This is a genomic window from Frigoribacterium sp. PhB118, assembly GCF_003751725.1.
GTDB lineage: Bacteria > Actinomycetota > Actinomycetes > Actinomycetales > Microbacteriaceae > Frigoribacterium.
On record NZ_RKID01000001.1, the window covers coordinates 1091698 to 1207040 of the forward strand.

Genomic DNA, 115343 nt, shown 5'->3' on the forward strand with positions numbered 1-115343 from the left:
CGTACTCGAGGTCGCCGCCCACGGGCAACCCCGAGGCCAGTCGCGTCACCCGGAGACCGAAGGGCGCGAGCATCCGGGAGAGGTACGTCGCGGTCGCCTCGCCCTCGAGGTTGGGATCGGTGGCGATGATGACCTCTTGCACGGTGTCGTCGGCGAGACGCTGCACCAACTGGCGGATGCGCAGATCGTCGGGACCGATGCCGTCGATGGGACTGATCGCCCCGCCGAGCACGTGGTACAGACCGCGGAACTCGCGGGTCCGCTCGATGGCCTGGACGTCCTTGGCCTCTTCGACGACGCAGATCGTGGCGGGCGAGCGACGCGGGTCACGGCAGATGTTGCACGTCTCTTGTTCGCTCACGTTGCCGCAGATCTCGCAGAAACGCACCTTGGTCTTGACGTCGACGAGCAGCTCGGCGAGGCGTGACGTGTCGAAGGACTCGTTCTGCACGATGTGGAACGCGATGCGCTGCGCCGACTTGGGCCCGATGCCGGGGAGGCGACCGAATTCATCGATCAACTCTTGGACGATGCCTTCGTACACGCGCTACTCGCTTCTCTGAGGCGTGACCCGGGGGGCGATCGTCTCTTCTTCGATGAACTGGGCCCCGAGGATCTCGCGCACGACGGCCTCGCCGTAGCGCGACCCGGTGGGGATGCCCCGACGCGGGTCACCGGTCGCCGCGCGACGCTCGGCCACCGACGGACCGGCACCGGCGGAGGCGGTCGGTGTGCTGGTGGCCGCTGTGGAGGGCGACGGAGCGGCGGCGGCGGGGCGAGCCGGGGGCACGTCGACCTCGGGCGGAGGAGGCGCGGCGTCGACCGTCGGGACGCCGCCGGGCGGTTCTTCGGTGATGTGCTCGGGTTCGTCGGGCTCGGGGGGCGGGGTCTGCGGGATGGGGGCGACGTCCCACCCGGTGACGGGGGTCGAGCCGCCGGACCGCCCGGCGGACGCGGACGCCGGAGCGCCGGATCGCCCGGCGGACGCGGGCGCCGGGGCGCCGGACCGCGCGGCGGCCTCGGGCGCCGAAGCCGGCGCGGGAGCCAGGGACGGGCTCGGCGCCGGCGACGCGGAGGCCTCGGGCGCCGACGACGTCGCGGCGGGGGCCGTGGCCCGGCCCGTCTCGGACGGCGCCGACCCCGCAGACGCGGGCCCGGACGGCTGGCGTCCGGCCTCGGGCGCCGGTGTGGTCGACCGACCGATCTCTCGCGGCGCACCCGACGTGGCGGGAGGGGCGGCGGCGTCGACGGGTGCACCCGTGGGGGTCGGGCCCGCGGGCCCGTCGCCCTCGACGCGGGCGATGTACTTCACCTTGACGCCGAGGACGTCGACGATCGCGCGTCGCAGGTACTCGCTGACGCCCTCGGCCGCGCCCTGCGGCCGCTTGAAGCTCTCGACGTCGTTGGCGCTGGGGAAGGCCAGCGTCAGCACGTCGTCGACGAAGTCGACGACGGTGGCCGTGACGACGACCATCCACGCCGTGCGCCGCGCCTTCTGGACGACCTCGACGATCTCGGGCCAGCTGTCACGCAACTGCTGGAGCGTGACGGGAGCCGCGCCGCCCCCGGACGCCTGGCCGGCATCGGGGGTCTGTGCCCACGCGGCCGAGTGCGGTGCGGACGGAGGCGCGGGTTCGGTCGGCGTGGCGGAGTCTGCCGGGTCGGCCCGGGTGGCAGAGGTCGACGGAGCGGCCGTCGCCCAGGACGCCGTCGCACTCTCGACGGCCGACGGGCCACCCGCCGCCTCGGTCGACGGCGTGGCTTCGACGGGCGAGGCGGACGGGGCCGGCGCGGTCGGAGCCGACGCGGCGACGGGAGGCGTCGATCGGCCCGCCGCGGGCCGGACCTCGGCCGGCCGGGCAGCCCCCTGCGACGACGGCGCAGCGGACGGACCGGGCGCGGCGGACGGACCGGAGCCCGAGCCCTCGACCCCGACGCGTCGTTCGAGGCGCTCGACCCGGGCGAGGGCGCCCCGGCCGGTCTGGTCGCTCTCGGGGACGAGGACGCGCGCGATCATCAGTTCGAGGTGCAGCCGAGGCGAGGTGGCCCCGGTCATGTCGGTGAGAGCGCGGTTGACGACATCGGCCGAGCGCGACAGCTCGGCGGCGCCGAAGGCGTGCGACTGGTGCACGAGACGGTCGAGCTCGTCGGCCGTGACGCCCCGCAACACGGCCGAGGCACCCTCGACGGTCGCCCCGACGACGATGAGGTCGCGCAGGCGTTCGAGCAGGTCTTCGACGAACCGCCGAGGGTCTTGCCCGGTCTGGACGACGCGGTCGACCGCAGCGAACGCGGCAGCGCCGTCACGGGCGCCCAGCGCCTCGACGACGTCGTCGAGCAGCGATGCATGGGTGTACCCGAGCAGCGCGACGGCGCGCTCGTACTGGATGGCGCCGTCCTCGCTGCCGGCCATCAGCTGGTCGAGGAGCGAGAGGGTGTCGCGCACCGACCCGCCGCCGGCGCGGACCACGAGCGGCAGCACGCCCGGGGCCGCCTCGACCGACTCGCTCTCGCAGAGTTCGTGGACGTACTCGAGCATCTGGGCCGGGGGCACGAGGCGGAACGGATAGTGGTGGGTGCGGGACCGGATGGTGCCGATCACCTTGTCGGGCTCGGTGGTCGCGAAGATGAACTTGACGTGCTCGGGCGGTTCTTCGACGACCTTCAGCAGGGCGTTGAAGCCCTGCGGGGTGACCATGTGGGCCTCGTCGAGGATGAAGATCTTGAAGCGGTCGCGAGCCGGGGCGAACACGGCCCGGTCACGGATGTCGCGGGCGTCGTCGACGCCGTTGTGGCTGGCCGCGTCGATCTCGATGACGTCGAGCGAGCCGCCGCCGTCGCGTGAGAGCTCGACGCACGACGCACAGACGCCGCACGGGGTGTCGGTCGGACCCTGGGCGCAGTTGAGGCAGCGGGCCAGGATGCGCGCGGACGTCGTCTTGCCGCAACCGCGCGGCCCGCTGAAGAGGTAGGCGTGGTTCACGCGGTTGGTGCGGAGTGCCGTGCGGAGCGGATCGGTCACCTGCGTCTGCCCGATGAGCTCGGCGAAGTTCTCTGGCCGGTAACGGCGATACAGGGCGGTGACCACAGAGCAAGAGTAGTCGGGGCGACCGACAACGGTCGACGGCGGGAGTCGCCGTCGGGGCCCCCTGGCGGTGCCCCGGGCGCACGAGAGGGCCCGTCGTGTCGACGGGCCCTCGGGTGCGGCTCCCGGCCGGGGTGGACTACTCGGCGGACCCCCTCGCGCGACGGCGGACCCTGGTCGCCGACACGAGGCCGAGGCCGATCAGCAAGGCGAAGGCCGCGAGCGAGAACCAGCCGAGGGCGTCCGACCCCGTGTACGCCAGGCCCGAGACGGAGCCGGTCGGGACCGCTCCCCCGCCGTTGCCGGTGCCGTTACCGGTGCCGGTGCCGGTGCCGCCACCCGATCCGGGCAGACCCGGGAAGCCGGGGGTGCCAGGGGTACCGGGGGTACCAGGGGTCCCCGGGGTCCCGGGCGTGCCCGGGTCGCCCGGCGTGCCCGGGGTCCCGCTGGCCGCCGCGACGGTGAACCCGGTGGTGACCGGGGCCGACGTGGCGCCCGCGATCGTCTCGGTCGCGGCGACCACGTGGGGTCCGACGGCGACGCCCGCGAGGACGACCGTCCAGCTCCCCGTCCCGGGGTCGGCCTGGACGACCTGCGCGGTGCCGTCGTCGAGCTGCACCGTCACCGTGGCACCGGGTTCCGCCGTCCCGACGACCGTCACGGGCGTCGTGCCGCCGGTTCCGGCCTGCAGGACCGAGCCGGCCACCGGGCTGGTGATCACCACGGGGTCGACCGAGGCGATCAGGAGGTCCTGGCTCACCGTGGTCGTGCCCGCGTCCGCGGTCTGCGTCGCCGTGACGACGTAGGCGCCGACCGGGACGTCCGTGAAGTCGACCTCCCAGGTGCCGTCGGCGCCGACCGTCGCCGACTGCGTCGGCCCGCCGCCGAGGTCCACCGTGACGAGCGCACCGGGTGTGCCGGTGCCCGTCACCGTGACGTCCTCGAGGCCGTTCCCGTCGACGTCGGCGATCAACGCGCCGGGTGCCGGCGAGGTGATGACGACGGCGTCGGTGCTCGCGGCCGGCGAGACCGTGAACACGACGGTCTCGGGGGCCGACACCGCGCCTCCCACGGTCTGGGTCACGGACAGGGTGTGCTGCCCCTGCTCGACGCCCACGAGGGTGGTCGACCAGGCGCCGTCGGCGTCCACGTCGACCACGACCGGGAGGCCGCCGTCGATGCTGACGGCCACCGAGGCGTTCGGCTGGGCCGAACCGCCGACCAGGACGTCCGCCGTCCCCGCCGTGCCCGCCGGCAGGATCGAGCCCTGTTCGGGCGAGGTGACCACGAGCGGCGCGACCTCGGCCGCGGGGGCGAGGGTGACGTCGACCGACGCGCTGCCGGTGACGACGCCACCGACCGTCTGTTCGACGATCACGGTGCGGGTGCCGACCGGGACCGCCGGCAGGGTCACCGACCAGGTGCCCCCGTCGGTGACGGTGGCCGTCTGCGTGATGCCGCCGACGGAGACGGTGACGGTCGCTCCGGGCTCGCCCGTTCCGGTGACCGGCAGGTCGACGAAGCCGTCACCGTCGGTGTCGACGACGAGCTGTCCGTCGGCCGGCGAGGTGATGGTGGGCGCGGCGGCGGGGTCGGCCGGGACGGGCACGACGACCACCGAGACCTCGACGGGAGCGCTCGTGGCGCCTCCGATGGTCTGCACGGCCGAGACCGTGTGCGTCCCGGTGCCGAGCACGACCGGCACCTGCCACGAGCCCGAGGCGTCGACCGTCGTGGTGACGGGGTCTCCCCCGTCGACCGTGACGGCGACGGGTGCGCCCGGCTGCCCCTGGCCACGGACGACGACCGGCGCGGTGCCGGCGTCGCCCGCCTGGTACTGCTGCCCGTCGGTCGGTGCCGTGATCGTGAGCGTCGCGGCGGCCTCGACCACGACCGTGGTCGTGACCGGAGCCGACTCGACCCCGCCGACGGTCTGCGTCGCGGACACCCCGTGCTCGCCCACGCCGACCCCCGCGAAGGTGGTCGACCAGTCGCCGTCGTCGTCCACGTCGACCGTGACGGCCGTGCCGTCGTCGAGCGTCACCGCGACGGTCGCGCCGGCCTGGGCCGAACCGGACACCGGCAGGTCCACCGTCGAGGCGGCGGACGGCACGAGGAGGCGCGTGCCCGTCGCCGGGTCGGTGATCCGGATCGGGTCTGCCGCGACCACCGCGAACGGCTGGGTCACGGGGACCGTCGTGACGGTGCCGTACTGCTGCACCACCGAGATCGGTCCGGCACCCACCGGCACCGCGTCGAAGGTCGTGGTCCACGCCCCCGTCGTCGGGTCGGCCGTGACGGCCTGGGTCAGGTCGCCACCGAGCGAGACCGTGACGGTCGCGCCGGGCTGGGCGGTGCCCGACACCGTGACCGGCGTCGTCCGGCCGTCGAGGACGACGACCGTGGCACCCGGGGCGGGCTCGGTGATGGTGACCGGGGTGCCGACCACCACGTCGAGCTGCTGGGTGGCGGGAGTCGTCGAACCGGCCGGCACCGTCTGCGTCACGACGACCGGGTACGAGCCGACGGGCACGTCGCCCACCGTGACGGTCCAGGTGCCCTCGGGGGTCACCGTCGTCGTCTCGGAGAGGTCATCGCCCACCGCGACCACGACCGTGGCGCCGGGCTGACCCGTGCCGGTGACCGTGACGTCGGTGGTGTCGTCGGCGTCACGGACGACGATCGACGACCCGGCGGGCGGCGAGGTGATCGTCACCGGGGCGGCCACGACGACCGACACGTCCCGCGTGATCGGGGTCGACACGGCGCCGTCGACGGTCTGGGTGACCGAGGCGGTGCGGTCGCCGACCGGGACGCCGTCGACCGTGACGCTCCAGGCGCCGGTCGTCGGGTCGGCCACGACGGTCCCGACCAGGCCGTCACCGAGGTCGACCGTGACGGTCGCTCCGGGCTGGGCCGTGCCGGACGCGACCACCGGGGCGGTGTCGCCCGCGGCGAGCACGACGACCGTCGTGCCGTCGGTGGGCCGGTCGACGACGAGACCCGCTGCCGCCGCGACCGTGAACGGTTGCGTCGCCGCGGCCGAGGTCGCGCCTCGGATCGTCTGCGTGGCGGTCAGGGTGTAGTCGCCGACGGGGACTCCGTCGACGGTCGTCTGCCAGTCACCCTCGGGCCCGACGGTGGCGCCGGCCGTGAGGCCCGTGCCGAGCGAGACGGCGATGGTGGCGCCGGGCTCACCGGTGCCCGAGACGACGACCGACGTGGTGCCGGCCGGGTCGAGCAGGGAGACCGTCGCACCGGGGGCGGGGGTGACGATCGCGGGCGCGGCGGGGGCCACGACGATCGACACGTCCCGCGTGACCGGGGTCGAGGTCGAGCCGTCGACGGTCTGCGTGACCGCGATGGTGCGGTCGCCGACCGGGACGCCCGGCACGGTGACGCTCCACGCGCCGGTCGTGCCGTCGGCCGTGACCGTGCCGGTCAGGTCGTCGCCGAGGTCGACGGCGATCGAGGCGCCCGGCTCGGCCGTGCCCGACACGACCAGGTCGGTCGTCGCGTCCGGCGTCGCCACCGCCACGACGGTCCCGACGGCCGGGGCCTCGATGACGACCGCGGCGGCGGAGACCACCGAGAGGGGTTGGGTGACGGCGGGCGACACCGAGGTGCCGAGCGCCTGGGTGGCGGTGAGCGTGCGCTCGCCGACCGTGACGCCGGCCACGACGACGCTCCAGGCGCCGGTGGTCGGGTCGGCGATCGTCGAGGCCACGAGGTCGACGCCGAGGTCGACGCGGACGGTCGCCCCGGGTGCGGCCGTGCCGCTGACCGTGACGGCCGTCGAGGCGGTCGCGTCGGCGACGGTCACGACGTCACCGGGCTCGGGCTGCAGGACCCTCAACCCGGGACCGACCACGATCCGGAACCCGGCCGCGACGGGGGTCGAGGTCGTGCCGGCCACGGTCTGCGACGCCGTCACCTGGTAGACGGCGGTCGGCAGGTCGGCGAAGAGGACGGACCAGTCGCCGGACGTCGGGTCGGCGGTCGTGGTGACGGCCGCTCCCCCGTTCAGTCGGACCGAGACCGGGGCGCCCGGGGACGCCGTGCCCGAGACGGGGACGTCCACGGTGCCGGCCGGGTCGAGCACCGTGAACACGGTGTCGTCCGGGTCGACGATGACGACCGGGGCGGCCGCGCGGATCTCGAACGAGCTCTCCTGCGCCGGCGAGGTGGTGCCGCCGATGCTCTGCGTCACCGACAGGTCGGCCGCGCCCACGGGCACGCCCGGGACGTCCACGGACCACCGGCCCGTGGCCGCGTCGGCCGTCGTCGTGGCGGCGAGGTCGGCGCCCGTCGCGGGATCGAGGACCACGTCGACCGTGGCTCCCGCCGCGGCGGTGCCGGAGACGGTCACCGTGGTCACGACCTCGGGCCCGGCCACGTCGACGACGGAACCGTCGGCGGGGGTCAGGACGACGAGGGGGTCGCCGGCGAGGATGCGGACCACCCGGGTCTCGGGAGCCGAGACCGAGGTGCCCACCGTCTGGGTGGCGGTGACGGTCCGCGTGCCCACGGGCACCCCGGCGAAGGACACCGTCCAGGCACCCGTCGTGGTGCCGGAAGTGACCGTGTCGGTGAAGCCGTCGCCGAGGTCGACGCGGACGACCGCGCCCGGCTCGGCCTGGCCCGACACGACGAGCGTCGTGGTCGAGGACGGGTCGGCGAGGACGATCGGGACGCCGTCGGCCGGGGCGACGATGGTCAGCGGGGCGGCCGGGTCGATCGTCACGACGCGCGTGTCGGCCTGCTGGACGGTGTCCCGCACCGCCTGTGAGGCCCCGAGGACGCGCTCTCCGACGCCGACGCCGACGAGCGTGACCGCCCAGGCCCCGGTGACGGGGTCGGCGAGGGTGCTGCCGACCTCGGCGCCGTCGAGGGTCACGGTGATCCGTGCGCCCGGCTGGGCGGTGCCGGCGACCGGGACGTCCTGCGTGGCCGCGGGCGAGGCGACGACGTAGCGGATGTCGGCGGCGGGCGTCGTGATGACCACGTCGGCCCCGGAGACGATCTCGAAGGCCCGGGTGACGGGCTCGGTGGTCGTCGTGCCATCGACCGTCTGGGTCGCGGAGGCGACCTGGTCACCCACGGGGACGCCCGGAACCGTGACGGACCAGAGCCCGTCGGGCCCGGCGGTCGTCGGGACGACCACGCCGGCCAGGGTGACCTCGACGGACGCACCGGGGTAGGCCGTCCCGGTCACGACGACGGCGGTGGTGCTGTCGGCGCCGGCGACCGTGACGACGTCGCCGTCACCGGGTGCGGTGATGGAGAGGTCGGCCTCGGCCGAGACCACCGAGAAGTCCGTCGGCTCGGCCTCGAGGAGGTCGGGGCCCTGCTGCTGGCTCGCGCCCACGACGTGGTCGCCGACGGCGACCCCGGTCAGGACGAGGGACCAGGCGCCCTGCGCGTCGGTGGCGACCGGGGCCTGGTCGACGCCGTCCACCGTGACGGTGACGGGCAGACCGGCCACGCCGGTGCCCGCGATGGTGACCGGAGCGGTCCCCTGGTCGTCGGCGACCACCAGCTGGGTGCCGGGGACGGGCGCCGTGATGACGACGTCGCCGCCGACGCTGACCAGGACGTCCCGCGTAACGGCGTCCGAGGTGGAGCCGTTGATGCTCTGGGTCACCGAGACCGTGTGCGGACCGACCGGGACGCCGACGACCGCGACGGACCACTGGCCCGAGACCGGGACGACCACCTGGCCGACGAGGCCGTCGCCGAGGTCGACCTCGACGGTCGCCCCGACCTGGCCCGTGCCCGAGACGACGACGGGCGTCGTGTCCTGCGGTCCCGGGACGAAGTACTCGGCGCCGTCGAGCGGTGCCGTGACGGCCAGGGGCGTGCCCTGCGCGATCGTCAGCGGCTGGGTGACCGGCGCGGACGTGGTCCCGCCGAGGGTCTGCGTCGCACCGAGCGTGCGGACACCGGCGGGGACGTCGGGGATGACGGCGGTCCAGGCGCCCGTGGTGGGGTCGACCGTGGCCGGCACCTCGAAGCCGGCGCCGAGGCCGACCGTGACGGTCGCCCCCGGGTCGGCCGTGCCGGTGACGGTCACGTCGGCCGTGGTGCCGCCGACGATCGGGATCGTGGCCCCGGGGGCCGGCGTCGAGATGGCGACCGGGGTCCCGGCGACGATCGACACGACGCGCGTCTGCGCGGGCGACACGGTGCCGCCGACGGTCTGCGTCGCCGAGATCGTGCGCTGACCGACGGGCACGCCGTCGACGTCCACCGACCAGGCGCCGGTCGAGGCGTCCGCCGTGACCCGACCGGTGAGGCCGTCACCGAGGTCGACGCGGACGTCGGCGCCGACCTGGGCGGTGCCCGAGACGGTCAGCGTGGACGAGGAGGCGCTGTCGGCGACGCGCACCGTGGTGCCCTCGGCCGGGGCGAGGATGTCGAGCGGCGCACCGGCGGCGACCGTCAACGGCTGCGTGACCGGCACCGAGACGACGCCCGCGACCGTCTGCGTGACGCTGATCGTCCGGGGCCCGACGGGCACGGACGACACGGTGGCCGACCAGGCGCCCGTGGCGTCGGCCGTGGTCGTGGCCACGTAGCCGTCGCCCAGGTCCACGCGGACGGGGGCGTTCGGCTCGGCGGCTCCCGTCACCGTGACCGGGGTGGTCGAGGTGGCGTCGGCGACCGTGAGGGTCGCACCGGGCGCCGGCGTCGAGATCGTCACGCCGGTCGCGGCCACGAGGGTGAAGTCGGTGGTCTGCGGGGCGGACACCGCGCCTCCCACCGTCTGCGTCGCGGTGGCCGTGTAGGTGGCGACCGGCAGGGCCGGGAAGGTCACGGACCAGGTGCCGTTGGGGGCGACCGTCGTGGTGAGGTCGCGGCCGCCGCCGAGGGTGACGGCGACCGGGGCCCCGGCCTGTCCGGCACCCGAGACGGTGACGTCACGGGTGGAGTCGGCTCCGGGCAGACGGTACTGCGTGCCGGAGGTCGGGCTCGTGATGGTCAGGCCCGTGCCGGCGACGACGCTGAAGGCGCGCGTCACGGCGGCGGAGACGTCTCCACCGAGGGCTTGGGTCACCGACGCGGTGTAGCCGCCGACGGGCACGCCCGGGACGGTCGTCGACCAGGTGCCGTCCGCGGCGACGAGGGCCGTGGCCGTGCGGCCGCCGCCCAGGTCGACGGCGACGGTGGCCGTGGGGGTCGCGGTGCCCGAGACGATCACGGGGGTCGTGGAGTCGGCGTCGAGGACCGTGAAGACGCGTCCGGCGGTGGGCGTGGTGACGACGAGCGGCTGCTGCGCGACGACGGTGAAGTCCCGCGTGACGGGGCCGGTGGTCGCGGTGCCGAGGGCCTGGGTCACGGAGGCGCTGTAGGCCCCTGCGGGCACGTTCGCGACGGTCACGCTCCAGCTGCCGTCCGCGGCGACCGTGCCGGTGCCCGTGAGACCGGCACCGAGGTCGACCGTGACGGTGGCGCCGGGCTCGCCGGCACCGGTCAGCACGACGTTGCGCGTGGCGCCCGGGGAGGCCGGGACGACGAACACCTGCCCGGCGGTGGGCGTGGCGATGCTGAGGGGGGCGAGGGCCGCGGCGCGGACGGTGGAGGTCGCGAGGTCGACCCGGGACGCGTTCACCAGCGGGAGGACCGAGAGGCTGACCGCGTGGACGGAGCTCGAGCCGGCGTCGGTGCCTCGGCCGTCACGGAAGCCCGCGCCGTCCTGGGCGTTGATGGTGACGCGGACGAGCTGGTTGAGCAGCGTCGTGAGAGGCGCGAGGGTCGTGACGACCGCGGCGGTCGTGGTGCGCAGGCTGGTCGTCGTGGCGGCGAGCGCCGTGCCGTCCACCAGGGGCGAGTAGAGGCCGCCCACGCTGCCGAGCAGCGTGCCGACGACGGGGAGGAGGGCCCCCCGGAGGACCGTGGCGCCGAGAGCACCGACGAGACCCGACCCGGTGACGGTCGTGGCGGCCGGCTGGACGGTACCGTCGAGCAGCGCGCCGAGGGTGGTCACGGTGCGGGTGCTCAACGTCTCGTTCACGCCGACGACGGCCAACTGGATGCGCAGTGCGACGGCGAGGTCGACGGTCACCTGGCTCGCGCGGATCGCGTCGTCCACGGCGGCCACGAGGTTGGTGGGCAGCTGGTTCTGCAGGATGTCGGTGATGCCGGCGGTGATCGCGGTGATGGTCGCGGGACGCAAGAGGTCGGTGTTCGCGGGCAGACCGTTCAGGGCGTCGAGGTCGATGACCACCTGGCCCGTGCTGGGGATGATGGTCACGGGCCCGCTGGTCAGGGGACGGGCGAGTTCCGCCGAGATCGTCGAGTCGAGGTCGACGGTCGCCTGCACGTTCACCGTTGGCTGGCCGAGCGTGACGGCGCCACCGAGGGGCAGGCCGTTCACGGCCGTGGTGAGCGGGCCGGTGATCGAGTTCGCGAGGCCGCTGACGGCGGTGCTGCCGGCGACCCCGTTGACCGCCGTCCCCAGGCCGCCGACCGTGGAGCGGAGGGACGAGGTCACGCCCTGGACGGCGGGGCTGGTCAGGGTGAACTCCGCACCGGCGACCTGGTAGGCCGTCGTGGGCGTGGTGGCGGTGGCGCCCCGCTGCTGGGTGATCTGCGACGAGAGCGCGCCGAGCTGCAGGGTCACGTCGCTGAGGACGCCCTGCGTGGCGGGCACCTGGGCGAGCAGCGGCTGGAGGCGGAGGGTGGTCTGCTGGGCCGGGCTGCCGTCGCCGACGGCGATCGAGCCGTCCTGGGCGATGAGACCGGCCGAGGCGGTGGCGCCGGTCGCGGTGGCGTTCGCGTACTGACCGTCGACGCCGAGGGTGAGCAGCCCGTTGCCCCCGAGGAGGCGGATGCCGTTGCCCAGACCGACCGTGAGCGCGTTGACGGCGGTGAGGTTCAGCGGGTTGCGCGACGTCGGCGGGTTCTGCGTGGTGCCGAAGGCCGAGTAGGCCCCGCCGAGTGCGGCGACCTGGTCGAGCGCGACGATGCCCGTTCCGCCGACGAGCGACGCCTCGGCCTCGCTGCGGTCGGTCGTGGCCGCCTGCGCGGGGACGACGACGACGAGCGCGCCGACGACCGCCGCGACGACGGCGGCCGCCGTCGCCTTCAGTGCGCGGGACGCGTGGGAGCGCCGGAGACGCTCGATCGTCTGGCTTCGCATGGGTGTGCCTCTTCCTGACGGGACGAGCCCGCCGCCTGATCCGAAGAACTCCCGCTGGTGAGGCGGGAGGTGCTGCTGTTCTGTTGTGTCGTCGCCGCGTCGCCGCCCGGGGACGACGGCGAGGCGAACGGGACTACCGCGCGGTGCGCGGGCTCGTTCGCCTGGGGCGGGTGCTGCTGACGTGCCGTGGTGAGGGGCTCATCGGTCCTGATCCTGATCGTGTGGTGCGGGTGCGACGGCGCCGTCGCGCGTGGTCGCACCGTGGTGAGGGGTGCGGCCGGAGCGGTGGTTGATCGCTCCCGACGAGCTGGTTCGGTCTCGTCGTGATGCCGAGCTTAGGGGGCATCGCGCGGATCGCGCACCCCACGAAGGGGGGCCACGGGGCCTTCGGCCCCCAAAAGAGAAATGACCCCTCACGCACCCGTCAGAGCCCGGTTACCCTTGCTGCATTTCTGCCCTGGGGGAATTGGCCTGGATGACGCCACGTGAGGAGCCTCGACGAGTTTAGCGGCAACTGAGTGGTCGCCGCGACCCGGGGTGTTGCCTGGGGGCATGAGAATCGTCATCGCCGGAGGACACGGCAAGATCGCCCAGCTCCTCGAACGCCGACTCGCCGACGCCGGGCACGACCCCGTCGGCATCGTCCGCAACCCCGACCACACCGCCGACCTCGAGGCCGCGGGGGCCCGTGCCCTCGTCCTCGACCTCGAACGGACCGACGTCGACACGCTCGCCGGCCACCTCGACGGGGCCGACGCCGTCGTGTTCGCCGCGGGCGGCGGCGGCAGCAGCGGCGCCGAGCGCAAGCTGACCATCGACCGCGACGGGGCCGTCCTCCTGGCCGACGCCGCCGAGAAGGCGGGCGTCACGCGCTACGTCATGGTCTCGGCCATCGGCACGGACGACTTCGACCCGGCGCGGGCCGAGCTGCCCGCCGCGAACGACGACGACGTGTACCAGGTGTACATGCGTGCGAAGAGCGAGGCCGACGCCGACCTCCGCCGTCGCGAGGGTCTGGACTGGACGATCGTCCGTCCCGGTGGCCTGACCGACGACGCCGGCACCGGCCAGGTCACGGTCGGCACGACCGTCGAGCGCGGCAGCATCCCCCGCGCGGACGTGGCCGAGATCATCGCCACCGCGCTGATCGAGGGCACCGCTGTCAAGACGCAGTTCGAGGCCGTCTCGGGCGACGTCACCGTCTCGGACGCGCTGGCGACCATCAAGTACTGACCCGCGCCTCCTGGTCGTCCCCCGACCACGGAGTGACGGACGAGAGCCCCGGAGGCGCGACCAGCGCACCGGGGCTCTCCCCCGTCTGAGGGTCGGTCGGGTCGTGTACCCGCAGACGCCTCAGCTGAGGGCGGCGGCCTGTCGCGCGATCTCGAGTTCTTCGTTCGTGGGGACGACGAGGACGGACACCCTCGACCCCTCGGGCGAGATGTACCGCGCCTCGCGGGACGCGAGTTCGTTGCGGTCGTCGTCGACGTGGATGCCGAAGAACTCCAGGCCCATGAGCGTCCGACGACGCAGCAGGGCGTTGTTCTCGCCGACCCCTGCCGTGAAGACGACGGCGTCGAGTCCCCCGAGCTGGGCGACGTAGGCACCGATGTAGTGCCGCAGGCGGTGCCGGTAGACGGCCAGCGCCGCCTCGGACACGGCATCGCCCCGGGACGCGCTGTCCTGCACGTCGCGCATGTCGCCGCTGCCGGTGAGGCCGAGCAGCCCGCTGCCCTTGTTGAGCAACGTCTCGAGCTCGGCGAAGTCGAGTCCCGCCTCACGGTGGAGGTGGAACACGGCCGCGGGATCGATGTCACCCGAGCGCGTGCCCATGACGAGCCCCTCGAGGGGCGTCATGCCCATGCTCGTGTCGATGGACCGTCCGCCGTCGATCGCGGCGGCCGACGCGCCGTTGCCGAGGTGCAGCACGATGGTCTTCAGCTCGGCCAGGGGGCGACCGAGGAACTCGGCGGTCTTCTCGCTCACGTACTTGTGCGACGTGCCGTGGAAGCCGAAGCGACGAACGTGGTGCTTCTTCGCCAGCTCGGCGTCGATCGCGTAGGTGTAGGCGGCGGGGGCGAGCGTCTGGTGGAACGCCGTGTCGAAGACGGCGACGTGCGGGACGTCGGGGAAGGCCTCAGCGGCCGCGCGGATGCCCTGCAGGTTGGCCGGGTTGTGCAGCGGGGCGAGGGCCGACAGGCGGTCGATCGCCTTCTCGACGCCGGGCGTGACGACCGTCGCGCGGTCGAACTCTTCTCCGCCGTGGACGACGCGGTGGCCCACCGCGACCGGCGGGTACTCGGCGAAGGACGGGCCGTGCGCCTCGAAGGCGGTCAGCATCGCGGCGAAGCCGGCGGCGTGGTCGGCGATCGGCTGGGTGTCGTTGCGGGTCTCGTCGCCCGTGACCTCGTTGCGGTGACGGGTCGACCCGACGTCCTCGCCGATGCGCTCGACGAGACCGCTCGCGAGCGTGCGCTCGCCCTCGAGCTCGATCAGCTGGTACTTGAACGACGACGAGCCGGAGTTGACGACGAGGACGGTGCTCACGAGGAGGCTCCTTCGGTGCTGGTGACGGCGGCGGCGGCGGCCTGCGTGCCGGCCTGGATGGCCGTGATGGCGACGGTGTTGACGATGTCTCCGACGAGGGCCCCGCGGGACAGGTCGTTGATCGGCTTGCGGAGGCCCTGCAGGATGGGGCCGATCGCGACCGCACCCGCACTGCGCTGCACGGCCTTGTACGTGTTGTTGCCCGTGTTGAGGTCGGGGAAGATGAACACCGTCGCCCGACCGGCGACCTCGGACTCCGGCATCTTGGCGGCGGCCACCGTCGGGTCGGCCGCGGCGTCGTACTGGATCGGCCCCTCGACGAGCAGGTCGGGTCGGCGTTCGCGGACGAGTGCCGTGGCGGCGCGGACCTTCTCGACGTCCGCACCCGAGCCGCTGTCGCCCGTGCTGTAGCTCAACATGGCGACGCGGGGCTCGATGCCGAACTGCTGTGCGGTCTGCGCCGACGAGATCGCGATGTCGGCGAGTTGCTCGGCGGTCGGGTCGGGGATGACGGCGCAGTCGCCGTAGACCAGCACCCGGTCGGCGAGCGCCATGAGGAACACGCTCGACACGACGCCGACGTCGGGCAGCGTCTTGATGACCTCGAAGGCGGGCCGGATGGTGTGCGCCGTGGTGTGCTTGGCGCCCGACACCATGCCGTCGGCGAGGCCGAGCTTCACCATCATCGTGCCGAAGTACGAGACGTCCGTCACGGTGTCCATCGCCTGCGAGACCGCGATGCCCTTGTGGGCCCGCAGCTTGGCGTACTCGGTCGCGAAGAGCACCTGCAGGCTGGGGTCGAACGGGTCGAGCACGCGGGCGGTGGCGAGGTCGAGACCGAGCTCGGCGCCCCGGGCGCGGATGGCCGTCTCGTCGCCGAGCAACGTGATGGCGGCGACGCCGCGCTGCAACAGGGTGGACGCGGCCCGCAGCACCCGGTCGTCGTCGCCCTCGGGCATGACGATGTGCTTCTGGGCCCCCCGCGCCCGCTCGAGCAGCTGGTACTCGAACATCAGGGGCGTCACCACCCCGGACGGGCTGACCTGCAGGAGGCGCAACAGCTCGGCCCCGTCGACGTGCGTCTCGAAGAGGGCCAGGGCGAGGTCGTACTTGCGGGGAGAGTCGGCGGCGAGGCGCCCACGGGTCTGGGTGATGGCGAGGGCCGTGTCGTAGGTGCCCGTGCTCGTGGTCGCGATCGGCAGCGGGCTGTCGAGCCCCTCGAGCAGGCGCTCGACCTGCGGGGCGAGGGCGAACCCACCGTTGAGCACGATGCCGGCGAGCGACGGGAAGGTCTCGGAGGCGTGGGCGAGCACCGTCGCGACGAGCACGTCGGAGCGGTCGCCCGGCACCACGACGACGGCACCCTCGGTGAGTCGCGGCAGCACGTTCTCCATCGACATGGCCGCCACGACGACGCCGAGCGCCTCTCGGTCGAGCAGGGCGTCGTCGCCGCGCAGCAGGGTCGCACCGGTGGCCTGCAGCACGGCGCGCATCGTCGGGGCGACGAGGACGCGGTCCTCCGGCAGCGTCCAGATCGGGACCCGCCCGGTGGGTGACGCCTCGAGGGCGTGGCCGATGCCGCCGACGACCTCGTCGAGGTGGTCGGGGTCGACCCGGTTGGCGACGACGGCCAGCAGGCTCGCGTGCTCGGAGCGCAGCTCGGCGGTGGTCAGTTCGGCGACCTGGCGCATGTCGGCGCCCGAGCGCCGCGTCTGGCCGTCGGCGCTGCGGCCGCCGAGCACCAGCAGCACGGGCGCGCCGAGATTGGCCGCGATGCGGGCGTTGTACGACAGCTCGGTGGGGCTGCCGACGTCGGTGTAGTCGGAACCGATCACCACGACCGCGTCGCACTGCCGCTCGACGGCGGCGAAGCGGCTCACGATGGTGGCGAGCGCGGCATCGGGATCGGCGTGCACCGCGTCGTAGCTGACGCCGACGCACTCGTCGTAGGCCAGGTCGACGCTGTCGTGCGACAGCAGGAGTTCGAGCACGTAGTCGCGCTCGTCGGTCGAGCGGGCGACGGGTCGGAACACCCCCACCCGTCCCACCTCGTGGCTGAGCGTGTCGAGCACGCCCAAGGCGATCGTGGACTTGCCCGTGTGGCCTTCGGCAGAGGTGATGTAGATGCGTGTCGACACGCTCGCCAGCCTACGGGCGGCAGCCTTCGAGCCGCCGGGGAAGCGTGCTGGCGGAGGCCGCGAGACGTCTCCTAGGCTCGTCGGCATGCAGATCCGCACCGCGACCGAGGCCGACCTGCCCGGCGTCCTCGAGATCCACGCCGACGCCGTGGCGCACTCCCGGGCCATCTGGACCGACGTCACGCCGACCCTCGAGGGTCGGCGCGAGTGGCTGACCAGCCATCAGGAGGCGCGGCGCAGCGCGATCGTCGCGGTGGACGGCGACGAGGTGCTCGGCTACGGCAGCTACGGGCCGTTCCATGCCAAGGACGGCTACCGGCACACCTGCGAGAACTCGGTCTACGTGCGTCCGGGGCAACAGGGCAAGGGACTCGGACGAGCGCTGATGGCCGAACTCGTCGAGCGGGCCACGCGGGACGAGCTGCACGTCATGGTGGCCCTGATCGAGGCGGGCAACGAGGCGTCGGTGCGGCTGCACGCGTCGCTCGGCTTCGAGGACGCCGGCGTGCTGCGCGAGGTCGGCACGAAGTTCGGCGAGTGGCTAGACCTGCGGTACATGATCCGCCGACTGGCCTGACCCGGGCGCGACGGGACCGACGAGGCGCCGGGACGACGACGGGCGCCGCCTCCGGGGAGACGACGCCCGTCGTGGGCAGAGCGGTGGGGTCAGCGTCCGGTCGACCCGTCCTGTCCGGTGTCGCCGGGCGTGTCGAGCCGACCGTCGACGGCCGGGTCGGGCGACACGACGTCGACCTGGAGCGGAGGCTCGGCGACGACGGCCGAGGCGGACGTCGCCCGGCTCACCGGGGAACCGTCACGGCCACCCCGGACCCGGCGTTTGACCGCCTCCCAGGGGCGGGCGAGTCGTGTGCCACCGGCCTGGGTCGGGGCGTCGACCTCGAGCCCGTAGTACGCGCCGACGTGCTCCAGGAGGACGTCGCGCTCGGCCTTGTCGTACGCACGACGTTCGCGGGTGAAGGCGATGATCGTCGACCAACAGGTCAACAGCAGCACGATGCTGAACGGCAGCGCCGTCGTGATCGCCGCGGTCTTCAGGGCGTCCAGACCGCCGGTCAGGAGGAGCGCGACGGCGAGCAGGGCGGCCACCAGGGCGAAGAACACCCGGAGCCAGTTCTTCGGCTCGATGTCGCCGCCCGACGCGATCATCGCCATGACGAGCGATCCGGAGTCCGACGAGGTGACGAAGAACACGCCGATGAGCAGGATCGCGCCGAACGTCAGGACCGTCCCGGCGGGCAGGCCGCCGAGCAGGGCGAAGAGCGACCCCTCGACGTCGACCGAGCCGTCGGCTCCGACGAGGCCACCCGAGCCGTCGGTCTGCTGGTGGATGGCCGCACCACCGAGGACGGCGAACCACAGGAAGGTGAGGGCGGTCGGGACGAGCAGCACGCCGAAGACGAACTGGCGGACCGTGCGGCCCTTCGAGATGCGGGCGATGAAGATGCCGACGAAGGGCGCCCACGACATCCACCACCCCCAGTAGAACGTGGTCCAGGCGCCCTGCCACTCCTCGCCGGCGGCGCCCTGCTGGGCGGTCACGTTGAAGGACAGGCCGACGACGTTCTGCAGGTAGGCGCCGATGGACTGCACGAAGTCGCGCAGCAGGAACTGCGTGGGTCCGACGATCAGGATGAACAGCAGCAGGGCGGCCGCGAGGATCAGGTTGAAGTTCGACAGGATCTTCATGCCCTTGGTCACACCGGTGACGAGCGACACGATGGTGACCGCCGTGATGACGGCGATGATCGCGATCTGGCTCACGATGCTGCTGTCGGCGAGGCCCGCGGCCTCGAGGCCGGCGCCGATCTGGATGACGCCGAGGCCGAGCGAGGTCGCGACGCCGAACAGCGTGCCGACGAGGGCGATGACGTCGATCAGGTTGCCCCAGCCCCCGCGGACGCGGTTGCCGAGGAGGGGCTCGAGGGCCCAGCGGATGGAGACGGGACGACCCCTCCGGTGGATCGCGTAGGCGAGGGCGAGTCCGAGGACGACGTAGATGGCCCAGGCGTGCAGCCCCCAGTGGAGGAAGGTCTGGGTCAGGGCCTGCTGCGCGAGCTGGTCCTCGGTGCCGGTGACGCCCGGTCGTGGCGAGGCGAAGTGGCTGAGGGGCTCGGAGACGCCGTAGAAGACGAGGCCGATGCCCATGCCCGCGGCGAAGAGGAGCGCGAACCACGAGCCGGTCGAGAACTCGGGCTCGTCCTTGTCCTTGCCCAGCTTGATGCCACCGAACCTGCTGAACCCGAGGAACAGGCTGAAGCCGACGAAGAAGGCGGCGATCAGGACGTAGTACCAGCTGAAGTTGCGGACGATGCCGCTCTGCAGGCCGAGGAACAGCGCCTCGGCCGAGGCGGGCGCGATCAGGGTGTAGGCGACGAAGCCGAGGACGACGACGGCGGCCGGCCAGAAGACCCAGCGGCGCAGTTGAGGGGTGGTCGAGACGGTCTCCGTCAGGGAAGCGGGATGGTCGGCGGGGGGCCCGGAAGGGGGCGGAGTTGTCGTGGCCATGCCTCCATGGTGACGGTTGAGGGGCCCACCGTCCCAATCACGACGTCGTCCGGGTCACCGATCCTGGTGGCGGTAGTACCGGTTGCGGGGTCGCAGGACGGCCGTCGCGAGGACGGCGGCGAGCACCGACGCGACGAGGATGGCCACCTTGGCGTCGTCGTCGTGAGCGCTGCCGAGCCCGTAGCTCAGTTCGGCGACGAGCAGGGACACGGTGAAGCCGATGCCCCCGAGGAGGGCGACGCCGGTGAGGTCCACCCACTTGATGCTCCGGTCGAGTTCTGCCCGGGTGATCCTGGTCGTGATCCAGGTCGTCGCGAGGATGCCGACGGGTTTGCCGAGGACGAGAGCGGCGATGATGCCGATCGTGACCGGACTCGAGAGAGCCGTCCTGAGGCCGTAGAGGCCACCGAAGGCGACGCCCGCGGAGAAGAACGCGAACACGGGGACGGCGAAACCGGTGGAGATGGGCCGGAAGCGGTGCTCGAAGACCTCGGAGAGCCCCGGTCCCGCATCGGGGCCGCCACTGGCCTGGCTCCGGATGACGGGGACGGCGAAACCGAGGAGGACGCCGGCGACGGTGGCGTGGACCCCGGAGGCGTGGATGAGGCCCCACACCAGGACGGCGACCGGCAGGAGGATGAACCAGTTCGCGGCGGGGTGCAGGCCGAAGAACCGTCGGAACCTCTGGGTGAGGAACACGTACGCCGCGAGCGGCACGATGGCGAGTGCCAACGGGACGACCTCGATCGCGCTGGTGTAGACGAACGCGATGATGCCGATGGCGATGAGGTCGTCCACGACGGCGAGGGTCAGCAGGAAGATGCGCAGCGCGCTGGGCAACCTCGAGCCCACGATGGCGAGGACCGCGACGGCGAAGGCGATGTCGGTCGCGGTGGGGATGGCCCACCCCCGCACCGCCTCCGGGTCGGAGGCGTTGACGGCGGTGAAGATCAGGGCGGGGACGAGGACTCCGCCGAACGCGGCGGCCACCGGCACGATCGCCTTGCTGACCTTCCGCAGCTCTCCGGCGACGAACTCCCGTTTGAGCTCCAGCCCGACGAGGAAGAAGAAGATCGCCAGGAGCCCGTCCGCGGCCCATTCCCCCACGCTCAGGTGCAGCCCGAGACCCTCCGGGCCGAACTCGAAGTCCCGGAGTGCGAAGTACGCCCCCGAGAGCGGTGAGTTCGCCCACACGACCGCCAGGACGGCGGCGACGACGAGGACGACCCCACCCACGGTCTCCTTCCGGAGGATCTCGCCGAGGCGGGTCGACTCCGAGGTCGTCTCTTCGGCGAAGAGTCCGGGAGCGACGGCGGGAGGCGGGGAAGAGGGCAGGTCGTCGTGTGGCATCGTCGTCCTGTCTTACCAGACGACGCCGGGGCGGGCACGGAACGAGGCGACGGCGTCCGTCACGCCCGTGTCAGAGCCGGGGCGAACGTCGCCGCGACGACGGTGACGTCGTCGGCCTGCTCGTCGTCGCCGACCAGCTCGGCGACCTTCTGCACGATGTCGCTCGGGTCACCGGACGAGATGAGCAGCAGTTGGAACTGGCTGAAGGCGTGCAGTTCGTCCGGGAAGAGGTCGAGGACCCCGTCGCTGATGCAGACGATCGTGTCGCCTGGGTGCAGCTGGTCGGCGTACGACGTCCAGCGGTCCCCGAGGCCGATGGGGAGGTCGGACGACTGCAGCCGCTCCACGAGACCGGTGGCGCGCCGGATGAGCGCCAGCCCGTGTCCGCCGTCGGCCCAACGGATCTCGCCCGACGGCGTGATGCGGGCGTGGAAGCACGTGGTGAACTGGACGTCGCCGTCACCGCTCGCGAGGCCCGTCGTCGCACGACGCAGGGCCACGGCGGGGTCGAGATCGTCCGACGAACTGCGGATGACGGAACGCACGGCGGCGGCGATCATCCCCGCTCCGACGCCTTTGCCCATGACGTCCCCCACGGTCAGGGCGATGCCGTCCGGGGTGGGATACCAGTCGTAGAAGTCGCCCCCGACGGCGCGGGCGGGGATGCACCTCCCCCGGACGGCGAACATCTCGGGAAGGAGGCTCGTCTTCGGTGGCAGGAGCGACTGCTGGATGGTCGCGGCCCGGTCGAGCTCCCGTTCGACCGCGTGCTGCTGCGCTCGGGACAGCTCCACCTTGCGGCTCGCCTGCCGGGCGAGCTCGTTGATGGCGAGGCCGATGGTGGCGTAGATGGCCAGGGAGAAGGCGATGCGGATGAACTCGCTGGGCGCGCGTCCGCTCGGCTCGATCACGAACGGCAGCATGAAGGTGACCGCCGATCCGATCAGCAGCCACACGATGCTGAGCCGCCCCGGCCACACGGCGATCCAGACGATCGGCAGCAGGATGATGGGGATGAAGACGGACCCGCTGTCACCCGTTCCGTAGCGGAGCAGGCCCACCGCGACGAAGTCGGCGGCGGGGATGACGATCTCCCAGGTGAGCAGGCGGGGACGCCGGGAGACCACCGAGGCGAAGACGACGCCGCAGAACGCGGCGAAGACGCCGGCCCACATGCTCGGTGCATCGCTGACGGGCAGCCACGGGATGAGCGTGCTCACGACCGCGGCGAGCAACACGAAGAGGAAGACGAAGCCCTGCTTGAGCAGGGCGACGTGACGTCGCGAGCCGGCCGACATGACCCGCGCGAGGAGGCCGGAGTCGCCCCAGACGCTGGGGCGCAGGGTGTCGTTGCCCAACTGACTGACGCTCATGACCCAAGGCTAGGGCGACCGGGCCTCCATCGGGGAGAAGGCGATGCCCCAGAACGTGGGGCGAGGACGAGAAACGGCCCCTCCCGGGGAGGGAAGAGCCGTCTCGATGCGGAGGATAGGGGATTCGAACCCCTGAGGGCTTGCACCCAACACGCTTTCCAAGCGTGCGCCATAGGCCACTAGGCGAATCCTCCAGGGCGGGCACACGGTGAACCGGCGCACGACCGAGACCAGCGTACCGGACTCCGCGGGGCCCGGAGGACGCCCCCGTGTCGCTGCTGACCTTGAGGCTCCCTCATGGCTACCGTCGGGGCATGACCGACGCGCACCGCCCCTCCTCGGAGCACCTCGACGCCGCCCTGCCGCCGCGGGCCCGCGCCGTCGTCGCCGCCCTCCGTGCCGCCGGCGCCGAGGGCGAGGTCCGCGAGTTCGACGAGTCGACGCACACGGCCGCACAGGCCGCCGCCGCCCTCGGCTGCGTGGTGGGCGCCATCGCCAGCAGCCTGGTGTTCCACACCGGCGGGGAGGCCCTGCTCGTGCTCACCAGCGGCGCCCACCGGGTCGACACCGACCTGGTGGCGTCGACGCTCGGCCGGGGCCCGATCATGCGGGCGAACGCCGACCAGGTGAAGCGCGCGACCGGCCAGGTCATCGGCGGCGTGGCCCCGGTCGGCCACCCCAGCCCGGTGCGGACGCTCGTCGACACCGCGCTCGAGACCCACGACGTGCTCTGGGCGAGCGCCGGCACCGCGAACACCGTCTTCGCCACGACGTTCGCCGAGCTGGTGCGCGTGACCGGGGGCACCCCGGCGCGCGTCGCCTCCGACGACCTCTGAGACCGGCCCCCTCGGTCCTCGACGTCGGCGGCCACCCGTAGCATTTCCCCATGCCGCCCCTCACGTCCGCCCGCGTCGACGCCTGGCTCTGGGCCGTCCGGCTCTACAAGACCCGCTCGGCCGCCAACGCCGCCTGCCGGGCCGGTCACGTGCGGGTGAACGGCGAGCGCGTCAAGGCCGCCCAGGCGGTCCGTCCCGGCGACGAGGTCCGGGCGCGCATCGCGGGCTTCGAGCGGATCGTCGTCGTCAAGACCTGCCTCGTGAAGCGCGTCGGTGCTCCGGCCGCGGCCGAGGCGATGACCGACCTCACTCCCCCGCCACCGCCGCGCGAAGAGGTCGCCGCCGTACCGGTCCGCGACCGAGGCGCGGGCCGCCCGACCAAGCGCGACCGTCGCGAGATCGAGCGCCTCCGGGACCGCGCAGAGAGCTGACACTCGCTCGAGTCCCCCGATCACGGGCTCCCCGCACTGGGGTGGGACGCCCCGGTATCTGTGCGAACGCATCGTCTACGCTGAGGGCACGGCGCTGCCCCGACAGCAGCAGCCTCGGGTCGGGGGACTCGGGGTCACGCCGACCCCGGGGGGACGACATGAACACGACCGACGCGGCGATGCCGACCGAGCGGGGCACCGTGACGGTGCGGCCACGGCGCGAACTCGCCCGGAGCGCCACGCTCACCGGCGTCTTCAGCCTGTCCCCCGTGCTGATCGCGGTGCTGTGGCTGACCCTGCCGAGCGGCCACCAGAGCGGCGTGCTGGCCGTCACCTGCGGCGTCGTGGTGATGGGACTGCTCATGTACTGGCGCTACCGCCTCTCGTACGCGGCCGTCACGCGCAGCGAGTTCGTCAAGCGGGGGTGGTTGCCCGGCTTCGTCCGGCTGCGGCGCGACGAGGTCGACTCCCTCGTGCTCGTCCGCACCTACCGGGACCACTCGACCGAGACCGTCACGCAGCTGCTCGCCCTCGACGACGAGGGGCGACGCCTGTTCCGGATGCGGGGCACGTACTGGTCGGAGGCGTCCGTGCACGCCGTCGTCGACGCACTCGGCATCCCGACGACCGTCCTGTCCCGGGCCCTCACCCGCCGCGAGTTCTTCGCGGCCTACCCCGACAGCCCCTACTGGTACGAGAGCCGCCCGTGGATCGGGGTCACCATCGCCTGCGGCCTGTTCGCCCTGGCGACCGGCACGCTCGTGGTGCTCTTCCAGGCGTTCGGCAACCCCGCCTGAGGACGTGCCCGCGGGCCCGGGCCTGCACCGCCTCGGGCTGCACCGCCTCGGGGATGCACCACCTCGGGACTGCACCGACCCGGGGCTCAGCGGCGACGCAGCGTGCCGAAGATGCCCTTGACGACCTCGCGCACGACCGCCTTGCCGGCACTCGAGCCGAGGACCTCGCCGAGCAACCCGCCGGTCGATCCGGACCCCGACGAACCGGACCCCGAGGAGGCGCCGGTCGTCGTCCCGCGCCCGGCACGCGCCTTCGCGGCCGCCCGTTCGGCTCGCTCGAACTCCTTCTGCTGACGTTCGTACTCGGCCTGGGCGGCCTTCCGCTCGCGCTCGGCGGCGGTGACCGCCTGGGCGTCCGCCTTCTCGCGGGCCGCGGCCTCCTTGAGCTGGGCGTCGATCGTGGCCTGACGTGCCGCGGCGTCGGTCCGTTCGCGCTGGTCGAGCGCGGCCGCCTCGAGCTTGCGGGCCAGGATCTCCCGGGCCGAGTCGCGGTCGATCGACGCACCGTAGGCGGCGGTCAACGGCGACGCCGCGACCGCCGCGGTCATGACGTCGGCCGGGGTCGGCGACATCGAACCGCGCGGGGCACGGAGGCGCGTCCACGCGACCGGGCTGGGAGCCCCCTTCTCGTTCATGACCGTCACCACCGCCTCCCCGGTGGCGAGGCCGGTGAGCACCGCGGCGAGGTCGTAGTCGCTCGTCGGATACGTCGACACCGTCGCCCGCAGGGCCTTCGCGTCGTCGGGCGTGAAGGCGCGGAGCTGGTGCTGGACGCGCGAGCCGAGCTGGGCGAGCACCTCGCCCGGGACGTCCTTCGGGGTCTGGGTGACGAAGACGATGCCCACGCCCTTGGACCGGATGAGCCGGACGGTCTGCGTGATCTGCGCCAGGAACTCCTTCGAGGCGTCGGCGAACAGCAGGTGCGCCTCGTCGAAGAAGAAGACGAGCTTCGGCTTGTCGAGGTCGCCCACCTCGGGCAGGTCGTTGTAGAGGTCGGCGAGCAGCCACATCAGGAAGGTCGAGAACAGCGCCGGCTGGTCGTGCACACCGGGCACCTCGAGCAGGCTGACGACGCCACGACCGTCCTCGGCCGTGCGGAGGAACTCGGCGGTGTCGATCTCGGGCTCGCCGAAGAACGCGTCGGCCCCCCGGTCGGCGAACGTGATCAGCTCGCGGAGGATCACCCCGACGGTCTGTCTGCTCAGCCCGCCCAACTCCTTGAGTTCGCCCTTGCCCTCGTCGCTCGTCAGCCAGGTCAGCACGGCCCGCAGGTCGGACAGGTCGAGCAGCGGCAGCCCGGCCTGCGCGGCGTAGTGGAACACCAGGCCGAGGCTGCTCTCCTGCGTGTCGTTGAGGCCGAGCACCTTGCTGAGCAGCAGCGACCCGAAACCGCTGACCGTCGCGCGGACCGGCACGCCGGTGCCCTTGCCGCCCAGGGCGAAGTACTCGGTCGGTGCCGCCTGCGGCGACCAGTCCTGGCCGATCCCCCGCGTGCGGGCCAGCAGCTTCTCGTTCGCCTCGCCCGGCGTCGCGATGCCCGACAGGTCGCCCTTCACGTCGGCCGCGAACACCGGGACCCCGGCCGCCGAGAGCTGCTCGGCGAGCACCTGCAGGGTCCTGGTCTTGCCCGTGCCGGTCGCACCGGCCACGAGCCCGTGCCGGTTGAGCATCGCGAGCGGGATGCGCACGGGCACGTCGACCCGGGCATCGCCGTTCACGAGGGCGCCGAGCTCGAGGGCGGGACCGTCGAAACCGTAGCCCGCGCGGACGAGGTCGACCGCCGACTCGTCGAGCGGCCCGCCGGGCGGGACGGGCAGGCCGTCGACCGGGGTGCCGGCGACCGGCTCGGGTTCGGTCAGCCCGGCGTCCGCCGCGGCGTCGGCGACGTCCGCCTCGGCCGCGAGCCGCTCGGCCCGCGCGAGTGCCGCCTCCGCGTCCTGCTTCGCCTTCTCGGCGGCGGCGACCGCTGCGGCGGCCTCCGCCCTGGCCTGCTCGAGCGCGTCCGTCATGCGGCCAGCCTAGGCACCCTGCGCACCGCGGTCCGGGCGAGTTCGGCCACACCGGGCGACGCCGCACGCCGGCCTCGTCCGGACCCGCCCGTGATCGACCCCGCGAGCGCCCCCGTCATCGACCCCGCGAGCGGCACCGTCAGGCGCGGCGCCCCTGCCAGATCCAGCCGCGACCCCGCACGCGCTCCTGCTCGTCGAGCAGCCGGTGCGCGACCGGGGCCCAGAGGACGACCGCGACCCCGGCACCGATCAGCAGTCCGCCGATCGTGTCGGTCAGCCAGTGCGCCCCGAGGTAGGTGCGGCTGAGCAGCATCAGCACCGTGTAGGCCGCGCCTGCGACCCACACCCAGACGCGTCGCAGGATCACCCCGAGCACGACGGCCAGCGTCGCGGCGTTGGACGTGTGGCCCGAGGGGAACGAGCCGTAGTCGCTCACCACGAGGATGTCCTCGGGACGGGCCCGGCCGAACGTGTGCTTGACGACCTGGACCACGCCCGCGCTGAGCGCGCAGGCGGCGATCCAGTAGAGCGCGGCCCAGGGGCGACGGCGCAGCAGGAAGAGCGCGGCGACGCCCAGCGGGACGACGAAGACGCCGACCACGCCCGCGCCGATCGAGTTGAAGATCAACGAGGGGACGTCCCAGAACGGGCTGCGGTGCTCGACCAGTTCGCCCATGAACCGCTCGTCGACGCCGATCACCCCCGCCCGGGCCGTGATCACGACGCCGAGCAGCAGCACGACGCCGATGGCGCCGAGCGCGCTGAACACCCACCAGCGGCGCTGCACGCGGCGGGCCACCCGTTCTTCGGACGGCGAGGCGGGCTTCGGGGCGAGCGGGTCGGTGCGCATCCCCAGACGGTACCGGGAGGCGCGGGTCGGCGACCGGGAGGCGCCGGTCGTCGACGCTCGACGACGGACGACCGGGAGGCGCGGGTCAGCGACCCAGCGCCGGCACCGTCCGCGGGCGCACCAGCAGCCACAGGCTCGCGATGGCCACGCACGAGGTGGCGACCATGACGCTGCCCATCGGCACGGCGGACCCGATGCCGAGGAACCCGACCACCGGCGAGATGAGCCCCGCCAGGCCGAAGTTCAGCGCGCCGAGCAACGACGCCGCCGTCCCTGCCTCCTTGCCGTGGTTGGCGAGCCCGAGCACCTGGACCTGCGGGAACGAGAAGCCGCAGGCCGCGATGAAGAACCACAGCGGCACGAGGATGCCCACGAGCCCGGCACCGAGCGAGTCGAGCACGACGATCGACGCGGCGGCGAGCAGCAGGACGATCGTCGAGCAGGCGAGGATCCACTGCGGCCCGACCCGCCGGGCCAGCCGCGAGCTGATCTGGACGCCGGCGACGATCCCGAGCGAGTTGATCGCGAACAGGTAGCCGTACTGCTGGGCGTTCAGGCCGTAGACCTCCTGGAAGAGGAACGACGAGGCCGAGAGGTACGAGAACAGGCCTGAGAAGACCATCGCCCCGATCAGGGCGACGCCGACGAAGATCCGGTCGCTGAAGAGCACCTTGTAGCGCTGTCCGAGCGTCGTGTGCCCGGCCTCGTGCCGCCGGGCGGGCGGCAGGGTCTCGACGATCAGGAAGATCGCGGCGATGATCACGAACGCGCCGTAGGCCACGAGGAACACGAAGATGCCGCGCCAGCTGGTGAAGGCCAGCAGCTGGGAGCCGATCACGGGCGCGACGATGGGGGCGAGCCCGTTCACCAGGGCGAGACGCGACAGCATGCGCACGAGCGGCAGCCCACCGAACAGGTCGCGCACCGTCGCCATGGCGACGACGCCCCCGGCGGCGGCACCCATGCCCTGCAGCACCCGGAACACGGCGAGCAGCTCGATGGTCGGCGCGCTGGCGGCGCCGATGCTGGCGAGGATGTGCACGGCGGTCGCGACGATCAGCGGCGTGCGACGGCCGACCTTGTCGCTCCACGGCCCGACCAGCAGCTGCCCCACCCCGAAGCCGATCGTCGTCGCCGTCAGCGTCAGCTGGATGACGCCGCTGTCGACGGAGAAGTCCCGGCTGAGTTCGGGGAACGCCGGCAGGTAGAGGTCGATCGTGAACGGCCCGAGCGCGGTGAGCGCGCCGAGCACGACGACGTAGACGAGCCGCTGGCGGCGGGTCAGGGAGTCACCCGGGTGGACGACGGTGGTCACGAGGCAGGTCCTGTCTGGGGGGTCGCGGAGGGGCGGTCACGGAGGGAGGGCACGGGGCGGTCACGGATCGGGGCACGCGAGGAGGCGCGGCCACGACGACGAGGCCGGCTCGCGGCTCGAATCGATGCGACCCGGCCGTCGCGCACGACCACCACGAGATCGGAGGGGGTGGGAGGAGGGAGGGGAACGGCGTCGCTGCACGACACCCGTCGGTTCTCAGCCTAACCCCGCCGTGCACCCCCGCGACAGCCCTTCCGCCTCGGCGGCTCGCGCCGTGCCGTGTCGGCGCGTCGGCCCGGTCTAGGCTCGACCTGGCCTCGGACGCGATCGTCCCGTCCGAGCACCCGAGGAGGAACGTCCATGGTCGACGCGCGCATCGTCCAGACCACGAAGGCACTGCACGCCGCCGTCGTCGAGCTCGCCTCGACCCGGCCCGTGTCGAGCATCTCGGTCGCCGACGTCACCCGGGCCGCGGGGATCAACCGCGCGACGTTCTACAGCCACGCGACCTCGCCCGGCAGCCTGCTCACCGCGGTGCTCACCCCCGAGCTCGACGCCATCCGCGACGAGGACCACGCGCTGCGGCTCGACGGCCGGGCCGACGGCCCCGACGCGACGCGGCGTGCGATGGAGAAGGTCGTCGACCACGTCGTGCGGTACCGCGAGATCTACCGTCTCGCCCTGCCCGACCCGCTCGACGCGTCGATCCACCAGGCGCTGGCCCGCCACTTCGAGGAGTCGAGCGTGCAGCACCTCGCCGGCCTGCCCGCCGGCAGCCTCCCCGAGGGGCTCGCGGTGCACATCGCCGCCGGCCACCTGGCACACGGGCTCGTGGGAGCCGTCGAGGCCTGGCTCGGCGGCAAGCGGACGAGCCGCCGCGCCCTGCTCGACACCATGAACCTCATGCTGCCCACCTGGTGGGGTTGACCCGCAGCGCTCCCCGTTCCGACGGCTCGGCGGGCCGCCCAGCCGCCTAGGAGGCGCGCAGCAGTCCCGGCCCCACGCGCAGCACCCCGTCGGTGAGCGGTTCGCATCGGACTCCCCCGCGGCCCCGGAGCGCGCGGAAGGCCCCCGCGCCGAACACCACGTCCATCCACGCGCACGGGTTCGCCGCCCGGTTCGCGCGGAACGACACCGGGCCGTCGCCCGTGTCGAGGTCGAACTCGCGACCCACGAGGGCGTCGACGTCGATGCCGCGCACGACCACGTTGCGACGCGTCAGGGCGGCGTCGAGCACCGTGCCCTCGGGCAGGCCGAGCTCGCGGGCCAGGTACCCGAGCTGCTCGGCGGCGAAGAGGGTGACCGAGGCCCCGCGGTGCGCCGGGGCGTTGAAGTAGCGGTCGCCCACGATGCCGAGGTGGGCGCGCACGGTGACGGCGTCGTGCGACTCGGGGCCCGTGGTCGGGGCCGGGGCCGGGCCGTCGGCGGGGCGGCCGACGTAGCGGGACCGGGGCGAGGCGAGCAGCGACTCGACGGTGACCGGCGTCGCGGACGCGGCCCGCGCCTCCTGCGCTCGTCGGTCGGTGTCCACGGACGCACGATACCGCCCGCCGACGACGACGGCCGGGCACCCCGTGCGGGGTGCCCGGCCGGTGCCGGTGCTGCCCGAGGGCAGCGGGGGTGCTACTTGGTGAGCGGCTCGAGCGTCGTGTCGTTGGCGTACGCCTCGGCGGCGTTGTCCTTGGTCACGATCTGCGGGGGCAGCAGGTAGGCCGGGACGACCTTGCTGCCGTTGTCGTACGACTCGTCGTCGTTCGTCTCGGCCTTGTCGCCCTTGCTGAGCGAGCTGACCATCGCGACGGCCTGCTTCACGAGGTTGCGGGTGTCCTTGTTGATGGTCGAGTACTGCTCGCCGGCCATGATCGACTTGACCGACTCGACCTCGGAGTCCTGACCGGTGACGGTCGGGATGTCCTTGCCGGCCTGCTTCACCGAGGTGATGATGGCGCGGGCCAGGGTGTCGTTCGGGCTCAGGACGCCGTCGAGCTCCTTGTCACCGTAGGTGCTGGTGAGCAGCGAGTCCATGCGGCGCTGGGCGTTCTCGGGCTTCCAGCCGTCGGTCGCCGTCTGCTTGATGTCGGTCTGGCCCGAGGCGACGACGAGGGTGCCGTCGTCGATCTTCGGCTGCAGGACGCTCATCGCGCCGTCGAAGAAGACCTTCGAGTTGGCGTCGTCCGACGAGCCGGAGAACAGCTCGACGTTGTAGGGGCCGTCGGCCTTCTTCGCGGCCATGCCGTCGAGCAGAGCCTGGCCCTGGAGCTCGCCGACCTTGAAGTTGTCGTACGCGACGTAGTAGTCGACGTCCTCGGTGTTGAGGATCAGGCGGTCGTAGGCGATGACCACGGCGCCGGCGTCGTGGGCGGCCTTGACTTGGGTGCCGAGCTGGCCACCGTCGGCCGCGCCGATGATGATGACCTTCGCGCCCTTGGTGACCATGGACTGGATCTCGTCCTGCTGGTTGGCCACGGTGCCGCTGGCGGCCGCGTACTGCACGTCGGGCTTGAACCCGGCGTCGGTGAGGTCCTTGGTGAACAGGTCGCCGGCGAGGACCCAGTTCTCGCTGGTCTTGGCCGGCAGGGCCACGCCGATGGTCGAACCGGACTCGAAGCCCGAGGCCGCGTCGCCCGAACCCGCGTCGGTGCGGGCCGAGTTCGAGCAGCCGCTCAGGATCAGCGTCGTTGCTGCGGCGACCGCGAAGGTCGTCAGCGCGAGTTTGCGCATGCTGTGTCTACTTTCTCGTTGTGAGGGGTGATGCCGTGTGGTCGCCCGCGGTGCGGACTCCCGGTGGAGGCGCGCCCGGCCGTCGACGGACGGGCGCGCGGGTGGTGGGTCTAGTTGGGCGTCGTGGCCTTGGGACGCTGCACGTCCGAGATGTCGCCGTTCGGGGTGAGGGCGGGCTCGGTCGTCTCGGCGTCGCGACCGACGCCGTTCTGGGCGCCCGGGGGCAGGTCGGAGGCCGCGATGCCGTTCTTGTCGCGACGCAGGCCCCGGGTGAGGAACCCGGTGATGGAAGGACGACCCTGGCTCTTGTTGTAGACGTCGACCGCGACCGCGATCAGGAGCACGAGGCCCTTGATCATCTGCACCTTGTCGGAGCCGACGCCCATGAGCTGCAGGCCGTTGTTCAGCACGGCGATGACGAAACCACCGACGATCGAGCCGGTCACCGTGCCGATGCCGCCGGCGACGGCGGCGCCACCGATGAAGACCGAGGCGATGGCGTCGAGCTCCCAGTTGAGGCCGTCCTGCGGGCCGGAGGCACCGGCACGGGCGACGTAGATCATGCCGGCCAGGGCGGCGAGCACGGACATGTTCATCATGACGAAGAAGTTGATGCGCTTCGCCTTGACGCCCGAGAGCTCGGCGGCGTGCGAGTTGCCACCCACCGCGTAGATGTGCCGACCGAAGATCGTGTTCTGCGTGACGAAGCCGTAGACCAGGACGAGCACGCCGAGGATGATGCCCGAGATCGGGAACGACGTCCCGACGCGGCCGCCGGCGAAGAGCGTCGCGGCGTAGGCGATGATCGCGACCAGCACGACCAGCTTGACGGCGCTGACCCAGAGGGGAGCCCGCTCGGAGCCCATCTTCTGCTGGATGCGACGCAGGCGGAACTCGTTGTAGACCACGGCGACGATGATGACGAGGCCGAGCAGCAGGGTCGCGTTGTTGTAGCCGGTGTTCGGACCGAACTCGGGGAGGTAACCCGCGCCGATGACCGTGAAGCCCTCGGGGACCGGGATGGTGTCGGCGTTGCCGACGAACTGGTTGGCACCGCGGAAGAGCAGCATGCCGGCCAGCGTCACGATGAAGGCGGGGACGCCGACGTAGGCGACCCAGAAGCCCTGCCAGGCACCGATGACCACGCCGACCACGAGGCCGAGCAGGATCGCGGCACCCCACGGAAGACCCCAGCTGTCCATCGCCTTGGCGACGACGATGCCGCTGAAGGCGGCGACCGAACCGACCGAGAGGTCGATGTGACCGGCCACGATGACCATCACCATGCCGATGGCGAGGATCAGGATGTACGAGTACTGGCTGACCAGGGCGATGAGGTTCGTGGGCTGCAGGGTGAGCCCGTCGGTCAGCACCTGGAAGATCAGGATGGCCACGACGAGCGTCGCGATCATGCCGAACTGGCGCGCGTTCGACGTGTTGCCGCCGAACACCTTCTTCAGGTCTTTGATGCCACTCATGCGGCTTGCTCCTTCTTCTTCGAGGTCATGGTTCGCATGAGCGTCTCGGCGTCGGCCTCGGAGGCCTCGATCTCGTTCGTGACGGAACCCTCGAAGATCGTGTAGATGCGATCGGAGAGCCCCAGCAACTCGGGCAGTTCGGACGAGATGACGATCACGCCTTTGCCCTGGGCCGCGAGCTGGTTGATGATGTTGTAGATCTCGAACTTGGCGCCCACGTCGATGCCTCGCGTGGGCTCGTCGAGGATGAGCAGGTCGGGGTCGGTGAACATCCACTTCGCCAGGACGACCTTCTGCTGGTTGCCGCCGGACAGCTTGGCGACCCCTTCGTCGACCGTGGGGGTCTTGACGCGCAGGCTCTTCCGGTAGTCCTCGGCGATCGAATGCTCTTCGTAGGTGTTGACCACGGAGGCCTTCGAGATCTTGGTGAGCTTGGCCGCGACCGTCGAGCGCTTGATGTCGTCGAGCAGGTTGAGCCCCAGCACCTTCCGGTCTTCGGAGACGTAGGCCAGGCCGTTGTCGATCGCGTCCGAGACGTTCTTGATCTCGATCTTGCGGCCGTCCTTGACGATCTCGCCCGAGACGAACTGACCGTACGAGCGACCGAAGATGCTCATCGCGAGTTCGGTGCGACCGGCGCCCATCAGGCCGGCCAGGCCGACGATCTCGCCCTTGCGCACGGTGATGGACGAGCCCTTGCAGACGAAGCGTTCGGCCGTCTGCGGGTGGCGCACCCACCAGTCCTTGACCTCGAAGAAGACCTCGCCGATCTTCGGGGTGCGGTCGGGGAAACGGCTGGCCAGGTTGCGGCCGACCATGCCGCGGATGATGCGGTCCTCGTTGACGCCGTCCTCTTTCACGTCGAGCGTCTCGATGGTCTTGCCGTCACGGATGATCGTGATGGAGTCGGCGATGGCCTCGATCTCGTTGAGCTTGTGGCTGATCATGATCGACGAGATGCCCCGACCCTTGAGGCCGCGGATGAGGTCGAGCAGGTGCTGCGAGTCGGCCTCGTTGAGGGCCGCGGTCGGCTCGTCGAGGATCAGCAGCTTGACGTTCTTGTTCAGCGCCTTGGCGATCTCGACGAGCTGCTGCTTGCCGACGCCGAGGTTCTTGATGGCGGTGTCGGGGTCGTCCTTGAGGCCGACGCGGGCGAGCAGGTCGATGGCCTTCGTCTTCGCCGCGCGCCAGTCGATGGCCCCGAAGCGGGTCGGCTCGTTGCCGAGGAAGATGTTCTCGGTGATCGAGAGCTCGGGGATCAGCGCCAACTCTTGGTGGATGATGACGATGCCCTGCGACTCGCTCGAGCGGATGTCGCGGAAGCGCATCTCGGCACCCTGGTAGACGATGTCGCCCGTGTAGGTGCCGAACGGGTAGACACCCGAGAGGACCTTCATCAGCGTCGACTTGCCGGCGCCGTTCTCGCCGCAGATCGCGTGCACCTCACCGGCGCGGACCTGCATCGACACGTCGTCGAGCGCCTTGACGCCCGGGAACTCCTTCGTGATGGAGCGCATCTCGAGGATGACGGGAGAGTCAACGCCCATGCGGGGCACCCCCGGGGATGTGGCTGCTCGCGAGCTGTTCGCTCTGCGTCACGGCACTGGGCACGTCGTCCTCGACCTTCGACCTCGTCGTCGTCCGCCGGTGATGTGCACCGACGGGCATCCTGTGATTCGTCGCCACCGTGCCGGGCCGTCCGTCGAGCCTGGCGAAGGGGCCGGACCCGCCGAATGTGACCGTTCACACTGCGACTGGAGCAAAGCTAATCCCGAGAGGGTGTGCTGTCAAATGCCGATGCCGATCCGTTATCGAACGCGGGCCGACCGACGCGCGCCGCGCCTCCTGACGGCTCGTCCCGCCGTGCGGTGACGGGCCGTCAGAGGAACCACGGGCGCGAGGTCGACCCGCGCACCACCAGTTCCGGAGGGATCAGGGTGCGGTCGACTACCGTGCCGCCCTCGAGCTCGGCCACGACGAGTTCGACGGCTCGTCGGCCGATCAGGGCGAAGTCCTGACGCACGGTCGTGAGCGGCGGCCACAGGTGCGGTGCGGTCGGCGAGTCGTCGAAGCCGACGACGCTGACCTCGCGGGGTACGTCGACGTCGGCCTCGCGGAAGGCGTGCAGCAACCCCACGGCCATCAGGTCGTTGGCCGAGAACACGGCGGTGAAGTCGCGGCGACGCAGCAGCTCCTGCCCGGCCGTGTAGCCGAAGTCGGCGGTCAGGTCGCCGAGGATGGGCGGCTCGATGGACAACTCGGCCTCGCCCATCTCGAAGAGGAAGCCCTGCATCCGCTCGTCGGCCTCGATCCAGTCCTGGGGTCCGGCGACGTGCACGATGTGCCGGTGGCCGAGGTCGATCAGGTGCCGGGTGGCGAGGCGCGCGCCTTCGAACTGGTCGACCGAGAGGCTGTGCGCCCGGGCCCGCTGCGTCGAGTCGAGCGCGACGATGGGGACGTCGAGGTCGAGCTCGTCGATCACGTCGAAGAACTTGCGTTGCGGGGCGATGACGATGATCGCCTCGACGGCCTGGTTGGTGAGCAACTGCAGGCTCGCCCGGACGTCGTCCGACACCGTGGTCGTGCTCGCGATGCTCAGCCGGTAGCCGGCCGTCCGGGCCGCGACCTCGATGGCGTTGACGATCGTCTGTGGACCGAAGTGGACGTTCTGCAGGGTGAGCACGCCGATGGCCTTCGACCGGCTGGTGACCAGCGCCCGCGCGGCCTGGTTCGGTCGGTAGCCGATCTCGTCGATGACGTCGAGCACCTTCTGCCGCGTGCTCGGCCGGATGCTCGGACTGTCGTTGAGCACACGCGAGACGGTCTGGTACGAGACCCCTGCGAGAGCGGCCACGTCGCGGATGTTGGGAGCACGCACCTTGTCGATGTCAGGCTTCACCGTCGCTCCGTCGCTCTGTGACCGGGCGATGTGACCGTACACATCGTCGTCCGGAGACCATTATGCATTCCCCGGAGGTCGCCGACGTCCCGGACGGGGGTCACCGCCCCGTCGCGACGCCCGGCGCCGGCACCGGCATCGGCGGAGCGGCGGCACCATCGGCGGGCAGGAGGCGCGGTCACCGTCCCCGGGGCACCGCGCGGCCGCTCAGGGCGAGCGCGAGCGCCGCGACGCCCGTGCCGACGGCGAAGCAGGCGACGAAGGCGAGGGGGCTGGACGCGCCGCCGAGCACCCCGAACGCGGCGCCGGTCAAGGCCAGCGCGACGGCCGAACCGGTGGAGTCGGCGATGGTCAACGCCGAACTGTTGAACCCGCGCTCGGACTCGGTCGACAGCGCGAGGACGAGCACCGAGAAGCGGGGGTACATGAACCCCATGCCGAATCCGGCGACGGCCCAGGTCGCGATGAGGAAGGCCGGGGGCAGGTGGAACAGGGGGGTCAGCGCGGCGACCACGACGCCGAGGAGCACGAGGACGATGCCGATGCGGATGCCGTCGCGCTGGGCCACCCGGTCGCCGAGCCTGCCCTGCACCCAGCTCGCGAACGCCCAGCCGAGCGCTCCCAGGGTCAGCGTCACGCCGGAGGCCGAGGCGCTGAAGTCGTATTCGGCCGAGAGCATGTACGGGATGTAGACCTCGCTGCCGAGGAACGCCGCCCCCACGAGACCGCGCAGCAGCACCAGGGTGGGCAGCCCCGGCGCGGCGCGCAGCGTGCCCGGCGGCAACAAGGGCCTGAGCGCCACGGCGAGCACGACCACCGCCACCACGATGACGACGACGGTCAACCAGGTCGGGAACTCGGAGACCAGGTTGAGGGCCAGCACGCCGAGGGCCGCGCCGACCGACCAGAGGATGCGACCGATGCTCCAGGGCACGCGCCGCCCACCCTCCGCCACCACGGGCGGAGGGACGCGACGGAGGCTCGGCAGGACGGCGAAGAACGCGGGCACGGCGAGGCCGAGTGCACCGAGGAAGACCCAGTGCCAGCCCACCGTCTCGGCCACGACGCCCGCGACGAGTGGCCCGACGAGACCCGGGACGACCCAGGCCGCGGCGAACCCCGCGAAGATCGACGGGTGCAGGCCCGGCGGGTAGAGCCGGGCGACCATGACGTAGAGGCCGACGATGACCGCGCCGGAGCCGACGCCCTGCACCAGACGGCCGACCAGCAGCACGACCATGTCGGGCGCGGTGCCGACGACGAGCAGCCCGACGGCGAACAGCAGCATCGAGGCGATGACCACGACGCGCGGCCCGCTGCGGTCGGCCCAGTTGCCCGCCGCCACCATGCCGACCAGGCCGGACGCGAGGGGGGCCGCGAAGCTGAGCGAGTAGAGCGCCTCGCCGTCGAGCTCACGGCTGATGATCGGCATGATCGTCGTGACCGCGAGCGACTCGAACGCCGCGATGCCGATCAGGGCGCACATGCCGAGGGTGGCCAGCCGGTACCGACCGCTGAGCACGCCCTCGGGGCGGGTGCTCACGGCGGCGGCGTCGGTCATGTCGTCAGCCTAGGCCGAGCCACCGACGGCACCCCCTCCCCTAGGATCGCCCTCAGGCGGCGAGGGGCGTCGCCTGCGTCTGGGGGTCTCTCTCGTGTCCACTTCTTCTCACCGTGCCGGGTCCGTCCGCGGTCTCGCCCTGACGGTCGCCCTCGGCGTCGTCCTTGGGCTCGGGACGACCACGGTCGCCGTCGCGGCTCCCGTCACCGCCGGTTCGACCTCGTCCCCGACGCTCGCCCAGCAGGACGCGGGTTCCGACCACGAGATGGGGGCATCGGGCGGCACCCGGGACGGGGCCGACGAACGCCTCTCCCGCGCCGCGGCCGTCTCGCCTCCTCGTGGCGTGCCCGGCTTCGACGTCAGCTCGTACCAGCCGTCCCCCGACTTCGCCGCCGCGCGTTCGGCGGGCGCCCGCTTCACGTTCGTCAAGGCCTCCGAGGGCGTGCCCGGCACCTACACGAACGGCAACCCCACCGGCAGCACCAACCGCTACCGTTCCGCCCAGTTCGCCGGCGCACAGGCGGCGGGGCTGACGGCCGGTTTCTACCACTACGCGTTGCCCTTCTACTCGTCCGGGGCACCGCAGGCGCAGTTCTTCCTCGACAACGCCACCGCCTGGGAGCCCGGCATGCTGCCGCCGGTTCTCGACGTCGAGGTGTCGACCAACCCGACGAAGCAGGGTGGACGTTGCTGGGGGCTGTCGCAATCCGAGATGGTCACCTGGATCCAGTCGTGGATCGGCACCGTCGTCGCCCAGCAGGGCGTCCAGCCGCTCATCTACACCAACCAGGACTTCTGGAGCTCGTGCACGGGCAACAGCTCGGCGTTCCCGAAGGACCGCCTCTTCGTCGCGTACTACCCGACGGCGACCACGAACACCCCGGTCGCCCCGCCGACCTCGTCCTTCGCGACCTGGACGTTCTGGCAGTGGTCCCAGACCGAGGACTCGCCCTACCCCGGTGACCAGGACGTGTTCAACGGCACCGAGGCCGACCTCGCGGCCCTCACCCGCCCGACCACCCCGGCCGTGGGCCGTCTCTCGGGAGCCGACGCCTTCGCCACCGCGGCGACCATCGCCGCCAGCGCGTTCACCCCGCCGGTCGTCGTGAACGGCAACGCCCCGGCCAAGGCCTCGATCCCCCTGGTCTACGTCGCGTCGCGCAGCACCTACCCCGACGCCCTCGCGGGGGGCGCGGCCGCCGGCTACCGGGGCGCTCCGGTCCTCCTGACCTACCCCGACACCCTGCCCGACGCGACCCGCGCCCAACTCGCCGAGCTCCGCCCGCAACGCGTCGTCGTCCTGGGCGGGGTGGCCGCGGTCTCCGACACGGTCCGCCAGCAGCTCTCCCAGATCGCGACGACCGGCGCCGCCGGCGTCACCCGTGTCTCGGGTGCGGATCGTTTCGACACGTCTGCGACGATCTCGAGCACGACCTTCCCGAAGGGTCGGGGCGGGACGGCCTACGTCGCGACCGGTCTGGACTTCCCCGACGCCCTCTCGGGCGCAGCCCTGGCCGGCGGCCCCGACAAGGGCCCGATGCTGCTCACGCGGCCCGACGCCCTGCCGCAGACGGTCTCGGCCGAGCTCACCCGGCTGGCCCCCGCACGCATCGTCGTGCTCGGCGGGGTCAACGCGGTGGGAGAATCGGTCATCGCCCAGCTCCAGGCCGTCGCGCCCACGTCGCGGCTCTCGGGTGCCGACCGTTTCGACACCTCGGCCGTCATCGCCGCCGCCGGCTACCCCGCCGGTTCCGACGTGGCGTTCGTCTCGACGGGTGTGAACTTCCCCGACGCGCTCGCCGGAGCACCGACCGCGGGCCGGCTGGGCGGTCCCGTCCTGCTCACGCGACCCGACGCGCTGCCCGTGAGCGTGGGCACCGCCCTGACGAAGCTCGGCACCGACGGCCTGGTCGTGCTGGGTGGCCCCAACGCCGTCAGCCCCGCAGTCGAGGCCGGGCTCTGACCGAGGCCCGCCCCTGACGGACGCGCTCGACGTGGCCACGTGACGGAGGCGCGGTGCGGGACCACCCGCACCGCGCCTCCGTCGTCTCTCGCGAGGGCGCCTACGCGTCGAGGCGGGCGAGCGCCTGCGTGACGTCGGCGAGCAGGTCGTCGACGTCCTCGATGCCGACCGACAGCCGCACGATCGAGTCGGGCACCTCGAGCTCGGTGCCGCGCACCGAGGCATGGGTCATCTCGCTCGGGTAGCCGATCAGCGACTCGACGCCGCCGAGCGACTCGGCCAGCTGGAACAGCTCGGTCGACTCGGCGAACCGTCGGGCCGCGGCGGCACCCGCGCTCAGCTGCACGGAGAGCATGCCGCCGAACGCCCGCATCTGCCGGGCGGCGAGTTCGTGGCCCGGGTGCGACTCGAGCCCCGGGTAGTAGACGCGCTCGACCGCCGCGTGCCCCTCGAGGGCCCGGGCGATGGCGAGGGCGTTCGACGAGTGGCGGTCGACGCGCACGCCGAGCGTCTTGATGCCGCGCACCGTGAGCCACGCCTCCATCGGCGCCGACACGGCACCGACGCCGAACTGGACGAAGCCGACCTTCGCGGCGAGCTCGTCGTCGCGCACGATCACCGCGCCGCCCACGACGTCCGAGTGTCCGCCGATGTACTTCGTCGTCGAGTGGACGACCGCGTCGGCCCCCAGCGCGAGGGGCTGCTGCAGGTACGGCGACGCGAACGTGTTGTCGACGACGACGACGGCCCCGGCCGCGTGCCCGATCTCGGCGAGCGCCGCGATGTCGCTGATCTTCATCAGCGGGTTGCTCGGGGTCTCGACCCAGAGCACGGCCGTCGGGGCGGCCTGGACCGCGGCACGCACGGCGTCGAGGTCGCTCATCTCGACGGTGTCGAGCGTGACGCCCCAGGGCACCCACACCCGGTTGACGAGGCGGTGCGTGCCGCCGTAGACGTCGTTGCCCATGACGATGCGCGTGCCGGGCGCCAGGACCGAACGCAGCAGCGCGTCCTCGGCCGACAGCCCCGAGGCGAAGCTGAACGCGGCGCTGCCGCCCTCGAGGTCGGCGAGCAGGGTCTGCAGCGAGTCGCGCGTCGGGTTCGCCGACCGCGCGTACTCGTAGCCGCCGCGGAACCCGCCGATGCCGTCCTGGACGAACGTGGACGACTGGTAGATCGGGGGGACGACGGCACCGGTGGTGGGGTCGAAGTCCTGGCCGGCGTGGATCGCCCTGGTCGAGAAGCCGTGGGTCATGGGATGTCCTTTCGAGGGGGACGGGTGGTGCAGACGGAGGAGGGACGAGGAGGCGCGGGCCGGGCCGCCGGGTGACGGTGCCGCCCCGGCCGCTCAGGAGGACAGGAAGGAGAGGACGTCCTGGCGGGTGACGACGCCGACCGGGCGGCCGTCGTCGGTGACGAGCAGGGCGTCGACGGACTCGAGCGCGGATCGGGCCGCCGAGACGGGTTCCTTCACGCCGATCAGGGGCAGGGGGTCGCCGAGGTACGCCGAGACGGCGTCGCCCATGGTCGCGCCGCCGCGGAAGATGGCCTCGAGCAACGCCTTCTCCTCGATGGCGCCGACGACCTCGCCGATGACGACCGGGGGCTCGGCCGAGAGCACGGGCATCTGCGAGACGCCGTAGGTCTTCATGATGCCGATCACGTCGTGGACGGTGTCGGACGGGTGGGCGTGGACGAGGTCGGGCAGCTGCCCGGTCTTCGAGGCGATGAGGTCGCGGACCGACCGCTCGTCGTGGCTGACGCCGAAGCCGTACGAGCGCATCCACGCGTCGTTGAAGATCTTGCCGAGGTAGCCGCGCCCGCCGTCGGGCAGCAGGGCGACGACGACGTCGTCGGGGCCGAGCTCGCGGGCCACGTCGAGGGCGGCCGCGACGGCCAGGCCGGACGAGCCGCCGACCAGCAGTCCCTCCTCGCGGGCGAGGCGCCGGGTCAGCTCGAACGAACGGGCGTCGTCCGCGGCGATGATGCGGTCGACGACCGAGGGGTCGTAAGCGGCCGGCCAGAAGTCCTCGCCGACGCCCTCGAGCAGGTAGGGACGGCCGGTGCCCCCGCTGTAGACGCTGCCCTCGGGATCGGCGCCGACGACCTGCACCGCGCCTCCGGACACCTCCTTGAGGTAGCGGCCGGTACCGCTGATGGTGCCGCCGGTGCCCACGCCCGCGACGAAGTGCGTGATGCGGCCGTCGGTGTCGCGCCAGATCTCGGGGCCCGTCGTCTCGTAGTGGCTGAGCGGCCCGTTGGGGTTGGCGTACTGGTTCGGCTTGAACGCCCCGGGGATCTCGCGCGCGAGGCGGTCGGAGACGCTGTAGTACGACTCGGGGCTGGTCGGCTCGACGGCGGTCGGCGTGACGACGATCTCGGCGCCGTAGGCCTTGAGCACGTTGCGCTTGTCCTCGCCGACCTTGTCGGGCAGGACGAAGACGCAGCGGTAGCCGCGCTGCTGGGCGACGAGGGCGAGGCCCACCCCGGTGTTGCCGCTGGTCGGCTCGACGATGGTGCCCCCGGGCCCGAGCAGGCCGTCGCGCTCGGCCGCGTCGATGATGCGCGTCGCGATGCGGTCCTTCGACGAACCGCCCGGGTTGACGTACTCGACCTTGACGAGCACGGTCGCCGTGATGCCCTCGGTCACCTTGTTCAGCTTGACGAGCGGCGTGTCACCGATCAGGTCGAGGACGGTCTCGGCGTACTTCACGGGTGCTCCGGTTCTCGCGGGGCCCTCGTGGGGCGCGCGCAGGTCGACGACTCGGGTGGTCGGGTCGGTCGGGGCGTCCCCGCCGGACCCGTTCGTCGAGTCTAACGACGGGGTCGTGGCGTGTGACGGAGGGTCGGCGGGCCCGACCGGCTGGCACGCGCCTCCCAGGCAGTCGTGAGAGAAAATGGGTGACGCATCCACGATCGGGTGCGTCCCGACCACCTCCCCGACCCCAGAGGACCCCCGTGGCCAGCAGCGACAAGCCGACCGACAAACCCACCGTCAAGCAGCAGCGAGACGCCCGGCGTCACGAGAAGGTGGCCGAGCTCAAGCGGCAACAGGCCCGGGCGAAGCGCAACCGCACCATCGGCATCGTCACCGCCTCGGTCGCGGGCGCGGCGGCCATCGCGCTGGTCGTCACCTTCGTCGTGACGAGCGGCCAGCCGCGGCAGGACCCCCAGGCCATCGAGATCGACGGCGTGAAGACCTACTCCGACCTCACCGCGAACCACGTCGGCGGCAGCGTCGACTACGCGATGACCCCTCCCGCGGGCGGCGACCACAACCAGATCTGGCTGAACTGCGGCGTCTACACCGAGCCCGTGCCGAACGAGAACGCCGTCCACGACCTCGAGCACGGCGCCGTCTGGTTCACCTACGACCCCGAGCAGGTCAGCGAGGGCGAGATCGAGGCGCTGCGCGACTTCGCCCCCGACACGTACGCGGTCGTCTCGCCCTACGAGGGCCTCGACTCCCCCATGTACGTCTCGGCCTGGGGCGCCCAGTTGCCCTTCGCGAACGTGACCGACGACGAGGCCACCGTGTCCGACTTCGTCACCAAGTACTGGAAGTCCACGAACGCCCCCGAGCCCGGTGCGCCGTGCAGCGGCGGCGTGGACGGCACCGGCAAGATCGCGTGACGGCACCGGGGCACGACGACGACGCGACCGACGGGGCGGGACCGCACCGCGCCTCCTCGGGTCGTCGGCTGAGGCTGGTGATCGCGGGGGTCATGACCGTGGCGATCGTGCTGCTGGTCGGCGTCGCGCTCGGGCGGCTCAGCTCGCCCACCCCCGTCACGCCCGGTACGGACAGCGTCGAGGCGGGGTTCTCGCGCGACATGCAGGTGCACCACGAGCAGGCCGTGCAGATGGCGATGATGGTCCGCGACCGGACCGACGACCCCGCGGTGCGCTCGTTGGCCTACGACATGGCCCTCACGCAGTCGCAGCAGGCCGGTCAGATGTACGCCTGGCTCGAGCTGTGGCGCCTCCCGCAGGCGCCCTCGGAGCCGACCATGACCTGGATGACCCGACCGACCCTCGACGGGGACTACGGCAGCCACCACATGACCGACGACGGAGGCGCGGGCGGCTCGGCCACGCCCGTCGCCACCCACGAACCCGGCGGCCGCATGCCGGGGCTGGCGACCGACGAGCAGCTCGCGTCCCTGGACTCCGCGAACGGCGTCGACGCCGAGCGGATCTTCCTGACCTTGATGATCGCGCACCACGAGGGCGGCATCGAGATGGCCGACGCCGTCCTGGCGCGCAGCGAGGTGCCGCAGGTGCGGGCCTTCGCCTCGGGCATGCTGCAGACGCAGCAGAGCGAGGTCGACGCCATGCAGGCGATGCTCGTCGAGCGCGGCTGACGGGACGCCGCAGCGCTACGACGACACCTGCTGCCCGTACAGCTCGGCGTACACCCCGCCCAGGGCGAGCAGCTCGTCGTGCGTCCCCCGCTCGACGACGCGACCGGCCACCACGACGAACACGACGTCGGCGTCGCGCACGGTCGAGAGCCGGTGCGCGATGGCGATCGTCGTCCGGCCACGGGTCGCCGTGTCGAGGGCCTCTTGCACCACGCGCTCGGACACCGTGTCGAGGGCGCTCGTCGCCTCGTCGAGGACCATGACGGCGGGGTCCTTCAACAGGACGCGAGCGATGGCGATGCGTTGTTTCTCGCCGCCCGAGAGCCGATAACCCCGCTCGCCCACGATCGTGTCGTAGCCGTCGGGGAACGACGCGATGGTCTCGTGGATGTTCGCCTGCCGGGCTGCGTCGACCAACTGTTCGTCGGTCGCGTCGGGTCGCGCGTACCGGAGGTTGTCGCCGATGCTGGCGTGGAAGAGGTAGGTCTCTTGGCTGACGATGCCGATGTTGCCGACCAGCGATTCTTGGTCGAGGCGCCGGACGTCGGTGCCCGCGAAGCGCACCGCCCCGCCGGACGCCTCGTAGAACCGAGGGATCAGGTACGAGACGGTCGTCTTGCCGGCACCGCTCGGGCCGACGAAGGCGGCGAACTGACCCGGTGCGATGTCGAACGAGACGCCGTCGAGGGTCTTCTGCCCGGGCTCGGCGTCGGGGTACGAGAACGAGACGTCGTCGAACTCGACCCGGCCGAGTTGCGTCTCGTCGACCGGCTCGGCCGAGGGGTCGTTCGTGATCGCCGGGTGGAGGTCGAGGTACTCGAAGATGCGGGCGAACAGCGCTCCGGAGGTCTGCAGGTCGAGGGCCACCCGCAGCAGCCCCATGAGCGGGAAGGTCAAGCGGGCCTGCACCGTGGTGAAGGCCACGATCGTGCCCGCCGTCACGGGCACGTCCCGGAGGATCAGCCAGGCCGCGACGAGGTAGATGAGGGCGGGGATGACCGAGAGGAAGATCTGGACGACGGCGAAGAACCACTGCCCGCTCATCTGCTGACGCACCTGCAACCCGATCTGGGTGCGGTTCTCGGCCGAGTAGCGCTCGACCTCGGCGCGCTGCTGGTTGAAGCTCTTCGCCAACAGGATGCCGCTGACGCTCAGCGCCTCCTGCGTGATGGCGGTCATGTCGCTGAGCGACTCCTGCGTCTTGGTGGCGATGCGGGCGCGCACCTGGCCCACCCGTCGCTGGGCCACCACCAGCAGCGGCAGCAGGACGACCGTGACGACGGTCATCTGCCAACTGAGCACGAGCATCGACACGAAGGCCGCGATGACCGTGACCGTGTTGCCGAGGACGCTCGAGATGGTGTTGCTCAGCACGTTCGCGACGCCGCCGACGTCGTTCTGCAGGCGTGACTGGATGACCCCGGTCTTGGTGCGGGTGAAGAACGCGAGCTCCATGCGCTGCAGGTGGCCGAAGAGGCGGATGCGCAACGCACCCATCACCTTGTTGCCGACCGTGGCGGTCAGGTACGTCTGCCAGACGCCGATGCCGGCGGACAGCACCCAGAGCCCCACCATGGCGCCCACCAGTTCGAGCAGCACGGGCACGTCGGGACCGCCCTGCGGGAACAGCCCCCGGTCGAACGCCTGCTTGGTGAGCAGCGGTGGAGCCACGCTGACGGCGGCCCCGATCAGGACGAGCACGACGGTGACGACGAGGGCTCGCCGGTGCGGGGCGAACAGGCCGCGGATGCGACGGAACAGGTCGGGGATGCGCGGCGCGGTGGCGTTCGCCGCACGCTGGGCCTCGGCGTCGCCGCTCGAGACCCGGCCGGACCCGCCCGGTCGGCCTCCGCCCCGGGGACCGCCTGCGGGGGCGTGCATCGAACTCATCCGGTCAGCGTAGGCCCGACCCCCGTCACGAGTGGCCCACCGTCGGACGCCGACGCGTCGTCGCCGTTCGCGGTTGCCGTCACCGTTGCCGTCCCCCGGAAAAGAGCCTCACCGCGACACGCCGCGACACGCCGTAGAACGACCGTTCGTCCCCCAGTTGTGGGCGCAATGCCCGACAGACCATACGGCGTAATGAACACTCAGTTTAGTATGGCGGTGTCGGTGCACCTGACCAGGCTCCGGCAGCCGCGTTCTCCCTACCCGACGGGCGAGCCTCCCGAAGCGGCCGAGCTAGGACCATCGTGAACACGTCGAACCCCACGGCCGTCGAACCGCCGAGTGCCGAACTGCAGCCCGCCGACCACCGGGCCGCTCTCGATGCCATCGAGCAGGGCTGGACCCAGATCGCCCCCTTGCAGGGAGCGCGTCTGCGCGAGGCCATCCGCTCGACGCCCGAAGAGGAATGGCGCGGCCGACCCCGCATCCTGCTCGCCCTGGCGGCGAGCCACCGCTCGGTCGGCTCCCGCTCGCGCAGTGCGGCCCTGCCCTGGTTCCGCGGCGTCGCCAAGGCGCTCGACGCCGACCCCGACCTGCCGCTCGACATCCGGGCGGGCTACCACGTGCACCTCGGGGCGTCGCTGCGCACCCTCGGCAACTTCGTCGTGGCCCACGAGCACCTCGAGGTCGCCCGGACCCTCATCGAGAACGACCTCGCCGAGTCGATCAGCGTGCGCATCTCGCTCAGCGCCTCCTTCTCGTTGCAGCTCGGCCTCATCCGGCTGCACTACGGCGAGATCGACCAGGCCCGCTTCGCCCTGAGCCTCGCGAACGGTCTCGGCGAGGACCACCTCAGCACCGCCGAGCGGGTCGAGTGCCTCTCGGCGCTCGCCTTCGTCGCGATGCTGATCGGCGACTTCGACCTCGCCGACCGCCACGTCGACCTCGCCCGCGAGCTCGCCGACGGCACCGACCTGCTGGGGAGCTCGTTCGGGGCCCTCACCCAGATCACGCGCGTGCACCTCGCCCTCGAACGCGGCGAGGCCGTGAGCGGCCACGAGGGCCTGCTCGCCGACGTGCGGCAGGCGTCGCGCGGCAGCGACTGGGAGGCGCTCGGCCTGTTCGCCGAAGCGCACGTGCTGCTGTCCGAGAGCCGCTACATCGAGGTGCTCGACCTGCTGGCGCGGATCACCCGCACCATCGACGGGTTCACCGGGCACAGTGCCCTCACCGACTCGGCCACGGTGTTGCGGGCCGAGACCATGCGCCTGCTCGGTCAGCCGCACGAGGCCCGTCGACTCGCGTCGTCGGTGACGTCGTCGCACCACCACATCCGCTGTCCCGGTCGCGTGCTCGCCCTCGTGCACCTCGCCGCCGGTGAACCCGAGGCCGCCCTCGAGGCGCTCGAGCCGTGCCTCGCCATCGGCGACCTGCACAGCGAGCGCACGATGGGCCAGGTCCACGCCCTCCAGGCGGCCGCACACCTCGCCCTCGGCGACGCCGCGCGCAGCGACATCGCCTTCGACCAGGCCCTGCTGAGCGCGGGTCACAACGGGTCGATCTGGCTCTTCGCCACCCTGCCGGAGGACGTCCTCGACCACCTCGTGCAGCGCGCCGTCGGCCGTCGCCAGCCGGCCGCCATCGTCGGGGTGCTCGACCGCCTGCGCGGGACCACGGCCGACGTCGTGCCGCAGCTCGCCGAGCCGCTGAGCGACCGCGAGCTCGTGATCGTCCGGCACCTGGCCACCGGTCAGACCCTCGGCCAGATCGGCAGCCAGCTGTTCATCTCGGTCAACACCGTCAAGAGCCACGTCCGCAGCATCTACCGCAAGCTGCAGGCGTCGTCGCGGCGCGAGGCGATGACCCGCGTCAAGCAGCTCGGCCTCGACCTCGACGACTAGGGACGAGGAGGCGCGGTGCCGGCCGTGGGGTAACCTCTCGCGGTGCCCCACGAGTCCCGCGTCACGTCCCGTCCGTCCCTCCTCGCCCAGCTGAGCGCGCGCAAACCCCTCGAGGCCTACGTCGCCGAGAGCGCAGCATCCGCCGACGGCGGCCCCCGTCTGCGACGCACCCTGGGCGTCTGGCACCTCACGGCGATCAGCATCGGGGCGACCCTCGGCACGGGCATCCTGGTCGTGCTGGGCACCGCCGTCCCGCTGGCCGGCCCCGCCGTCTGGATCTCGTTCGTCCTCGCGGGCGTCGCGGCCCTGCTGTCGGCCCTGTCGTACGCCGAGATGGCGGGCAGCGTGCCCGTGTCGGGGTCGAGCTACTCGTACGCGTACGCGACGCTCGGCGAGGGCATCGCGTGGGTCTGCGGGTGGTGCCTCGTGCTCGAGTACGCCGTCTCGGTCGCGGCCGTCGCCGTCGGGGCGGGGCAGTACGTGAACGAGGCCCTCGACGTGTTCGGGCTCGCCCTGCCGGCCGCGATCGCCGAGCCCCCGGGCGCCGGCGGCGTCCTCAACCTGCCCGCCGCGGTCCTCGTCCTGCTCGCCACCCTCGTGCTCGTTCCCGGCGCGCGCGAGAGCGCCTGGGTCAACACCCTGCTCGTCGTCGTCAAGGTGGCGCTGCTCGTGTTCTTCGTCGCCGTCGCCTTCACGGCCTTCCGCGCCAGGAACTTCGAGCCGCTGGCACCGATGGGCGCGGCCGGCGTCTCGGCGGCGGCCTCGCGCCTGTTCTTCTCGTACATCGGCTTCGACGCGGCGTCCACGGCCGGCGAAGAGGCCCGCGACGCGAAGCGCGACCTGCCGCGCGCCATCATCGCCTCGATCGTGATCATCACGGTGCTCTACATCCTCGTGGCCGTCGCCGCGATCGGCGCGCGCCCGTGGACGACCTTCACCGACGGCGAGGCGACCCTCGTCACGATCGTCGCCGACATCACGGGGCAGCCGTGGGTCGCGTTCCTCTTCGCCGTCACCGCCGTGGCGGCGATCGCGAGCGTCGTGTTGACGGTGCTCTACGGTCAGACGCGCATCTTCGTCTCGATGGCCCGCGACGGGCTCGTGCCCCGCGTCCTCGGCCGCGTCTCGGCGCGCACGCAGACCCCCGTCGCCGGCACCCTGATCGTCGGCGGAGCCGTGGCCGTCGCGGCGGCGGTGATCCCCCTGGGCGCCCTGGCCGACGCGACGAGCATCGGCACGCTCTTCGCCTTCGCCCTGGTCAACGTGTCGGTCATCTGGCTGCGCCGCAACCGCCCGGAGCTCGACCGCACCTACAAGGTGCCGCTCTACCCGCTGACCCCGGTCCTCGGCTGCGCCTTCTGCGTGCTGCTCATGGTGACCCTCGGGTGGGTCACCTGGGCGGCCTTCGCCGTCTGGATGGTCGTGGGCACCGCGGTGTACCTCGGGTACGGCCGCCGACACTCGGTCCTGGCCCGCGCCTCGTGACCCGGCCGTCCGTGTGGTCGGCGCGCCCCACCGGAAACGCCAGAAGGCGCCACCCCGAGGGGTGGCGCCTTCCGTGTGGTGCTGAGCAGACGTGCCGCTCAAGCGCAGAGGGCCGCGAGGGCCCGCCGACTACTTGAGGGTGATCGTCGCGCCGGCGGCCTCGAGCTGAGCCTTGGCCTTCTCGGCGGCGTCCTTCGTGGCACCCTCGAGGACGGTGCTGGGAGCACCGTCGACGACGGCCTTGGCCTCGCCGAGACCGAGGCTCGTGAGCGCGCGGACCTCTTTGATGACCTGGATCTTCTTGTCGCCGGCAGCCTCGAGGACGACGTCGAAAGCGGTCTGCTCTTCGACCTCTTCAGCGGCGGCGGCGGGGCCGGCGGCACCGGCAGCGGCCACGGGGGCAGCAGCGGTGACCTCGAAGACCTCTTCGAACTTCTTCACGAAGTCGCTGAGCTCGATGAGCGTGAGCTCCTTGAAGGCCTCGATCAGTTCGTCCTGCGTGAGCTTCGCCATGGTGTTCTCCTTATGGGTTTTCTAAAGTGTGGGTTGGTACGACAGCTGTTTAGCTGTCGGCTTCCTGCTTGGCACGCAGCGCCTCGACCGTGCGAACGGCCTGGGACAGCGGTGCCTGGAACAGGTAGGCAGCACCGAACAGCGAAGCCTTGAAGGCGCCGGCCAGTTTGCCCAGCAGCACCTCTCGGGACTCGAGATCGGCGAGCTGCTTGACCTCGTCTGCCGTGAGCGGGTTACCGTCGAAGTAACCGTTCTTCACGATCAGAGCGGGGTGTGCCTTGGCGAAGTCACGCAGGCTCTTGGCGACGGCGACAGGGTCACCGTGCACGAAGGCGATCGCAGACGGTCCGACGAGTTCGTCGTCGAACGAGCTGATTCCGGCGTTGTTGGCCGCGATCTTGCTGAGCGTGTTCTTCACCACGGCGTACGTCGCGTCTGCACTGATGGACTTGCGGAGCTCTTTCAGCTCGGCAACAGTGAGACCGCGGTACTCGGTGAGCAGGACGGCGGTCGAGTCACGGAAGTTGTCCGTGAGCTCGGCGACCGATGCTTCCTTGTTCGCCATGGCTCTCCTAAAACGTGGGTGTGCCGGCAGCCCCCGGGAACTCGACTCGGCCGCGCCGAGACCGGCGCCGCACCAATGAAAAAAGCTCCGGCGCAAGCGCACGGAGCTGGATCTCTTCGAGAAGAGGAACGACTTCACACACCTGCGCTGGTCGCTCTCTCTCGAGAACCTTCGGCACCCGTCTGCGAGCAGACGACTACAACCGGCGGTCTTGGGCTTCGTACAGAGTAGACGCAGGAGGCGCGCTCACGCAAGTCGCGCCTCCTCGGCTTCGCGGTGGGGTGCGTCCGCGGGCGTCGCGAGGGGCAGGCGGACCGTGAAGGTCGCTCCCCCGGCCGAGCTCGCGACATCGACGGTGCCCCCGTGGGAGTGGACGACGGCCTGGACGATCGCGAGGCCGAGACCCGTGGAGCCGGCCTTCCGCGACCGCGAGCTGTCGGCGCGGGCGAACCGCTCGAACAGGACGGGCAGCACGGCCGGGTCGATGCCCGGCCCGTCGTCGGCGACCGAGACGACGGCCTCCCCCGACGTGTCGTCGACCGTGAGCGAGACGTGCACGTGGGTGCCGTCGGGCGTGTGGGTGCGCACGTTCGTCAACAGGTTCGCGACGATCTGGTGCAGGCGCATGGCGTCGCCCGACACGGTGACCGGCTCGTCGGGCACGTACACGTCGACGTCGTGCGTGGGTCCGGCCACGTGGGCGTCGTTGACCGTGTCGAGCACGACCCTGGTCAGGTCGACGTCGCCCGTGACGAGGTCGCGACCCTCGTCGAGGCGGGCGAGCAGCAGGAGGTCCTCGACGAGCGAGGTCATCCGCAGCGACTCCGACTCGATGCGGCCCATGGCGTAGACCACGTCGTCGGGCAGTCCGGTGTTCATGCGGCGGGTCAGCTCGGCGTAGCCGCGGACCGACGCGAGCGGGGTGCGCAGCTCGTGCGAGGCGTCGGCCACGAACTGCCGCACCTTGTTCTCGCTCTGCTGACGGGCCTCGAGGGCCCCGGCCACGTGGCCCAGCATGCGGTTGAGCGACGCACCGACGCGGCCGACCTCGGTGCGGGTGTCGGCGTCGGCCTCGTCGACGCGTTCCGCGAGGGCCACCTCGCCGCGGTCGAGCGGCAGTTCGGCGACCCGCAGCGCCGTGTCGGACATGCGCTCGAGCGGGCGGAGGGCGCTCCGCACGACCCCGTAGGCGATCGCGATCGCGACCGCGAGGCCGATGAGGGTCACCGCGAGGATCGTGACCACCATGACCGTGATGGTGCGGTCGACGCTGCTCGTCGGCAGACCGACGACGAGGTACGCCGGCGTGGTGGCGAGGGAGCCCGACGTGGTGGTCGTCTGGTAGCCGACCGCGAGCGACTCCACCCGGTACGACCCCAGCGCCGACCCGAGCGAGACGGACTCGGGCGCGGTCGAGCCGGCGACGGTCGTCACGACCGAGGTCAGGTCGTCGGTCAGGCGCGGCGTGACGACCCGACCCGACTGCTCGACCTGGTACGCCGCCACGACCGTCCCGTTCACGACGACGGCCGTGAAGGTGCCGGGCGACTGCCGCGGGCCCGAGAGGTCGTCGCCGTCGGGCGTCAGGTAGGGCCGGCTCGTCGAGCCCTGCGCGTTCACCATGGGCACGGAGCGGCCCGTCGCCCCCTCGAGCTCGTCGTCGAGCTGACGCATGAGCGACGCCTGGAGCACGAACACGCTGACCGAGCCGATCACGATGGTCAGCAGCACCACGAGCGCGACGATGCTGAGGATCAGGCGGTTGCGCAGCGTGAGCGGCCCGGCGAGACCGGGCGCCCGGCCCACCAGGCCCCGGAGGCGCGAGCCCACCCGGGCGGGCAGGGCATCGCTCACGACGTGGGCTTGATCACGTAACCGACGCCGCGCACGGTGTGGATCATCGGCTCTTCGCCGACGTCGATCTTCTTGCGCAGGTACGAGATGTAGATCTCGACGACGCTGGACTTGCCGCCGAAGTCGTAGCTCCAGACCCGGTCGAGGATCTGCGCCTTGCTCAGCACGCGGCGGGGGTTGCGCATCAGGAAGCGCAGCAGCTCGAACTCGGTCGCGGTCAGCTCGATCTCGCGACCGGCGCGCGTCACCTCGTAGCTCTCCTCGTCGAGCACGAGGTCGCCGACGACGATCCGCGAGTCGCCCGCCTCGCTGATGGCCGAGGCCGACCGGCGGATCAGGCCACGCAGCCGGGCCACGACCTCTTCGAGCGAGAACGGCTTGGTGACGTAGTCGTCGCCCCCGGCGGTCAGACCCGACACGCGGTCCTCGACGCTGTCCTTCGCGGTGAGGAACAGGATCGGGGTGTCGTCACCGCTCGACCGCAGTCGACCCAGCACCTGGATGCCGTCGATGTCGGGCAGCATCCAGTCGAGCACGATCGCGTCGGGCTTGAACTCGCGCGCCGTGGCGAGAGCCGCCTGACCGTCGGAGGCCGCCTTGACGTCCCATCCCTCGTAGCGGAGGGCCATCGAGAGCAGGTCGGTGAGACTGTTCTCGTCGTCGACGACGAGGACTCGGAGGGGCGTTCCGTCGGCACGGGTGAGGCGGGGGGCCGAGGCGGTGGCGGGGGTCATTGTGGTCACCTCTCCAAGTATCGAGCGGTTCCTATGAACCGACTGTGACGGGTCGATGAGCGGGCTGCGCATCGTCCCCGGACGGCCCACGGCGACCACGCGGGCCGCGAGCACCCGGGGCGCCGGGCGCGCGTCAGGCGGACGGGTAGTCGGCGCAGGCGAAACGAGCCGAGTCCGGGGCCCAGCAGGGCACGTTGATCGTGCCCTGGCCGCCGAAGAGGGCGAGCACGTCGCGTGGCGCCCGGCCCGGCACGGGCAGGCCGTCGGGACCGAGGGGCAGGGTGCGCAGCACGACGTCGCGGTTCTCGGGGTGGCCGAGCGTGCCGGGCTCGAACGACACCCAGAGCAGCGTCGAGCCGTCGGGCGACACGTGCGGGAACCAGTTGACCCGTTCGTCGTCGGTCACCTGCACGACGTCTCCGCCGTCCAGGCGGCTCCGGAAGAGCTGCGCGTGGCCGGCGACCCCCTCGGAGGCGCGCTCCGAGTTCGCCCACAGCCACGCCCCGTCCGGAGAGAACTCGGCCCCGTCGTCGGGGTGCTCGTCGTCGGTCACCGGCGTGGTCGCGCCGTCGGCGAGCGAGACCAGGGCGACGTTCGTGCGCCAGCCGGCCCGCGCCTCCTCGTCGTCCGGGTCGTCGACCGGCGCCGGCAGGGCGCCGACGATCACGCTGAGCGTGGCACCGTCGGGCGAGACGCCGTGCAGGTAGTTCTTGTGGTTGCGGCCCGCCGGGTGGTCGCGCGTCACGCGGCGGGCGGTGCCGCCCGGGGTCACGCCGTCCCACGGCACCTCGTACAGGTGGCCGTCCCGGGCGCTCACGATCACGGCCCCCTGGTCGGGAACGATCACGTGGTCGTTGTTGATCTCGGGCACGTCGCCCATCGGCACCGGCTCGAGCGCCGTCTCGTCGACCCCACGGGCGTCGGCGGGCACCCGCCAGAGCAGGCCGTCGCCGTTGACGACGAGCCATCGACCGTCGGGGCTCCAGTTCGGGGCCTCGACGAGCACGCGGGTGCTCTCGAGGACGACCTCGACGTCGCCGGTCGCGGGGTCGACGACGAGCAGGCGGCTCCGTTGGCCGGGCAGCAGGGTTCGGGGCATGGGATCAGTCTGCCGTCACTGGTTCGAGAAGGCGGCGTCGAAGGAGGCGCTCGGTCGTCTCCAGAGGAGTGAACGGATGTAGGCGAGCGCCTCGGGAGCACCGTGCAACCGGTCCATGCCCGCGTCCTCCCACTCGATCGAGATCGGGCCGTCGTAGCCGATCGCGTCGAGGGCGCGGAAGGCGTCCTCCCACTTCATGTCGCCGTGGCCGGTCGAGACGAAGTCCCAGCCCCGGCGGGGGTCGCCCCAGGGCAGGTGGGAGCCGAGCACGCCCGAGCGCCCGCTGACGGGCTTGATGCGGGTGTCCTTGCAGTCGACGTGGAAGATCCGGTCGGCGAAGTCGGTGATGAACGACACCGTGTCGACCCCCTGCCAGAGCATGTGCGAGGGGTCCCAGTTGAAGCCGAAGGCCGACCGGTGCTCGATGGCCTCGAGCGCCCGGACGCTCGTCCAGTGGTCGTAGGCGATCTCGCTCGGGTGCACCTCGTGGGCGAACCGGACGCCCTCGGCGTCGAACACGTCGAGGATGGGGTTCCAGCGGTCGGCGAAGTCCTGGTAGCCGGCGTCGATCACGCTCGCCGGGACCGGCGGGAACATCGCCACGTAGGGCCAGATCTTCGAGCCGGTGAAGCCGACGACGGTGTCGACGCCCATCTTGCGGGCCACCCGTGCCGCCCGCTTCATGTCCTCCGCGGCCCGCTGCCGGACGCCCTCGGGCTCGCCGTCGCCCCAGGTGGACGGGCGCACGATCGCCTGGTGCCGGAAGTCGATCGGGTCGTCGCAGACCGCCTGCCCGGTCAGGTGGTTCGAGATCGCCCAGACCCCCAGGCCGTGCCGCTCGAGCACGTCGAGTCGCGACCGCAGGTACGCGTCGTCCTGGTCGGCGCGCTCGAGGTCGAGGTGGTCGCCCGACGCGGCGATCTCGAGGCCGTCGTAGCCCCACCCGGCGGCGAGTGCCGCGACCTCCTCGAAGGGCAGGTCGGCCCACTGGCCGGTGAACAGGGTGACGGGGCGGGAGCTCTCGGCCATGGGTTCCTTCTCGGGGGCGACGGGGGTGCGGGCGGGCGGCGGGGGCGGTGCGGGCGGCGACGGGGTCGGGACGGTCGGGGTCAGGGCAGGTCGACCCACCGGCGCGACGCGGCGGACGCGAGGACCGCCTCGGTCACCCGGACGGCGCGCAGGCCGTCGACGAAGGTGGGCAGCCCCTCGGGGGTCCCGCCCCGGACGGCGTCGTGGGCGTCGCGCACGAACCCCGCGAACGCGTCGACGTAGCCCATCGGGTGCCCGGCGGGGACGGTCGACAGGCGGGCGGCGTCGGGTGCGAGCACGGCCGCGTCGCGGGCCACGAGTTGCGTGCCCGACCGGCGTCCGACCCAGAGCGTCTCGGGCTCCTCCTGCGAGAACTCGAGGCTCTCGGCGGTGCCCGACAGGTCGAGCAGGAGGCGGTTCTTGCGACCCGGCGCGACCTGCGACACGAAGAGGGTGCCGATCGCCCCCCGTGCCGTCTCGAACACGACGGCCGCCTCGTCCTCGGTGTCGACCGACGAGCCGCCGCGGTGCGTGTGCACGGTGGTGGTCGTCGAGGTCAGCCGGGCCAGCCGGTCGCCCAGGACGAACTCGAGCAGGTCGACCAGGTGGCTGCCGATGTCGGCGAAGGCCCGCGAGGGACCACCCGCGGCCGAGTCGACCCGCCAGTCGACGTCGTCGCTGTCGAGCAACCAGTCCTGCAGGTACGAACCCCGGACGCTCAGCACGCGGCCGACCTCGCCCGTGGCGACGCGGGCCCGGGCCTCGCGCACCATCGGGTGGTAGCGGTAGACGAAGGGCACGGCACCGACCAGTCGCCCGGCCCGGGCGGCCTCGACCAGGGCCTCGGCCTCGGCGCTCGAGGTCGCCAGCGGCTTCTCGCAGACCACGTGCTTGCCGGCGGCGAGCGCCGCCAGCGCGACGGGCGCGTGCGTGGCGTTCGGCGAGCAGACGTGCACGACGTCGACGCCGGGATCGGTGACGAGGTCGTCGACGCTCTCGTGGGAGGTGTCGACGCCCAGGGACGCCGCCGCGTGGGCCGCGCTGGCGGCGCTCGAGGAGGCGAGGGCGACCACGCGGGCGCCGGCCGACCGCGCGGCGCCGGCGTGCACGCGCGCCATGAAGCCGCCGCCCACGATGCCGACGCGCAGGGGTTCGACGCGACCCGCGCCTCCTCGGCTCGGCGCTGCCCGGCCGGCCGGGCCGGCGGTGGCGCCCACCGGCCCCACCGCCGTGGCCACGGCCGGCTCGGTCACTTCACGGCCCCCGACGACAGTCCGGTGATCAAGTGTTTCTGCACGAGCATGAAGCCTATGAGCACGGGCAGCGAGACGACGACCGAGGCGGCCATGAGCTGGTTCCAGTAGACGTCCTGCTGCGAGGCGTAGGCGCGGAGGCCGATGGAGAGCGTGCGCGTGTCCTTGCTCGTCAGCACCGAGGCGAACAGCACCTCGCCCCAGGCCGTGATGAAGGCGTAGACCGCGACCGCGATGATGCCCGGCTTGGCGACCGGGATGATCACGCGGAACAGGGCACCGAGGCGACCCGTGCCGTCGATCATCGACGCCTCCTCCAGCTCTTTCGGGATCGACGCGAAGTAGCCCGTCAGCATCCAGATCGAGAACGGCAGCGAGAACGTCATGTAGGTGATGATCAGGCCGAGGTAGCTGCCGGTCAGCTGCACGCCGACCGTGCGCTGGATCTGCACGAAGATCAGGAACAGCGGCAACAGGAACAGGATGCCCGGGAACATCTGCGTCGACAGCACGACCAGGCTGAAGCTGCGCTGGCCCTTGAACCGCAGGCGGGCCAGTGAGTACGCGGCGAGCACGGCCATGGCCACCGACAGCACCGTCGCCGAGATCGTGACGATCAGGCTGTTCTTGAAGTACGACGCCAGCGGAACCGTCTGCCAGATCTGCACGTACGGCTCGAGCGTCACCCGGCTGGGGATCCAGGTGAACAAGCCCTGGACGTCGGCGAGCGGCTTGATCGACGTGGTCAGCACCACGTAGAGCGGGACGACCACCACGAGCGACAGGAAGGCCAGCCCGAAGAAGCGGAAGACCTTGAACCCACGGGTCTCAATCATCGTGTTGTCCCTTCGGCAGAACCATGCGGATGTAGAACGCCGACGCGATCAGCAGCACGACCAGGAGCATCACGCTCATGGCACCGCCGAGGCCGAAGTTCCAGTTGTTGAACGACTGCTGGTAGATCAACGGCGAGATGAGCGTCGCCTGCTCGGGCGACGCCGGGCCGAAGAGCACGTAGGGCACGTTGAACTGGTTGAAGATCCACAGGCTCATGATCAACAGCAGCACGGCGTTGGCCGGCTTGACCATGGGCAGGGTGATCTGGGTGAACTGCTTCCAGAGGCTGGCGCCGTCGAGGCTCGCGGCCTCGTAGACGTCGCCCGGGATGTTCTGCAACGCGGCGAGCAGCATCAGGAAGGCGAAGGGCCAGAACTGCCACGCCGTCACGATGACGATGGCCCAGAACGAGTTGCCGCCGAGCAGCCAGAAGGGCCGGTCCTGCAGGATGCCGAGGTCGTCCACCAGGAAGCGGTTGATGGCCCCGTCGCGCTGGTTGAACATGAAGGCCCAGGCGATGGTGCCGACGTACGACGGCAGGGCGTAGGGCACGAGGAAGAGCGTGCGGAGGATGCCGCGGCCCTTGAACGAGCTGGTCAGGAGCACCGCGCCGAGCATGCCCATGCTCCAGGCGATGGCCACCACGATGACGGTGAACATCAGCGTGCGCCCCAGGGCCCCGTACAGCTGGCCGGCGATGGGCGAGGACGGGTCGAGCGCGGTGACGAAGTTCTGCAGGCCGACGAAGGGCGCGTTGACCCAGTTGGCGATGCTGAGCTGGTTCAGCGTGATGAACGCGATCCAGATGCCGAGCACCATCGGGACGATGTGGACGAGCAGTTCGGCCAGGGCGGCGGGCGCCACCAGGAAGTAGGCGAGCGGCGATCGGTGCTTCTTGCGCTTGGCCGGCTCGATCGGGGCCTGCTGGTGCGGGTCGGGCGGGAGGTCTTTCTCGGCGGTGGCGGGGGGCAGGACGTTGACGGTCATGAGGGTCCTCTCGGGGCCTGGGTGGCGGGGGCGGCCGGTCGATCCGACCGGCCGCCCCCGTCACGGGCGGTGGGACGGGCTACTGACCCGAGCTCATCTGGCTGTTCGCGTCCTCGAGGGCCGACTTGACGTCGGACTCGCTGACGGAACCGCCCTGGGCTGCGGTGGCGAGGAGGTTCTTGATCGCGGTGCCGACCAAGGTCTCCATCTGCCCCTCGGAGGGGTAGAGGGGCATGGGCTGGGCGTGGTCCTCGAGGATCGTCTGCTTCAGCTTGATCGTGTCCGACTGGAACGCCGGGTCGTCGTACGCGCTCGTGACCACGGGCAGCGAGCTGAACGCCTTGTTCAGGTACACCTGCTCGGAGTCGCTCGTCAGGTGCTTGACGAAGTCGATCGCCGCGTCCTTGTTGCCGCTGTTCTCGAAGACGCTCACGTTGATGCCGGCCACGTGGCTCTGGGTGCCCAGCAGACCGGTCGCGTCGGCGGACTCCATCGGCACGGGTGCCGCGGCGTAGTCGGTGAAGTCACGGGCCGAGAGGTTCGCGTCGGGGGCCTGGTCGAAGAACATCGCGGCCTTGTCGTCCGCGAACGTCGCCGCCATGTCCGAACCGTTCACGCTCTCGGCGTCGGACGGTGAGACCACCTTGTCGACCGCCATCAGGTCGACCCACTCCTTGACGCCCTTGACGACGCCGTCGTTGCCGAAGTCGGGCTCGCCGTCCTCGTCGTACAGCGCGCCTCCGTTCTGCAGGCCCCGGACGAACGCCTGGTGGGCGTTGTTCGAGATGCTCGACCCGGCCATGGTGACGCCCCACTGGTCGATCGTGCCGTCGCCGTCGGTGTCGACCGTCAGCTTCTTGGCGTCCTCGACGAACTCGTCCCAGGTGGCGGGCGGGGTGGTGATGCCCGCGGCCTCGAACATCTTCGTGTTGTAGTACAGCGAGTACGACAGCCCGTAGAGCGGGATCGACGTGGGTGCCTGACCCTCGGCACCGCCGGTGGCGAAGCTGGACTGCACGAAGCGGTCCTGGCCACCGACCTGGTCGAGGGCGTCGCCCTCCCAGGGCACGAAGGCACCGCTGGACTGCAGCGACACCGCCCAGGTGTTGCCGATGTTGAGGACGTCGGGCCCCTCGCCGCTCGAGACGGCGGTGAGGATGCGGTTGTAGAGGTCGGACCACGGGATGACCTCGAGGTCGACCTTGACGCCGGTCTCCTCCGTGTAGCGGTCGATGCTCTCCTGCAGGATCTCGGCGTCCTTCTCGACCGTCGGAGCCTGGTTGCTGGCCCAGTAGGTGATCGTGTCGGCGTCGCCGCTGCCGCCCGAGGCGCTGCAGGCGGTCATCGATCCGACCGAGAGGGCTCCGACCGCGAGGGCGGCGAGCCAACGGAACTTCGTTTGCATGACTTCTCCTGGTGTCTCTTCTTCGAGATTTCTCTTCATCGAGTGAGGGAAGGGGTGGTGCGGGGGTTCGTGGTGCTGTGGTGACTCCGGTGGTGCGGGTGGTGCGGGTGGTGCGGGTGGTGCGCTGAGGGGGTGGACGGGTCGGGAGGCGCGGTGCCGGCGTCGAGGAGGCGCCGGCACCGCACTGGATCAGCCGAGGGTCGGGACGGAGGGGTCCCAGCTCTCGGGCAGCTCGGGCGTGGGCTCGAGGGTCGAGTCGACGCGGACGCTCTCGTCGCGTTCGGCGGACTCGGCCAGCGAGACCATGACGTCGAGGACGTGGAAGGCGAGTTCGCCGGGCACGCGCTCACGGCGACCCTCGCGGATGGCCTGGGCGAGCTCGGCGACGCCGGTGCCGCGGGTGAAGGTCGAACCCGTGGCCGCGACGACCGCCGGCTCGTCGGTGCCCGTGTGGACCGTCGTGTCGCCCTCGAACTCGTTCGGGTCGGGGAACACGGCCGTGCCCTCGGTCCCGGCGATCTCGACGAAGCCGGCACGGGCCAGCTTCGAGTCGAAGCTGAAGACGGCCTGCGCGCTGGCGCCGCTCTCGAACTGCAGCAGGGCGCTCACGTGGGTCGGCACCTCGACGGGGAAGACCGTTCCGGCCTTCGGCCCCGAGCCGATGACCCGGCTGTCCCGGGCCTTCGACGCCGTGGCCGTGACCTTCGCGACGGGTCCGAAGACCTGCACGAGCGTGGTCAGGTAGTACGGGCCGACGTCGAACATCGGTCCCGCGCCGTAGGCGAAGAGGAACTCGGGGCTGGGGTGCCACGACTCGGGGCCGGGCACCTGGAAGAGCGCGAGGCCGGTCAGGGGCGTGCCGATGTCGCCGCGCTTCACGACCCGCAGTCCGGTCTGCAGACCGGCGCCGAGGAACGTGTCCGGAGCGACGGCCACGCGGACGCCCGCCTCCTTCGCGGCGGCCAGCAGCCGGGCACCGCTCTCGCGGTCGAGGGCGTAGGGCTTCTCACCCCAGACGTGCTTGCCCGCGGCGACGGCCTGCAGCGCCACGTCGACGTGGGCCGCCGGGATCGTCAGGTTGACCACGATCTCGACGTCGTCGAGGGCGAGCAACTCGTCGACCGTGCCGCTGGCGGGGACGCCCCACTTCTCGGCCTGGGCCGCCGCGCGGGCCTGGTCGATGTCGGCGATGAAGAGCACCTCGAGGTCGGGGAACTGCGTGAGGTTGCCGAGGTACTGGTCGCTGATCACGCCGGCGCCGATGACCCCGACGCCCACCGGGCCGGTCTTGCCGTCGGAGGCGACGGCGGGCCGCGAGGCCGTCGTCACGTCGGTCATGCGCGGACCCCCTGCAGGAACTCGAGGCTGTCGGCGAGCGCGGTGAACACGTCACCGGCGTGGTCGTCGAGTTCGACGACGGGGGTGGCCTGACGGGCCGCCTGCAGGATGTCGCGGACGGGCATCGACCCGCGCCCGACGGCGACCTGCTCGACGTCGTTCTTGTTCTTCGGGCCGTCCTTCACGTGGAGGAACTGCACCTTGTCGCCGAGGCGGGCGAGCAGCTCGGCGGCGTCGACGCCGCCGACCTCGACCCAGTAGGTGTCGATCTCGAGCACGACGTTCGCGGACAGGGCCGCGGCGAACACCTCGAGGGCGGGGGTGCCGTCGATCAGGTTCTCCAGCTCGAAGGCGTGGTTGTGGTAGCCGATGGTGAGGTCGTGGGCGGCGGCCGCGTCGGCGATCTCGCCCAGCTCCTTCGCGATCGCCTCGACGTCCTCACGGGTGACCCAGCGGGTCTCGTCGATGTGCGGGTCGATGATCGTGCCGACGCCGAGACGGGTGGCGGCGGCGAAGATCGGCTCGAGGTCCTTGCCGATCAGGCCGACGTGCGCGCTGGGCGCGGTGAGTCCGGCGGCGGGCAGGGCCTCGGCGTACTCGTCGACGCGGTCGACGAAGGCGTACGGCTCGACCTGGGTGTAGCCGAGGTCGGCGATGCGCTTCAGGGTGCCGGGCAGGTCGGCGGCGATGGCGTCTCTGACCGTGTAGAGCTGGACCGAGATCGGGCTTGCGGTGGTCACCAGGGGTGTCTCCTCTTCCGAGTGGATGTGCGACGGCGACGGGCACCGTCGGGGACTCTCAGCGGTCGAGCCGTCGACCGGTCACCCCCGGAAGAGTGGCGGTCGGCGTCGACCGAGACTCACCATAGGACCGCTTCTGTCGACCCGCAAGCAAAAGTCGACCTTTTCTCGGCGGGGTTCTCTCGGGCGTCGCCGAGGGCTGTGGTTTACTGCTGCCATGTCCGACACGACGAGGTCGTCTGCCCTCGGCAGCACCGGAGCCAGCGAGATCTTCCAGCTGCTCCGCGACGGCGTGCCGCGCACCCGGGCCGAACTCGCGGCGATGACGGGCCTCGCCCGGTCGACGATCGGCCTGCGCCTCGACGTCCTGGCCGAACTCGGTCTGGTCGGCCCCTCCGCCGACGCCGTCTCGACGGGTGGCCGCCCTCCCTCTCGCGTGGCGCTCATCCCCTCGGCGCGCGTCGTCCTGGCCGCGGACTTCGGAGCGGGCCACGTCAACCTCGCCCTGACCGACCTGATGGGCGTCGAGCTGATCAGCGACCGTCGCCTGATCGACATCGCCGACGGTCCCGAGACGACCCTCGCCGGCATGGTGACCGGGGCGGACGCCCTGCTCGACCGGCTCGGTCGCACCCGGGACGACCTCATCGGGGTCGGGATCGGCCTGCCGGGCCCCGTGCAGTTCAGCACGGGTCGACCGGTGAACCCGCCGATCATGCCCGGCTGGGACGGCGTCGACGTGCCGGGCTGGGTGAGGCGCCACCTCGACGTGCCCGTCCTCGTCGACAACGACGTCAACATCATGGCCCTCGGCGAGCGCAGCCACGCCTGGCCGGGCACCGACCACTTCCTGTTCGTCAAGGTCGCCACCGGCATCGGCTCGGGCATCATCTCGGGCGGTCGCCTGCAGCGCGGCGCCCAGGGCATCGCGGGCGACATCGGCCACGTGCAGATCCCCCGCGGCGCCGGCGTCGTCTGCCACTGCGGCAACGTGGGGTGCCTCGAGGCCGTCGCCTCCGGGCCGGCACTCGCCCGCTCGCTGCGAGCCCTCGGCCACGACTGCGAGGGTGGCCGCCAGGTGGTCGAGCTCGTCCGGGCCGGCAACGTCGACGCGGTGCAGGCCGTCCGCCAGGCGGGTCGCGACCTCGGCGAGGTGCTGACCGCCTGCGTCAACATGATCAACCCCTCGGTCATCGCGATCGGCGGCTCCATGGCGCAGGCCGGCGAGCACTTGCTGGCCGGCGTGCGCGAGGTCGTCTACCAGCGGTCGATGCCGCTCGCGACCGAGCACCTGAGCATCGTGCCGTCCCGGGCGGGCGACCGGGCGGGACTCATGGGCGCGAGCATGCTCGCGATCCACCACGCCCTCTCCCCCGCGGCGATCGACGAGCTCGCCGCCGCCGTCTGACCGCGGGCTCCCGGTGCTCGCCGCTCCGCCGCGACACGAGGAGGCGCGGGTGTCGTCCTCGCGCCCCCGGCGAGGGAGAATGGTCACCATGACCGTCGTCCAACCCATGCTCGCCCTGTGGGACGACGACGAGCCGACGACCCCCGCCGCGCCTCCTGCGCACCTGACGCGCGTGCTGGCCGACTCGTCGGACCGCATCGCATGGCTGCGGGCTCGCAGCCAGGGCATCACGGCCACCGACGTCGCCCGACTCTCGAGCCCGCGCGCCGTGCAGGCCGTCGTGCTCGACAAGTTGTACGGCAACGGTTTCGGCGGCAACGCCTACACCGACCACGGGCGGGCGCGTGAGCCCGAGATCGCCCGGTGGGTGCTGCAGCGACACGGCATCGAGTCCAGCCAGAAGCTCTTCCACGCCGTGGGTCAGCGCCGACACCTGGCCACCCCGGACGGCGTGACCGTCCGCACCGACGGCACCGTCGAACTGTGCGAGATCAAGACGACGAAGAAGGCCTGGTCGTCGATCCCCCGCTCGTACCTGCGTCAGGTGGCCTGGCAGCAGTACGTGCTCGGCGCCGAGCGCACCCTCGTGGTGTGGGAGCAGCACACCGACTTCGTTCCCCTGCACGGTGACCCGCAGTGCCGCTGGGTCGAGCGGGACGAGGACGAGATCCACCGTCTCGTGGCCCTCGCCGACCAGGTGCTCGACACCCTTGCACGACAGGCGCCGGTCGACCCGTTCGCGCCGGGCGGTCGGGCGTCGGCGCCGCCACCGCCCGACGCCTACGAGGCCTACGAACCCCCGCCCTACGATCCGTTGCGCTGAGTCACGCGCCGATCCGGGTCGACGAGGCGCAGGCGCGACGCCGCCACGACGAGCGCCCCGATCAGGGCGACCGCGACGGCGATGCCCACGCACCAGAGCGCCACGACGCCCCCGCCGAGGGTCGCCACGTCGAGGAAGGGGTACGGCACGAAGTCGGCGCCCCGGGCCAGGACGACGACCACCCAGATCAACGGGAAGGCCAGGAACTGCCACAACCGCCGCCAGGGCTGGCGGTCGCGGTCGGCGAAGAGCACCCAGTCGAGCACGACGTAGAGCGGGATCACCCGGTGGAACACGTCGCTCGCCCACCCCACGGTGTACGGGTCGTTCGAGGGCAAGCCCGCCAGCAGCAGGTTGAAGACCAGCCCGGTCAACGCGATGTACGTGGTCGCCGCCGCCCGCACCGCGACCGTCCACCGGGGCGGCGTCGTCCGGCGCAGCACCGTGAACGCCCCGATCGCCAGGGCCAGCAGCACGATGAGGTTGCTCTGGATGGTGAAGTACCCGAAGAAGTCCACGAACCGGTACCCCGGGTCGCGCAGGCTGTTCTCCCACTGGGCCACGACGGCGACGAGGACCGCGACCGCAGCCGCGACGCGCAGGACGGCGACCGATGCTCTCATGTCCACACCGTACCCATCATCGTTTCCCTCTCGGTGACACCCGCGAAACACGGGTGACTCATCCGTCCCGTTGACTGACCTGACCACCGCGCCGGAGCCACGGCGCACACGAGCCGACAGGGGCCGCCGATGGACACGACGATGCAGACGACGATGCGGGCGATGGTGATCGAGCGGACCGGCGGGCCCGAACAGCTCGTCGCCGCCGACGTGCCCTACCCGCGACGGGTCAACGCCGAGGTGCTCGTGCGCGTCGTCGCCGCCGGCGTCAACCGCTTCGACCTGGAGACCCGGGCCGGTCGCGGCGACAGCGACGCCATCCCGGCGTTCCCGGCCGTGCTGGGCCACGACTTCAGCGGCGTCGTCGTCGAGACGCCCTACGCGGCGCATCCGCTGAGTCCGGGCGACGCCGTCTACGGCATGGCCCCGTGCCCGCGTTCCGGTGGCAGCTACGCCGAGTACATCAGCGTCCCGTCGCTGTCGGTGGCCCGGAAGCCCACCACCCTGTCGCACCTCGAAGCCGCCGCGGTGCCCCTCGCGGCGCTCACGGCCTGGGGGATGGTCGTCGACGTCGCCAAGGCCCACGAGGGCCAGCGCCTCCTCATCAACGCCGGCGCGGGCGGGGTGGGGCACTTCGCGGTGCAGTTCGCCTCGTACTTCGGCGCACACGTCGTCGCGACCGGCTCACAGGCCAACTCGGCCTGGCTGCGGGAGCTCGGGGCCGCCGAGGTCGTCGACTACGGCGCGGCCGACGTCGACCGCAGCGTCCGTCAGGTCGACGTCGTGCTCAACCTGGTCGACGACGACGTCGAGGCCGACCGGTCGCTGAGGTTGCTCCGACCCGGAGGGCTCGCCGTCCACGCACCGCTCGCCTCAGGGGCCGCCTTCGCCGAGAAGGCCGCGCAGGCAGGCGTCCGGTCGACCGGGTTCGCCGTCTCCCCCGACGGCGCCACGCTGGCGGTCATCTCGCGACTGCTCGACTCGGGAGACGTCCGGGTCTACGTCGACGAGGTCTACGACCTGGTCGACGCCCGTGACGCCCATGCCCGCCTCGAGCGGTCGCACACCCGCGGCAAGCTCGTGCTGCGCGTCACCGACGACACCGAGGCCGCCTGACCCGGCCTCCGGACCGGCCTCCGGACCGGCCGCCGTGGCCCGAAGCGACTCCGCCTAGATCCGACGCTCGAGGACGAAGTCCTGCTGCAGGTCGTCGCCGAGGGCGAAGGTCTTCGTCCCGACCTGCACGAGTCCGTGCTTGGCGTAGAAGCGCAGCGCCCGTTCGTTCTGCTGGTTGACCCCGAGCCACACCGAGGAGGCGCCGGTCGCGCGGGCTGCCTCGAGGGTCGCGGCCATCAGGGTCGAGGCCGCCCCCGTACCGTGCCCCTGCGGCATGACGTAGAACTTGCTCAGCTCGACGGTCGGCCGGGACGAGACGGCTGCAGCGACGTCCGCGTCCTCGGGATCTCCCGCGATCATCATGCTGTAGCCGAGGGCCCCCCGGGCCGTGGGGTCGACGGCCAGCAGGACGGTCCGGGTGTCGTCGGCGAGGTAGCGCGAGAAGGCCTCCTCGGACAGCACCGTGGTGACGACCCGGGCGATGTCCGCGAGGTCCGACCCGGGCGGGCAGGCGAGCGGGAAGGTCACCGCGGCGACCTCGGCGAGCAGGGGGGCGTCGGTCGGGAGGGCGGGGCGCACGGTGACGGTCATCTGCCCATGGTGCCCCACCCGCGCCTCCTCGCCCGACCACGGACGGGCGCCGACGACGAAGGCCGCCCCACTCGAGAGTGGGACGGCCTTCGGGCGACGCAGTGCCTGGGAGGTCGGAGGACCTAGAAGACGTTGATGTCGAGGGGGATGCCGGGACCGAAGGTCGTCGACAGCGTGCCCTTGGTGATGTAGCGGCCCTTGGACGAGGACGGCTTGAGGCGGACGACCTCTTCGAGGGCGGCGTCGAGGTTGGTGTTCAGCTTCTCTTCCGAGAAGCCGGCCTTGCCGATGACGAAGTGCACGTTGCTGTGCTTGTCGACACGGAACTCGATCTTTCCGCCCTTGATGTCGTTGACGGCCTGCGCGACGTTGGGGGTCACGGTGCCGGTCTTCGGGTTGGGCATGAGGCCGCGGGGGCCGAGCACCTTTCCGAGACGACCGACCTTGCCCATGAGCTCGGGGGTCGAGACGGCCGAGTCGAACGACGTGTAGCCGCCCGCGACCTTCTCGATGAGCTCGTCGCCACCGACCTCGTCGGCACCGGCGGCGATGGCCGCCTCGGCGGCGGCACCCGTCGCGAACACGATGACGCGGGCGGTCTTGCCCGTGCCGTGCGGCAGGATGACGGTGCCGCGCACCATCTGGTCGGCCTTGCGGGGGTCGACGCCGAGCTTGAGCGCGACCTCGACGGTCGAGTCGAACTTCTTCGAGCCGGTCTCGCGAGCGACGGCGACGGCCTCGCTGGTGCTGTAGAACTTGCCTGCCTCGATCTTCTCGGCAGCGGCGCGGTACGCCTTGGACTTCTGAGCCATGTTGGACCTCTTCGTACTGGGGACGTGGTTGCGAGCCTGGCCGGCTCTCCCACTGATGTCAGGGTCGTGCAGGCGGGTCGCCTGCACGGAGGGGTGCTGCTTAGGCGTCGACCGTGATGCCCATGGAACGGGCGGTGCCGGCGATGATCTTCGCCGCGGCGTCGATGTCGTTGGCGTTCAGGTCGGCCTGCTTGGTCGTCGCGATCTCGCGCACCTGGTCCATGGTCAGCTTGCCGACCTTGGTGGTGTGCGGGGTTCCCGAACCCTTGGCGACGCCGGCGGCCTTCTTGATGAGCTCGGCGGCGGGCGGGGTCTTGAGGATGAACGTGAACGAGCGGTCTTCGTAGACCGTGATCTCGACGGGGACGACGTTGCCGCGCTGCGACTCGGTCGCCGCGTTGTACGCCTTGCAGAACTCCATGATGTTCACGCCGTGCTGACCCAGGGCCGGGCCGATGGGCGGGGCGGGGTTCGCGGCGCCGGCGTTGATCTGAAGCTTGATCAGACCCGTGACCTTCTTTTTCGGTGCCATTGTTCTTTTCCTTCTTGTGGGGTTCGAACCGATCGCGGTCGCGACCTGCTCTCCCGGTGGCCCGCGGCGCGGACTCCGGTGATCTGTAGACCTGGGGGTGGGTGCCTGCTAGAGCTTCGTGACCTGGTCGAAGCTGAGCTCGACCGGCGTCTCGCGCTCGAACAGCGAGACCAGCACGGTGAGCTTGCCGCTCTCGGGCTTGATCTCGTTGATCGTACCGGGAAGTCCGGCGAACGACCCCTCTTTGATCGTGATCGTCTCGCCGATCTCGAAGTCGACCTCGGCGGGGATGACCCGCTGGGCCTGCTTGCCACCCTTGGCGCCGCCCTTGGCGGGCGCCGGGGTCGTGTCGACCTGGACGAGGCTCTTCAACATGTTGAAGGCCTCTTCGAAACGCAGCGGCGTCGGGTTGTGGGCGTTGCCCACGAAGCCCGTGACGCCGGGGGTGTGGCGGACGACGGACCAGCTGTCCTCGTTGAGGTCGAGACGCACGAGCACGTAGCCGGGGATGCGGACGCGGGTGACGAGCTTGCGCTGCCCGTTCTTGATCTCGACCACGTCCTCCATGGGGACCTCTACCTGGTAGATGTAGTCCTCCATGGTCATCGAGACCATGCGGTTCTCGATGTTCTGCTTCACGCGGCGCTCGAAGCCGGCGTACGAGTGGATGACGTACCACTTGCCGGGCTTGCCCCGCAGCTCGTAACGGAAGGCCTCGTAGGGGTCGACCTCGGCGGGCTCGTCGTCCTCGACCTCGGTGGCGGACACGTCGACGTCGACGTCGTCGTGCGCGATCTCGGCGTCGGCGTCCTGGACGGACTGCTCGGCCTCGGCGACGACGGCGTTCGCGGCGGGGGCGTCGCCCTCGTCGGCCGCCTGCTCGGCCTCGGAGTCGGCCTCGTCGTCGGTGGCCTCGACGGCGGCCTCGGCCTCGAACTCGTCGTCGATGTCGAGGGCGTCGTCGACGATCGCGTCGGCCTCGGGGTCGCGTGCCTCGGCCAGCGTGTCGAGCAGGCCGTCGAGGTCGCTCGTGTCGGTCGAACCGGACTCGCCTTCGTCGACGACCGAGAGGGCCTCGGACTCGGCGGGCTCGACGGCGTCCTCGTCGGCGGCCAGCGTGCCGCCCTCTTGGGCCTCTTCGACCTCGGAGGACTGCTCGGCAGCGGTGGCGAGGTCGATGTCGTCGCGCTCGTTGTCAGGCAAGGGTTCTTCTTTCGATCGGGGTTGTCGGGTGCTCGTGCTCGGTGGCACGGGACCCGCTCACGTGGTGCTCGGGGAGTCGGCCGGTGGGTGCCGCGTCAGCTGCCGGTCGGGCCGTTGCCGAAGACGTAGCCGACGCCGGTGCCGAACACCAGGTCGAGCAGGGAGACGAGGGCCATCATGATGACCACGAAGACCAGGACGACGCCGGTGTAGCTCAGCAGCTCTTTGCGGGTCGGCGTGACGACCTTCTTGAGCTCGGCGATCACCTGGCGGATGAACAACGCGATGCGGGCGAAGGGGCTGCGGCGCGTCGCACCGTCGCTCTTCGCCTTCTCGACGACGTCTTCACTGGGGACGTCAACGTCTTTTCTCGCCACTGTTCCGACCTTCCGAGCTCGGCCCGTGGGCCTGTGTCCGTATCTGTGTGTGATCACCGTGTCATGAAGAACACAGCCGGGCTGCAGGGCGGACAGGACTCGAACCTGCAACCTGCGGTTTTGGAGACCGCTGCTCTACCAATTGAGCCACCGCCCTATGGGATCGACGCCCTTCAGATGACCTCTCGGCCGGACCCGGAGGCCCTGCCTCTCTCAGCCGGCTGTTGGTGAACCGGACTGCAGAGGCGCGCTGAAGCTTGGCGCATTCGATCGCCTCGTCAAGTGTAGGCGAAGCGGCGGGCGCGTGCAAAGCCGGGCGCCGCGGGGTCCGACGGACCGCCGGCGGGCGCACCCGTCCGGGCCGGTCACACCCCCGCTAGGCTGACCCGCGTGACCCCGACCGCGCGCCGTCTCTCGTCCCGTATCTCGTCGATCGCCGAATCGGCCACGCTGGCCGTCGACGCGAAGGCCAAGGCCCTGCTGGCACAGGGCCGACCGATCATCAGCTACGGCCCGGGCGAGCCCAACTTCCCCACGCCCGACCACATCGTCGACGCGGCCGTCGTCGCCGCCCGCGACCCGCGCAACCACCGCTACTCGGCCGCGGCCGGCCTGCTCGAACTGCGCGAGGCGATCGTCGAGAAGACCCTGCGCGACAGCGGCACCACGGTGTCGACGTCGCAGGTGATCGTCACGAACGGTGGCAAGCAGGCCGTCTACCAGGCCTTCCAGGCGCTGCTCGACGACGGCGACGAAGCCCTCCTGCCGTCGCCCTACTGGACGACCTACCCCGAGGCCATCGCCCTCGCCGGCGGAGTCACCGTCGAGGTCTTCGCCGGTGCCGACCAGGGCTACAAGGTCACGGTCGACCAGCTCGAGGCCGCCCGCACCGAGCGCACGAAGGTGTTGCTGTTCTGCTCGCCGTCGAACCCGACGGGCGCGGTCTACTCACCCGACGAGGTCGAGGCGATCGGTCGTTGGGCCCTCGAGGCCGGCGTCTGGGTGATCACCGACGAGATCTACCAGAACCTCACCTACGACGGGGTGACGGCCGTCTCGATCACCGAGGCCGTGCCCGAGCTGGCCGACCAGGCGATCCTGGTCAACGGCGTGGCCAAGACCTACGCGATGACCGGGTGGCGGGTCGGCTGGATGATCGGCCCGACCGACGTGGTCAAGGGTGCCGCGAACCTCCAGTCGCACCTCACGTCGAACGTCTCGAACGTGTCGCAGCGGGCGGCCCTGGCGGCCCTCACCGGACCGCAGGACGAGGTCGAGGCCATGCGGGTCGCCTTCGACGCCCGACGCAGCACCATCGTCCGCGAGCTCAACCGGATCGACGGCGTCGTCACCCCCACCCCCGAGGGAGCCTTCTACGTCTACCCCGACGTGCAGGGCCTGCTCGGTCGCGAGTGGGGAGGCGTCACGCCCACCACGTCGCTCGAACTCGCCGACCTCATCCTCGAACAGGCCGACGTCGCCACCGTGCCCGGTGAGGCCTTCGGGCCCAGCGGGTACCTCCGGCTGTCCTACGCCCTCGGCGACGACGAGTTGCTCGAGGGCGTCCGCCGCCTCCAGCGCCTGTTCGCCTGAGGCCGCGACCCCCGTCCCGAGGCCGGGTCCACCGATCGGTGGACCCGGCCTCGACCGGTCGGGCCTGGTGCGCGGAGCCGCCACGGCGCACGCTGGAGCCATGACCCCCGAACCCGTCGTGCGAGTGCGCGACCTCACCAAGACCTACGGCACCGCCACGGCTCTGCACGGCCTCTCGTTCGAGGTGGCCGCGGGCGAGACCCTCGGCCTGCTCGGCCCCAACGGCGCCGGCAAGTCGACCACCATCGAGATCCTCGAGGGCTACCGCGACCGGTCGGGCGGTGACGTGTCGGTGCTCGGCGCCGACCCGCAGCACGCCGGTCTCGACTGGAAGGCGCGCCTCGGCATCGTCCTGCAGACCTCCGGCGAACAGGGGACGGCCACGGTGCGCGAGCAGATCGCCCACTTCGCCGGCTTCTACCCGAACCCGCGCGACGTCGACGAGGTGATCGCCGCGGTCGGCCTCGAGGCGAAGGCCGGGGCACGCATCCGGTCGCTGTCCGGGGGGCAGCGACGACGCGTCGACGTCGCGCTCGGTGTGGTCGGCGGCCCCGAGCTGTTGTTCCTCGACGAACCGACCACGGGCTTCGACCCCGAGGCCCGCCGACAGTTCTGGCAGTTGATCCGGTCGCTGTCGGACGACGGGACGAGCATCGTCCTCACCACCCACTACCTCGACGAGGCGGCGCAGCTGAGCGACCGCGTCGCGGTGATCGCGCAGGGCCGGCTCGTCGCCCAGGGGCGACCCGACGAGCTCGGGGACGAGGAGGCGCGCACCCCTCGCGTGACCTGGCTCGACGAACACGGACGGCACGACGTCCGCACCTCCGCACCGGGCGCCCTGGTCGCCGACCTGCACGCCCGCGGCGGCGAACCGCGTTCGCTCGAAGTGATCCGGCCGTCGCTGGAGGACGTGTACCTCGGGTTGGTCGCGACCGCCGAGCACGTCGCGGACGGAACACGGGGCGCGACGGACGCCGGGGACGCGCAGCGCGCCTCCTCGTCCGGGGTGACCTCGTGAGGACGCTCTCGCTCGGCCTGAGCCGCACCCGGTACGAGGTGCGGGGGTACTTCCGGGCCGGCGACACCGTCTTCTTCACGTTCCTGTTCCCGGTCGTGATGCTCGCGATCTTCTCCACGGCGTTCAGCGCCTCGGGCTCGTTCGGCACGCGGCCGGACGGTTCCGAGGTGGGGGCCGCCGCGTTCTACCTGCCGGGCATGATCGCGGCCGGCATCCTGCTCTCGGGCGTGCAGAACCTCGCCGTCGACATCGCCCTCGAGCGTGGCGACGGCACCCTCAAGCGACTCTCGGGGACGCCCCTGCCGGTCGGGTCGTACTTCGTCGGCAAGTTCGGCCAGGTGCTCGTCACGAGCCTGCTGCAGGTGGCGCTGCTCGTGCTGGTGGCCCGGGTGCTCTTCGGCGTGCCCTTGCCGACCGACGCCGGGTCGTGGCTGACGCTCGCCTGGGTCTACCTGCTCGGCATCGCGACGTCGGCACTGGTCGGCATCGCCCTCTCGCGCGTGCCCCGCAGCGGGAAGAGCGCCACGGCCGTGATCGTCCCGATCACGCTCGTGCTGCAGTTCATCTCGGGGGTCTACCTGCCGTTCACCCAGCTGCCCGACTGGCTGCAGTCGGTGGCCTCGGTGTTCCCGTTGAAGTGGCTGGCGCAGGGCATGCGCAGCGTGTTCCTGCCCGACACGTTCTCGGCCGCCGAGGCCGGCGGATCGTGGGACCTGCCCGGCGTCGCACTCTGGCTGGCGGTCTGGCTCGTCGCCGGCGCCGTCGCCTCGCTGCTGACCTTCCGGTGGATCAGGAAGGACACCTGACCCGTGGACGGCCACCGTCCTCCGCCCGATCGGCGACGACCACGACGGCCTCGCCGGCCCGCGGCTGCCACTAGCGTGATCGACATGGACGACACCGGCGACCGGGCGGAGGCCGCGGCCTCCGCCCGGTCGGGCACCGCCATCTCGATGCGCTGGTGGGACGCCGGCCTCGGGATCACGGTCGTGGTGATGGTCGTCCTGGCCACGACCTCGTCAAGCGGCCGGGTCACGGCCTCGTTCGTCGCCGTCGGGCTGCTGGTGCTCACGTGGTTCGCCCTCGCGCGGCCCGTGGTGCGTCGCGCCGACGCGCTGCTGTCGCTCCCGACCGTGACGGCCGTCGCCGCGCTCGTGGTGGTGGGCGGCGTCACGGTGGCCGCCACCCCCGAACTCGCGGTCGTGCAGGCCTTCCTCATGCCGCTGATCTGGACGCTGCTCCCCGGCACCCGGTCCGCGATCGTCGCCAACGTCTGCCTGTGCGTCGCCATCTCGATCGGGTTCGTCGTCAGCCTCGGCTGGTCGGCCGAGGCCCTCGCGACGGCCGCCACCAGCGAAGGCCTCTCGCTCGTCTTCAGCATCGCGCTGGGGATGTGGATCACCACGATCGCCCGGGTCGGGGTCGAACGCGGCCGGCTGCTCGACGAGCTGCGCGAGGCCCAGGCCGAACTGGCCGCGCGGCACCGCGACGCGGGCACGAGCACCGAACGCGAGCGCCTGGCCCGGGAGATCCACGACACGATCGCCCAGAGCCTCACCGGAGTCGTCATGCTCGCGCAGCAGACCCGCGGAGCCCTCGCGGCCGGCGACCTGGCGACGATCCGTGAACGGCTCGACGTGATCGAGGCCGCCGCCCGCGAGGCCCTCACCGAGGCGCGCACCCTCGTCGCGGCGACCGCGTCCACCGGACCGGCGGGCACCGACGTGGCGGCCGCCCTCCATCGCCTCGGCGAGCGCTTCGAGCGGGAGAGCGGAATCGGGATCACGGTCGACGCCGTCGAGGTCGACCTGCCCCGCGACCTGCAGGTCGTGCTGGTGCGGTGCACCCAGGAGGCGCTGGCCAACGTACGCAAGCACAGTGCGTCGACGTCGGCGCGGGTCACGCTCACGGCGACGGACGGGACGGCCGTGCTCGTCGTGTCCGACGACGGCACCGGGTTCGACACGGCGGTCGCATCGACCGGGTTCGGCCTCGACGGTCTCCGCGAGCGGCTCGAACTGTCGGGCGGCCGCCTCGACGTCTCGTCGGATCGTGACGGGACGGTCGTCACCGCGCAGGTCCCCCGCGCCTCGGTGGTGACCCCGTGACCGCGGGGCCCGCGCACGAGGGTGCGACGTCGACCGGGCCCGGAGCCTCGTCGGCGGGATCGCCCGTGCACCGCACCCTCGTGGCCGACGACCATCCGATCGTGCGGCAGGGCATCGCCGCCCTGCTCGCGACGACGGACGACTTCGTCGTGGTGGGGCAGGCGAGCGACGGCTCCGAGGCCGTCGCCCTGGCGGACTCGCTCGAGCCCGACCTGATCGTGATGGACCTCCGCATGCCCGGCCTCGACGGTGTCGAGGCGACCGAGGCCGTCCTGGCACGTCACCCGACGACCAAGGTCGTCGTGCTCACCACCTACGAGTCCGACGACAGCATCCTGCGGGCGATCGAGGTGGGGGCGAGCGGCTACCTCCTGAAGGCCTCCCCGGAGGACGAGCTCGTGGCGGGCCTCCGAGCCGTGGTCGCGGGACAGGTGGCCCTCGCCCCCGCGATGGCGGCCCGTCTCGTCGGCCGCGCACGCAGCGGCGCCGAGCCCGTGCCGCGCCCGACCCCGTTGAGTCCTCGCGAGACCGACGTGCTCGCCCTCGTGGCGGAGGGTTGCTCGAACCGCGAGATCGGACGCCGGCTGTTCGTCGGCGAGGCGACGGTCAAGACGCACCTGCTGCACGTCTTCGAGAAGCTCGGCGTCAACGACCGGACGCGCGCCGTCACGCTGGCGCTCGAGCTCGGCCACCTGCCAAGCCGCTGAGGATCCCTGCGCCGCGACGTCGGACGGGCACCGCCGCGTCGGGCGGCCATCGCCGCGTCGGACGGCCGCCGCGTGGGACGCACGCGGCCGCGTCCCTACAGCGAGAGGCCGAGGAGGACGGGCTCGGGGTGCAGCAGCACGCCGAACTCGGACTGGACCCGCTGCTGGACGTAGCGCGCGAGCTCGGCGACCTCGTCGCCCGTGGCACCGCCACGGTTGGTCAGGGCCAGGGTGTGCTTGGACGAGACGGCGGCCTGCGAGCCCGGCAGGCGGAAACCCCTCGCGATGCCGGCGTGCTCGATCAGCCAGGCGGCGCTGAGCTTGACCTCGGCGGGCGCACGGGGCGCCGGGGCGGCCGGCTCCTCACCGAGTGGCACGACCTGGCGCTCGGGCTCGGGGCCGGTCGGCCACCGTGGTGCGTCGGCCGGCAGGGTCGACGCGTCGGCCCGCGACACGATCGGGTTGGTGAAGAACGATCCGCTCGACGCCGTGTCACGGTCGGCCGGGTCGAGCACCATGCCCTTCGCGGCCCGCAGGGCGAGCACGCTGGAGCGCACGTCAGCGACCGAGACCCGGGCCCCGAGCTCGACGCCGAGGGCCTTCGCGAGCTGCGGGTACGCGACCTGCTCGCTCGCGCCTCCGTGGTCCGTGAGGGCGAACTCCACGGCCGTGACGACGCCCCGACGGCCCTGCTTGAAGACGCTCGTGCGGTACCCGAGGTCGAGGTTGGCCGCGGGGATGCGGACGAACTCGCCCGAGTCGTCGTCCAGGAAGTCGACGGCCACGAGCGTCGAGGCGACCTCCTGGCCGTAGGCACCGATGTTCTGGATCGGCGACGCGCCCGTCGAGCCGGGGATGCCGCTGAGCGCCTCGAGCCCCGACCAGCCCTGCTCGACCGTGGAGGCGACGAGGTCGTCCCAGGGCTCACCGGCGGCGACGCGGAGGTGGACGCGGTGGTCGTCGGAGTCGACGCGCTCGACACCCCGGGTGGCCACGTGGACGACCGTGCCGTCGAACGGCTCGTCGGAGGCGACCGTGTTCGACCCGCCGCCCAGGACGTACCAGGGGTCGTCACCGACCGACGCCTCACGGACCGCGGCCAGCAGCTCGTCGGTCGTCGTCGCCTCGACCAGGCGGGCGGGCTCGCCGCCCACCTGCATCGTCGTGAGCTCGGCGAAGGTCGTCACGCCAGCGTCACCACGACCTGGGCCTTGCCCAGCACGGTCTGGCCGCCGGCGGTCACGGTCAGGTCGATGCGCGCCGTGCCGGCCTCGGCGTCGAGCTTGCCCACCTTCGCGACGACGGCGATCTCGGCCCCGGCGGTGGGGTCGACCACGACGGGACGCGTGAAGCGCACCTGGTAGTCCGACACCCGACCGAGCACGCCGGCGTCGTCGCCCGCCCCCTCGAGCCATTCGACGACCGGCTGGACGGCGGTGCCCATCGTGAGCATGCCGTGGGCCAGGACACCGGGGAGACCGACCGCGGCCGCCACGTCGTCGCGGTAGTGGATGGGGTTGAAGTCGCCCGAGGCGCCGGCGTAGCGCACCAACGAGTCGCGTGTCAGGGGGTAGGTCTTCTCGGCGACGACCTGGCCGACCTCGAGGGCGCTCACGCGGCGGCCTCGTCGTCGGCGCGGACGACGAGCGTCGACACGGCGGTGACCACGTGCCGCCCGTCGACGTCGCGCATGTCGGAGGACGCCGTGACCATGGCGTTGCCGCCCAGCGTCTTGACGCTCGTCACGGTCAGGGTGGCCGTGAGCTCGTCCCCCGCGACGATCGGACGCGAGAGCGAGAAGCGCTGCTCGCCGTGGACGACGCGGGAGAAGTCGATGCCCGCGTCGGGTTCGGCGAGCAACTGGGCGAGGGTGGCCTCTTGGACGACGACGGCGAAGGTCGGCGGGGCGACGAGGTCGCCGTGCCCGGCCGCGTGGGCCGCCTCGAGGTCGAACGAGAGCGGGCTCGTCGAGCCGGTCGCGCGGGCGAACTCGCGCACCTTCTCGCGGCCCACGAGGTAGGGCGGGGCCGGCGGGAAGACCCGCCCTTGCAGATCAGGGTTCACGGACACGCGGTCGAGTCTAACCAGCGGGGTACGTCGCCCGGCCCGGTGTCGGGGGCACGGCGTACGTTCACGTCATGAGCGACGCGAACATCGACCCCGACATCACCCCCGTCGACCCGGCAGCGGCCGAGTCCGACGAGACGACGACCACCGACACGACGACCACCGACGAGACCGACCAGGCCGCCACGGCCCGCGAGGAGAACGCGGCCCCCGCACACGGCGAGACGCTCGGCGGCGCCCGCCCCGACGGCGGCAGCACGGCGTCGAAGGACCCCGACGACTGGGTCACCGGGGACGAGCCCATCACCGGCCCGCAGAAGAGCTACCTCGACACCCTCGCCCGCGAGGCCGGCGAAGAGCTACCCGCCGACATGACGAAGGCCGAGGCGAGCGAGCACATCGACCGCCTCCAGCAGAAGACCGGCCGCGGGGCCTGACCCCTCGTCGTCCCCCGGGGCCCGGGTCGATCCGCGAAAGACGGCCCGGTGCCCCTTCCGATCCACCCGTGGCAGTCGTACACTCCAGTCACGTCTGGGATGGTAACTCGACGTGGGCACCCTCCTCTGGCGCGTGCCGGTACTGATCCACCTGCACCTCGAGCGCCGAGGGTGCGACGGGGTGCATCCGAGTCCTCCCCCGACTCGGGTGCACCTCTTCACGTCGCCCACCGCATCGTGTCCCGCCGTCCGGGGCCGACCGACTCGGGGCCGTGCGGCTCCGTCCGTCTAGGGTGAACGGATGATCTCCCCCGAGCCCCCGGTCTCCACCGCCGGCTCCGGTCGCCGCGACGGCCCCGCCTCGTGGACCGCCGCACTGCTGGGTTCGACGCACCCGGGGCCGACGGTGGTGGTGACCGTCCTCGCCGTCGTGCTGGGCGCCTCCTCGGGGTTGCCCCTCGGCCGACTCGTGCTGCTCGCCCTCGCGGTGCTGCTCGGACAGGCCTCGATCGGGTTCGCCAACGACTGGCTCGACGCCGGGCGCGACCGCGCCGTCGGCCGGACCGACAAGCCGGTGGCCCAGGGCCTCGTGAGCGTGTCGGCCGTTCGCCGTGCCGCGGTGGTCTGCGGCGTGCTGATGCTCGTGCCGTCCTACGCGCTCGGGCCCGCAGCCGGCACGGCCCACCTCGTGCTCGTGGCCTCGGGGTGGGCGTACGACCTCGGGCTCAAGCGGACCCCGGTCTCGGTGGTGCCCTTCGTCGTGAGCTTCGGCCTGCTGCCGGCCGTCGCCACCCTCGCGGCGGCACCACCGTCGCCTCCCGCCGCCTGGGCCGTGGCGGTCGGAGCCGTCTTCGGCATCGCGATCCACTTCACGAACGTCCTGCCCGACCTCGACGACGACGCGCGCACCGGCATCGTCGGGCTCCCCCACCGCCTCGGGCGGACCGTCTCGGGAGTCGTCGCGTTCGCGGCGCTGGCCATCGCGGCCGTCCTGCTGCTCTCGGGCCGACTGGGCGGCGACTCGTCGGCTCCGGGCCTCGTCGCTGCCGCCGTCGGCACCGCCGTGACCCTCGGCATCGCCGTCGTCGGAGTGCGCCTCGTGCTCGCGGGACGCGTCGACCGGACCCTCTTCCGGTTGATCATGGTGGCGGCCGTGCTGCTCGTGGTGCAGCTCGCCCTCAGCGGCGGCACCGTCGTCGCCTGAGCACGCGGGTCGGCGGAGGGGAGCCGAGACGGCGCGGCCGCGGGGGCCGACCGCTCAGGCCCAGCGCATGGCGTAGACCGACGCGAGCAGGTGCCTGCTCGGAGCTCTCAGCACGGCTCCGAGCGCCAGGTCCCGGGCCCGAGCCGCTCCCCCGCCGACGGGCCGACCGAGGGCGGTGTTCCACTCGGCCTGCCGGGCGGCGCGCAGGGCGGCGCGGGCACGGTCGGCGTCGAAACGACCGAACGTCGTCGGATCGAGCACCCGGCCACCCCTCCGCTTCACCGCCGCGGCGATGACGGCCTCGAGCGCGTGCCCGTCGAGCCAGCCGAGGTTCATGCCCTGGCCGCCGATGGGACTGATCTCGTGGGCGGCGTCGCCGATCAGCGTGACCCGGCCGACGACCGTCCGGACGGCCAGCCGGCGCCGGACGCCGAACCCGCTCGTCATGGTCGAGGTCGTCGGGTCGACGGGCGACCCGGTGCGGTCCGACACGAGCCGCGCGACGTCGTCCGGTGCGACCGACGCGGTCGCTGCGTGAGCCGCCCCGACGTGCACCACGAACCGTCGTCGACCCGCGGGCAACGGGAACGACTCGACCACCCCGGAGCGCTCGAGATGGATCACGGCGTCGGGGCCGTGGCCGGTGGCGTCGGCGAAGTCGCCCATCACGTAGCGGTCGGGCAGGTCCCGGGCCCTGGTGTCGACGCCCAGCGCGGCTCGGACGGCGCTGCGCGTGCCGTCGGCCCCGACGACGAAGCGGGCGGCGACGACCACCGGCCCCTCGTCGTCGACCCCCTCGACGACCACGTCCTCGTCGCGTTGTGCGAGCCCGACGAACCGCACGCCCCGACGGAGCGCGTCGTCCCGCCGCGCGGCCAACCCCGTCCGCAGCACCGCCTCGGTGCGGTCCTGCGGCACCGCCGCGACGAACGGCCACCGCGACGACGCCCGGTCGAACGGCACCACGCCGACCGTCCGCTCGCCGCTCCGGGCGATCCCCCGCCGGATGCGGACGGCGTCGGCGAGCAGGTCGTCCGCGAGGCCGAGCCGGTCGAAGAGGTCGATCGAGGGCGGATGCACGCCGAGGGCGCGCGAGTGCGCCGGATCGTCGACCCGCGCCTCCCAGACGACGGCGTCGAGGCCGCGATCCGCCAGAGCGGCGGCGAGCATCACCCCGACGGGCCCCCCACCGACGATCAGGACGTCATGCGTCCGCACGGCCGGCACCCCCGGGGGCGTCGATGCCGATCTCGCGGACGAGCAGCAGGCGGAAGGGCCACTGCCGGACGACGCGCCACCCCGGCGGAGCCACGTCGACCAGCTCGTCGGCGGTGAAGCTGCGGCGGATCGACAGGAGCCCGTCGACGTGGACGAACGAGCGGGTCCGCCACGGCCAGGTCGCGGCCCGGTAGGCGAGGTACGCCCCGCGGGCCCGCTCGATGTCGGCGTGCAGCACGAGACGGGACGCCAGGCGGGCGCTGTCGTCCAGCACGGCCGCCCGGGCCTCGTCGTCGAGGTGGTGCAGGACGTGGTTCGACACGACCACGTCGAAGGTCTCGCCCGCCGCCACGAGGTCGGCGCTCGAGGCCCGCCGGAACTCGACGCCGGGCGGGACGGGGCGGGACGCCGCGAAGGCGTGGGCCCGTTCGTCGGGATCGACGGCCACGACCTCGAGGGCGAGCCCGTCGCGACGGGCCCAGCCGGCCAGGGCGCGCGCGAGGTCGCCGCCGCCGGACCCGAGGTCGAGCAGCCTGGTCGTCACGTCGGCCGACAACAGCGGGCGGAGGCGGCGGAGGTACGCCCGGCGCCACCCCGCCACGAGACCGTTCACGACCGGGAAGGCCCGGTAGGTGGCGTTCAGCAGGCCGAGGTCGCAGCCCGGGTCGTCCATCAGCTCGACGAGTCCGACGCCTCGTCGCGACAGGTCGGGCCACCAGGGCGGCCGCACCGCGACCGACGGAGCCGAGGAGGTGCGGGTCGCGCTCACGAGACCGCGCGACGCGTCATCAGCGCGGTCTCGACGGTCAGCCCGGGGCCGAAGGCCATGGCGCCCACGCGCTGCGACGGGGCGGGGGGGCCGGCCAGGAGGTCGGCGAGGATGAACAGGACGGTCGCGCTCGACATGTTGCCGTAGTCGCGCAGGACGTCGCGTGAGGGCGCCAGGTGGGCGTCGGTGAGCCCGAGCTGCTGTTGCACGCGGTCGAGGATGCTGCGCCCGCCCGGATGGACGGCCCACAGGTCGACGTCGCCGACGCCGACGCCGCCGGCCTCGAAGAGCGGTGCCAGGGCCGAGTCGATGTGGAGCTCGATGATCTGCGGGACGTAGCTGCTCAGCACCATGTCGAAGCCCAGGTCGCCGATCGTCCACGCCATGTCGGTCTCGCCGACCGGTGTGAGCACCGTCTCGAGGACGTCGAGGTCGAGCACGACGGAGCCCGACGGCGCCGGGCGGGCGGTCACCACGGCGGCGGCCGCCCCGTCGGCGAACACGGACGAGGCGACGATCGAGTCGGGGTCGTCGGAGCTGCGCAGGTGCAGCGTGCAGAGCTCGGCGCAGACGACGAGCACGACCGCCTCCGGATCGGCGAGGCAGAAGTCGCGTGCGGCGGCGAGGGCGGGGAAGGCCCCGTAGCAGCCCATGAAGCCCAGGTGGTGGCGACGGGTCGACGGCGACAACCCGAGGCCCCGGACGAGCAGGTAGTCGGGCCCGGGGGCGAAGAAGCCGGTGCACGACACGCTGATCACGTGCGTGACGTCGTCGGGCCCGAGGTCGGGCGCCGCCGCGAGCGCGGCATGAGCGGCGTCGAGGAACAGCTGGGGCGACCGGTCCGTGTAGACCTGGTTGCGCGCACCCGTGCCGGGTCGGAGGATCTCGTTCGACGCGGCGTCGTAGAACGTGGGCTCGCCCTCGCGCGGTCGCCGGTCGAGCTCGTCGACGACGGTGTGCCGGGTCTCGATGGCCGAGGCACCGAACGCGGCGCCGACGATGCGCTGACCGAGGCGGCCGAGGCCGGCCTGGGTCGCGAAGATCTCTCGGACGTCGTCCTGTCGGATGATGGTCGGGGGCACCGCGGTGCCGATGCTGCGGATGCTCACGGCCATGCTTCATCGTATGCCCGACGCCCGGGCACGGCGCACCGGTCGCGTCTCGGTGCGCGGAGACGACCCGGCGGGTGACCACCGAGCGTACGGACGACGAAGGCCCGAACTCGTGAGAGATCCGGGCCTGCGGTAGCGAGGGCGGGACTTGAACCCGCGACACCACGATTATGAGCCGTGTGCTCTAACCAACTGAGCTACCCCGCCGCAGGCTGCAGGCCCTGCCGGCATCACACCGGGACGGGACCGAGACAGCCAGAGCCCCGAGTCAGGATTGAACTGACGACCCCTTCCTTACCATGGAAGTGCTCTACCACTGAGCTATCGGGGCGTGACCACCAGGCGAGCGACCGAGGCCGCTGCCGATTGGCACCAGACAAGGGTAGCAGAGCGAACGGGCTGCTGACGCCACGTGCCGACCCGGCCCGCCGAAGGCCCCGCGGGGCAGGATCGACGGGTGCACAGCCTCGAACTCCTGCTCGACCCGGCCTCCGACGGAGCCGTCCGTGACGAATGGCGCGTGCTGTCCGCGGCGGGCCTCCCGTCGCAGGGCGACCACGGCGGGACGTCGAACGCGCCGCACGTCACCCTGGTGGCACGACCCGACCTCGACCCGGCCGCCGACCCGCGCCTCCTGCCCCTCTCGGAGGCGCTGCCGATGCCCGCCGAGCTCGGCGGGCTGCTGCTCTTCGGGTCGCCCCCGCGCGGGCTCGTGCTCGTGCGACCCGTGGTCGTGACGGGAGAACTGCTGGACCTCCACGCCCGGGTGCACGAGAGCCTGGGAGGCGCGGGGGACGTCCCGCACACCACGCCCGGTCGGTGGACCCCCCACGTCACCCTCGCGTCACGCCTCACGCCCGACCAGGTGGCCCGGGCCCTCGACGCCCTCTCCGAGGCCGGCGTCCCGTCGACCCGGCCGGTCGTGCTGTCCCGGCTGCGGCGCTGGGACCCGGGCGCGCGGACGATCGTCCCGCTGGGTCCCGTCGCCGCGGACGGGGAGGCGCATGAGAGGGACGGCGCCGAGCGCTGACCCCGGACGTCAGGCGAGCGGACGCGAGGCCGCCTCGAGCGACGCCAGGTCGCCCTCGGTCAACTCGACCCGGGCGGCGTCGAGCAGGCCCTCGAGCTGGCGGGGGGTCCGGGCGCTGCCGAGTGCGCCGATGACGTTGTCGCGGGAGGCGAGCCACGCGACGGCCACGGCGCCCGGCTCGACGTCGAGACGCTCGGCGATCTCGACGACGACCTCGAGGGTGCCCTGGTTCTGCGGCGTGACGTAGCTGAGGGCCCGGCTGCCCCGGGGAGAGTCACCGCGGCCGGCCTCGTGACGGTACTTGCCCGTCAGGAACCCGCTCGCCAGGGACGAGTGCGGCAACACGGCGAGGTCGTAGTGGTCCACGATGGCGGCGACGTCGTGCTCGTACTCGCCCCGTCGCACCAGGTTGTACGCGACCTGGACCAAACGGAACGGGTGGAGTCCGTCGCGATCCGCGATCGCGAGGGCCTGCCGGAGGCGCGCGCCGGTGTAGTTGGACGCCCCGGCGCAGAGGATCTTGCCCTCGTCGACGAGCTCGCTGAGCGCGCCCACGGTCTCGTCCAGCGGTGTCTCGTCGTCGTCGAAGTGCGTGAAGTAGAAGTCGACGTGGTCGGTGCGCAGACGGCGCAGCGACGCCTCGACCGCCGCACGGATGCTGACGCGCGACAGGCCGGGGGTGTCGGGGTGCTGCCCGCACTTGGTGCTCAGCACCACCCGGTCGCGGTTGCCCGGTCGGGCGAGCCACCGGCCGATGATGGCCTCGGACTCGCCCCCGGAGTTGCCCGGCAGCCACGCCGAGTAGACGTCGGCCGTGTCGACGACGCGGCCGCCGTCGTCGGCGAACAGGTCGAGCACCTCGAGGGCGGTGGGGGCGCCGACCGTCCAGCCGAAGACGTTGGTTCCGAGCGCGAGCGGGAACGGCCGGGTGCCGGCGGGCAGGTCGGCCGTCACGAGATCGGTCGCAGGGTTCAGGATCGTGCCAATCGTGTCGCGGGTGTTCGTCCCGGAGGTCCCCCTCCGGGCTGTCCTGACCACGACCGTAGCCGATGCCGCGTCGGGGGCCTGCCGTATCGTGGCCTCATGTCCACACGAGATCCGGCCGAGACCGACACGCTGACCCCGACCGCCCCCCTCGAGGGCACCGCGACGACCGCCGACCAGGGCCACGAGTGGTGGCGCACCGCCGTCATCTACCAGGTCTACCCGCGGTCGTTCGCCGACGGCGACGGCGACGGCGTCGGCGACCTCCCCGGCATCACGTCGCGACTCGACGCCCTCGGCGAGCTCGGCGTCGACGCCGTCTGGCTGTCGCCCTTCTACACTTCGCCCCAGCGCGACGCGGGCTACGACGTGGCCGACTACCGCGACGTCGACCCGCTGTTCGGCACCTTGGACGACTTCGACGCCCTCCGCGCCCGGGCCACCGAGCTGGGCCTGCGGGTCATCGTCGACGTGGTGCCGAACCACACCTCGAGCGACCACGCGTGGTTCCGCGAGGCCCTCGCCTCGCCGGCCGGTTCGGCCGCCCGCGGTCGGTACCTGTTCCGTGACGGCCGCGGCCCCGACGGCGAGCTGCCGCCGAACAACTGGCAGTCGGTCTTCGGCGGCCCGGCGTGGTCCCGCGTGACCGAGGCCGACGGCCGACCGGGCCAGTGGTACCTGCACCTGTTCGACTCGTCGCAACCCGACCTCGACTGGACGAACCGCCGCGTGCGCGACGAGTTCGTCGACGTGCTGCGCTTCTGGCTCGACCGCGGCGTCGACGGGTTCCGGGTCGACGTCGCTCACGGCATGGTCAAGGCCGAGGGCCTGCCCGACTACACGCCCCCCGCCGAGTCCGGCAGCATGGGCGGTGGCCAGGGCGAGTCCGCTCCCCCGCCCTACTGGGGCCAGGAGGGCGTCCACGAGATCTACCGCGAGTGGCACACCGTCCTCGCCGAGTACCCGGGCGACCGGGTGCTCGTCGCCGAGGCCTGGGTCGAACCGCTCTCGCGTCTGGCCGACTGGGTGCGCCCCGACGAGATGCACCAGGCGTTCAACTTCGCCTACCTCGAGACCGGGTGGTCCGCCCCGGCCGTCCGCGAGGTCGTCGACGCGTCCCTCCAGACCTTCTCGAGCGTCGGAGCCCCCAGCACCTGGGTCATGAGCAACCACGACGTCGTCCGGCACGCCAGTCGGCTCGCCCTGACGGCCGAGAACCCGCAGGGGTACGGCATCGGGCCGAAGAGCGAGGGGCTGCCCGTCCCCGAGCTCGGGTTGGCCAGGGCGCGAGCCGCATCGGCGCTCATGTTGGCCCTCCCCGGCAGCGCGTACCTCTACCAGGGCGAAGAACTCGGCCTGCCCGAGGCCATCGACCTGCCCGACGACTCCCGGCAGGACCCCACGTGGTTCCGCACGGACGGGGAGCGCTACGGCCGGGACGGCTGCCGCGTGCCGTTGCCCTGGTCCGCGACCGAGCCGGCCTTCGGGTTCAACGCGACGGGCGCCTCCTGGTTGCCCCAACCCGCGGACTGGTCGACGTACGCCCGGGACGAGCAGCGGGGTGTCGCCGGGTCGACGCTCGAGCTCTACACGCGGGCGCTCCGCCTCCGTGCGGAGCACGAGCTGGGTACGGGCACGCTGACCTGGCTCGAGGGCTTCGGGCCCGAGGTGGTCGCGTTCCGCAGCCAGGGGGTCACCGTCGTGGCCAACATGGGCGACGTCCCCGTCGAGCTCCCCGTGGGCGAGGTCCTGCTGGCCACCATGGTCGTCGACGGGCCGGCCCTGCCGGCGAACGCGACGGTCTGGCTCGCCACCACGTCGTAGCGGCGACGACGACGGAAGAGCCCCACCTGGCGACAGGTGGGGCTCTTCTCGTGCGTGCCGCGCGGACGCGGGACCACGGCTCAGTTCGTGTTGGCCTGGAGCCAGGGATAGGGGTCGACGGGCACGCCGCCGATCACGATCTCGAAGTGCAGGTGGGCCCCGGTGCTGTTGCCCGTGCTGCCGACCTTGCCGATGATGGTGCCGACCGTGACGGTGTCGCCCTCGCGGACCTCGACCGAACCGGTCTGCATGTGCGCGTAGACGCTGGTGACCTTCTGGCCGTTGACGACGTGGTCGATCCAGACGTTGTTGCCCAGGGCACCCGAGGGGCCGTCGACCTTGCTGACGACGCCGTCGGCGATCGCCTGGATCGGCGAGCCGGCACCGGGGACGAAGTCGAGACCCTGGTGGAACGTCGAGCAGAAGCCGCAGTTGGCCACCTGGCGGGCGCCGAAGCCGCTGCTGATCGGCACGCCCGTCTGGAACGGCCACTGGACCGTGCCGTCGACGTCGTTCGAGAACGTGCTGGCACTCGTCGAGGCGTACTCGGAGACGGCCTTCATCTCGGTGACCGAGTAACCGTCGCGCGAGACGCCGGCCGTGCCGTCGGCCGAGGGTGCGGTCGCCGTGTAGCTCTGGGAGTCGGCGGCCTTCTTGGCGGCCGTCTGCGTGGGGGTGTCGACGAAGAAGGCGTTGGCGGGCACCGAGGTGGCCACGAGCATGGACGCGGCGAAGAGCATGGCTCCGACGACCGTGACGCGCTTGGTGGTGCGTCGGAAGGTCGCCCCGGCGGTGCGGGGCGCGCGGACGGGCGCCTCGAGGCGAGCCGCGGGGCGCTGTGCGCGGGCCTTCGCGGTGCGCCCGGCAGCTGCGGGACGGGTGCCGGAGTCCGCACCGAGACGAGCGGCTCGTCGCGGCGAGACGTGCTCGGTCGCCGCGGACGGGCCAGTCGCGGGTCGGGCCTCGGCGGCGGGCTCGGCGACCACGCGGGCCGCAGTGCTCGTAGCGGCGGCAGCCGTCGTGGTGGCGGAGGTCGTGGTGGCGGAGGTCGTGGGGGCGGCGGAGGCCGTCGTCGTCACGGGCCGGGCCGCGCGGCGTTCGGCCTCACGCGCTTCGCGACGGGTGAGGTAGACGGGGGCGTCGGCCACGACGGGGACGGTCGGAGCGACACTCGGCGAACCGGTGCCCGTGAGGTCGTCGGTGGCGCGACGCGACGGGGTTCCGTCGCCGTCGGGCTCGGCGATCTGCTGGTACTTCGTCACGTGTGATGGGTCCTCGGGGTGATCGGGATCGGACGGTGGGTGCACCGTCGTCTTCACGGCCGTCACTGGTGATCGTGGCGCGAGCTGCGCAGGACCTTCGGAAGGAGCCCTGGCGGAGTGCGTCACGCGATGATCACGGATCAATAACGACCTCTCCAGGGTAGCCGGTCGATGAACGAATGGCTACCCGCATTCGGGTGTCGATGTCGATATGTATCGTTGACCTACGATATGACAACTCGAACGCTGCATGTTCATATCTCGCAGCGAGGGTGCTCAGGTCAGATCCCTGCCTCGACGACCAGGGCGGCGAGGTCCTGGGCGATGGCAGGGGCCGCGACGAAGGTCAGCGACTCGCTGGGCGCCTGCCCGAGCTCCCCGCGGACGACGGCGCCTGCTTCGGCGGCCACGAGCGCGCCCGCCGCGTGGTCCCACGGTTTGAGTCCTCGCTCGACGTAGGCGTCGACCCGTCCTGCGGCGACGGCGCAGAGGTCGAGCGAGGCCGCCCCCAGGCGCCTCAGGTCGCGAACGCGCCCCATCACCCGGACCAGCGCCTCCGCGTGCTCGACCCGACGTGCGGCGTCGTACGAGAACCCGGTGGCCAGCAGGGACGACTCGAGGGAAGCCGGAGCGTTCACCTCGAGGCGACGACCGTCCAGCCACGCGCCGCCGCCGACCGACGCGGTGAAGGCCTCGCCCGACGTCGGGTTGACGACCGCCGCGGCGAGGGTGCGCCAGGTGAGCGGGTCGGGACCGCCCTCGACGACGGCGATGCTCACGGCCCACTGCGGGATGCCGTAGAGGAAGTTGACGGTCCCGTCGATGGGGTCCACGACCCAGGTGAGACCGGTGGTGGAGTCGTCGGGTTCGCCCTCTTCTCCGAAGAAGCCGTCCCCGGGTCGCAGCGCGGCCAGACGGCCTCGGACGTACGTCTCGACCTCTCGGTCGGTGTGCGTCACGACGTCGACGGCGCTGCTCTTGGTGTCGGCGACCACGACCCCCTCGGAGCGGCGGAGGGCCGCGAGCTCGGCGGCCTCACCCGCGACGGCGACGGCGATCTCGAGCAGCTCGGCGGGGGTCGGGGTGACGGACACGGGTCCTCCTGTGGGGGTGGGTGGCCCGGTAACGCAAGAACGGACTCGACGAGCGAGTCCGTTCTTGAGGGGCAACCGTGGCAAGTGAGGGATTCGAACCCCCGAAGGCTACGCCGGCTGATTTACAGTCAGATCCCTTTGGCCGCTTGGGTAACTTGCCATGCACGCCCAGCCCGTGTGATCACCGACCGGAGGCGCCAGACAAATATACAGCCTCGGGAGCCCCCTCACGACCACTCGCCCTCAGGGCCGCGCCGCGCGGGCCGCGGGCCCGCGATGGACCGCGTGGACAGGTGGACTACTGGACGGCGGAGGTGAGGCGGGCGACGTTGTCGAGGACCTTCGAGCGGAAGGGCCGCACGAGCCAGTCGTCGAGGAACAGTTCGCGGCTCGAGGCGCGGTAGGTCTGCTCGACCTCGCGCAGCCGTTCGACGAACTCGCGTCCACGCACCATGACCGAGATCTCGAGGTTGAGGCTGAACGACCGCATGTCCATGTTGCTGGAGCCGATGACCGCGACCTCGTCGTCGATCGAGAAGTGCTTGGCGTGCAGGACGGTCGGCGAGCGGTACAGGAAGATGCGGACCCCCGACCGCAGCAGGGCCTCGTAGTAGGAACGCTGCGCGTGGTAGACCACCGGCTGGTCGCCGATCTCGCTGACGAAGAGCTGCACCTCGAGCCCGCGCTGGGCCGCGGTCGTCACGGCGTAGAGCATCGACTCGTCGGGCACGAAGTAGGGGCTGGTGATGATGATGCGCTCCTGCGCGCTGTAGAGCAGCGAGTTGAACAACCGCAGGTTGTTCTCGCCGTCGAAGCCCGGCCCGCTCGGCACCACCTGACAGTCGATCGTCTCGAGCCGGTCGGCCGTGTGCACGGGGTCGGTCTCGCGGAGCAGCAACTCGTCGGTCTCGCTGTACCAGTCGGTGACGAACAGCGCGTTGATGCCGGCGACGATGGGGCCCTCGAAGCGGACCATGAAGTCCTTCCACTCGAGGCCTCGGCGCTTGTTCTTGCGTTTCTGGTAGCTCTTGTCGACCATGTTCTGCGAGCCCGTGAAGGCCACCCGACCGTCGATCACGAGGAGCTTGCGGTGGTTGCGCAGATCGGGCCGCTGGTACTTGCCCCGCAGCGGCAGCACGGGCAGCATGAGCTGCCACTCCACGCCCATCGCGTCCAACCGCCGTTGGGCCTTGCGGTACCCCGGGTACCCGCGACTGGCGATGTGGTCCATCAGCAGACGGACCGTGACACCCCGTCGACGGGCGTTCTCGAGCGCCAGGAAGAACGGCTCGGTCGTGCGGTCGAGGCTCGTGATGTAGAACTCGGCGTGGACGTAGCGGTGGGCCCCGTCAACCGCCTCGACCATCGCCGCCATGGATTCGTCGTAGTCGGTGTGCATCTCACCGGTGTTGCCTCCGACGAGCGGCATCGCACCGAGCGTGCGGTTGAGTTCGACCACCGAGTCGAGCCAGGCCGGCCACGGGTGGTCGCGCTTGACGCGCTCCATGCCCTCGGTCGTCTCGATGATGTACTTGTTGATCTCGGTCTGCTTCTCACGACGACGCGCGGGCAGCTTGGTGCTGCCGATCAACAAGAAGAGGACGAACCCGACGTACGGGATCAGGAAGATCGCGAGCAACCACGCGGTGGCCGTCTGGGGCCGCCTGTTGATCGGGACGTAGACGATCGCGAACACCCGGATGGCGATGTCGAGCACGATGCCGAGAACGGCGATCGTCGGCGCCACCCAGGCGGGTTCGACCATGGACGGGACCTCGGAGCCGTGAGCCGCGGGTGACTAGCGGAAGTTGACGAACTGCAGGTCGACGTCGAGGTCGGCCTTCTTCAACAGCGCCATGGTCGCCTGCAGATCGTCACGGCTCTTGGACTGCACGCGCAGTTCGTCGCCCTGGATCTGGCTCTTCACGCTCTTCGGGCCCTCGTCGCGGATGATCTTGCCGATCTTCTTCGCCGCGTCCTGCTCGATGCCCTGCTTGAGGGACGCCTCGATGCGGTACTCCTTGCCGCTGGCGAAGGGCTCGCCGACGTCGAGGTGCTTGAGGCTGATGCTGCGCTTGATGAACTTCGACTCGAGCACGTCGAGCACGGCCTTGACGCGTTCTTCGGTGGCGGCCTTGAGCAGCAGCTTCTCGCCGCTCCAGTCGACCGAAGCACCGACACCCTTGAAGTCGTAGCGCTGCTCGATCTCTTTCTGCGCCTGGTGGAGGGCGTTGTCGGCCTCCATCTTGTCGACCTTGCTGACCACGTCGAAGGAACTGTCTGCCATGGGGACCACCATACCGACGACCGACGAGGTCGGTGACGACCGCGCGCCTCCTCGGTTCCACCGTCGAGGGGAGCCGAGGAGGCGCGCTACGGGCGACCGAGGACGTCAGGCGGGCGTCGACTCCGTCTCGACGGCGCGCGAGACGCGCACCATCTCGTCACGCTCCACGACCTTGACCCGGGCACGCTCGTGCTCGTGGGCCCCGCCGAGGGCGATCTCGTGCCCGTCGAGACGGTGCCAGCCCTCGAGGTCGGTGTACTCGACGCCGCGCTGCTCGAGCAGGGCCGGGATGGCCTCGTCGGACGGGTCGACCGGCTGCCACCAGCTGGCCTGGTCGTTGATGAGGTGCTTGACGGTCTCCATCGCGTCGCTCTTGGTGTGCCCGATGAGGCCGACGGGGCCGCGCTTGATCCAGCCGGTGGCGTAGACGCCGGGGACGATCTGGTTGTCGTCGTCCATCACCTGGCCCTCGTGGTTCGGGATCACGCCACGACGCTCGTCGAACGGGATGCCGTCGAGCGGAGAGCCGAAGTAGCCGACCGCGCGGTAGATGGCCTGGATCGGCACGTCGCGGAGCTCGCCCGTGCCCTCGACGCCGCCCTGCCCGTCGGGCCGGGTGCGCTCGTACCGGAAGGCCGCGACGCGACCGTCGGCGTCGCCGACGACCTCGACGGGCTTGGCGTAGAAGTGCAGGTGCAGGCGACGCGACGCCGTCCCGACCTCGCGCTGGCGCCACTGGTTCAGCACCTTGTCGATGACGAACACCTGCTTGTTGGTGGCGATGGCCGTCTTGGACGCCTCGTCGTGATCGAAGTCCTCGTCGTAGACGATCATGTCGACGTCACGCACCTCGCCCAGCTCGCGCAGCTCGAGCGGCGTGAACTTGACCTGCGCCGGGCCCCGGCGTCCGAAGACGTGCACGTCGGTGATCGAGGACTGCTTGAGGCCCGCGTAGACGTTGTCGGGGATCTCGGTGGGCAGCAGGTCGTCGGCGTGCTTGGCCAGGATGCGGGACACGTCGAGGGCGACGTTGCCGACGCCGACGACGGCGACCGACGTCGCGTCGAGCGGCCAGGTGCGGGGGAAGTCGGGGTGACCGTCGAACCAGCTGACGAAGTCGGCCGCGCCGTAGCTGCCCTCGAGGTCGATGCCGGGGATGTCGAGGTCGGCGTCCTTGATGGCACCGGTCGAGAAGATGACGGCGTTGTAGTGCTTGCGCAGGTCGTCGAGCCCGATGTCGACGCCGTAGCGGACGTTGCCGAAGACCCTGATGTCGCCGCTGTCGAGCACGTCGCGCAGCGCGTTGACGATGCCCTTGATGCGGGGGTGGTCGGGGGCGACGCCGTAGCGCACGAGACCGTAGGGGGCCGGCAGCTGCTCGAAGAGGTCGATCGAGACGTCGAAGGCCTTCTCGGCCTTCGCGAGGATGTCGGCGGCGTAGATGCCGGCCGGTCCGGCGCCGACGATGGCCAGTCGCAAGGTGGTCACGGGTTCTCCCTAGATCTGGGGTGGCTCGGCGGGGCCGGCCGGTTGGACGATGGTGCTCGAGGACGAGACGGACGAGGAGGCGCGGCGCCGGTCAGGCGGACCGCTCGACCACGCGGTCGGCGAAGCGGGTGAGCGCCTTCTTCACGGGCCCGTCGGGCAGCGGGGACAGGGCGTCGAGGGCCTCGCGGGCCCACCGGTGAGCCTCGACCCGGGTGCGTTCGGTGACCTCGTGCTGACGGACGCGTCGGACCAGGTCGGCGAACTCGTCGTCGAGGTGGGCCGTCGCGTCGGCGAGCGACGCCGACGTGCCGCCCTCGAGGTTCGGTTCACCGCTCGACCCGTGGGCCGCGGCACGCGTGGCGTCGACGATGCGGTCGATCTCGGACAACAGCGACGACGCCTCGAGGTCGGCCTGCGCCAGCTGCCGCAGGTACAGCACCGGGAGCGTGACGACGCCGGCCCGCAGGTCGGTGCCGGCCTTCTTGCCGGTCTCGGCGGGCTGGTCGGACAGGTCGATGACGTCGTCGATCAGCTGGAAGGCGATGCCGATCTTCTCACCGAACTCGGCGACGGGGGCGAGGTACTCACGCGGTGCCCCGCTGAACATGACGCCGGCGCGGGCGGCGGTCGAGATGAGCGACCCCGTCTTGTCGGCGAGCACGTCGATGTAGTGGGCGATCGGGTCGTCGCCTTCTCGTGGGCCGACCGTCTCGTGGAGCTGACCGAGGCAGAGCCGTTCGAAGGTCTCGGCCTGGAGCAGGATGGCCTCTTGGCCGAGCCCCGACACGATGGTGCTGGCCCGGGCGAACAGCAGGTCGCCGGCGAGGATCGCGACGTTGTTGCCCCACACCGTCTGGGCACTGGGGACGCCGCGACGCATCTGCGCCTCGTCCATGACGTCGTCGTGGTAGAGCGAGGCGAGGTGGGTGATCTCGGTGGCCTGCGCCGAGGCGACGATCCCGGGGGTCGCGCCGTCGCCCAGCTGGGCGATGAGCAGCGTCAGCGTCGGCCGGACGCGCTTGCCGCCGGCCGCGAGGAGGTAGCGCGTCGTGGCGTCGGCGATGTCGTCGGCGAAGGCGATCTCGCGCAGCAACCCCTCTTCGACGAGCTCGAGCCCGTCGTCGACCGCGGCCACGAAACGACGCTCGGTCGGCGTGGCGAACAGCTTCTCGCCGAGGCCGAGCGAACGACCCAGCGAGTTGCGCTGCGCAGGAGGGGCGCCGGCGTTCACGACGTGGCCCGCTTCGACCGCGAGGAGGAGCGCGCGGCGCCCGACGCCGGCTTGCGACCCCGGTGCAGGGCGACGATGCCGAAGCTGAGGTCGCGGTGGGCGACGCGGGTGAACCCGGCGCCGCGGATCCACTGGCTGAGGACCTGCTGCTCCGGCCACTGCTCGATGGACTCGGCCAGGTACGAGTAGGCCGGGCCGTTGCTGCTGGTGACCTTGGCGACGAGGGGCATGCCGTACTTGAGGTAGGCCCGGTAGGCGGCGCGCAGGAGACCGAACGGCGGAGTGGAGAACTCGCAGACGACGAGGCGGCCACCGGGCTTGAGCACGCGGTTCATCTCGGCCAGCGCGACCTTGGGCCGGTTCACGTTGCGCAGCCCGAACGAGATGGTGACGGCGTCGAACGTGTCGTCGTCGAAGGGCAGCGACTCGGCGTTGCCCTCGACGAACTCGAGCTCGGGGTGGCGTTCGCGGCCGACCTCGACCATGCCCTTCGAGAAGTCGAGGGCGACGACCTCGGCACCCCGCTGCGCGATGGCCGCCGAGCTGGTGCCCGTGCCGGCTGCGATGTCGAGGACCTTGTCGGCCGGACCGGCACCGATCGCCTTCACGGTGGCGATGCGCCACAGGACGGCGTTGCCCGCCGAGAGCACGTCGTTCGTGCGGTCGTAATGGCGCGCGACGCCGTCGAACATCGAGGCGACCTCGTCGGGTTGCTTGTTCATGTCGGCCTTGGTCACGATGGTGGATCCTACCGTCAAGCACTGGGGGTGTCCCGAGTAGGGTCGACGAGTGAAGTCCCCCGCGTCCCGCGCTCCGTCACTCGCCGTCCGCACCACGCGAATCGACCACGTCAGCCCGTTGCTCGACGTCGTCGACCGGGCGCGTCCGCTGGTCTTCGTCCGCGGCGGGGCGGGCATGGCGGGCGTCGGCGAGGCCCTCCGTCTCGAGTTCTCCGGGCCCGACCGCATGACCGAGGCCGCCGACGCCTGGCGTGCCGTGGCGGCCGCCGCCACGGTGCACGACGAGGTCGGCGTGCCCGGTACCGGGTTGGTCGCGTTCGGCTCGTTCGCGTTCGACGACGAGTCCGCCGAGACGAGCGTGCTGATCGTCCCGAGCATCGTCATCGGACGGCGCGACGGGGTCGCCTGGATCACGAGGGTGGACGACGCCGAGCTGCCCGCGGGGAAGCCGGTCGGCGCCTCCGTCCGCCTCTCGCTGGCCGACGGCGCCCTCGACGCCGGCGGCTACGCGACGGCCGTGGCCCGGGCCGTCGACGCCATCGGCGCCGGTCGGGTCAGCAAGGTCGTGCTCGCACGCGACCTCGTGGGCACGTTGCCCCCCGAGGCCGACCTGCGCCTCGTCGCCGCCACCCTGCTCACCGCGTACCCCGACTGCTACGCCTTCGCCGTCGACGGACTGATCGGGGCCAGCCCCGAGACGCTCGTCAAGTCCGAACGGGGCGAGGTGTCGGCCCGGGTCCTCGCCGGAAGCGCGGCCCGTGGCGTCGACGCGGCCACCGACGAGCAGGCCGCCCTCGCCCTGGCGACGTCTCCGAAGGACCTCGACGAACACGCCTTCGCCCTGCGCAGCCTGTTGCTGTCGCTCGGACCGCACGCCCGGGACGTCGTGACGGGCGAACAGCCCTTCACCCTGCGCCTCCCCAACCTCTGGCACCTGGCCAGCGACGTGCGGGGCCGCCTGACCGACGGGTCGAGCTCGCTCGACCTCATCGCCTCGCTGCACCCGACGGCGGCCGTCGCCGGCACCCCGACGCAGGAGGCGCTGGCCCTGATCCGAGAACTCGAACCGTTCGACCGTGGTCGCTACGCGGGGCCCGTCGGCTGGGTCGGTGCCGACGGCGACGGCGAGTGGGCCATCGCCCTCCGGTGTGCCCAGGTCGACCGGGACGGCTCGGTGAGGGCGTTCGCGGGGGCCGGCGTCGTCGCCGAGTCCGTGCCCGAGAGGGAGGTGGCCGAGACGGCCATGAAGTTCCGCCCCGTGGTCGACGCCTTCAGCCGATGACCGCGCCCGCCCCCGCGACGACGTGGTCGCGTCCGGTCGCCCTCGTCGTGGCGGCCGCGTTCTTCATGGAGAACCTCGACGCCACCATCCTGTCGACGGCGACCGCCACGATCGCGACCGACTTCGGCGTCCAGCCCGCGCAGCTCGGACTCGCCGTGACCGGCTACCTCGTCGCCGTGGCGGCGTTCATCCCGCTGGGCGCCTGGCTCGCCGAACGCTGGGGCGCCCGCCGCGTGTTCCTCGCGGCCGTCGTGCTCTTCGTCCTCGCCTCGGTCGCCTGTGCCGCGAGCACCGACCTGGTCGCCCTCACGACCTCCCGGGTCGTGCAGGGCTTCGCGGGCAGCATGATGGTGCCGATCGGCCGACTGATCGTCCTCCGCAGCACCGAGAAGTCCGAGCTGATCCGGGCGATCGCCTACCTCACCTGGCCCGCGCTCGTGGCTCCGGTCGTCGCGCCGCTGCTCGGAGGACTGCTCACCGAGCACCTCGGCTGGCAGTGGGTGTTCCTGGTCAACGTCCCGGTCGGCCTCGCGCTGCTCGTGGTCGCCTGGAGGGTCGTCCCCTCCCCCGAGGTCGGTGACCGCCAGCCTCTCGACCTGGTCGGTCTGGTGCTCGTGGCGGGATCGATCGTGGCACTGGTGCTGGCGTTCGAGCTGCTCGGCGAGCCCACGACGCTCGTGCCGGGCGTGCTGTTGGCCGTCCTGGCGGTGGTGCTCGGCCTCGTGGCCGTGCGGTGGTTCCGTCGGGCGGCGCACCCGTTGCTCGACCTCACGGCCTTCCGCATCGGGTCGTTCCGCGTGACGAACCTCAGCGGATCGCTCTACCGGGCCGTCGTGAACGGCATCCCCTTCGTCGTCCCGCTGCTGCTGCAGGACGGTTTCGGCTGGTCGCCGGTCGAGGCGGGACTCATGCTCATGTGGGTGTTCGTCGGCAACCTGGCCGTCAAACCGTTCACGACGCCGCTGCTGAAGCGCTTCCGCGTGGTGCCGATCATCGTCGTCGCGACGGTGGCCCTCGCGGCGACCTTCGTCGCGGCCGCGCTGGTCGGCCCCGACACCTCGCCGGTCGTCGTGGCGGGGGTGCTGCTGCTCAGCGGCGTCTTCCGGTCCGTGGGCTTCACGGCCTACAACACGCTGCAGTTCGCCGACGTCCCGGCCGAGATGATCGGGCCCGCCAACGCCGTCGCGTCCATCACGAGCCAACTCGCCGTGGGGCTCGGCGTCGCCGCGACGGCGCTGGCCGTCCGCGTGGCCGACCTCGCGATCTCGACCGACGGCCCGGCACCCGCGGCGTCCGGGTACCAGGCCGCGTTGATCGTGCTGGCCGTGCTGGCCCTGCTCAGCCTCATCGAGGGGCTGCGGCTGCCCAAGGGGACCGGCGACGCGTTGCGGAGCCGCGCCTCCTGACGTCCGGTCAGCGACCGCAGACGGCCAGCGGGACCTCGTTGGCGGCCCCCAGCACCGCCGGTCCCCCGACGAGGACGACCTCGAAGACGCGGGCGTCGAGCACGGCTCGCTCCGTCGCCGGCGGGACACAGTCTCGCTCGCTCAGGACGAGCGAGGCACCTTCGCGGGCGGCGACCGCACCCGCGACCAGCGCATCGGCGAATCCCCGTCCGCTCGCCACGAAGATCGTCTCGGAGTCACCACCGACGAGTGCGGCGGCCGTCTCGTAGCGATCGACTCCGGCGCGACGCTCGGTGACGAGAGAGGGCTCCTGCTCGACGAGACTGGCTTCGTACGCCCGGGAGATGCTCGCCGTCCCGCCGACGAGGATGGCCCGGGCCTTGCCCAGCTCGACCATCAGGGCCCTCGTCGGAGCGTCGGCGGCCGACTGAGCACCTCGGACGAGGACGACCGGGGCGTCGTCCCGATGAGCGGCAGGACCTGCGGCCAGGGCATCCGGGAACACCTCACCCGTGGCGAGGTAGATCCTCTCGCCGGTCGACGAGCCGAGGAACGAGTGACGCGCCACCAGGCGCGAGGTCTCGTAGCGGTCCGCTCCACCGAGCCTCGTGATCACCGGTTGCCACGAGGCCAGCTGCTCGTAGACCTGGGCGGAGACCGCGGCCGGCCCACCCACGACCACGATGCGCTCGGGGGCGAGGTGCTCGATGACCGCCACGGTGGCTGCGGGGAGGGCATCCCGGTCGGTCATCGCGAGGGCCCCGCCCTCGTGGGCTGCCGCAGGGCCCGCGCTGAGCGCGTCCGGGAAGTTCAGCCCGTTCGCGACGTAGAGGACGGGGACCCGAGGCGTGGCACCGTTCGTGGAAGGAAAGCCCCAGGGCGACGACAGGACCGCTGCTCCGGTGCCGAACCGGTCGTCCCCGGCCACTCGTGTCGTCGTGAAGGTCCGTTCGGTGAGGACGACGTCGAGACCGGTGATCTTTTGTCCGGGACCGATGACGATGTCCTCGGCATCGGCGAACCGCCGACCCGCCGGCCAGTACAGGTCGTCGTGGACCCTCGATGACTGCGAGGACCCGTCTCCGAAGCTCAGGCGATAGGTGCCCGGGCGCAGGAGGGGGAACTCCCAGCGACCGTCCTCGCTCGCCGTGGACTCGGAGCCCTCGTCCTTGTAACCACCGGTGGTGGGGTTCTTCCACCAGATCGTCACGCGGGCGTACGGCAGCGGCACCGTCCTCCCGTCGACGACCGCCGACACCTGGCCCGACAGGAGCTGGGACAGGATGAGCGGGAGATCGCCGACCGAGGCCGCCGACCCGTCGGCGGGAACGTCCACCCAGAATCGAGGGGACCCATAACGGTACGGACCGGGATACGGCGCTTCGAGCGTGACGTACCACCGGCCCGGCGTGACTCCGGTGAACGCGAAGGTCCCGTCGGGCCGACGCTCGAGCGAGGGGACCGGAACCTCGTCCGGGGTGGTCCCGGGTGAAACGGCCGTCAACCGACCGGCGGACGACGGCACCATCGAACCGTCGGCCGTCTGCGCCGTGACCCGACCGGTGATGCTCCCGATCGGCGTCGTGCCGAGCGGGGCGGCGCCGGCCGGGGTGACGACGAGCCAGGACGCGACGACGGCGACGACGAGAGCGAGGGAGAAGACCACCGCGGTAGGACCGCCACGGAGGGGCGAGATGACGAGCATGAGGCATTGTCAGGGACCGGGGGACCCGTGAGCAACACGCGTACCCCGAACCGTACCGTTCGACGACCGGCGATCGCCGGAGGCACCTGAGCGGACGCGTCCGACCCGAGCGGACTGTCCCCCGCTACGACGTCGCGAGCTTCGTCTTCTCGAGCTCGACGTCGAACTGCGCGACGGGCCAGTCGAGCCCGCGCGACGCGAGGGCGTCGATCAGCAGCTTCTGGACGGCGACCCGGGCGTACCACTTGCGATCGGCCGGCACGACGAACCACGGGGCGGTCCCGGTCGACGTGCGACGGATGGCCGTCTCGTAGGCGTCTTGGTAGTCGTTCCAGACGAGACGCTCCTCGAGGTCGCCGGGGTTGTACTTCCAGTGCTTGTCGGGGCGGTCGAGGCGGTCCGCGAGGCGTTCCTTCTGCTCGTCGGACGAGATGTGCAGCATCACCTTGACCAGCGTGGTGCCGTTCGCGACGAGCTCGTCCTCGAACTCGACGATGTCGGCGTACCGCTGTTCGATGTCCTCGGGCGGCGCGAGGCGGCGCACCTTGCCGATCAGCACGTCCTCGTAGTGCGAGCGGTCGAAGACCCCGATCATGCCGGGGCCGGGCAGCTCGCGCCGCACCCGCCACAGGAAGTCGTGCGCGAGCTCGTCGGGCGTCGGCGACTTGAAGGCATGGTGCGCGACGCCCTGGGGGTCGACGGCGCCCACGACGTGCCGGACGATGCCGCCCTTGCCGGCGGTGTCCATCGCCTGCAGGACCAACAGCACGTTGCCGGTGCTGCCCCCGCTCCGGCTCTGCGCGAACATCTTCTCCTGGAGCTCGCTCAGGGTCTCGCGACCCGACTCGAGCGCCTGCTGTGCATACGCCTTGTCACCCGCGAAGCCCGGGGTGGACGAGGTGTCGACGTCGGCGAGCACGAAGCCCTCACCGGCTCGGAGGGACTGGGAGGGCGGGGTCGTCCACGTCTTGGCCATGCCCTCGACCCTACGACCGAGCGACCCGATCCGCCCTGGCGTGGCGCGGACGCTCAGCGGGAGAGGGGCACCTCGATCAGAACCGGCCCGTCGTACCGGGCGACGAGGGCCTGGTCGAGCTCCGCCCGCGTGGCCGCCTCGACGTACTGCCAGCCGTAGGCCACGGCGAGTGCCGAGAGGTCGACCTCGTGAGGGGTGAACTGCACACGGGTCATCGCCTCGGGCGACGCGGTGGCCGCGACCTCGAGCCCGTCGAAGATGGTGCCGCCGCCGTCGTTGCCGACGACCACCTGCAACCGGGGCCTGGTCTCGCCGAGGCCGAGGAGCATCGAACCGACGTCGTGCAGCAAGGTCAGGTCGCCGACGAGCACCCGGGTGGTGCCGGCTGCGGGGTCGTCACGCTGGCTGGCGAGGGCGATGCCGGTGGCCGTGGCGATCGTGCCGTCGATGCCGGCCAGCCCACGGTTGGCGTGCACGGGGATCTTCTTGCCCGGCACGATCTGGTCGAGTTCGCGGATGAGCCTCGACGCACCCAACACGAGGCGGTCGTGTGGCCAGCTGACGCGCCACAGAGCCTCGGCGAGGGCGCGGCGCGTCACCGGCCGCCGCAGCAGCTGCACCTCGCGACGCAGGAACTCGGCCTGTTCGGCCGCCTCGGTGCGACCGGCCGAGCCCTCGGCCGTCCCGTCGGCCCCGGGACCGTCGGCCGCGTCCTCGGACTCGGCCTCGGCCTCGGCCTCGGCCTCGAGCAGGCGACGACCCGTGTGGACCCAGCGCCCGACCCACGTGCGATGAGCGGCGTCGTCGGTCGAACCGACCCCCGAGGAGGCGCGGTCCACCTCGACGGCCTCGACCACGCGCGCGGAGCGACCCGGGTCGTAGGCTTCGGCCCCCGCCGCACGGACGACCACGACCTCGACCCCGCCACGGGTGAGCAGCGAGGGGATCTGACGGCTGAGGGTCGGGTGCCCGAAGACCACCACCCGACGGACGCGGCCGCCGAAGTCGGCGTCGTCGAGCAGGGCACGGTACGACGAGACGAGGTGCGGCCCGAAACGGGCCCCGCTCGAGACCTCGGCCACGAGCGGGGCACCCAGTGCCCGGGCAGCGGCCTCGGCCTCGGGGCCGGCGGCGTGCCCGGCGACGACGAGGGTCGCGGGGTCGACGTCGACCTCGAGCGCGGATGGTGCCACGAGCGGCGCGACCTCGACCGGCGCGGGGTGGGCGGCGGGCAGCGACTGCTCGCCCGACGACAGGGGCTCGCGGAACGCGACGTTGAGCTGGACCGGGCCGCGCGAACGCCCGAGGGCACCGTGGGAGTCGCCGCCGAGGGCCTCGGCGACGGCCTCGCGCGCGAGCGTGCGGACGGCCTCGTGGTCGACCGGACCGGAGCGGGGAGCCTCGACGTCGCGCACCCACCCGACGGCGCTCGCGAAGAGACCCGGTTGCACCGTCGTCTGGTTCGAGCCGATCCCGCGCATCTCGGAGGGACGGTCGGCGCTCACGACGATCATGGGCACACCCGAGTGGTGCGCCTCGAGCACGGCGGGGTGGAGGTTCGCCACGGCGGTGCCCGACGTGGTGATCACGACGCTCGGGACGCCCGTCTCGGCGGCGAGACCCAACGCCAGGAATCCGCCCGAACGCTCGTCGATGCGCACGTGGACCGACAACCGACCGGCGATCTCGAACTCGGCGGCCGCGAGGGCCAGGGCCTGGCTTCGGGACCCAGGGCTGAGCACCACGTCGCGGACACCCGCGTCGGCGAGGGACGCGAGCAGCGACAGGGCGTACTCGGTCGACGGACTGGTCACTTACTGCTTGCCGGTCTTGTCGTCGTTGTCGAGGTCGAGCAGCTCTTGCTCGAGGCGACGGATGCGCTCGTCGGTCGTCTCGCGGTCGAGGTCGCTCCTCGTGCGCCAGGACGTCCCCGAGAACTCGGGGTCGTCGTCGGGTGCGATGGTGCGCGTCGCGGCGGGGCGGCCGCTCTTGCGCGCCCGCCCGAGCACGAACCACAGCACCGCGCCGATGACGGGGAGGAGGACGATGATGACGGCCCAGAGGGGCTTGTTGAGGGCCCGGAACCGTGAGGCGTCGGCGAACAGGCAGTCGATGAGCGCGAAGATGACGAATGCCGCCGCGGCGACGATGCCCACGATGAAGAGCCTGACCATGGACCGAGCCTAGTTCTCGATCCGGTGCAACGCCTGATGGTCGGTCGGCCGTTGCGGAGCTGTGACGTACGGCGCGAGGCGGTGCCGCACCGCGCCTCCTCGGCCCGTCGGATCGCGGCCGCACGGCCCGTCCGCCGCGGGGCGGGCGCACACCTCACGGACCGTAGACTCCTCGTCGTGAAACCCTGGCTCAAGTACTCGATCGTCCGCCTCGGCCTGTTCGCGGTCGTGCTGGGCCTGCTGCTGGTGCTGAGGTTCGACCCCTTCTGGGCCACGCTGATCGCGGCGGTCGTCGGCTTCTGCGTCTCGTACCTGTTCTTCGCGCCGCTGCGCCGGAAGGTCGCGCTCGACCTCGCCGACCGCCGGTCGCGCCCGGCCAAGCTCGACGACGACTCCGTCGCCGAGGACGAGGCCATCGCCGAGGACGACGGCGAGCGCGCACGCCGCATCGACGGCCAGGCCTGACCGCCCCCGGGCCGCGAGCCCGGGCCGCGAGCCCGGGCCGGACCCTAGAAGAAGAGCGTGGCCGACAAGGCGAGAGCCCAGACCAGGGCCGTCAACGACGACAGCTGCAGGGCGAGGATCAGCTCACGGGGCGTCTTGCCCGTGACGCCGATCACCGCGGCGGGCACCGCGACGATGAGCGTGAAGTAGACGTAGGGCGCGTGCAGGTACAGGAACGCGAAGTACACGAGGATGAAGAACGGCAGCAGCAGGAACAGCGCGTAGAGGGCGCGCGCCACCGGGTCGCCGACGACGACCGCGAGGGTGCGCTTGCCGGCGGCGGTGTCTTGCGGGATGTCGCGCACGTTGTTGATCATCAGGACCGCGCAGGCGAACAGCCCGGCGGCGACCCCCGCCACCCAGGCGTCGAACGGGAACTCGCGCAGCTGTACGAAGGTCGTGCCCACGGTCGCGACGAGCCCGAAGAACACGAAGACGAAGAGCTCGCCCAGGGCGTTGTAGCCGTAGGGCCGTTTGCCGCCGGTGTAGAACCAGGCGGCCACGACCGCGGCGGCGCCGACCGCGAGCAGCCACCAGATCTGGGTGATGACGACGACGACGACACCGGCGACGGCCGCGAGGGCGAAGAACGCCAGCGCCACCTTCAGCACGGTCTTCGGACGGACGCTGCCCGAGCCGGTCAGTCGCGAGGGCCCCACCCGGAAGTCGTCGGTGCCGCGGATGCCGTCCGAGTAGTCGTTCGAGTAGTTGACGCCGATCTGCAGGAACACCGCGACGGCGAGGCAGAGAAGCGCCAGGGTGAGGTCCCAGCCACCGTTCGCCCGGGCGACGCCGGTGCCGAGGGCGACCGGGGCGATGCCCAGCGGCAGGGTGCGCAGGCGGGCACCGCCGATCCAGTCGCCGGCCGTCACGCGACGGACCGGCTGCTTGCCGGGCCGCCCGCCCGGTCGGCCACCGGGGCGGCCGTTGCGCTTGGGGGTCGAGGTCTTCGTCTTCGCCACGTGGTCGAGTCTAGTTCGCAGCCGGCTATCAGCTTGCCGCGAGGCCGGCGACCAGGCGGGTCAGCGCCACCCGGTCTGGCTTGCCGCTCGCGAGCACGGGCACCGCGTCGACCCTGACGATGCGATCGGGTGCCGCGGCTCGACCGGCGGCGGCGGCCACCGCGGATCGCAGGGCCGCCAGGTCGTCGGCGGCCGACGGCGCAGGAGGCGCGGTGTCGGTGACCACGACGGGCACCTCGCCCCACCGGGCGTGCGCCGCGCGGACGACCACGGCGTCGGCGAGCCCCGGCTGCTCGCGCACGACCCGCTCGACGACGCCGAGCGACACCTTCTCGCCACCCGAGACGATCACGTCGTCGAGCCGGCCGCTCACGGTCAGCACCCCGCCGGGCGACACCGTTCCGGCGTCGCCCGTGCGGTACCAGCGCAGGCCGTCGCGCGTGACGAAGGCCGCAGCCGTGCGCTCGGGGTCGTCGAGGTACCCCTCGGCCAGCGACGGCCCGCTCAGCTCGACCTGGCCGTCGACGACCTCGACGCGGGTGCGGCCCACGGGCACGCCGTCGTACACGCACCCGCCACTGGTCTCGCTCGACCCGTAGGTGCGCACGACGGTCACCCCGAGCCGACGGGCCCGTTCGACGAGGGGGCCGGGAGTCGCCTGCCCGCCCACCAGGAGGGCGTCGAAGCGGCGCAGCACGTCGGCCACGCCGGCGTCCTCGTCGGCGGCGTCGAGCGCCGTCGAGAGCTGCGCGGGGACGAGCGACGAGTACCGCAGAGGGTGCTCGAGCCGACCGGCGGCGGCGACGAAGTCGGCGACGTCGAAGTGGCCGGGCGTCAGCAGGGCCGGCTCGGTGCCCGAGGCGATCGAGCGGACGAGCACGTTCAGCCCCGCGACGTAGTGCGCCGGCAGGGCGAGCACCCACTGCCCGGGCCCGGCCAGGGCACCGTCGGCCGCGGCGGCACCGGCGAGCACCGCGTCGGAGGACAGGGCCACGCGCTTCGGGCGTCCGCTCGAGCCGCTGGTCTCGACGACCAGCGACACCGCCTGCGGCACGAGTCCCGGGAGGTCGGCGGGCACACGGTCGTCCGTCCGGGGCGCCACCGCGGGACCCCCCTCGAGCGCGACCCGGAGGGCGTCGAGCACCGCACCGGGCTCACGTGCGTCGACCGCCCGCAGGGTGCGCGTCATCAGTACTGCCAGGGGAAGGGCGACCAGTCGGGAGCACGCTTCTCGAGGAACGAGTCGCGTCCTTCGACGGCCTCGTCGGTGCCGTAGGCGAGGCGGGTCGCCTCGCCCGCGAAGACCTGCTGACCGACGATGCCGTCGTCGGTCGCGTTGAAGGCGAACTTGAGCATGCGGATGGCGGTCGGCGACTTCGTCAGGATGGTGCGCGCCATGGCGAGCGCCTCGCGTTCGAGGTCGACGTGTGGCACGACCCGGTTGACGGCACCCATCTCGTGGGCACGGTCGGCGCTGTACTCCTCTGCCAGGAAGAACACCTCGCGAGCGAACTTCTGCCCGATCTGCTTGGCGAAGTAGGCGCTGCCGTAGCCCGCGTCGAACGACCCCACGTCGGCGTCCGTCTGCTTGAACCGACCGTGTTCGCGACTGGCGATCGTCAGGTCGCAGACGACGTGCAACGAGTGGCCGCCACCGGCCGCCCAACCGGGCACCACGGCGATGACGACCTTGGGCATGAACCGGATGAGCCGCTGCACCTCGAGGATGTGCAGCCGCCCCGCCGACGCCGGGTCGGGCACGTTCGCCTGGTCGCCCTCTGCTTTGTAGCCGTCACGACCGCGGATGCGCTGGTCGCCACCGCTGCAGAACGCCCAGCCCCCGTCCTTCGCGCTGGGACCGTTGCCGGTCAGCAGGACGACCCCGATGCGGCTGTTCATGCGGGCGTCGTCGAGCACCCGGTAGAGCTCGTCGACCGTGTGCGGCCGGAACGCGTTGCGCACCTCGGGGCGGTCGAAGGCCACGCGGGCCACCCGCCCGTCGAGGCTGTGGTGGTAGGTGACGTCGGTCAGGGCGTCGAACCCCTCGACCCCCCGCCACTCGGTCGGATCGAACAGGTCGGACACCTCGGAAGCCATGTCGCCAGCCTAGCGACGGGGTCCGACCTCGCCGCCTGGCGGGGTCAGACCGTCGAGACGAACCGCCCGATCAGCCAGACGAGCACGAACGGGTTCGACAGCGAGCTGAGGACGACCGCGGCCACCCCCCACCAACGGCCGCGGCGCAGGACGGCGGCCATCAGACCGATCACCCCGACGACGACGGAGGCCAACAGGGTGACCAACGCGAGGACGGCGGCCGGGCTCACGGCGTCCGCGGCCAGGAGTCCCAGGGCCACACCGTCGAGTGCGAGCAGCACGACGGCCAGGACGAACGTGACGACGCCGAGGCGTCGGCTGCGCGCAGGGTCGGCCACGTCGTGACCGGGACCGTCGAAGACCCGGAGGCCGTCGGCCTCGGACGAGGCGCGGCCGAGGCCGTCGCGCCCCGGGTCGGAGGGATCGTCGGGTGAGGGCTCCGGTCGTCGGACGGGTTCGGGTTCGCGGTCGACCATGACGCACGACCTTACCGGGGTCCCCGGTGCGACACTGGGCGGATGCCGACCGTCGACCGCGCACCGTCCACGACTCCCCCGCTGCCTCCCCTGGCCGACCTGGTCGAGGGTGCCCACGTCGTCCGTCTCCCCCTCCGCACCCGGTTCCGCGGACTCGACGCACGCGAGGCTCTGCTGGTCGAGGGCCCGTCGGGCTGGACCGAGTTCAGCCCCTTCGTCGAGTACGGACCGGCCGAGGCGGCCGCCTGGCTCGCGGCCACGATCGACTTCGGCTGGGGCCGGCTCCCCGAGGGGGGCGCCCGCCGGGTGGCGGTCAACGCGACCCTGCCGGCCGTCTCCGCCGACCGGGTGCCCGACGTGCTCGCCCGCTACCGCGGCTGCCGGACGGTCAAGGTCAAGGTCGCCGAGCGCGGTCAGACCCTCGCGGACGACATCGCCCGCGTCGCGGCGGCCCGCGACTGGGTCGGCCCCGAGGGGCGCGTCCGCGTCGACGCCAATGGAGGATGGTCCGTCGAGTCGGCCGAGGAGGCGCTGGTCGGCATGGCACCGTACGCCCTGGAGTACGCCGAACAGCCCTGCGCCACGGTGCCCGAGCTCGCCGAGCTGCGACGCCGCGTCTCGGGGTCGGGCGTGCTCGTCGCCGCCGACGAGAGCGTCCGCAAGGCCGACGACCCGCTGGCCGTGGCCCGGGCCGGGGCCGCGGACCTCCTCGTGGTCAAGGCCCAACCGCTCGGCGGCGTCACCGCCGCACTGCGCATCGTCGCGGCGGCCGGGCTGCCCGTCGTCGTGTCGAGCGCCCTCGACACGTCGGTCGGGCTCAGCATGGGGGCGCACCTCGCCGCCGCCGTGCCCGGGCTCCGCCACGACTGCGGGCTCGGCACGGCCGCCCTGCTCGGGGCCGACGTCACGCGTGATCCCCTGCTGCCCGTCTACGGAGAGATCGACGTGCGACGGGTCGAGGTCGACGTCGACCTGCTCCGCCGCCACGCGGTGGACGACGACCGACGCGAGGTGTGGCTGGAGCGGCTGCGCGCCTCCTACGCCGTGCTCGCGGGCTGACGCCCCGTCGCACGCGGCGCCGGGCGACGCCACGGCGTCGGTGCGTCAGAGACCGGAGTACGCGTGGAGGCCCTTGAAGAAGACGTTGACGACCGAGAAGTTGAACATGACCGCGGCGAAGCCGATGATCGACAACCACGACGACCGGGCCCCGCGCCACCCACGGGTCGCCCGTGCGTGGATGTACCCGGCGTAGAGCACCCAGATGATGAAGGTCCAGACCTCTTTGGTGTCCCAGCCCCAGTAGCGACCCCACGCCCGCTCGGCCCAGATGGCGCCGGCGATGAGGGTGAAGGTCCAGAGGACGAAGCCGACGAGGGCGATGCGGTAGGCGAGGTCTTCGAGGCGCTCGGCGCCCGGGAGGGTGTCGAGGAAGCGCAGGCCGGCGAGCTTGGACTGCTCACGCTTCGTCTGCACGAGCTGGGCGGCCGAGAGCCCGGCGGCGATGGCGAAGAACGCCGTGCCGAGGATGGCCACGAAGACGTGGATCACCAGCCAGGCCGACTGGAGCGCCGGCGGCAGCGGCGAGACCGCCACGTAGTAGTTGACGGTGCCGATCGCGAGCAGCACCAGGTTGAGGCCCATGACGTACGCGCCGAGGAACCGCAGGTTCACCACCAGCTGGACGGCCAGGTAGACCCCGACGATGATCGCGGTGCCGGTCAGCGAGAACTCGAACATGTTCGCCCAGGGCACGCGACCGGCGGCCAGTCCACGCAGGACGACCGAGGAGACGTGGACGACGAACCCCAGGAGCATCATGGCGATGGCGACGCGCTCGAAGCTCGAGGCCTTGGCGCCCCCACCGGCGGCGGGGACCGCCCCGCCCGCTCCGCCCGACGGCCGGTCGAGGACGACGGTGCTGCCGCCCGACGACGAGCGCGAGACGGTGGTGGTCGCGAGGGCCTCGGCCTTGGCCTTGGCCGCACGGGCCGCCGCCTGCTGGGCGTCACCGGACCGCTTCGCCAGGTCGAGGGCGAAGGCCACGAACGAGATCGTGTAGATGGCCATCGCCGAGTACACGGCGACGAGCGAGTAGTAGGCGAGGTCGGCGGTCACCATCAGATCTTACGTCCGCGTCCCCCGGCGGCGGGGCCGGGTTTCTCGACGTCGTGACGGGCCGGGTCGTCGGCGACCTCGCGCGCGACGTCGGCCGGGACGCCCAGGCCGCCCAGGTGCGCCTTGGCGATGTCGCCGACGGCGCGTCCGAGCGTGGGGTCCTCGCCGCGGGCGAGCCCGGCGTACTCGAGCCGGACGCCGTCGCCGGTCTCGGTGGCCTTGACCCAGACCCGACGGCGCGGCACGAACAACGCGGTCAGCAGACCGGCGAACGAGAGCCCCGCGAACAACAGCACCCAGACCTGCGAGGGGTCGTGGTGGATGTCGAACGAGGCGAACCGCTTCACCCCGTCGAAGGTGATCGTGCCGAGACCGTCGGGGATCGTCGCCGTCTCGCCCGGGGTCAGCTGGACCGCTTTCTCTTGCGCGTCGTCGTCGGTGCCGGCCAGCGGGGTCAGACCATCCGTGTCGAGCGTGTAGACGGACGTCGGCACCCCGGCGTCCAGCCCGAGGTCGCCCGAGTAGACGTTCAGGCTGAGCACGGGGTTCGTGGTGTCCGGGTCGGTGGACGTCAGGGCCCCCGTGCCGTTGTCCGCCGCCGTGGGGTAGAAGAACCCGATCATGCCGAGCTGCCGGGGCAGGGCGTCGGGCACCTTGATGACGCCGAGCGAGGTGAGGTTGGTGTCCTGCGGCAGGAACGGGACCGTGTCCCGGAACGCGACGTTGCCCTCGCCGTCGCGCACCGTCACGTCGACCGCGTAGCCGTTGCCCAGCAGGTAGACGTTCGAACCGCCGATCGACAGGGGCGAGTTGACCTTGATCTGCGTCTTCTCGGCGTCGCCACCCCGCGCCTGCGCGGTGACGTCGGCGGTGAAGTCGGTGGCCATGCCGGCCGCGCCCGCGGTGTCGGGCGCGTACTCGGTCGAGAACCGGTCGAGCGCGATCGAGAAGGGCGACAGCTGTGCCTCGTCGAACCAGCGGCCCGGGTTGAACGAGTCGTAGGAGCCGAGCATGTTCGAGAAGGTCTGACCCTCGACGACCACGCGCTGGCCCGAGTAACCGAAGCCGCCGCCGACGCCGACGGTCAGGAGGACCCCGACGAGCGCCGAGTGGAACACCAGGTTGCCGGTCTCGCGCAGGTAGCCGCGTTCGGCGCTGACCGAGTCGCCGAAGACCTGCGTGCGGTAGCCGGAGCGCTTCAGCTGGGCCCGGGCCGCGTCGACGGCACGGGCGGCCGTGATCGAGGCCTCACCCGCGCCTCCTGCGGTCTCGAGCGTGATCGACCGGTACCCGGCCAGGCGCGACAACCGCGCGGGGGTCTTCGGGGGTCGAGCTCGCAGCGCCTCGAAGTGGTGCCGGGTGCGCGGGATGATGCAGCCGATCAGCGAGATGAAGAGCAGCAGGTAGACGGCCGAGAACCAGGGCGACGAGTAGGTGTCGAAGACGCCGAGCCTGTCGAGCACCGGGAACAGGTCGGGGTGGTCGGTGCGGTACTGGACCACGCCGTTGGGGTCGGAGGTGCGCTGCGGCACGAGCGAACCGGGGATCGCCGCGACGGCGAGCAGCATGAGCAGGAAGAGCGCGGTCTTCATGCTGGTCAGCTGTCGCCAGAAGAAGCGCAGGTAGCCGACGGGGCCGAGCTTCGGCTGCGTGATGCCCGCGCCGTCGGAGGCCGCCGGTCGGACCGAGTCGATGTGGTCGCTCGGGCGCAACGGGTCGCCGCCGACGTCGGTGGCGTCCGCGTCGGTCAACCCGGTGTCGCTCCGCCCGGTGTCGGTCCCGGCGGCCACCGAGGAGGCGCGGGTCGCGTCGCCCCCGTCGCGGTCAGACGATCGTGCCATAGGTCGCGATCACCGCCCCGACGTGTGACATGAGGCTGGACCAGAGGCCCGTGACCATGAGCAGACCGATGAGCACGAGCAGTGACCCTCCGACGATGTTGACGACGCGGATGTGCCGCTTGACGAACGAGATGGATCGTGACGCCCACCCGAAGCCGAGCGCGACGAGCAGGAACGGGACCCCGAGGCCGATGCAGTAGAAGGCCCCGAGCAGGACTCCCTGCCAGGCCGAGCCCGAGCCCAGGGCGAGCACCTGCACGGCGGCCAGGGTGGGTCCGATGCAGGGGGTCCACCCGATGCCGAAGACGATGCCGAGCAGGGGCGCCCCGGCGAGACCCGTCTTCGGGAGGAACCCGGGCTTGAGGGTGCGCTGCAAGAACGTGAACTGCCCGATGAAGACGAGACCGAGCAGGATCACCACGACGCCCATGACCCGGGTGACGACGTCGCGCCACTGGATCAACCAGAACCCCGCCGAGGCGAAGGCGAGCGAGGTGCCGACGAAGACGACCGAGAAGCCGAGGATGAACAGGACGACGCCGAGGACGAGCCGGCGGCGGTCGCGGCGCCGGGCCCTCGCCTCGGTCGCCCCCGTCGTCAGACCGCCGACGTAACCGAGGTACCCCGGCACGAGCGGCAGCACGCACGGCGACAGGAACGAGATGAGCCCCGCCAGCAGGGCAACCGGCAGGCCGACCGCGAGCTGACCGCCCACGACCGCGTCGAAGAAGGGATTGCCCTGGTACACCTAGGACGTCTCGGCGAGGGTGTCGGAGATCAGGGTGTCGAGGATGCCGGGCCCGTCGAGACCGCCCAGGATGCGCGCCGCGATGCGGCCCTGCTTGTCGAGGACGATCGTGGTCGGCACGGCGTTGGGCGCGATCGTGCCGGCGAGGGCGAGCTGGACCGCGCCGTCGTTGGCGTCGACGACCGACGGGTAGGTGACGTCGAAGGTGCGGGCGAAGGCCAGGGAGGTGTCGGCCTGGTCGCGCACGTTGACGCCGAGGAACTCGACGCCCTTGTCGGCGTAGGACTGGTTGAGCTTCTCCAGCTCCGGTGCTTCGAGACGGCAGGGCGGGCACGCCGCGTACCAGAAGTTGAGGACGACGACCTCGCCCTCGTGGTCGCTCCTCGAGACGGTCTCGCCGGCGTCCGTCTCGGCCGTGAACGCGACCGGGTCGGTGCGGTCCTCGGGCGCGATCTCGGTCACGGTGCCGTTGCCCGAGATGTAGTTCTCGGTGGTGCCGTTGCCGTACTGCTTCGCGAGGTCGTCGGCGGTGGACGAGCACCCCGTGGCGACGACGCCCAGGACTGCGGCGAGCGCGAGGCCCCGGACCACGAGTCGGGCTCGGGTCGGACGGATGGTCTTCTGGCTCACACTGCTCCCAGGTCGACGGCGGACTGGTTCAAGTGTGCAGCGGGTTCCTGGTAGCCGACCTCGACGAAGCCCCCCTCGCGGCGTTCGAGCGTCGTGATGCTCGAGAGGGTGCAGCGGCGGCGGCGCGGGTCGTGGAACAGGCGGGCGCCCGTCACGCTCCGGTGGACCATCCAGATGGGCAGCTGGTGGCTGACGAGCACGACGTCGCCCTCGTCGACGCTCGACCAGGCCTCGTCGACCGCCGAGAGCATGCGGGCGGCGATGCTCACGTAGGCCTCGCCCCAGCTCGGCTTCAGGGGGTTGACGATCCAGGGCCACTCGGCCGGCACCTTGAGCTGTTTCGCGATGGTGAAGTCGCTGCGACGACCCTCGTACTTGTTGCTCGGCTCGATCAGCCGCTCGTCGACCTGCGTCTCGAGCCCGAAGGCCGACGACCACGGCGCCGCGCTCTCGCGGGTGCGCTGGAGCGGTGAGGCCACGACGGCACGGACCGGGACGCCCTGCTCGTGGAAGGCGTCGGCCGAGGCGGCCGCCATCCGGTGGCCGAGGTCGCTCAGGCCGAACCCGTCGAGGCGGCCGTAGAGCACGTGCTCGGGGTTGTGCACCTCACCGTGCCGGACGAGGTGGATCTGCTGCGCGGGCATGCGGACGAGTCTAGGTCGGGACCGCCTGCACACCTCCCACACGGGAAGCCCCAAGCTCGCCGTGGTCCGGCGGGGCCGTCCGGCGGGTCGCGCGAGGCGGTGACTGTAAACTCGGGCCTCGTGATCGAACGCACCCTCATCAAAGACCTGTCCGCGCTGCCCGACGGACCCGTGACCGTGACCGGCTGGGTCGAGACGGTGCGCGACCAGAAGAAGGTGCAGTTCGTCGTCCTCCGCGACGAGACGGGCGCCCTTCAACTGGTCCGCCCCCGTACCGCGGCCGACGTGCTCGAGGCCGCGGGCGAGACCGACGACGTCGCCGACGCGATCTCGTCGCTGTCGCAGGGCAGCTTCGTCACCGTCACGGGCGAGCTCAAGCACGACGAGCGCGTCAAGCTCGGCGGCATCGAGGTCAAGGTCGAGACGCTCGTCATCGACTCGCTGGCCGACCCCGAGACCCCCATCGCCGCCGACAGCGGCATCGACAAGCGCCTCGACTGGCGCTTCCTCGACCTGCGCGTCCCCCGCAACGCCCTGATCTTCCGCGTGCAGACGACCTTCGAGCACGCCCTGCGCACCTGGTGGATCGAGCGTGACTACGTCGAGATCCACACCCCGAAGCTCATGGCGACCCCGAGCGAGTCGAACGCCGAGCTGTTCAAGGTCGACTACTTCGACGGTGTCGCCTACCTGGCGCAGAGCCCCCAGTTCTTCAAGCAGATGGCCCAGTCGGCCGGCTTCGGCAAGATCTTCGAGATCGCTCCGGTGTTCCGGGCCGACCCGTCGTTCACGTCGCGTCACGCGACCGAGTTCACGGGGGTCGACGCCGAGATCAGCTACGTCGAGAGCCACGAGGACGTCATGCAGATGCAGGAGCAGCTGCTGGCCTTCGCGTTCCAGGCCGTGGCCGACAAGCACGGCGCCGAGATCAGGGAGCTCTTCGACGTCGACGTCGTGGTGCCGACCGTGCCGTTCCCCCGCATCCCCTTGGCCGAGGCCAAGCGCATCGTGGCCGAGCGCGGCTACGAGGTGCCCCGAGCGGACGCCGACATGGACCCCGAGGGCGAGCGCCGCATCGCCGAGTACGTCGCGGAGGAGTTCGGACACGACTTCGTGTACCTGACGGACTACGACGCCTCGATCCGCCCGTTCTATCACATGCGTCATGACGACGACCCGCAGCTCACCAAGAGCTACGACCTCATCTACCGCGGCACCGAGATCACCACGGGTGCGCAGCGCGAGCACCGCATCGAGGTGCTCGAGCAGCAGATCCGCGAGAAGGGCATGAAGCCCGAAGAGCTCTCGAGCTACCTCGACTTCTTCCGCTACGGCGCCCCGTCGCACGGCGGCTTCGGCATGGGCCTCGCCCGGGTGCTGATGCTCATGCTGAACCAGGCCAACCTGCGTGAGGTGACCTTCCTCTTCCGCGGCCCCACGCGCCTCCAGCCGTAGCTCCTCACCACGGATCACAGAAGCCCCGACGAGAGCGTCTCGTCGGGGCTTCTCGTCGTCGTGCGCCGTCGGCCGTCCTCAGCGGACGGCCGCGCGGAGCGCCGTCCGCAGGCGCTCGGGCTCGACCCGCCAGATGGTGTGCACGCGACCGTCGATCAGGACGACCGGGATCTCTTCCGCGTACTCGGCGGTGAGCTCGGCGTCGTCGAGGATGTTCTGCTCGTCGACGACCATGCCGGCATCGACGAACTCGGCTTCGGCCAGCACGCCGTGCACCGCGGAACGGGCGTCGTCGCACAGGTGGCAGCCCGGCTTGGTCAGGAGGATGATTCGCGGTTCGGCCATGCCCTCAAGGGTAGCGAGGGCCGGCTGGCGCCCGGGCACGACGAAGGCCCCCGGCGACCGGTGGTCGGCGGGGGCCTTCGCGTCGAGCGACTACTTCTTGTTGCGACGCTGGTGACGAGTCTTGCGAAGCAGCTTGCGGTGCTTCTTCTTCGCCATGCGCTTGCGACGCTTCTTGATGACAGAACCCATAGAGGACCTCACTGATTTCTGGATTGGACCGACCGGGTCCGAAACAGAACCGCGGAAAAATGCCTCGGGCCAGTCTACTAGGACGGCCCGAGAAAGTCGAAGTGGGCCTACCCGACGTCGGCGATGCCGATTCGCAGCACGGCCGCGACGGCCGATTCCGGCACGCGGAAGGACCGCCCGAAGCGGATCGCCGGCAGCTCGCCCGAGTGGACCATGCGGTAGACCGTCATCTTCGACACGCGCATCATGTCGGCCACCTCGGCGACCGTGAGGAACCGCACATCCGACAGATCCTGCGACATGACCCTGCCTCGTCTCGGGCCCCGGGCGGGGCTGTGGAGCAGACGGGTGTTCCCCATGTGCCTGGGGGCAACTCTAGGGGCGCGTGTGACTCGGTGTAAAGGCGCCCGGGCCGCTACTGGCCGGTGCGTCCCCACCGCTTGCGGACGGGGTCGATGACGCGCTCGTCCAGGGCCCCGAGCGCGCTCTGGGCGTCGTGCAGGGCCGAGGAGGCGCGGTGCTGGGCCCCGGCCGCGTAGCGACCCAGCGTGCTCCCGACGTCCTCGGCGTCGGGCAGGTTCTCGGCCGCCCGCCGGAGCGGGGCGGGGACCGAGGCCCCGGCCCAGGCGGCGAAGGGCGTGCTGGCCAACGCCTCGGAGGTCAGCGAGTCGGCACTGACGAACGGGATCAACCAGTCCTCGACGACCTCGAGCGGCCCCGACTCGAGCGAGTAGTACCGGTGCTGCCCTTCTTCGCGGACGCGCACCAGACCGGCCTCGCGCAGCACCCGGAGGTGCTTCGAGACGGTCGGCTGGCTGACGCCGAGGGACGTGACCATCTCACCCACGCTGATGTCGGCATTGGCGGAGTCGGTCGACAGCGAGGCGTCGAGCAGCACCTTCAAGAGGTCTCGGCGGGTGGCGTCGGCGATCACGGCGAAGATGTCCGGCATGCGACCAGCGTAGTGACCCGGGATAGCATGACCGTCGTGACTCGCGCCCCCGTCGCCGGTCGACGCCGCCCCTCGGACCCCGGCCGCTCGCCCTGGCGCAGACTCAGCGACGCGATCGACGACATCGGTCGCAAGTCGCCCGCGCGCTTCGCCATCCTGATCTTCACCGGCCTCATCGTCGTCTTCACCCTGCTGTTCTCGCTGCCGATCGCCTCGGCCGACCGGACGATCACCCCGCTGGCCGACTCCGTGTTCACGGCCGTCTCGGTCATCTGCGTGACCGGCCTCGCGACGGTCGACATGGCCACCCACTGGTCCCTGTTCGGCCACGTCGTCATCTTCGTCGGCGTGCAGATCGGGGCGATCGGCGTGCTCACGCTCGCGTCGATCATGGGCCTCGTCGTCTCGCGCAAGCTCGGCCTCCGCGCCCGGCTCATGGCCGCCGGCGACCAGAACCCGCTGCGGGTGCACGCCGGCCCGGTGCCCGAGGGTCAGGCCGTGCGGCTCGGCGAGATCGGTGGCCTGCTGACGACGGTGGCCCTCAGCTCGTTCGTGATCCAGCTCGTCATCGCGGTGCTGATGATCCCCCGCATGCTGATCGACGGCATCCCCGTCGGCGACGCGGTGCTCGACAGCTTCTACTACTCGGCGATGGCCTTCACGAACACCGGGTTCACGCCCAACGCCGAGGGTCTGGCCGCGTTCGAGAACGACTACTGGTTCCTCAGCCTGATCATGGTCGGGGTCTTCCTCGGCAGCATCGGGTTCCCGGTGATCTACGCCCTGGCCCGGAACCCCCGCAACCCCCGGCGCTGGTCCGTCCACGTCAAGCTGACCCTGCTGACGACGGCGATCCTCATCGTGTTCGGCATGGTGCTCTACATCGTCCTCGAGTTCGACAACCCGAAGACGTTCGGCGGCATCGAGGCCGGCCCGACGGTGTTCCAGTCCCTGTTCCTCAGCATGATGACGAGGTCGGGCGGTTTCTCGACGATCCAGATCTCCGACCTGAACGGATCGTCGCTCCTCGTCACCGACATGCTCATGTTCATCGGCGGCGGCTCGGCGTCGACCGCCGGAGGCATCAAGGTCACGACGCTCGCGGTGCTGTTCCTGGCGGCCTTCGCGGAGGCGCGCGGCCAGCGGTCGATGGAGGCCTTCGGCCGCCGCATCCCCAGCGACGTCCTGCGCCTGGCCGTCAGCGTCGTCCTCTGGGGCGCCACGATCGTCGCCGTGTCGAGCATCCTGATCATGCACATCACGAAGGAGCCCCTCGACCACGTGCTGTTCGAGTCCATCTCGGCGTTCGCCACCTCGGGGCTCAGCACCGGCCTGACCGACCGCCTGCCGGACTCGGCGAAGTACATCCTGGCGGTCACGATGTGGATGGGCCGCGTTGGTACAGTGACACTCTCCGTCGCCCTGGCCGCCAGCCAACGACGCCAGCTGTTCACCCGAGCCGAGGAGCGACCGATCGTTGGTTGACAAGATCAAGCACGACGCCCCGGTGCTCGTCATCGGCCTCGGACGCTTCGGCGCCGCGACCGCCGGACAGCTCGAACGGCAGGACCGTGACGTGCTCGCCGTCGACACCGACGCCGGGCTCGTGCAGAAATGGGCCGACCGCGTGACGCACGCGGTGCAGGCCGACGCCCGGAGCATCGACGCCCTCAAGCAGATCGGCGCGCAGGACTTCTCGATCGCGGTCGTCGCCGTCGGCTCGTCCATCGAGGCCAGCGTGCTCATCACGGCCAACCTGGTCGACCTGAAGGTGCCGCAGATCTGGGCGAAGGCGATCAGCCAGTCGCACGGCAAGATCCTCGCCCGCATCGGCGCAAACCACGTCATCTACCCCGAGCGCGAGGCCGGCGAGCGCGTCGCGCACCTCGTCTCGGGCCGGATGCTCGACTACATCGAGTTCGACGACGCCTTCGCGATCGTCAAGATGTATCCGCCGAAGCCCGTCCGCGGTGCCTCGTTGGCCGCGTCGAACATCCGCAAGAAGTACGGCATCACGATCGTCGGCGTCAAGAGCCCCGGTGGGGCGTTCGTCGAGGCGACCCCCGAGACGGTCATCAGCAACCACGACCTGATCATCGTGTCGGGCGACAGCCGCGCCATCGAGCGCTTCGCCGCCCTCGAGGGCTGATCGCCTAGCGCCCTTCG

99 protein-coding genes, 5 tRNA genes, 1 other RNA gene and 1 pseudogene (2 of these 106 only partly in view) are annotated in these 115343 nt (G+C 71.7%); 30 read left to right on the forward strand and 76 right to left on the reverse strand.

The window, feature by feature from the left end; translation table 11 throughout:
• The 4 genes from recR to ffs form a co-directional block, all read right to left on the reverse strand.
• Window positions 1-544: the 5' portion of a recombination mediator RecR gene (gene recR / locus EDF21_RS04995; RefSeq protein ID WP_043595550.1), read on the reverse strand. The gene continues 56 nt to the left of window position 1, outside the view; the window shows 544 of its 600 coding nt (coding positions 1-544); its start codon is at window positions 542-544; its stop codon lies beyond the left edge, outside the window.
• 3 nt (window positions 545-547) lie between these two features.
• Window positions 548-3088, reverse strand: a complete 2541-nt coding sequence (locus EDF21_RS05000) for a DNA polymerase III subunit gamma and tau (RefSeq protein WP_123570491.1) — start codon at window positions 3086-3088, stop codon at window positions 548-550.
• 136 nt (window positions 3089-3224) lie between these two features.
• Entirely contained in the window at window positions 3225-12227 is a 9003-nt protein-coding gene (locus EDF21_RS05005; RefSeq protein WP_123570492.1) for a choice-of-anchor G family protein, read from the reverse strand.
• Between the two features lie 401 nt (window positions 12228-12628).
• Window positions 12629-12725: signal recognition particle sRNA small type (gene ffs, locus EDF21_RS05010), an RNA gene on the reverse strand.
• Window positions 12726-12779: 54 nt separating this feature from the next.
• Here ffs and EDF21_RS05015 point away from each other — a divergent pair.
• Window positions 12780-13460 (forward strand): SDR family oxidoreductase, encoded by a 681-nt coding sequence (locus tag EDF21_RS05015; RefSeq protein ID WP_056046478.1) that lies wholly within the window; start codon window positions 12780-12782, stop codon window positions 13458-13460.
• A 120-nt stretch (window positions 13461-13580) separates the two neighbouring features.
• Here the strand turns inward: EDF21_RS05015 and EDF21_RS05020 are convergent, their stop codons facing one another.
• Both EDF21_RS05020 and pta read right to left on the reverse strand, forming a co-directional pair.
• Complete coding sequence (locus EDF21_RS05020) at window positions 13581-14774, reverse strand: acetate/propionate family kinase (protein ID WP_123570493.1); 1194 nt, start codon at window positions 14772-14774, stop codon at window positions 13581-13583.
• Window positions 14771-16912: a phosphate acetyltransferase gene (pta, locus tag EDF21_RS05025; RefSeq protein WP_123570494.1), complete on the reverse strand. Its 2142-nt coding sequence runs from the start codon at window positions 16910-16912 to the stop codon at window positions 14771-14773. Before pta ends, EDF21_RS05020 begins: the two co-directional genes overlap by 4 nt.
• Before the next feature lie 85 nt (window positions 16913-16997).
• Between pta and EDF21_RS05030 the strand changes: the two genes are divergently transcribed.
• Window positions 16998-17489: a GNAT family N-acetyltransferase gene (locus tag EDF21_RS05030; protein ID WP_123570495.1), complete on the forward strand. Its 492-nt coding sequence runs from the start codon at window positions 16998-17000 to the stop codon at window positions 17487-17489.
• Between the two features lie 89 nt (window positions 17490-17578).
• Here the strand turns inward: EDF21_RS05030 and EDF21_RS05035 are convergent, their stop codons facing one another.
• The 4 genes from EDF21_RS05035 to EDF21_RS05050 form a co-directional block, all read right to left on the reverse strand.
• Entirely contained in the window at window positions 17579-19438 is a 1860-nt protein-coding gene (locus tag EDF21_RS05035) for a BCCT family transporter (RefSeq protein WP_123570496.1), read from the reverse strand.
• A gap of 54 nt (window positions 19439-19492) precedes the next feature.
• Window positions 19493-20788, reverse strand: coding sequence for a Na+/H+ antiporter NhaA (gene nhaA, locus EDF21_RS05040; RefSeq protein WP_123570497.1), 1296 nt, complete (start codon window positions 20786-20788; stop codon window positions 19493-19495).
• Window positions 20789-20847: 59 nt separating this feature from the next.
• Window positions 20848-22161: a PP2C family protein-serine/threonine phosphatase gene (locus tag EDF21_RS05045; protein WP_123570498.1), complete on the reverse strand. Its 1314-nt coding sequence runs from the start codon at window positions 22159-22161 to the stop codon at window positions 20848-20850.
• A gap of 109 nt (window positions 22162-22270) precedes the next feature.
• A tRNA-Ser gene (locus EDF21_RS05050) sits at window positions 22271-22355 on the reverse strand.
• A gap of 120 nt (window positions 22356-22475) precedes the next feature.
• On the opposite strand from EDF21_RS05050, the gene EDF21_RS05055 reads away from it, so the two are divergent.
• From EDF21_RS05055 to EDF21_RS05065, 3 genes are all read left to right on the forward strand, one after another.
• Window positions 22476-22997: a YbaK/EbsC family protein gene (locus tag EDF21_RS05055; RefSeq protein WP_123570499.1), complete on the forward strand. Its 522-nt coding sequence runs from the start codon at window positions 22476-22478 to the stop codon at window positions 22995-22997.
• 50 nt (window positions 22998-23047) lie between these two features.
• A complete protein-coding gene (locus EDF21_RS05060; RefSeq protein WP_056046493.1) occupies window positions 23048-23428 on the forward strand; it encodes an RNA-binding S4 domain-containing protein in 381 nt (126 codons plus the stop codon).
• Window positions 23429-23586: 158 nt separating this feature from the next.
• Entirely contained in the window at window positions 23587-24225 is a 639-nt protein-coding gene (locus EDF21_RS05065) for a hypothetical protein (RefSeq protein WP_123570500.1), read from the forward strand.
• Window positions 24226-24311: 86 nt separating this feature from the next.
• Here the strand turns inward: EDF21_RS05065 and EDF21_RS05070 are convergent, their stop codons facing one another.
• The 3 genes from EDF21_RS05070 to EDF21_RS05080 all read right to left on the reverse strand — a co-directional run bounded on the left by EDF21_RS05070 (window position 24312) and on the right by EDF21_RS05080 (window position 28399).
• Window positions 24312-26234 (reverse strand): helicase HerA-like domain-containing protein, encoded by a 1923-nt coding sequence (locus EDF21_RS05070; protein WP_123570501.1) that lies wholly within the window; start codon window positions 26232-26234, stop codon window positions 24312-24314.
• 139 nt (window positions 26235-26373) lie between these two features.
• On the reverse strand, window positions 26374-27084 hold the full coding sequence (locus EDF21_RS05075) for a phosphatase PAP2 family protein (RefSeq protein WP_123570502.1): 711 nt from the start codon (window positions 27082-27084) through the stop codon (window positions 26374-26376).
• A gap of 85 nt (window positions 27085-27169) precedes the next feature.
• Window positions 27170-28399: a multidrug effflux MFS transporter gene (locus EDF21_RS05080; RefSeq protein ID WP_056046500.1), complete on the reverse strand. Its 1230-nt coding sequence runs from the start codon at window positions 28397-28399 to the stop codon at window positions 27170-27172.
• 360 nt (window positions 28400-28759) lie between these two features.
• Here EDF21_RS05080 and EDF21_RS05085 point away from each other — a divergent pair, with 360 nt between their 5' ends.
• Window positions 28760-29326, forward strand: coding sequence for a TetR/AcrR family transcriptional regulator (locus tag EDF21_RS05085; protein ID WP_043592905.1), 567 nt, complete (start codon window positions 28760-28762; stop codon window positions 29324-29326).
• Between the two features lie 46 nt (window positions 29327-29372).
• On the opposite strand, the gene EDF21_RS05090 is transcribed toward EDF21_RS05085, so the two are convergent.
• The 6 genes from EDF21_RS05090 to EDF21_RS05115 all read right to left on the reverse strand — a co-directional run bounded on the left by EDF21_RS05090 (window position 29373) and on the right by EDF21_RS05115 (window position 37058).
• Window positions 29373-29930: an MOSC domain-containing protein gene (locus EDF21_RS05090; RefSeq protein WP_056046502.1), complete on the reverse strand. Its 558-nt coding sequence runs from the start codon at window positions 29928-29930 to the stop codon at window positions 29373-29375.
• A gap of 92 nt (window positions 29931-30022) precedes the next feature.
• Window positions 30023-31120 (reverse strand): sugar-binding protein, encoded by a 1098-nt coding sequence (locus EDF21_RS05095; RefSeq protein WP_056046504.1) that lies wholly within the window; start codon window positions 31118-31120, stop codon window positions 30023-30025.
• Window positions 31121-31230: 110 nt separating this feature from the next.
• Window positions 31231-32598, reverse strand: a complete 1368-nt coding sequence (gene mmsB, locus EDF21_RS05100) for a multiple monosaccharide ABC transporter permease (RefSeq protein ID WP_043592911.1) — start codon at window positions 32596-32598, stop codon at window positions 31231-31233.
• Window positions 32595-34145, reverse strand: coding sequence for a multiple monosaccharide ABC transporter ATP-binding protein (gene mmsA, locus EDF21_RS05105; RefSeq protein ID WP_056046505.1), 1551 nt, complete (start codon window positions 34143-34145; stop codon window positions 32595-32597). The genes mmsB and mmsA overlap by 4 nt, the downstream gene beginning before the upstream one ends.
• Window positions 34146-34477: 332 nt before the next feature.
• Window positions 34478-35497 (reverse strand): LacI family DNA-binding transcriptional regulator, encoded by a 1020-nt coding sequence (locus EDF21_RS05110; protein ID WP_233568360.1) that lies wholly within the window; start codon window positions 35495-35497, stop codon window positions 34478-34480.
• Window positions 35498-35675: 178 nt separating this feature from the next.
• Window positions 35676-37058, reverse strand: a complete 1383-nt coding sequence (locus EDF21_RS05115) for an MFS transporter (protein WP_123570503.1) — start codon at window positions 37056-37058, stop codon at window positions 35676-35678.
• 94 nt (window positions 37059-37152) lie between these two features.
• On the opposite strand from EDF21_RS05115, the gene EDF21_RS05120 reads away from it, so the two are divergent.
• Window positions 37153-39021 carry a cell wall-binding repeat-containing protein gene (locus tag EDF21_RS05120; RefSeq protein WP_123570504.1) on the forward strand — a complete coding sequence of 623 codons (1869 nt, stop codon included), beginning with the start codon at window positions 37153-37155 and terminating at the stop codon, window positions 39019-39021.
• A gap of 100 nt (window positions 39022-39121) precedes the next feature.
• On the opposite strand, the gene EDF21_RS05125 is transcribed toward EDF21_RS05120, so the two are convergent.
• Entirely contained in the window at window positions 39122-40276 is a 1155-nt protein-coding gene (locus EDF21_RS05125; RefSeq protein WP_123570505.1) for a cystathionine gamma-synthase, read from the reverse strand.
• 93 nt (window positions 40277-40369) lie between these two features.
• Window positions 40370-41734: a cystathionine beta-synthase gene (locus tag EDF21_RS05130; protein WP_123570506.1), complete on the reverse strand. Its 1365-nt coding sequence runs from the start codon at window positions 41732-41734 to the stop codon at window positions 40370-40372.
• Between the two features lie 245 nt (window positions 41735-41979).
• On the opposite strand from EDF21_RS05130, the gene EDF21_RS05135 reads away from it, so the two are divergent.
• Together EDF21_RS05135 and EDF21_RS05140 are read left to right on the forward strand one after the other, a co-directional pair.
• The gene (locus EDF21_RS05135) at window positions 41980-42654 is read left to right on the forward strand and encodes a DUF3105 domain-containing protein (protein ID WP_123570507.1); all 675 of its coding nucleotides are present in this window, start codon (window positions 41980-41982) and stop codon (window positions 42652-42654) included.
• Window positions 42651-43385 carry a DUF305 domain-containing protein gene (locus EDF21_RS05140; protein WP_233568361.1) on the forward strand — a complete coding sequence of 245 codons (735 nt, stop codon included), beginning with the start codon at window positions 42651-42653 and terminating at the stop codon, window positions 43383-43385. Before EDF21_RS05135 ends, EDF21_RS05140 begins: the two co-directional genes overlap by 4 nt.
• Window positions 43386-43400: 15 nt before the next feature.
• Here the strand turns inward: EDF21_RS05140 and EDF21_RS05145 are convergent, their stop codons facing one another.
• Entirely contained in the window at window positions 43401-45275 is a 1875-nt protein-coding gene (locus EDF21_RS05145; RefSeq protein WP_123570508.1) for an ABC transporter ATP-binding protein, read from the reverse strand.
• A 302-nt stretch (window positions 45276-45577) separates the two neighbouring features.
• Here EDF21_RS05145 and EDF21_RS05150 point away from each other — a divergent pair, with 302 nt between their 5' ends.
• On the forward strand, window positions 45578-47173 hold the full coding sequence (locus tag EDF21_RS05150) for a LuxR C-terminal-related transcriptional regulator (protein WP_123570509.1): 1596 nt from the start codon (window positions 45578-45580) through the stop codon (window positions 47171-47173).
• A 42-nt stretch (window positions 47174-47215) separates the two neighbouring features.
• Window positions 47216-48658: an APC family permease gene (locus tag EDF21_RS05155; protein WP_123570510.1), complete on the forward strand. Its 1443-nt coding sequence runs from the start codon at window positions 47216-47218 to the stop codon at window positions 48656-48658.
• Window positions 48659-48787: 129 nt separating this feature from the next.
• Here EDF21_RS05155 and rplL read toward each other — a convergent pair whose 3' ends face one another.
• The 12 genes from rplL to EDF21_RS05215 all read right to left on the reverse strand — a co-directional run bounded on the left by rplL (window position 48788) and on the right by EDF21_RS05215 (window position 61012).
• Window positions 48788-49171 (reverse strand): 50S ribosomal protein L7/L12, encoded by a 384-nt coding sequence (gene rplL, locus EDF21_RS05160; RefSeq protein ID WP_056046519.1) that lies wholly within the window; start codon window positions 49169-49171, stop codon window positions 48788-48790.
• Window positions 49172-49220: 49 nt separating this feature from the next.
• Window positions 49221-49736, reverse strand: coding sequence for a 50S ribosomal protein L10 (gene rplJ / locus EDF21_RS05165; protein WP_043592926.1), 516 nt, complete (start codon window positions 49734-49736; stop codon window positions 49221-49223).
• 246 nt (window positions 49737-49982) lie between these two features.
• Window positions 49983-51590: a HAMP domain-containing sensor histidine kinase gene (locus EDF21_RS05170; protein ID WP_123570511.1), complete on the reverse strand. Its 1608-nt coding sequence runs from the start codon at window positions 51588-51590 to the stop codon at window positions 49983-49985.
• Window positions 51587-52324, reverse strand: a complete 738-nt coding sequence (locus EDF21_RS05175; RefSeq protein ID WP_199736268.1) for a response regulator transcription factor — start codon at window positions 52322-52324, stop codon at window positions 51587-51589. The genes EDF21_RS05170 and EDF21_RS05175 overlap by 4 nt, the downstream gene beginning before the upstream one ends.
• Before the next feature lie 133 nt (window positions 52325-52457).
• Window positions 52458-53423: a PD40 domain-containing protein gene (locus EDF21_RS05180; RefSeq protein WP_123570512.1), complete on the reverse strand. Its 966-nt coding sequence runs from the start codon at window positions 53421-53423 to the stop codon at window positions 52458-52460.
• A 15-nt stretch (window positions 53424-53438) separates the two neighbouring features.
• Complete coding sequence (locus EDF21_RS05185) at window positions 53439-54452, reverse strand: sugar phosphate isomerase/epimerase (RefSeq protein WP_056047744.1); 1014 nt, start codon at window positions 54450-54452, stop codon at window positions 53439-53441.
• 80 nt (window positions 54453-54532) lie between these two features.
• Window positions 54533-55705, reverse strand: coding sequence for a Gfo/Idh/MocA family oxidoreductase (locus EDF21_RS05190; RefSeq protein ID WP_347342498.1), 1173 nt, complete (start codon window positions 55703-55705; stop codon window positions 54533-54535).
• Window positions 55702-56541, reverse strand: coding sequence for a carbohydrate ABC transporter permease (locus EDF21_RS05195; RefSeq protein ID WP_043592933.1), 840 nt, complete (start codon window positions 56539-56541; stop codon window positions 55702-55704). Before EDF21_RS05195 ends, EDF21_RS05190 begins: the two co-directional genes overlap by 4 nt.
• Window positions 56534-57529, reverse strand: coding sequence for a carbohydrate ABC transporter permease (locus EDF21_RS05200; protein WP_082460311.1), 996 nt, complete (start codon window positions 57527-57529; stop codon window positions 56534-56536). The genes EDF21_RS05195 and EDF21_RS05200 overlap by 8 nt, the downstream gene beginning before the upstream one ends.
• 79 nt (window positions 57530-57608) lie before the next feature.
• Window positions 57609-58973: a sugar ABC transporter substrate-binding protein gene (locus EDF21_RS05205; RefSeq protein WP_233568362.1), complete on the reverse strand. Its 1365-nt coding sequence runs from the start codon at window positions 58971-58973 to the stop codon at window positions 57609-57611.
• Between the two features lie 150 nt (window positions 58974-59123).
• A complete protein-coding gene (locus EDF21_RS05210) occupies window positions 59124-60272 on the reverse strand; it encodes a Gfo/Idh/MocA family protein (protein ID WP_056046529.1) in 1149 nt (382 codons plus the stop codon).
• Entirely contained in the window at window positions 60269-61012 is a 744-nt protein-coding gene (locus EDF21_RS05215) for a sugar phosphate isomerase/epimerase (RefSeq protein ID WP_123570514.1), read from the reverse strand. The genes EDF21_RS05210 and EDF21_RS05215 overlap by 4 nt, the downstream gene beginning before the upstream one ends.
• 217 nt (window positions 61013-61229) lie before the next feature.
• Here EDF21_RS05215 and EDF21_RS05220 point away from each other — a divergent pair, with 217 nt between their 5' ends.
• Together EDF21_RS05220 and EDF21_RS05225 are read left to right on the forward strand one after the other, a co-directional pair.
• Window positions 61230-62420 carry an ROK family transcriptional regulator gene (locus tag EDF21_RS05220; protein WP_056046530.1) on the forward strand — a complete coding sequence of 397 codons (1191 nt, stop codon included), beginning with the start codon at window positions 61230-61232 and terminating at the stop codon, window positions 62418-62420.
• Between the two features lie 88 nt (window positions 62421-62508).
• A complete protein-coding gene (locus EDF21_RS05225) occupies window positions 62509-63243 on the forward strand; it encodes a YqaJ viral recombinase family protein (RefSeq protein WP_233568363.1) in 735 nt (244 codons plus the stop codon).
• Here the strand turns inward: EDF21_RS05225 and EDF21_RS05230 are convergent.
• On the reverse strand, window positions 63225-63866 hold the full coding sequence (locus EDF21_RS05230) for a Pr6Pr family membrane protein (RefSeq protein ID WP_148053634.1): 642 nt from the start codon (window positions 63864-63866) through the stop codon (window positions 63225-63227). The two genes, EDF21_RS05225 and EDF21_RS05230, sit on opposite strands and share 19 nt — an antisense overlap.
• Window positions 63867-63995: 129 nt before the next feature.
• Between EDF21_RS05230 and EDF21_RS05235 the strand changes: the two genes are divergently transcribed.
• Complete coding sequence (locus tag EDF21_RS05235) at window positions 63996-64982, forward strand: NADP-dependent oxidoreductase (RefSeq protein WP_369794389.1); 987 nt, start codon at window positions 63996-63998, stop codon at window positions 64980-64982.
• Between the two features lie 54 nt (window positions 64983-65036).
• Here the strand turns inward: EDF21_RS05235 and EDF21_RS05240 are convergent, their stop codons facing one another.
• From EDF21_RS05240 to EDF21_RS05265, 6 genes are all read right to left on the reverse strand, one after another.
• Entirely contained in the window at window positions 65037-65573 is a 537-nt protein-coding gene (locus tag EDF21_RS05240) for a GNAT family N-acetyltransferase (protein ID WP_123570516.1), read from the reverse strand.
• A gap of 122 nt (window positions 65574-65695) precedes the next feature.
• Window positions 65696-66385, reverse strand: a complete 690-nt coding sequence (gene rplA, locus EDF21_RS05245; protein WP_123570517.1) for a 50S ribosomal protein L1 — start codon at window positions 66383-66385, stop codon at window positions 65696-65698.
• Between the two features lie 100 nt (window positions 66386-66485).
• On the reverse strand, window positions 66486-66917 hold the full coding sequence (rplK, locus tag EDF21_RS05250; RefSeq protein ID WP_043592945.1) for a 50S ribosomal protein L11: 432 nt from the start codon (window positions 66915-66917) through the stop codon (window positions 66486-66488).
• A 108-nt stretch (window positions 66918-67025) separates the two neighbouring features.
• A complete protein-coding gene (gene nusG, locus EDF21_RS05255) occupies window positions 67026-68120 on the reverse strand; it encodes a transcription termination/antitermination protein NusG (protein WP_056046537.1) in 1095 nt (364 codons plus the stop codon).
• A 95-nt stretch (window positions 68121-68215) separates the two neighbouring features.
• Window positions 68216-68497 carry a preprotein translocase subunit SecE gene (gene secE, locus EDF21_RS05260; RefSeq protein WP_043592949.1) on the reverse strand — a complete coding sequence of 94 codons (282 nt, stop codon included), beginning with the start codon at window positions 68495-68497 and terminating at the stop codon, window positions 68216-68218.
• 84 nt (window positions 68498-68581) lie between these two features.
• Window positions 68582-68654: transfer RNA gene (locus tag EDF21_RS05265), tRNA-Trp, on the reverse strand.
• Between the two features lie 233 nt (window positions 68655-68887).
• On the opposite strand from EDF21_RS05265, the gene EDF21_RS05270 reads away from it, so the two are divergent.
• The 5 genes from EDF21_RS05270 to EDF21_RS05290 all read left to right on the forward strand — a co-directional run bounded on the left by EDF21_RS05270 (window position 68888) and on the right by EDF21_RS05290 (window position 73926).
• Window positions 68888-70090 carry a pyridoxal phosphate-dependent aminotransferase gene (locus tag EDF21_RS05270; RefSeq protein ID WP_056046539.1) on the forward strand — a complete coding sequence of 401 codons (1203 nt, stop codon included), beginning with the start codon at window positions 68888-68890 and terminating at the stop codon, window positions 70088-70090.
• A gap of 100 nt (window positions 70091-70190) precedes the next feature.
• Entirely contained in the window at window positions 70191-71111 is a 921-nt protein-coding gene (locus tag EDF21_RS05275; protein WP_123570518.1) for an ABC transporter ATP-binding protein, read from the forward strand.
• A complete protein-coding gene (locus EDF21_RS05280; protein WP_056046543.1) occupies window positions 71108-71917 on the forward strand; it encodes an ABC transporter permease in 810 nt (269 codons plus the stop codon). The genes EDF21_RS05275 and EDF21_RS05280 overlap by 4 nt, the downstream gene beginning before the upstream one ends.
• Window positions 71918-72001: 84 nt before the next feature.
• The gene (locus tag EDF21_RS05285; RefSeq protein WP_123570519.1) at window positions 72002-73219 is read left to right on the forward strand and encodes a sensor histidine kinase; all 1218 of its coding nucleotides are present in this window, start codon (window positions 72002-72004) and stop codon (window positions 73217-73219) included.
• A 65-nt stretch (window positions 73220-73284) separates the two neighbouring features.
• On the forward strand, window positions 73285-73926 hold the full coding sequence (locus EDF21_RS05290; protein WP_123570833.1) for a response regulator transcription factor: 642 nt from the start codon (window positions 73285-73287) through the stop codon (window positions 73924-73926).
• Between the two features lie 95 nt (window positions 73927-74021).
• Here the strand turns inward: EDF21_RS05290 and EDF21_RS05295 are convergent, their stop codons facing one another.
• Genes EDF21_RS05295 through EDF21_RS05305 form a run of 3 tightly spaced genes read right to left on the reverse strand, consistent with a single transcriptional unit; the run spans window position 74022 to window position 75996 of the window.
• Window positions 74022-75113, reverse strand: a complete 1092-nt coding sequence (locus EDF21_RS05295; protein WP_255416430.1) for a UDP-N-acetylmuramate dehydrogenase — start codon at window positions 75111-75113, stop codon at window positions 74022-74024.
• Window positions 75110-75541, reverse strand: a complete 432-nt coding sequence (locus tag EDF21_RS05300) for a MaoC family dehydratase (RefSeq protein WP_056046546.1) — start codon at window positions 75539-75541, stop codon at window positions 75110-75112. The genes EDF21_RS05295 and EDF21_RS05300 overlap by 4 nt, the downstream gene beginning before the upstream one ends.
• Complete coding sequence (locus EDF21_RS05305; protein WP_056046547.1) at window positions 75538-75996, reverse strand: MaoC family dehydratase N-terminal domain-containing protein; 459 nt, start codon at window positions 75994-75996, stop codon at window positions 75538-75540. The genes EDF21_RS05300 and EDF21_RS05305 overlap by 4 nt, the downstream gene beginning before the upstream one ends.
• A 215-nt stretch (window positions 75997-76211) precedes the next feature.
• On the opposite strand from EDF21_RS05305, the pseudogene EDF21_RS17005 reads away from it, so the two are divergent.
• Window positions 76212-76430, forward strand: a pseudogene (locus EDF21_RS17005) (DUF3072 domain-containing protein); the annotation flags it as partial.
• A gap of 301 nt (window positions 76431-76731) precedes the next feature.
• Window positions 76732-77634: a UbiA family prenyltransferase gene (locus EDF21_RS05315; protein ID WP_123570520.1), complete on the forward strand. Its 903-nt coding sequence runs from the start codon at window positions 76732-76734 to the stop codon at window positions 77632-77634.
• 54 nt (window positions 77635-77688) lie between these two features.
• Here EDF21_RS05315 and EDF21_RS05320 read toward each other — a convergent pair whose 3' ends face one another.
• The 5 genes from EDF21_RS05320 to EDF21_RS05340 form a co-directional block, all read right to left on the reverse strand.
• The gene (locus EDF21_RS05320) at window positions 77689-78852 is read right to left on the reverse strand and encodes an NAD(P)/FAD-dependent oxidoreductase (protein WP_123570836.1); all 1164 of its coding nucleotides are present in this window, start codon (window positions 78850-78852) and stop codon (window positions 77689-77691) included.
• Window positions 78839-79621: a class I SAM-dependent methyltransferase gene (locus EDF21_RS05325; RefSeq protein WP_233568364.1), complete on the reverse strand. Its 783-nt coding sequence runs from the start codon at window positions 79619-79621 to the stop codon at window positions 78839-78841. The genes EDF21_RS05320 and EDF21_RS05325 overlap by 14 nt, the downstream gene beginning before the upstream one ends.
• Window positions 79618-80736 (reverse strand): type III polyketide synthase, encoded by a 1119-nt coding sequence (locus tag EDF21_RS05330; protein ID WP_123570521.1) that lies wholly within the window; start codon window positions 80734-80736, stop codon window positions 79618-79620. The genes EDF21_RS05325 and EDF21_RS05330 overlap by 4 nt, the downstream gene beginning before the upstream one ends.
• Window positions 80737-80866: 130 nt before the next feature.
• Window positions 80867-80940 (reverse strand) — tRNA-Met (locus tag EDF21_RS05335).
• A 52-nt stretch (window positions 80941-80992) separates the two neighbouring features.
• A tRNA-Thr gene (locus tag EDF21_RS05340) sits at window positions 80993-81064 on the reverse strand.
• 126 nt (window positions 81065-81190) lie between these two features.
• Between EDF21_RS05340 and EDF21_RS05345 the strand changes: the two genes are divergently transcribed.
• Window positions 81191-81763: a 2'-5' RNA ligase family protein gene (locus EDF21_RS05345; RefSeq protein ID WP_056046551.1), complete on the forward strand. Its 573-nt coding sequence runs from the start codon at window positions 81191-81193 to the stop codon at window positions 81761-81763.
• A 9-nt stretch (window positions 81764-81772) separates the two neighbouring features.
• Here the strand turns inward: EDF21_RS05345 and EDF21_RS05350 are convergent, their stop codons facing one another.
• Complete coding sequence (locus EDF21_RS05350; RefSeq protein WP_123570522.1) at window positions 81773-82717, reverse strand: aldo/keto reductase; 945 nt, start codon at window positions 82715-82717, stop codon at window positions 81773-81775.
• A gap of 129 nt (window positions 82718-82846) precedes the next feature.
• Here EDF21_RS05350 and EDF21_RS05355 point away from each other — a divergent pair, with 129 nt between their 5' ends.
• The gene (locus tag EDF21_RS05355; RefSeq protein ID WP_056046553.1) at window positions 82847-84571 is read left to right on the forward strand and encodes a glycoside hydrolase family 13 protein; all 1725 of its coding nucleotides are present in this window, start codon (window positions 82847-82849) and stop codon (window positions 84569-84571) included.
• A gap of 80 nt (window positions 84572-84651) precedes the next feature.
• Here the strand turns inward: EDF21_RS05355 and EDF21_RS05360 are convergent, their stop codons facing one another.
• The 8 genes from EDF21_RS05360 to ubiE all read right to left on the reverse strand — a co-directional run bounded on the left by EDF21_RS05360 (window position 84652) and on the right by ubiE (window position 92670).
• Window positions 84652-85833: a M23 family metallopeptidase gene (locus EDF21_RS05360; protein WP_148053635.1), complete on the reverse strand. Its 1182-nt coding sequence runs from the start codon at window positions 85831-85833 to the stop codon at window positions 84652-84654.
• A gap of 281 nt (window positions 85834-86114) precedes the next feature.
• Window positions 86115-86927 (reverse strand): inositol monophosphatase family protein, encoded by an 813-nt coding sequence (locus EDF21_RS05365; protein WP_123570524.1) that lies wholly within the window; start codon window positions 86925-86927, stop codon window positions 86115-86117.
• A gap of 78 nt (window positions 86928-87005) precedes the next feature.
• Window positions 87006-87087 (reverse strand) — tRNA-Tyr (locus EDF21_RS05370).
• Window positions 87088-87225: 138 nt separating this feature from the next.
• Window positions 87226-88692, reverse strand: a complete 1467-nt coding sequence (gene cls, locus EDF21_RS05375; RefSeq protein WP_123570525.1) for a cardiolipin synthase — start codon at window positions 88690-88692, stop codon at window positions 87226-87228.
• Between the two features lie 33 nt (window positions 88693-88725).
• Window positions 88726-89214, reverse strand: a complete 489-nt coding sequence (locus tag EDF21_RS05380) for a YajQ family cyclic di-GMP-binding protein (protein ID WP_056047782.1) — start codon at window positions 89212-89214, stop codon at window positions 88726-88728.
• Window positions 89215-89319: 105 nt separating this feature from the next.
• On the reverse strand, window positions 89320-90702 hold the full coding sequence (locus EDF21_RS05385; protein WP_123570526.1) for an FAD-dependent oxidoreductase: 1383 nt from the start codon (window positions 90700-90702) through the stop codon (window positions 89320-89322).
• A gap of 91 nt (window positions 90703-90793) precedes the next feature.
• Window positions 90794-91933 carry a polyprenyl synthetase family protein gene (locus EDF21_RS05390; protein ID WP_056046562.1) on the reverse strand — a complete coding sequence of 380 codons (1140 nt, stop codon included), beginning with the start codon at window positions 91931-91933 and terminating at the stop codon, window positions 90794-90796.
• Entirely contained in the window at window positions 91930-92670 is a 741-nt protein-coding gene (ubiE, locus tag EDF21_RS05395; RefSeq protein ID WP_233568365.1) for a bifunctional demethylmenaquinone methyltransferase/2-methoxy-6-polyprenyl-1,4-benzoquinol methylase UbiE, read from the reverse strand. Before ubiE ends, EDF21_RS05390 begins: the two co-directional genes overlap by 4 nt.
• Window positions 92671-92722: 52 nt before the next feature.
• On the opposite strand from ubiE, the gene EDF21_RS05400 reads away from it, so the two are divergent.
• Together EDF21_RS05400 and EDF21_RS05405 are read left to right on the forward strand one after the other, a co-directional pair.
• On the forward strand, window positions 92723-93955 hold the full coding sequence (locus EDF21_RS05400) for an isochorismate synthase MenF (RefSeq protein ID WP_123570527.1): 1233 nt from the start codon (window positions 92723-92725) through the stop codon (window positions 93953-93955).
• Window positions 93952-95361 carry an MFS transporter gene (locus EDF21_RS05405; protein ID WP_123570528.1) on the forward strand — a complete coding sequence of 470 codons (1410 nt, stop codon included), beginning with the start codon at window positions 93952-93954 and terminating at the stop codon, window positions 95359-95361. Before EDF21_RS05400 ends, EDF21_RS05405 begins: the two co-directional genes overlap by 4 nt.
• Window positions 95362-95368: 7 nt before the next feature.
• On the opposite strand, the gene EDF21_RS05410 is transcribed toward EDF21_RS05405, so the two are convergent.
• From EDF21_RS05410 to EDF21_RS05425, 4 genes are all read right to left on the reverse strand, one after another.
• Window positions 95369-97066 carry a cell wall-binding repeat-containing protein gene (locus tag EDF21_RS05410; RefSeq protein WP_123570529.1) on the reverse strand — a complete coding sequence of 566 codons (1698 nt, stop codon included), beginning with the start codon at window positions 97064-97066 and terminating at the stop codon, window positions 95369-95371.
• Window positions 97067-97190: 124 nt separating this feature from the next.
• On the reverse strand, window positions 97191-98042 hold the full coding sequence (locus EDF21_RS05415; RefSeq protein WP_056046567.1) for a PPK2 family polyphosphate kinase: 852 nt from the start codon (window positions 98040-98042) through the stop codon (window positions 97191-97193).
• A gap of 53 nt (window positions 98043-98095) precedes the next feature.
• On the reverse strand, window positions 98096-99856 hold the full coding sequence (gene menD / locus EDF21_RS05420) for a 2-succinyl-5-enolpyruvyl-6-hydroxy-3-cyclohexene-1-carboxylic-acid synthase (protein ID WP_123570530.1): 1761 nt from the start codon (window positions 99854-99856) through the stop codon (window positions 98096-98098).
• A complete protein-coding gene (locus tag EDF21_RS05425; protein WP_123570531.1) occupies window positions 99857-100216 on the reverse strand; it encodes a PLD nuclease N-terminal domain-containing protein in 360 nt (119 codons plus the stop codon).
• A 177-nt stretch (window positions 100217-100393) separates the two neighbouring features.
• On the opposite strand from EDF21_RS05425, the gene EDF21_RS05430 reads away from it, so the two are divergent.
• On the forward strand, window positions 100394-100681 hold the full coding sequence (locus EDF21_RS05430) for a DUF4229 domain-containing protein (RefSeq protein ID WP_056047790.1): 288 nt from the start codon (window positions 100394-100396) through the stop codon (window positions 100679-100681).
• Window positions 100682-100725: 44 nt separating this feature from the next.
• On the opposite strand, the gene EDF21_RS05435 is transcribed toward EDF21_RS05430, so the two are convergent.
• Genes EDF21_RS05435 through EDF21_RS05450 form a run of 4 tightly spaced genes read right to left on the reverse strand, consistent with a single transcriptional unit; the run spans window position 100726 to window position 104255 of the window.
• Complete coding sequence (locus tag EDF21_RS05435; RefSeq protein WP_199736214.1) at window positions 100726-101682, reverse strand: 1,4-dihydroxy-2-naphthoate polyprenyltransferase; 957 nt, start codon at window positions 101680-101682, stop codon at window positions 100726-100728.
• A 28-nt stretch (window positions 101683-101710) separates the two neighbouring features.
• Window positions 101711-102871 carry an AMP-binding protein gene (locus EDF21_RS05440; RefSeq protein WP_123570533.1) on the reverse strand — a complete coding sequence of 387 codons (1161 nt, stop codon included), beginning with the start codon at window positions 102869-102871 and terminating at the stop codon, window positions 101711-101713.
• A complete protein-coding gene (locus EDF21_RS05445) occupies window positions 102871-103779 on the reverse strand; it encodes a 1,4-dihydroxy-2-naphthoyl-CoA synthase (RefSeq protein ID WP_056046577.1) in 909 nt (302 codons plus the stop codon). The genes EDF21_RS05440 and EDF21_RS05445 overlap by 1 nt, the downstream gene beginning before the upstream one ends.
• Window positions 103780-103823: 44 nt before the next feature.
• Window positions 103824-104255 carry a hypothetical protein gene (locus EDF21_RS05450; RefSeq protein WP_123570534.1) on the reverse strand — a complete coding sequence of 144 codons (432 nt, stop codon included), beginning with the start codon at window positions 104253-104255 and terminating at the stop codon, window positions 103824-103826.
• Window positions 104256-104297: 42 nt separating this feature from the next.
• On the opposite strand from EDF21_RS05450, the gene EDF21_RS05455 reads away from it, so the two are divergent.
• Window positions 104298-105314 (forward strand): o-succinylbenzoate synthase, encoded by a 1017-nt coding sequence (locus tag EDF21_RS05455; RefSeq protein ID WP_123570535.1) that lies wholly within the window; start codon window positions 104298-104300, stop codon window positions 105312-105314.
• 45 nt (window positions 105315-105359) lie between these two features.
• On the opposite strand, the gene ccsB is transcribed toward EDF21_RS05455, so the two are convergent.
• The 5 genes from ccsB to EDF21_RS05480 are packed head-to-tail and all read right to left on the reverse strand — an operon-like array spanning window position 105360 to window position 110236.
• Window positions 105360-106376 (reverse strand): c-type cytochrome biogenesis protein CcsB, encoded by a 1017-nt coding sequence (gene ccsB / locus EDF21_RS05460; protein ID WP_123570536.1) that lies wholly within the window; start codon window positions 106374-106376, stop codon window positions 105360-105362.
• The gene (locus EDF21_RS05465; protein WP_123570537.1) at window positions 106376-108214 is read right to left on the reverse strand and encodes a cytochrome c biogenesis protein ResB; all 1839 of its coding nucleotides are present in this window, start codon (window positions 108212-108214) and stop codon (window positions 106376-106378) included. The genes ccsB and EDF21_RS05465 overlap by 1 nt, the downstream gene beginning before the upstream one ends.
• A complete protein-coding gene (locus EDF21_RS05470) occupies window positions 108198-108962 on the reverse strand; it encodes a cytochrome c biogenesis CcdA family protein (RefSeq protein ID WP_056046586.1) in 765 nt (254 codons plus the stop codon). The genes EDF21_RS05465 and EDF21_RS05470 overlap by 17 nt, the downstream gene beginning before the upstream one ends.
• Window positions 108963-109592 (reverse strand): TlpA disulfide reductase family protein, encoded by a 630-nt coding sequence (locus EDF21_RS05475; protein WP_056046589.1) that lies wholly within the window; start codon window positions 109590-109592, stop codon window positions 108963-108965.
• Window positions 109589-110236, reverse strand: coding sequence for a histidine phosphatase family protein (locus EDF21_RS05480; protein ID WP_056046592.1), 648 nt, complete (start codon window positions 110234-110236; stop codon window positions 109589-109591). The genes EDF21_RS05475 and EDF21_RS05480 overlap by 4 nt, the downstream gene beginning before the upstream one ends.
• Window positions 110237-110356: 120 nt before the next feature.
• Between EDF21_RS05480 and aspS the strand changes: the two genes are divergently transcribed.
• The gene (gene aspS, locus EDF21_RS05485; RefSeq protein ID WP_123570538.1) at window positions 110357-111691 is read left to right on the forward strand and encodes an aspartate--tRNA(Asn) ligase; all 1335 of its coding nucleotides are present in this window, start codon (window positions 110357-110359) and stop codon (window positions 111689-111691) included.
• Between the two features lie 78 nt (window positions 111692-111769).
• On the opposite strand, the gene EDF21_RS05490 is transcribed toward aspS, so the two are convergent.
• The 4 genes from EDF21_RS05490 to EDF21_RS17215 form a co-directional block, all read right to left on the reverse strand.
• Window positions 111770-112036 carry a glutaredoxin family protein gene (locus EDF21_RS05490; RefSeq protein ID WP_123570539.1) on the reverse strand — a complete coding sequence of 89 codons (267 nt, stop codon included), beginning with the start codon at window positions 112034-112036 and terminating at the stop codon, window positions 111770-111772.
• 90 nt (window positions 112037-112126) lie between these two features.
• Complete coding sequence (locus tag EDF21_RS05495) at window positions 112127-112225, reverse strand: 30S ribosomal protein bS22 (protein WP_003792170.1); 99 nt, start codon at window positions 112223-112225, stop codon at window positions 112127-112129.
• Window positions 112226-112332: 107 nt separating this feature from the next.
• On the reverse strand, window positions 112333-112527 hold the full coding sequence (locus EDF21_RS05500; protein WP_043593002.1) for a helix-turn-helix domain-containing protein: 195 nt from the start codon (window positions 112525-112527) through the stop codon (window positions 112333-112335).
• A 113-nt stretch (window positions 112528-112640) separates the two neighbouring features.
• Entirely contained in the window at window positions 112641-113177 is a 537-nt protein-coding gene (locus EDF21_RS17215; RefSeq protein WP_082460318.1) for a helix-turn-helix transcriptional regulator, read from the reverse strand.
• Between the two features lie 27 nt (window positions 113178-113204).
• On the opposite strand from EDF21_RS17215, the gene EDF21_RS05510 reads away from it, so the two are divergent.
• Complete coding sequence (locus tag EDF21_RS05510) at window positions 113205-114662, forward strand: TrkH family potassium uptake protein (RefSeq protein WP_056046599.1); 1458 nt, start codon at window positions 113205-113207, stop codon at window positions 114660-114662.
• Entirely contained in the window at window positions 114655-115326 is a 672-nt protein-coding gene (locus EDF21_RS05515; RefSeq protein WP_043593005.1) for a TrkA family potassium uptake protein, read from the forward strand. The genes EDF21_RS05510 and EDF21_RS05515 overlap by 8 nt, the downstream gene beginning before the upstream one ends.
• Before the next feature lie 4 nt (window positions 115327-115330).
• Here the strand turns inward: EDF21_RS05515 and proC are convergent, their stop codons facing one another.
• Window positions 115331-115343, reverse strand: the final stretch of a protein-coding gene (gene proC, locus EDF21_RS05520) for a pyrroline-5-carboxylate reductase (protein WP_123570540.1). It continues 839 nt past the right edge of the window; the window shows 13 of its 852 coding nt (coding positions 840-852); the start codon falls outside the window, past its right edge; it ends in the stop codon at window positions 115331-115333.

What these genes read in the sequence shown, in the direction of transcription:
- EDF21_RS05085 (WP_043592905.1), top strand. Translation starts at nt 28,760, where the DNA reads ATGGTCGACGCGCGCATCGTCCAGACCACGAAGGCACTGCACGCCGCC.
- EDF21_RS05315 (WP_123570520.1), top strand. Translation starts at nt 76,732, where the DNA reads ATGATCTCCCCCGAGCCCCCGGTCTCCACCGCCGGCTCCGGTCGCCGC.
- EDF21_RS05415 (WP_056046567.1), bottom strand. Translation starts at nt 98,042, where the DNA reads ATGGCCAAGACGTGGACGACCCCGCCCTCCCAGTCCCTCCGAGCCGGT.
- EDF21_RS05510 (WP_056046599.1), top strand. Translation starts at nt 113,205, where the DNA reads ATGACCGTCGTGACTCGCGCCCCCGTCGCCGGTCGACGCCGCCCCTCG.
- EDF21_RS05405 (WP_123570528.1), top strand. Translation starts at nt 93,952, where the DNA reads ATGACCGCGCCCGCCCCCGCGACGACGTGGTCGCGTCCGGTCGCCCTC.
- EDF21_RS05200 (WP_082460311.1), bottom strand. Translation starts at nt 57,529, where the DNA reads ATGACCGTCAACGTCCTGCCCCCCGCCACCGCCGAGAAAGACCTCCCG.
- EDF21_RS05070 (WP_123570501.1), bottom strand. Translation starts at nt 26,234, where the DNA reads ATGACGGACGCGCTCGAGCAGGCCAGGGCGGAGGCCGCCGCAGCGGTC.
- EDF21_RS05185 (WP_056047744.1), bottom strand. Translation starts at nt 54,452, where the DNA reads ATGGCCGAGAGCTCCCGCCCCGTCACCCTGTTCACCGGCCAGTGGGCC.
- rplK (WP_043592945.1), bottom strand. Translation starts at nt 66,917, where the DNA reads ATGGCACCGAAAAAGAAGGTCACGGGTCTGATCAAGCTTCAGATCAAC.
- rplL (WP_056046519.1), bottom strand. Translation starts at nt 49,171, where the DNA reads ATGGCGAAGCTCACGCAGGACGAACTGATCGAGGCCTTCAAGGAGCTC.
- EDF21_RS05075 (WP_123570502.1), bottom strand. Translation starts at nt 27,084, where the DNA reads ATGCGCACCGACCCGCTCGCCCCGAAGCCCGCCTCGCCGTCCGAAGAA.
- EDF21_RS05125 (WP_123570505.1), bottom strand. Translation starts at nt 40,276, where the DNA reads ATGACCCACGGCTTCTCGACCAGGGCGATCCACGCCGGCCAGGACTTC.
- EDF21_RS05065 (WP_123570500.1), top strand. Translation starts at nt 23,587, where the DNA reads ATGAACACGACCGACGCGGCGATGCCGACCGAGCGGGGCACCGTGACG.
- EDF21_RS05235 (WP_369794389.1), top strand. Translation starts at nt 63,996, where the DNA reads ATGGACACGACGATGCAGACGACGATGCGGGCGATGGTGATCGAGCGG.
- EDF21_RS05455 (WP_123570535.1), top strand. Translation starts at nt 104,298, where the DNA reads ATGCCGACCGTCGACCGCGCACCGTCCACGACTCCCCCGCTGCCTCCC.
- EDF21_RS05240 (WP_123570516.1), bottom strand. Translation starts at nt 65,573, where the DNA reads ATGACCGTCACCGTGCGCCCCGCCCTCCCGACCGACGCCCCCCTGCTC.
- EDF21_RS05480 (WP_056046592.1), bottom strand. Translation starts at nt 110,236, where the DNA reads ATGCCCGCGCAGCAGATCCACCTCGTCCGGCACGGTGAGGTGCACAAC.
- EDF21_RS05500 (WP_043593002.1), bottom strand. Translation starts at nt 112,527, where the DNA reads ATGTCGCAGGATCTGTCGGATGTGCGGTTCCTCACGGTCGCCGAGGTG.
- rplJ (WP_043592926.1), bottom strand. Translation starts at nt 49,736, where the DNA reads ATGGCGAACAAGGAAGCATCGGTCGCCGAGCTCACGGACAACTTCCGT.
- EDF21_RS05060 (WP_056046493.1), top strand. Translation starts at nt 23,048, where the DNA reads ATGCCGCCCCTCACGTCCGCCCGCGTCGACGCCTGGCTCTGGGCCGTC.
- EDF21_RS05230 (WP_148053634.1), bottom strand. Translation starts at nt 63,866, where the DNA reads ATGAGAGCATCGGTCGCCGTCCTGCGCGTCGCGGCTGCGGTCGCGGTC.
- nhaA (WP_123570497.1), bottom strand. Translation starts at nt 20,788, where the DNA reads ATGCCACACGACGACCTGCCCTCTTCCCCGCCTCCCGCCGTCGCTCCC.
- EDF21_RS05450 (WP_123570534.1), bottom strand. Translation starts at nt 104,255, where the DNA reads ATGGTCGACCGCGAACCCGAACCCGTCCGACGACCGGAGCCCTCACCC.
- EDF21_RS05030 (WP_123570495.1), top strand. Translation starts at nt 16,998, where the DNA reads ATGCAGATCCGCACCGCGACCGAGGCCGACCTGCCCGGCGTCCTCGAG.
- EDF21_RS05045 (WP_123570498.1), bottom strand. Translation starts at nt 22,161, where the DNA reads ATGAGCGTCAGTCAGTTGGGCAACGACACCCTGCGCCCCAGCGTCTGG.
- EDF21_RS05465 (WP_123570537.1), bottom strand. Translation starts at nt 108,214, where the DNA reads ATGGCACGATCGTCTGACCGCGACGGGGGCGACGCGACCCGCGCCTCC.
- ccsB (WP_123570536.1), bottom strand. Translation starts at nt 106,376, where the DNA reads ATGGTGACCGCCGACCTCGCCTACTACTCGCTCGTCGCCGTGTACTCG.
- EDF21_RS05440 (WP_123570533.1), bottom strand. Translation starts at nt 102,871, where the DNA reads ATGACGCGCACCCTGCGGGCGGTCGACGCACGTGAGCCCGGTGCGGTG.
- EDF21_RS05115 (WP_123570503.1), bottom strand. Translation starts at nt 37,058, where the DNA reads ATGACCGACGCCGCCGCCGTGAGCACCCGCCCCGAGGGCGTGCTCAGC.
- EDF21_RS17215 (WP_082460318.1), bottom strand. Translation starts at nt 113,177, where the DNA reads ATGCCGGACATCTTCGCCGTGATCGCCGACGCCACCCGCCGAGACCTC.
- EDF21_RS05285 (WP_123570519.1), top strand. Translation starts at nt 72,002, where the DNA reads ATGGACGACACCGGCGACCGGGCGGAGGCCGCGGCCTCCGCCCGGTCG.
- mmsB (WP_043592911.1), bottom strand. Translation starts at nt 32,598, where the DNA reads ATGAGTGGCATCAAAGACCTGAAGAAGGTGTTCGGCGGCAACACGTCG.
- EDF21_RS05210 (WP_056046529.1), bottom strand. Translation starts at nt 60,272, where the DNA reads ATGACCGACGTGACGACGGCCTCGCGGCCCGCCGTCGCCTCCGACGGC.
- EDF21_RS05410 (WP_123570529.1), bottom strand. Translation starts at nt 97,066, where the DNA reads ATGCTCGTCATCTCGCCCCTCCGTGGCGGTCCTACCGCGGTGGTCTTC.
- cls (WP_123570525.1), bottom strand. Translation starts at nt 88,692, where the DNA reads ATGGTCGAACCCGCCTGGGTGGCGCCGACGATCGCCGTTCTCGGCATC.
- EDF21_RS05490 (WP_123570539.1), bottom strand. Translation starts at nt 112,036, where the DNA reads ATGGCCGAACCGCGAATCATCCTCCTGACCAAGCCGGGCTGCCACCTG.
- EDF21_RS05035 (WP_123570496.1), bottom strand. Translation starts at nt 19,438, where the DNA reads ATGGCCACGACAACTCCGCCCCCTTCCGGGCCCCCCGCCGACCATCCC.
- EDF21_RS05445 (WP_056046577.1), bottom strand. Translation starts at nt 103,779, where the DNA reads ATGGCTTCCGAGGTGTCCGACCTGTTCGATCCGACCGAGTGGCGGGGG.
- EDF21_RS05055 (WP_123570499.1), top strand. Translation starts at nt 22,476, where the DNA reads ATGACCGACGCGCACCGCCCCTCCTCGGAGCACCTCGACGCCGCCCTG.
- mmsA (WP_056046505.1), bottom strand. Translation starts at nt 34,145, where the DNA reads ATGGGCGTTGACTCTCCCGTCATCCTCGAGATGCGCTCCATCACGAAG.
- EDF21_RS05005 (WP_123570492.1), bottom strand. Translation starts at nt 12,227, where the DNA reads ATGCGAAGCCAGACGATCGAGCGTCTCCGGCGCTCCCACGCGTCCCGC.
- EDF21_RS05225 (WP_233568363.1), top strand. Translation starts at nt 62,509, where the DNA reads ATGACCGTCGTCCAACCCATGCTCGCCCTGTGGGACGACGACGAGCCG.
- EDF21_RS05425 (WP_123570531.1), bottom strand. Translation starts at nt 100,216, where the DNA reads ATGGTCAGGCTCTTCATCGTGGGCATCGTCGCCGCGGCGGCATTCGTC.
- EDF21_RS05095 (WP_056046504.1), bottom strand. Translation starts at nt 31,120, where the DNA reads ATGCGCAAACTCGCGCTGACGACCTTCGCGGTCGCCGCAGCAACGACG.
- EDF21_RS05330 (WP_123570521.1), bottom strand. Translation starts at nt 80,736, where the DNA reads ATGGCCGTGAGCATCCGCAGCATCGGCACCGCGGTGCCCCCGACCATC.
- EDF21_RS05175 (WP_199736268.1), bottom strand. Translation starts at nt 52,324, where the DNA reads ATGACCCCCGCCACCGCCTCGGCCCCCCGCCTCACCCGTGCCGACGGA.
- EDF21_RS05495 (WP_003792170.1), bottom strand. Translation starts at nt 112,225, where the DNA reads ATGGGTTCTGTCATCAAGAAGCGTCGCAAGCGCATGGCGAAGAAGAAG.
- EDF21_RS05180 (WP_123570512.1), bottom strand. Translation starts at nt 53,423, where the DNA reads ATGCCCCGAACCCTGCTGCCCGGCCAACGGAGCCGCCTGCTCGTCGTC.
- EDF21_RS05205 (WP_233568362.1), bottom strand. Translation starts at nt 58,973, where the DNA reads ATGAAGAGAAATCTCGAAGAAGAGACACCAGGAGAAGTCATGCAAACG.
- EDF21_RS05380 (WP_056047782.1), bottom strand. Translation starts at nt 89,214, where the DNA reads ATGGCAGACAGTTCCTTCGACGTGGTCAGCAAGGTCGACAAGATGGAG.
- EDF21_RS05145 (WP_123570508.1), bottom strand. Translation starts at nt 45,275, where the DNA reads ATGAGTTCGATGCACGCCCCCGCAGGCGGTCCCCGGGGCGGAGGCCGA.
- EDF21_RS05355 (WP_056046553.1), top strand. Translation starts at nt 82,847, where the DNA reads ATGTCCACACGAGATCCGGCCGAGACCGACACGCTGACCCCGACCGCC.
- EDF21_RS05275 (WP_123570518.1), top strand. Translation starts at nt 70,191, where the DNA reads ATGACCCCCGAACCCGTCGTGCGAGTGCGCGACCTCACCAAGACCTAC.
- rplA (WP_123570517.1), bottom strand. Translation starts at nt 66,385, where the DNA reads ATGGCTCAGAAGTCCAAGGCGTACCGCGCCGCTGCCGAGAAGATCGAG.
- EDF21_RS05220 (WP_056046530.1), top strand. Translation starts at nt 61,230, where the DNA reads ATGTCCGACACGACGAGGTCGTCTGCCCTCGGCAGCACCGGAGCCAGC.
- EDF21_RS05195 (WP_043592933.1), bottom strand. Translation starts at nt 56,541, where the DNA reads ATGATTGAGACCCGTGGGTTCAAGGTCTTCCGCTTCTTCGGGCTGGCC.
- EDF21_RS05015 (WP_056046478.1), top strand. Translation starts at nt 12,780, where the DNA reads ATGAGAATCGTCATCGCCGGAGGACACGGCAAGATCGCCCAGCTCCTC.